Genomic DNA, 105,868 nt, shown 5'->3' with positions numbered 1-105,868 from the left:
TGGGCGCGGTGTAGATCGTCCGCATCGCGGTGGCGACCTTTTTGCGGTCTTTGTAGGACACGAACCGCATCGCATTGCGGATCACGTGCACCACACACGTCTGCACGACCGTGTCGGGGTAGATCGAGCGGATCGCATCGGGCAGACCAGTCAGGCCGTCGCAGCAGGCGATGAGGATGTCACGCACGCCGCGGTTGCGTAGGTCGATGACGACCTTCTGCCAGAACTTTGCGCCCTCGCTGTCTTGGATCCAGCAGCCCAGGGCGTGTTTGCGACCGTCGAGATCCACGCCAATGGCCAGATAGGCCACCTTGGTGGTGATGACCCCGTTGTCGCCGATCCGCAGCCGCAGACCGTCGATATAGAGGATCGGATAGACCTCATCCAGGGGCCGAGACTGCCAGGCCTTGATCTCATCGACAACCACGTCGGTGATGTTGGAGATCAGCTCCCGCGACACCGACGCCCCGTACACCTCCGCAAGGTGGGCCTCGATATCGCGGGTCGTCATCCCGCGCGAATACAGCGACAGCACGACCGAATTGATGTTGTTGAGTCGACGGGTTTTCTTCGGCACGATCGCCGGCTCGAACGAACCGTTGCGATCGCGCGGTGTGTCGATGCGCACCGGACCGTTGACGGTGGTCACTGTTTTCGGTGTGGTGCCGTTGCGGGAATTACCCGATCCGCGCCCGGCCGGATCGCCGGCCTCGTAGCCCAGGTGATGGGACAGCTCCATATTCAGGGCGCGCTCGAGCACGGCCTTGGTCAGCTCGTTGAGCAAACCGTCCGCGCCGTCGATCGGGGTCCCCGATTTCACTGCATCGTCGATCAGCGAATCCAGTGTGTCGGCGCTGAACGCCTCCGCCAACCGTCGGGCCGCCGTCTTGTCCTCAGCCGACGCCTTCGTGGTCTTGGTCACAAAACACTCCTTCTGTCCGCCCCAACGGCGGTCCGATGATGGACCACCTCGGACTTACACAGATGGAATGACACGCCCGGTGAGCGAATCACCCAAGCCGCCGAAACCATCTACCAGGCCCTGATCGAGGCGGAGTTGACCGCGCTGATCGGCGCCGCCGCCCATGAGCGCTGCGAGTCCAGAACCAATCACCGCAACGGGTCACGGCCGCGCACCTTGACCACCGTGGCCGGCGACCTGGAGCTGCGTATCCCCAAGCTGCGGTCGGGTTCGTTTTTCCCTGCCCTGCTCGAGCGCCGCCGCCGAGTCGATCAGTGCCTGTTCGGGGTGGTGATGGAGGCCTACCTGCACGGCACTTCCACCCGCAAGGTCGATGATCTGGTCAAAGCCCTCGGGGCCGATTCGGGGATCTCCAAAAGCGAGGTCTCGCGGATCTGCGCGGACCTAGACACCGAAGTGGCCGCCTTCCGCGACCGCCCGCTCTCGGAGCAGGCATTCCCGTACGTGTTCCTCGATGCCACCTACTGCAAGGCCCGGGTCAACCACCGGGTCGTCTCCCAGGCGGTGGTCATCGCCACCGGCGTGGCCGCCGATGGCCGCCGCGAAGTACTCGGGTTCGAGGTCGGCGATTCCGAGGACGGCGCATTTTGGACGGCGTTTCTGCGTTCGCTGAAATCACGCGGCCTTGCGGGGGTGCAGCTGGTCATCTCCGATGCCCACGCCGGGCTGCGGGCCGCGATCGAGGCGGTGCTGATCGGGTCTGCCTGGCAGCGCTGCCGGGTGCATTTCGTGCGCAACGTGCCGGCCCAGGTGCCCAAGGGCTCCGCGGAGATGGTGGCCGCGGCGATTCGCACCATCTTCGCCCAGCCCGACGCCGATCATGTGCGCGAGCAGCTCGACACCATCGCCACCATGCTGGGCCGTCAGTTCCCCAAGGTCGAGACCATGCTGCGCAATGCCGCCGAGGACATCACCGCGTTCGCCGACTTCCCGGTGGCGCACTGGAAGAAGATCTGGTCGACCAATCCGCTGGAGCGGCTCAACCGGGAGATCAAACGCAGGACCGACGTCGTCGGGGTCTTCCCGAATCCGGCCGCGCTGCTGCGGCTGGCCGGCTCGGTGCTCGTCGAAGCCCACGACGAATGGCAGGTCGCCGACAAGCGGTACCTATCCGAAGCCACCCTGGCCCTGCTCAAAACCAACGGCCCCGGCAACAAACCCACCGAAAGCGTTGCCCCCACAGCGGCTCTCACGGCATAGTGAAAACCACAGAGCCTCACGCGAAAACGCTGGCCCTACTTACACCACCCCACGGGGCGCGACCAGCCGCGAGCGGGCCGGCATGCGCCAGCCCACGCAGATCGACATCGATAACCCGACGACCGGAACGGCCTGGTATTAGTCGAAGATGCGAATCGGTGTACAGCTGTCCTATGCGAGTGGCTTCAAAGAGGCTGCCGAACAGGTCGTCGATTTCGAGCGGGTCGGGATCGACGTGGTGGCAGTGGCCGAGGCCTACTCGTTCGACGCGGTCAGTCAGCTCGGCTACCTGGCGGCCAAGACCTCACGTGTGGAGCTCGTCTCCGGCGTCGTGCCGATCTATACCCGCACCCCCGCCCTGCTGGCCATGACGGCCGCCGGCCTGGACTTCGTCTCCGATGGCCGGTTTCGGCTCGGTATCGGCACCTCCGGACCACAGGTGGTGGAGGGGTTCCACGGGGTGCCCTTCGACGCCCCGCTGGGGCGCACCCGAGAGGTGGTGGAGATCTGCCGAGCGGTGTGGCGGCGCGAACGGGTGTGCTACGACGGCAAGCACTATCAGCTGCCGTTGCCGGCTGACCGCGGCACCGGGCTGGGCAAGCCCTTGCAGTTGATCAACCACCCGGTACGGGAGGCGATTCCGATCTCCATTGCGTCATTGGGCCCCAAGAACGTCGAGCTGACCGCTGAGATCGCCGACGGCTGGCAGCCGGTGTTCTTTTATCCGGAGCGTGCCGCCGAAGTGTGGGGCGACGCCTTGAAAGCCGGTGCGGCCAAGCGGAATCCGACACTCGGGCCGCTCGACATCATGGCCGGAGCGTCACTGGCCATCGGCGACGATGTCGAGGACCGGCTGGCGTGGGCAAAACCTCAGTTGGCCCTGTACATCGGCGGCATGGGGGCCAGAACCCGCAACTTCTACCACAACCTGGCCACCCGCTACGGCTTCGGCGAGGTGGCCGATCGCATCCAAGAGCTGTACCTGTCCGGACGCAAGACCGAGGCGATCAACGCCGTCCCCGACGAGTTGGTGCGGCACACCTCGTTGATCGGGCCCCGCGGGCTGGTCGCCGATCGGATCGCCGCCTACGCCGAAGCGGGTGTGACGACGTTGCTTGCCGGGCCACTGGCGAAGGACCCGGGTGAAGCGGTGCGCTTCGTGGCCGAATTGCGTGAGCTGGCGCCGGCCTGACGCGCCGGCCGACTCTAGTCCTCCGACATGACGAACGTCGCCGGGTCCGCCAGGACCCGGCGACGTTCGTCATCAGCCGGTTAGCTACCGGGGTTGCCGTCGCTGCCGTTATTACCCGCGGTGCCGTCCGCTCCAGGAGTACCGCCGCCCTGCCCCGGGTTGCCCTGCCCGGCAGCACCACCGGCGCCGCCGGAGCCGAGTGCACCGCCGCCGCCTGCGGAGCCGTCACTGCCGCCGGTGCTGGTGCCGCCGGTCCCGCCGTCGCCACCGTTGCCGCCGGCCCCACCGTCGGCGCCGTCGCCCCCGTCGAAGCCATTGCCGGTGCTGTCGATCCCGCCGTCGCCGCCGTCACCACCGGCACCGCCACTGCCGCCCGCTCCACCGGTGCCGCCGACGCCGCCGGTGCCGCCAGCCGAGGTGCCGCCGGCCCCGCCCTTACCGCCGTCGCCGCCGGCTCCACCTGCACTGCCGTCGCCACCCGCCGCGTTAGCGGGGCTGGTGCCGTCGACCCCGGCACCGCCGGTGCCGCCGGCTCCACCGACGCCCCCGGCTCCACCGGTGCCGTCCGAACCATCCGCACCGTCTGGGCCGCCGCCGGTGCTCGCACCGCCGGTGCCTCCGCTGCCGGCCGCGCCGCCGACGCCTCCGTCGCCACCGTCGCCGGCCGCCTGGCCGACACCGCTCGCGTTGGTTCCGCCATCACCTCCGGCCCCGCCGGCCCCGCCGACGCCGCCGGCGCCGCCGGTGCCCCCGACGCCTCCGACGTAGCCCGTGCCGCCGTTGCCGGCGTTGCCGCCGACGCCGCCCTTACCACCGCCGGTGCCGTCACCGCCGGTGCCGGTCGCAGAGCTCGAGCCGTCGGTGCCGGCCGCCCCGGCACCGCCGGCGCCGCCGTTGCCGCCCTTGCCGCCGTTGCCCTGGCTCCCGTCGGCGCCGGCCGAACCGTCGTTGCCGCTGCCGGTGGCCTCGCCAGCCTGCCCGGCCGTGCCCCCGGCACCGCCCGCGCCGCCATCGCCGCCGTTTCCACCGGCCTGCCCGAGACCAGTGGTCGGGTCGGTGCCGCCGGCTCCTCCGGTGCCGCCGATGCCACCGTTACCTCCGTTGCCACCGTTGCCGGCATTCCCGGCATTTCCGTTCTCGGCCGAGCCGCCGTTACCGCCGTTACCGCCGATTCCGCCGGTCGAGCCGTTGCCGCCGTCAGCACCGGCCACACCCCTGGCAACACCGGAGACGCCATTGGCGCCGAAGCTCTGATCGCCGCTGCCGCCGTTACCGCCGTTACCGCCGTTACCGCCGTCGGCGATACCGTGCCCGGCTCCGCCGTTGCCGCCGTTGCCGGCGTTGCCCGGGGCGGCGTCGGCCGTGCCGTTGCCGCCATTACCGCCCCTGCCGCCGTCGCCGGCGTGGGTGTTGGTGAGGGTGCCACTGGTGGCGCCGGCGCTGGCACCGCCATTGCCGCCGTCGCCGCCGTCACCGCCGGGTGTGCTACCGCCGCTGTTGGCGTTACCACCCGCACCGCCGTTGCCGCCGATGTAGGTGCCGTTGCCGCCGTTGCCGCCATTGCCGCCATTGCCGCCGGGCGCCGCACCGGCTCCGCGGGCGCCCTGACCGCCGGCACCACCGTTGCCGCCGATACTGATGCCGTCCTCGGCGCCGTTACCGCCGTCGCCGCCATTGCCGCCGGTGGGAGTATCGGAGCTGTCACCGGTGAGTGAGGCGCTCGGGCCGGCGCTGGCCCCGCCGGTACCACCGTTGCCGCCCTGGCTGTAGACGGTTCCGGGCGCCACCCCGGTGCTGCCGGTGGCATCGACCCAGCCGGTCGCGTCGCCACCGGCACCGCCGTCGCCGCCGTCACCGCCGCCGAGGGGCCCCGCGGAGCCGACGCCGCCGGTTCCGCCGTTGCCGCCCTTGAAGGTGCCGGTGCCACCATCGCCACCGTTACCGGCTTCGCCACCGCTTCCGCTCGTGGCGTTGCCAGCCCGGCCACCGGTGCCGCCGTTACCGCCGGTGGTCTGGATGGTGTCGTCGCCGGTGGCCCCGTTGCCGCCGTGCCCGCCGGCCCCACCGTTGCCGGCGGTTCCGGTGTCGCTTGCTCCGCCCTGACCGCCGGTGCCGCCGTTACCGGCAACTCCCGCGCTGGTCGCGCTACCCGCGGCGTCGCCGCCGGTACCGCCCGCGCCGCCGTTCCCGCCAGTCAGTACCCCGGCACCGCCAAGCGCGCCGTTGCCGCCCGCACCGCCGTTGATACCGGCCCCACCGTTTCCGCCGGCGCCGCCATCACCGCCATCGACCCCGGACCCGCCGGCACCGCCGGTACCACCCCTGCCGCCATTGCCAAGGAAGCCGCTGGCGTCCTGGTATGCGTCGCCACCGGTGCCGCCGGCGCCGCCGTTGCCGCCGTCGGCGTCCTGACCGGCGGCGCCGAGGGAGCCGTCGAACTTGATACCGCCCACGCCGCCGCTGCCGCCCGAGCCGGCGCTACCACCGTTGCCGCCATTCGGGTTGGCGGCAGTGCCGGTGGCGCCCGCGCCGCCGTTGCCGCCCACACCGGCCTGGCCGCCGGCGCCGCCGTTACCCCAGGCGTAACCACTGCGGCCACCGGTTCCGCCGTCGCCGCCGGAACCACCCGCACCGCCGTTGCCGGTGCCGCCGTTGGCGAAGGTGCCCGCGACGCCGTTGCCGCCGGCCCCGCCGGCTCCGCCCGCGCCACCATTGCCAAAGAACCAAGCGACCGACGCACCGCCGTCGCCGCCGTCACCGCCGCTGAGCCCGGGCGCCAGGGCGGCGCCACCGGCACCACCGGCGCCACCATGGCCCATCCACCAGGAGCCGGTGCCGCCTGCGCCGCCGTCCGCGCCGGCACCGCCGGCGCCGCCGGCGCCACCGTTGCCGAGGATGCCGAGGGCGTCGCCGCCATCGCCACCGTCGACGCCGGCCGCATCGCTGTTCCAGCCGGCGCCGCCGTCGCCGAACAGCAAGCCACCGTCCCCACCGTCGGGGTTCAGGGCGGTTCCGTCGACACCATTGCCGATCAGGTAAAGCCCGAACATCGAGTTGATCGAGTTGTTGACCATCTCGCCGAAGTCGCTGGTGATCCAGGCCTGGACGCCGGCGTGCAGTGGCTCGTAGAACCACTGGTCCATGATCGCCGTCCACGAGAACGGGTCGTCGGCTGCGCTGCCCGGATCGGCGGCGCCGAACAATGCGTCGAGGTCCCACGTTGCCGCGGCGTCACCGGGATCGGCGACCGACCATGAGGACGCCAGATCACCGAGCAGATCACCGAGGAAATCGACATCGGCGTGGGCGGCCGGTGCCGCAGCCAACGGGGCCATCCCGAAAGCCAGGAACGCACCCACCGAACTGGTGGCGCCTGCCACCCGCTTGCGGTAGCGCGATCCGGTGTTACCAGCCTGGCTGCTGTGACGACGACTCATTTGCGAACACCTCTCCTGTGAAGCGGCTCTGTCGAGCTGTGGTGAAAGTTGTCTGGGCGATTACCGGTAAAGCGGGCGCGCCGGCGTCAGCCTCCGGCTCCGATGAACAGGTCCAGCAGGTCTTGCAGCATGTCGGGTGAGGCGGCGTCCGACGCGCCGGCGGCTGCGCCACCGTCGTCGAAGAGGTCGTCGGGAATCTGCGGGAGCTGGAAACCAGTCAGCGGAGCTACCGCATCCTGGGGATTGCTCTTGCCGCTCCAGCCCGATCCGAGCACCGCTCCCATCGCCTGCATCCAGCCTTCCCAGGCTCCGATCGGGCCGACCGCGTGGGCGGGGACCACCGCGGGCAGCGACGCCCCCAGCACATTGGCGTCGAGGTCCAGGCCAATGCTGTTGAAGATCGAGCCGCCCGGAGCGGCCAACTCCACCCCGGTGCCCGGCACCAGGTTGGGCGCCGAGGCCACCACCCCGGGTGTGAACAACCCGCCCAGCGCCAGATCGATGTGGTAAATGTTGGTGCCTTCCGGCAGCAGGCCGGTCTGCTCGACGATCGGGATCAAGAAGTCCAGGTTGAGGGTGGCGCCGTTGAAGTAGGCGCCGACCATGTTGGCCATGATCTCGTTGAGGCCGTCGCCGTCGGAGATGCTGTTCATCAGCGCGACCCACGGACTCAACGACGGGCCCAGCGCGCCCATGATGAGACCGCTCAGCGGGGAGGCCAGGAAGTTCAGGATCGGCGTGACCGTCTCGGGGTCGAGGTCGGCGGGCAGCATCGCCGGCAGGAAGCCCATCAGCAGCTTGTGGCCCAGGGTGCTGATGGTCTCACCGGTCAGGTCGAGGTTCGCTTCGCCGCTGAGAGTGTGGTCGGTGACCATTTCGGTGACCGGGTCACCGGGGGTCAGGAAGCCGAGGGGACCCGCATTCCACAACGAGTACGCATCCGCGGCGGATTTGGCGTCCTCCTGCAGCTGGTTGGTCACATCGGGGATGGTCGACGGGTCGTTGATCGCCTGACTCCACAGATCGCCCTGGTTGGCGATCTGTTGCTGATAGCCGACGAACGGGGCCAAGGCGAAGTTGTTGATCAACAACTGGGCGTTGGCGGCCGCGGTGTTGTACTGGTCGATCCACGGCTGGAGGAAATCGTCAAACGCACCGGTGAGCGCCACATCCCGGATGGTGGAGATGCCGGGCATCGGTGCCACTGCGGGGGTGACCGAAATCAGCCCGGAACCCACCAGGGCGATCCCCGCGGTGACGTAGGGGCGAAGGGCTTGCTGCACAGCCGTCTCCTTTGTGTCGGTACTGCCCTCAGCAACCATCATGACCAGCAGTCACCGGTCCCGTGATATTGCTGATTTCTCACTGTTATGCCGTTGTGATGCAGGACCCTACCTGTGAGTACACTTAAATTCAAGCACCTTTTCCAAACTTGTCGTCTTATACGCCCTGATCACTGCTGCTCAAACCGAGTTGATACCTGGGAATGTGCTAGATACGCTGACTTTTCGCACGGTGAAATGAGCGGCGCCGCCAGGGCCGCCTTGCACCGACCAGCCCGTGACGCAGCACGCGCCAGCAACCGGATCGAAGGCTGCTGCGCGCCGATTCCAGGGCCTCATAGGGGGCCGAATGTGGCGCAGACCACCTCGCGGGCCAAGATGGGGCCATGGACTTCACGCCCACGGTCACGACACCCATCGCAGAAACCCTGGTTGAGCTGCTGCAACGCCAAGCCGAACGATTCGGCGACAAGGTGGCGTTCAGCTTCTCCTACAACGGCGACGACGAGGGCCGCAGTGAGCTGAGCTTCCGCGAACTGGACCTGCGCGCCCGCGCGATCGCGGCCAACCTGCAGCGCCATGATGTCGCCGGGGAGCGGGTCCTGGTACTGGTGCGACCCGGTCTGGACTTCATCGCCGGATTCTTCGGCTGCCTCTACGCCGGGGCGGTGGCCGTGCCGGTGCATCAGAAGCTTGCGCCGCGCCTGCAGGTGGTGGTTCCAGACGCCCAGGCCCGGTTCGCCCTCACCGCCGGTGAGACTCAGCAGGCCACCCGGTCCGCGGTCGCCGGGATCCCGGGCGAACCGGAACACTGGTTCTTCACCGATGCCGGCGCCGACCCGGGCGCCTGGGTGCCCCCGGCCATCGGCACCGACTCGCCGGCCGCCATCCAGTACACCTCCGGCTCGACCCGCTCACCCAAGGGTGTGCTGCTCAGCCACGGCAACGTCCTGCACAACGTCGACGCCATCCGGCAGGCGTGGAACGGCGACGAGAACGACAGGGGCGTGTTCTGGCTGCCGCCGCACCACGACCTGGGGTTGATCGGCGGGATCCTGTCCATGGTCTACATCGGGGCCAGCACCGCGCTGATGTCGCCGACCGCGTTCATCAAACGCCCGATGCGCTGGCTGGAACTGGTGTCGGCGCATCGCGGCGTGATCACCGCGGCACCCAACTTCGCCTACGACCGGTGCGTGGAGACCAGCACGCCCGAAGAGCGTGCCGCCCTTGATCTTTCCTGCATGACGGTGGCCATGAACGGCGCCGAAGCGGTGCGCGCCACCTCGCTGGCGGCGTTCGCCGATGCCTTCGCACCGGCAGGTTTCCAGATTTCGTCGTGTTACCCGGTGTACGGGCTGGCCGAGGCCACCCTGTGCGTGTCGGCCGGATCCGCCACCGGGATGCCGGGAGTGCGCTACCTCGACCGTGTCGCGTTGGAGCAGGACCGCATCGTCGACATCGCACCCGACGACCCTGCCGCCGCAACGTTCGTGGGTTGCGGTCAGCCGCGCCAAACCGACGTCGCCATCGTCGACCCGGTGACCCACCAGCCGTGCGGCCCCGACGAGGTCGGCGAGATCTGGGTCGCCGGCCCCAATGTCGCTCTCGGTTACTGGCAGCGTCCCGAGGAGACCGCCGCGACGTTCGGAGCACGGCTGGCCGCGCCGGGCGACCCGGCCCGCGGACCGTTCCTGCGCACCGGGGACTACGGGTTCCTCTGCGCCGGTGAACTTTTCACCACCGGACGCTGCAAGGATCTGATCGTCGTCGACGGGCACCGGTACTACCCCAACGACATCGAGTTCACCGTGCAGCAATGCGACCCGGTACTGGTGTCCGGCCGGGGCGCGGCGTTCGCCACCGACGCGCCCCCGGGAGGCATCGAGCAACTGGTCGTGGTGCACGAGGTGGACAGCGGCCAGATCGGTGAAACCGACTTCGACGCCGTCATCGACAAGATCCGCACCGCCGTCGCCACCCACCACGGCATCGCGGCCGACGCCGTGGTCCTGGTGCACCACGTGTCGATGCCCACCACCTCCAGCGGCAAGATCCAGCGCGGCCAGACCCGCCAGCTGTTCATCGACGGCGCACTCGCGGTAGTCGCGCAGTGGCGCACCCCGACCGAGGAGCTGTCGCTGGAGCAACTGGAGGCCGCGGCCAAGATCGTTTCGGCGCTGCAGACCTGGGGCTCGCGCCAGGGGTGAGGTGCGGGGGTCGGCCCTACTGCGAGGTCAGCGGGTTGAACCAGCGCAATCCCGGGAATCGCTGAAAGTCCGAATCGGCCGAGGCGAGCTCGACACCGTGCTCGATCGCCAAGGCGGCCAGTTGCGCATCGGGCACCAGGTTGCCCGCCACATCGGCCTGGGCACAGATTCCGGCGTAGACCCGGGCGGTGGCCTCGGTGGCGGGCGGGATCCACACCACGGGAACGGCCAGCCAGTCCGCGACGTAGCTCCAGGCCTCGGACGGTGGCAGTGGATTCTCGGTGACCCTCGGGTGGGTGATGATCCGCAGGAATGCGCCGATCGTCTGCCACGGCAGGCCAATCCGGTTGTCACCGTTGAGTGTTTCCTCCAGCCACGCCGCAGCCACCGGGTTGTGCTTGCTGTCTGCGTCGACGGCGTACAGCAGCAGATTCGCGTCTAGGAGCACCGCAGCTCACCGGTCGTCGTCAAGGAGATCCAGTACGTCGGCCACGTTGGAGACGTCGACCTTCAGGCCGATGTGCGCCGTGCGATGCCGGTACCGGGTTCCGGGCGCACTGGTCTGCGCGGCCATGCCGCGACGGGCGAGCAGATTCAGCGCCTCGCTGACACCCATGCCTTGCCCGCGGAGCCGTGTCACCTCGGCTGCCACATCGCTGTCGATCACCACGGTGGTCCGCACGACCCGATCATACGCACAGGCGCATCAAGATGCGACCAGTGAAGCATGCTGATGCGGTGTGGCCGGTCACTGTCCGACCTGGGGCAATTCCTCGGCGGCGACCTCGCACGGCGTCTTCGGTGTGCCGTCGGCAAAGGGCCCGGGAGCCTGACCGGAGTCGTCGGCTTCGGTGGTTTCGGCCGCGGGCTCGGCTTGAGCGCCGGCCTGAATTTCCGGGTCCGACGGCGCGGATTCCGATTCGGTCGGTGCAACAGCATCCTCGGCGGCGGCCTCCTCGACAGCGGCCTCGTCGCCGGGCTCGTCCGGCGGCTCACCTTCGGAGTCAGCGGGCTCGGGGTCATCGTGGTCATCAGGGTCGCGGTCGTCGGTTGCTGCGGGGTCCTCGAACGGATCGCCGAACCCGTCGGCGGATCCGGGGTCACCGAACGCGTCGGCCAGCCGGGGAATCAATCCGCCCAACCCGCCGAGCCCGCCGAGACCACCGCCACCGCCGGTGGGCAGCCCGCCGGTCGGCAACCCCAGATCACCGGGTAGGCCGAGACCGGCCGGCAGTCCTGGATCGGCAGGCAGGTCATCGGGTGCCGCGGCGGGTTCCGGGACGGCGGCGTCCTGCCTCGCGCCCGGGGCCGCCGGGACACCCGCCGGTGCGACATCCGCCGCCGGCACGATCTCCGCTGCGACGGGGGCCGCGGTCGCCGCGGCGACCGGCGCAGCACCGGTCGGGTGATCGGGTGACACGACCGGACCGAGATCACCGGGTACCGCGAAAACCGTCCCCGGCGCCGGGTCGGCCGACCCCGCCGCCGCCCGGTAGGCGCCCGCCACCCCGTCGCGCGCCGACTGCACGGCCGTCGCCCACTCACCCCGAACGTCGTTGTCCACGTAGGGGATCACCTGTTTGTCGATGACTTCGGCGGCGTGCTCATCGCCAGAGCCGGCGTTCACCGCGTGTGCTGCCGCCAGCCAGGTCGGCCGGTGCGCGCCCGCTCGGTCGTCGACGGCGGTCACCGCCGCCACCTTGGTGTCGACCAGCCGCCACAGCTCGTCACGCAATACCTCGCATCCGGTGGCGGCCGCGCGCAACCGCGCCGTCAGCTGCGCCCCGGACTCACAGTGCCGGCGTACAAACTCGACGGCCGCGTCGGCACCGGGGCCCCGCCAGGCCGCCGCCAGGGCATCGAGTTGCCCGCGCTGCCGGCGCAGGGCGTCCTCGGCAGCGCCGGCCAACGCCGCCAGTGCGGCGCAGTCGGCGTCCAGGCGCCACAGATCCAGGCCGGCCTCGCTGTCGTAGCGGTCGGCGAGCTGCCCGTCGTAGCCGGTGAGATCGGGATGGCCATAACCGCGCCGATGACACGCCGACACGTAGGCCTGCGTGTGGGCCACCGCTTCTCGGCCCTCGGCCAGCCGCGCGGCCACGTCGTATCGCGGCGCCACCTCAACCGATCCGATCGGCCGCAAACGATTCGGCGGCCCCGTAACGCGCCAGCCCGGCTCGCAATGCCGCGGCGATCTCGGCGCCCGCGCGCGACCAGCGCGTCATCTCCGGCACCCAGGCGTCTAGCGCACGCCGCAGCGCCTCCCCCGCGCCGACATGATCACGTCCGGCGGCGCTACCGTCGAATACCAGCCCGCCCAACCGGATTCGGACGGCAACGTCGATCGCTGCCGCCGTGTCGTCCAAGCAGTCCGCCACGCAGCGCAGCGCGGCGGCATCGAGATACAGCTGTTGTCGTCCCATAAGGGATATGACGGCGCCGAAGCTCGCCCGGTTCCCTCAGCGCGGGATTCAGTGTCCGGCGCGGACCGTTTCGGCGACGCTGACCGCGATCTGGTGCGCGGTCTCCTCATCGGCGGCTTCCACCATCACCCGGACGAGCTGCTCGGTTCCGGAGGGCCGCAACAGGATTCGGCCGGTGACGCCGAGCTCCTGCTCGGCGCGCTGCACCGCGGTGCGCACCGCCAGGCGGCTCACCGCATCGGCTTTGTCGGCGACCTCGACGTTGATCAGCACCTGCGGCAGCGTGCGCATCGCCGAGGCCAATCCGGCCAGCGGGGTGCCGGTCTGGGCCATCCGCGCCATCAGGCGCAGGCCGGTGATGATGCCGTCGCCGGTGGTGGCCAGCTGCGGAAGCACGATGTGGCCGGACTGCTCACCGCCGAGGGTGAAGCCGCCGGCCCGTAGTTGCTCGAGCACGTAGCGGTCGCCGACGTCGGTGGTCTGCACGTCGATGCCCGCCTCGCGCATCGCCAGATGCAACCCGAGGTTGCTCATGACGGTGGCCACCAGGGTGTCGCCGGCCAGTTCGCCGGCATCCCGCATGGCCAGCGCCAGCACCACCATGATGGCGTCACCGTCGACCACATTGCCGGCCGCGTCGACGGCCAGGCACCGGTCGGCGTCGCCGTCATGGGCCAGGCCCAGGTCGGCGCCGTGGGCGAGCACCGCGGCACGCAGCGGTTCCAGGTGCGTCGAACCGCAGTCCTCGTTGATGTTGAGCCCGTCGGGATCGGCGTTGATGGCGATCACGGTGGCACCGGCGGCCCGGTAGGCCCGCGGTCCCGCCTGGAACGCCGCGCCGTGGGCGCAGTCCACCACGACGGTCAGTCCGTCGAGCCGGGCCCGGTTGGATTCGCCGAGGTGGCGCAGGTAGCAGTCCAAGGCGTCCTTGGCGTCCACCACCCGGCCCAGCCCGGCGCCGACCGGTCGCAACCCCGGCCCGGCGGCGACCAGATCCTCGATCTGGTCCTCGGTGGCGTCGTCGAGTTTGTGGCCGCCCGGGCCGAAGAACTTGATGCCGTTGTCGGGCATCGGATTGTGCGACGCCGAGATCATCACCCCGAAGTCGGCTTCATAAGCGCCGGTCAGATAGGCCACCGCCGGCGTGGGCAGCACGCCGGCCCGCAGCGCGTCGACCCCCTGGCTGGTCAGCCCGGCGATGACCGCGGCCTCCAGCATCTCGCCACTGGCCCGCGGGTCACGACCGACGACGGCCACCCGGCGCTCGGTGCCGGTGGACAGCCGCTGTGCGGCCGCACTGCCCAGGGCAACGGCGAGTTCTGCGGTCAGTTCGCGGTTGGCGACCCCGCGAACACCGTCGGTGCCGAAAAGACGACCCATAACTATCCTTTATCGCCGCGAGTGTGCGTGTTCCCGGTTCGACACGCCGGTGTGGGACCGGAAACCCGCACTCTCGAAAGCAAGCCGGGGGCACCTTCCCCGTGCGGAAGGTACCCCCAACTCGCTGCCAAAATGCAACCGCAGATCAGCGCTTGCTGTACTGAGGTGCCTTGCGGGCCTTCTTCAGGCCGTACTTCTTGCGCTCGGTGGCCCGCGGGTCGCGGGTCAAGAAGCCTGCCTTCTTCAGCACCGGCCGGTCCTCGGGCTGCACCAGGATCAGCGCGCGGGCCAGCGCCAGCCGCAACGCGCCGGCCTGCCCGGAGGGGCCGCCGCCGTCGAGGTGGGCGTAGACGTCGAAGCTGTCCAACCGGTCCACGGTGACCAGCGGAGCCTTGATCAGCTGCTGGTGCACCTTGTTGGGGAAGTAGGCCTCCAGGGTGCGCCCGTCCAGGTTGAACTTGCCGGTGCCCGGCACCAGCCGGACACGCACCACGGCCTCCTTGCGGCGGCCGACGGTCTGGATGGGGCGGCCCAGGTCGTGCGGCTCGTAGGCCGGTGCGGCGTCCGCCTGCACCGCCACGGTCTCGTCGGCCTCAACAGCCTCGGTGACCTCAGGGGTCTCAGGGGTTTCTTCGATGGCGGTCTCGGTCATTGCGTCACCTGCTTGATTTCGTACGGGACCGGCTGCTGGGCGGTGTGCGGATGCTCGGGACCGGCGTAGACGCGCAGCTTGCGCTTGATCTGACGGCCGAGCTTGGTCTTGGGCAACATGCCGATGATCGCCTTCTCCACGACCCGGTCGGGATTGCGTTCCATCAACTCGCCGAGGCTGCGCTTACGCAGCCCGCCCGGGTAGCCCGAATGGCGGTAAGCCATCTTCTTCTGCAGCTTGTCGCCGCTGATGGCGACCTTGTCGGCGTTGATGACGATGACGAAGTCACCGCCGTCGACATTCGGCGTGAACGTCGGCTTGTGCTTGCCGCGCAGCAGCGTTGCTGCCGCGACGGCGAGCCGGCCGAGCACCACGTCGGTGGCGTCGATGACATACCACGACCGCGTGGTGTCACCCGCCTTCGGCGTATAGGTGGGCACAGCGCTTACCTCTCGTTATTCGGGTTGCTACCCGGTTCTGCGGATCCCGGTACGAGCCGGGTGCCGGTCCGGCGTGGACGGCGGGGGTGATTCTCGGCGACCGACAGTGACCCGAGAACCCGCTGCGCCAACTAGGCACCGCACGCCAACGGAGCAGCTTACCGGTGGCGATCCGAGCAGGTCAAAACGGGCGACAGCTCGATGGCGCCCGCACGGCCGGTGGACATGGCGGTGTGGCCCCGACGGCTATCCACCGATCGGGGCCACACCGTGTCCGGGGGTGGTCTCTCCTTACCTCCCCCAAGCCCCTGCCGCGCGGCGATCGGCGTCGGCGACGTCGGCGGCACCGTCGCGCACCGCGCGGCCCAAGTCGAACAGAATCTGGTTGAGCGCGCTGACGGCTTGCTGCCATCGCAGCTGCTCGGCGTGGTAGGCGCCGGCCGCTTCCCGGGTCCACACCTGCTGCAGGGGCGCGATCTGCGACCGGAGTTGTTCCAGCGCGCCGTTGAGCCGACTGGCCGTGGAGTGGATCTCCTGGCGGACGGCATATTCGATCTCATCGAAGTTGTAGGACAGTGTCGCGTCCACTGCTGCTCCTCAGATTCCGTCGCCGGCGGCAACGATGTGATGCGAGTGGCTCTCGGCCACCTCCCGCAGTGCGCGCTCGTTCTGGCGGATGGTCTCGGCGATGCGCGCCAGGGCCTGGTGCAGCCTCAGCGATTCGGTGTTCCAGCGGTCCAGCACGTCCTGGAATCGGGCCGCGGCCATGCCCGACCACACCGACGGCGGCACGGCCCGCATCCGCGCGACGAAGGATTGCAGCATCCCGCGGATGTCTTCATTACGGGCGTCGGTTGCCGCCGCGACGGCACGCATCAGGTCGAAGTCGGCACTGAGTGTGTGGGATGGGCTCACGTCTCCCCCGTATCGGTTGTTGGCTGATATGTAGTTCGACGGCGATGGGCTCATTTCGGTTCCCGCCGATTAGCTCGGAGGCCTCACGTCCAGCGCATGTGCGGAGCGCACCGCCTGCTCGCACGCCGGGCGCAGGGCGTCGTCCCCGCCGGGCCCGCTCTGACACCCGATGCCGATCCGCACCGAGCGGTCGACCCAGACCGCCCAGTCGACGTGATGGTCATCGCGAACCTCCCGATAGGTCACCGCGGGCCGTCCCGCGCTACTGCCGGCGGGGTCGAAACCGACGAACACCCCGGGCGTTTCGGTGTCGGCAAGTTGCAGGCCCCGCTGCAGCGGTTCGGCGACCGCCGCCAGGGTGTCACCGGTGGCCGGCGCCTGGGTGACGTGCAGCACCAGCCGCGGGTCGCTCGGCGACATCACCTCCACCCGGGCCGAGCCGGGGCCGGCGGCGACGCGGCGCACCGGCCAGCCCGCCGGAACCTGCACCGTCACCCGGCCCTCCACCAGATACGCCGCGGGCATACCCGGGCCGGGCGACCGGTCGTGGTGGGCGTGCACGCCCCAGGCGACGACGCACAACGCCGCCGCCACGGCCGCCGGCAGCCGTCGTCGCCCGACGCGACGGGCCGGGGCCGGGCACGGCCGCGGCCTGGGCGCGGGCTCGGCGATGCCGTCGTTAGGCAACTCGTGGACCACTATCACCTGCATCGAGCTTCGTAACCGGTCGGCGATCATCGTCGCCAATGCCGCGGCGCCGCCGATTCCCGCCGGCGCGTCGATCACCACCGCGGTATCCGGGTCGCGACAAGCCGCCAGCACTCGGCGAGCCACCGCCGCGGCCACCTCGTCGGGAGCGCCGATCCGCGGCTCGGCGGTGATCTCGGCGGCGGTGACCGCGACCAGCGCGGCGGCGATCTCGACGACCGCCGCGGCCGCGAAGGTGTCGAACAGCAGCCGGGAGCGCGCCACGGTCACGATGTCCTCGGTCAGACCGCGCGCTGCGGTGGTGAGCAGTTCGACCCTCCGGACCGGCCACCATGACGGGTGCACGATCACCATCGATTCGACGGTCGCCGGACAGGTCAGCACGCTGCGCAGCAGCTCGGGCACCTCGACCGGACGGCCGTCGACCAGTGCGAACCGCTCGTCGATCCACTCCATCGCTGCCGTAGCGTCGGCAGATTCGGCAGTGCCGCAACACAGTCGGCGCACAGTCGCAGGGCCGGCCTCGATGATGGCGCGGTGCGTCACGGCTCCCACGCCACCTGGATCAACCGCTCCCCACCGCCGCGGGTGATCAGGGTGCCGCGCCCTGGCGGCAACCGGCGCGGCCTTACCGAACCGATCAGCGGGGTGTCAGTCGCGTCGCCGCTCATCATCAGCCCCATGGCACCCAAGTCGTGCAGTGCGGCCAGCAGCGGCTCGTACATCGAGCGCGCCGCCCCGCCGCTGCGGCGCGCAATCACCAGGTGCAAACCGAGATCGCTTGCGTGCGGCAGATATTCCAACAGCGGAGTCAGCGGGTTGCCGCCGGCGGTGGCGACCAGGTCGTAGTCGTCGACCACTACATACAGGTCCGGCCCCGACCACCAGGACCGGTCACGCAGTTGCTGAGCGTCGACGTCCGGTCCGGGCATCCGCCGGGCCAATCGGTCGAACAGCGCCGCTACCAGGGTCGCGCATGCGGCGGCCGACATCGCATAGCCGGCCTGGTACTCGTTCTCGACGACCCCGAACAGACCGCGTCGATAATCGACCACCAGCAGCTGCGCCTGCTGCGGGCCACGGGTCCGCAGCAGTTCCCGGCACAGCGTGCGCAACACGGCGGTCTTGCCGCACTCGTTGTCGCCGAGGATCAGCAGGTGCGGCTCCCGGCCGAAATCGACTGTTACAGCGCCCCGCTCGTCGATACCCAGCACCGGGTGGTCATTGTCGACGGCCACCGCCGCCCGGTCCACCACCGTCGGCAGCAGCGGTATGGGCGCTACCGTGTAGTCGTCGCGCCGCAACGGCTCCCAGGCCTGCGGGCGCGCCACCAGCATGTGCAGGCCCTCGGGCGTCAGGCCCCGTCCGGGCCGGTCGCCGGGCACCCGCTGCGCCTGCCGCCGGTCCAGCTCGGATTCGGCCGGATCGCCCAGCCGCAGTTCGATCCGGGTGCCGATCAGATCGCGCAACGCGGGCCGGATCTCGGCCCACCGCGACGCCGACAACACCAGGTGGACGCCGTGAGACAAGCCGCGCGCGGCCACGGCGGTGATCGTTGCCTCGACATCGAATTCGCGGCACAGCGCGGCCCACCCGTCGATCACCAGAAACACGTCGCCGGCCGGTCCACCGCCGGCCGCCTCGCACCGCGCCTCCCGCCGTTCCAAGATCGCCGCCAGCTCGGCGACGGTGCGCCGCACCAGTTCCGGCTGGCCACGGCCGGCTACCGTTCCCACCTGTGGCAGCGAACCCAGCGCGGCGAGGCCGCCGCCACCGAAGTCCAGACAGTACAACGCCACCCGCCTGGCGTCGTGGGCGGCGCTCAGCGCGGCGATCAGCGTGGACAGCGTCGTCGACTTACCCGACTGCGGCGCGCCGACGACGGCGACGTGCCCGGCGGCCCCGTCCAGCCGGATCACCAGCGGGGTGCGCCGCTGCTCGAAAGGGCGGTCAACGATCCCGATCGGCACGCTCAGAGCGGGATAGCCGTCGTCGAGCAGTTCCCCCAATGCCGGCGAGTCGCCCAGCGGCGGCAGCCACACCTGCCGGGCTGCCGGGCCGTGGCCGGACAATCGCTGCAGGACCGCCTGCAGCACGGTACGCCCGCCAGCTCGCGGCTCCGGCCCGGCCGGGCCGATCGGTGCGGCGGTGAACAACCGGACTTCGCTCGGCACCGGCAGCGGGGCGGGGCATGCTCCCGAGACGTAGGCCGTCTGGAATCGCCGCAACTCGCCGTCGGCGGTGCGCAGGAATCCCGATCCGGGCGTGTTGGGCAGCTCGTAGGCGTCCGCGGTGCCCAGCACCAGCCGGGATTCGGCGGCCGACACCGTCTTGAGGCACACCCGGTAGGACAGGTGCGACTCCAGGCCGCGCAGCCTGCCCTCCTCGAGCCGCTGACTGGCCAGCAGTAGGTGAATCCCCAGGGACCGCCCCAACCGGGCGATCCCGACGAACATGTCGATGAAATCCGGTTGCTGATCGAGCAGTTCGGAGAATTCGTCGACGATGACGAGCAGTGCGGGCAGCGCGGGCAGCGCCGCTGCGGCAGCCCGCCGGGCCTGCCGGTAGTCGCTGACCCCGGCCACCCCGGCGGCGCGCAGCAGTTCCTGGCGCCGCTGCATCTCGCCGGTCAGCGCCTCGCGCATCCGTTCCACCAGCGGTGCTTCATCGGCCAGGTTGGTGATCACCGCAGCGACGTGGCCGGTTTCCTCGAATCCGAGAAAGGTTGCGCCGCCCTTGAAGTCGATCAACACCAGGTTCAGGTCCGCCGGCGAATGCCGAACCGTCATGCCGAGCACCAGCGTGCGCAGGAACTCCGATTTCCCCGAACCGGTGGCGCCGATGCACAGCCCGTGCGGGCCGCTGCCCTTCTCGGCGGCCTCCTTGATGTCCAACCGCACCGGATCGCCCTGCGGGTCGGTGCCGATCGGGACGCACAGCCGCTGCGCCGGTGCGCCCGGCCACGCCGCGGACGGGTCGAACCCGTCGACGGCGCCGATGCCCACCAGCTGCGCCCAACTCCTCGGGCCGCCCGGTTGCACCGCCCGGTGGCCGGCCAGTCGCTGGGCGCACGCCAGCGCGTCCGCGGCATCGAGGAAATCCGGCCGGGCGCCGTCGCAATCGCCCAGCGCGGTCGTGCTCACCCGCAGCCGCCGGGCCCGGCCGGCGTCCCAGGCCGCTGCCTCGGTCAGCACCAGTCCGGTGACCGGGTCGTCGATGACCACCACCGCCGGGCGGCCGGTCAACGCGGCTTGGGCGGCGGGTAGATCGGGGTAGGTCAGCCGTAGCGGTCCGGTGGTGTCGACGGCCGACGGATGCTGATGGTGGGGCAGCCATTTCAGCCAGTCCCAGTGGCCGGGCGGGTCGGCGGCGACTGCTGCGATCAGCAGCGCTTCGGGGCCGTGCCGGATCGCGAGCTGGCAGATCATCGCCCGTAGCAGGCCGCGCGCCCGGTCGCGGTCGCCGTGCAACTGCAACGGCGCCGACCCCAGCACCGGCATCGTGATGGGCAGCTCGGGCACCGTCGCGTGGGTGTGCAGGAAGCGGCGCAGCGCGGTCGCGGTGACGGGGTCGGCGCGGCCGGCCGGCTCGTCGGGCGGCGGTATCAGCCGGGTCGCCAGAACCACCGGGCCGAGGCCCACCCGGACCCGGCCGCCGTCGTCGTCACCGGGCCGGCGCTGCCACATCCGGTCGCTGCCGGCCAACGTCCACAAGGCTTCGGGGTCCGGGTGCTCCCACACCAGAAACGAACGTTGAGCTGCGGCGGTCGCGGTCGCCGACTCCCGCAGCGCGGCAAGATAACCCAGGTAGTCCTCCCGGTTCCCGTCGAGATCGTCGCGGTTTCGGCCGGCCAGTACCGCCGCCGCCGCGGAGGCCAGCATCAACAGCGGCAGCAGCGCGAACACCGGGCTGCGCGCGACCGGGGAGCCCGAGCGGTAGAGCACCGCGGTCATGGCGAGCATCCCCACCGACATGACAAGCGGCAGCAGCCGGGTCAGCGCCACCGGGGAGTTCTGGCGCTGCACGGGGGGCGGTGCCGCGACGGTGATTTCACCGGATGGCGGCGCCGGCGGCGGGCTCGCGACGCGTCCCAGCTCGGTCATCGGCCACACCGTAAACAGCCGCGGAATCACTCGGCAAGTCAGCTGTGGAACACCGAAAACACGCGGTCTGCCATCGCGGTAGCGTTCGCGCAACGCGAGCGCAAGGAGGCGGCGGTGGCAGGTGCGGATTCGGGTCTGCGGCGGGTCGCGGTCTACGCCGACACCGGTCACGCCGATCTGGCGCTGCCGGCCGCCGTCCCGGTGGCGCTGCTGGTCGGCGCCGTCGTCGACCTCGTCTCGGGCAGGGACGGCCCGCAGCCGGCATCGGGCCCCGCCGGTCCTCTTCCACCGCGCCCCTACCGGCTCGCGCAACCCGGCCGCCCGCCATTGGACGGCTCGAAAACTCTAGGGCAACAGGGGATCTGCGACGGTGCCGTGCTGGTGCTGACCCGCGCCGACGACGCCGCACCGGAACCGCGCTTCGACGACCCCGCCGAGCAGGTGGCGGCCAGCGCGCGGGCGGCGATGCACCCGTGGCGCCCGGCCGCCCGGCGACTCACCGGCGCGCTCGCGGCATCCGGCCTGGCCGGGGTCGCCGGTTTCGTGGCGGTCCCCGGTGGGCCCGGCGCTCCGAATGTGTTGCTCGCCATGGCCGCTGCCGGGACGGTGGCCGCCATGGCAGTGCCGTCGAGCGGCTGCGGCGGGACGACGCGCGCGCTCCTGTGCTGCCTGGCCGGGCTGGTGATCCTGGCCGCTGTCGCCGGAACGGTCTGTGCGGCAACCGGTGTTTCGGTGCAGGCGCTCGGCGCAGTGGCGGCGGCCGGCGGGCTCGGCCTGATCCGGGTGGCGGGCCGGATCGCGATGCTGGGCGCAGGGTCGTCGCAACGGCCGACGGCGAGCCACACCGTCGCGGCCCACGATCTGCTGTGCGGCCTGATCGCCGGGGCGACGGCGGCGGTGGTGCTGGGGGCCGCCGGGGTTGCCGCCGGGGAGCCGGTCGCCGGTGTGCCCAGCCTGGTCGGTGTCGCGTTCGCGGCGGCAGCCGGCACGGCGCTGCTGCTGCGGGCCCGCTCCCATACCGACGGCGCGCAGATCGCAACCCTGCTGGCCGGCGGTGCAGCCGCGATGGGCATCGCCGTATTGTCAGCCGCGCTCGATGAGGCGCCGCACCGGCCCTGGCCGGCGGTGGTGGCGGTGGCGGCATCCGGCGCCGCGGTCGTTCTCGGTTTCACGGCGCCGATCCGGTCCCCGTTGGCCCGCCGCGGCGCCGAAGTGCTCGAGAGTATGGCATTGGGCGCGCTGGTGCCGCTGGCCTGCTGGCTCTGCGGGCTCTACGGCGCCGTTCGCGGACTGAATCTGGGCTGAGTGATGCGCGGCGCCAAGGTCGTTCGGATCGCCCGAGTCTTCGCGGCGGCGCTGATCGCCGGGACCACCCAGTATGTACCGCAGGCAAGCGCGGTCACGCCGCCGCCGATCGACAGTGCGCTGCTGCCTGCCGCCGGGCCGGCCGCACCGGCACGCGCAACGGTGCAACGCGAGGTGTGCGGGGTCCCGACGCTGCAGCCGGATGCGCCGGTCACCCAGCTCGACGGGCTGGACCTGCCCGCGGTGTGGGCGCTGACCCGCGGTGCCGGCCAGCGGGTGGCGGTGATCGACACCGGGGTTGCGCCGCACCGGCGGCTGCCCGGGCTGGTGGGCGGTGGTGATTATGTGTCCAGCGGCGACGGCGCCCAGGACTGCGACGGGCACGGCACGCTGGTCGCCGGAATCATCGGGGCCGCAGCCGATCCGGCGACCGACCGGTTCGCCGGCCTGGCGCCGCTGGCCACCGTGATCGGTATCCGCCAGTCCAGCGCCAAGTTCGCCGCCGCCGGGGACGCCCCGGGCGTCGGCGATGTCGACACACTGGCGAAGGCGGTGCGCACCGCCGCCGACCTGGGGGCGTCGGTGATCAACATCTCGGCGGTGGCCTGCCTGCCGGCCGGCTCCGGTCTGGACGACCGGGCGCTCGGCGCCGCGCTGGCTTATGCGGTCGAGGTGAGAAACGCCGTGGTGGTCGCCGCGGCAGGCAACACCGACGACGGCTGTGGTGCCGGCGGGCCGATGATCGTCACGCCGGCCTGGTATGACGACTACGTGCTGACCGTCGGATCGGTGGACGCCCACGGCGCGCCGTCGGCGTTCACCTTGGCGGGCCCCTGGGTCGACGTGGCCGCGCCCGGCGAGGGCGTGCTGTCGCTGAGCACCATCGCCGACGCGATGGCCAACACCGTTGCCGGATCGCCGGTTCACGGCACCAGTTTCGCCGCGCCGGTGGTCAGTGGTCTGGCGGCGCTGATCCGGGCCCGCTTCCCGGATTGGACACCGCGGCAGGTGATGGACCGGATCAAGGCCACCGCCCGCCACCCGCCCGGTGGACGCGACGACGTCGTCGGCGCCGGGGTGATCGATCCGCTGGCGGCGATCAGTGCCGACACAACTCGGCCGGCCGCCGGCCGGCCGGTCCCCCGACCGGCGCCACCGGGACCGCCGGTCGCGCCCGACGCCGAACCGGCCACCGAGCCAGACGGGCTGCGCGCCGCGGGCACCGGCACCGGTGTGCTGCTGGCTTTGCTGCTGGCGGTGGTCATCGCCCGGGCTGCGGCAGCACGACGTCGTGGGCCAGCAGCGCCTGGTCCCGACTGAGCCGCGGGCCGGCCGGCAACCCGGCCAGCATCGGCCAGGGCACGCCGGCGGCCATTGGCGGCAGCCCGAGGCTGCGGGCCGCGGCGTCGTCGCTCACGGTGAACCGCACCCCGGTCTCGGTGATCAGGTAGCCGGCGCCGGCGCCGCGGCCGGAGGCGTCCGAGGCCCGCACATAGGCACTGCGGCCCGGCGGGAGATAGACGGCGTCCAGTGCCGGGCCTGGCCCGTCGGCCTGGGCCAACGGTGTCGGCGCCGCTTCGGCGGGTAGCGGCAGGCCCACACCGGCCGACAGCATGATGCCGGCCGGGTCGCCGAGGCGCCAATGGGCGCAGAGGGTCTCCGCGGCGGGCAGCTCGGCGAGGCGACCGACGGGATCCGACGGCGTGGCCGACGGCGCCTCCGGGATCGCGTTGAGCCACAGTCCCGAGACTCGCCGCGGCCCAGCGGGACCCAGCATCGGGTCGGCGGGGTTGATCGGCATCCGCCGTCCCCGTAGCACCAGGTAGGTGATCGCCGACTCGGAGCTGACGGCTATCGCCTCGTCGGCGCCGAGGCCGGCAATGTGCGCCGGGTCGACGCCGGCGACCAGTACGGTGCCGGCCGAGTCGTCGCACAACGACCAGGTCGCTGTCGCCGCCAAGGCCTCGCCGAGCACTCCGGGGGCACCCGGGATGCCCACCGGCGGGCCGCGCCGCGCCCGGCCGATCGCGTCCCCGGCCACCGGCCGCGGGTCGGCGGCTCCGGCGATCAGGCGAGCCGACGCGAGGTTGAGCACCGGATGCACCACGTCGCCGACCCGGACATAGAGCGCACCGGATGAGCGATCCAGCACGATGGCTGCGTCGCCGAGGCCCGGTTGCGGCCGCGCCACCGCCACCACCGCGGCGGCGGCCACCGCGATCACGGTGAGCAGGCAGCCCAGGCCCAGCCCGGCGCGGCCCGGCGCGGGACCGCCCGCCACCTGCCCGCAGCGCAGTGCACGTTCCAACCGGCGGGCCTGGAATCGGTGCGCACTGAGCTGCAGTTGTGTCGTCGATCGCCCCGCCATCCACCACTCCCTCGCGTGTGGCCGAGGCTAACCGCGGACCCGGCCGGGCCGTCGTCAGCCATGCACAGGGTTGTCGGCGCCCACAACCGGCTTCGGTACCATCCCGTTATGCGCTTTTCTCAGTTCAACAGCGTCTTTTCGGTGTTGTTGATGGCAGCCGCACTGCTGACCGTCCCGGCCGTGGCCCCGACCGCCCTCCCATCGGCGGCCGCCTATGACTGCCCGGATGTCGAGGTCATCTTCGCCCGCGGCACCAGTGAGCCCCCCGGCGTCGGCCGGGTCGGCCGGGCGATGATCGACTCGTTGCGCCAGCAAACCTCCAAAAAGGTCGACGAGTACGGCGTCAACTACCCCGCCGGCCGGCTGCAGCTCGGTGGTGGCGACGGCGCCAACGACGTGATCAAGCGAGTCAAAGCGGCGGCCGACGTGTGCCCGGACACCCAGTTGGTGCTCGGCGGGTATTCGCAGGGCGCCTCGGTGATCGACATCGTCACCGGCACCCAGGTGGGCGGTATCAGCTGGGGCAGCCAGCTGCCCGCCGAGTACGCCGACCAGGTGGTGGCCGTGGTGGCGTTCGGCAATCCCGCGGTGCGCACCGGCGGGCCGATCAGCGCGCAGAGCGCCCTGTTCGGCGCCAAGGCCCTCGACCTGTGCAACCCGGGTGACCCGATCTGTCACGAGGGCCCGGGTAACGAGTGGACCGACCACACCGACGGCTACATCCCGGCGCTGACGAGCCAGGCCGCCAACTTCATCGCCGGCCGGCTGCGAGCGCCCGGTCCCGTACCCGATGTCGAGCCGCTGGTTCGCTGACCAGGCCTGACCTGCGGGGACGTGGTTAGTTAGCTAATCAAGACTTTATTTCGCTACTATCTCTCGCTGTGAAGGCATTCCGCATCCTGGCCGCGTGCGCCGTCGCTGCCGCGCTGCTGATCAGCCCCGTCCCGTCGTCGCCGGCTTTCGCCGACGGGTGCCCGGACGCTGAGGTGATCTTCGCCCGCGGCACCGGCGAGCCACCGGGCCTGGGCCGGGTCGGTAACGCGCTCGTCGGCGCGCTGCGGAACCAGACCTCCCGGTCGATCGGCAGCTACGCGGTGAACTATCCGGCCAGCTACGACTTCGGCCGGGCCGCCGACGGTGCCAACGACGCCAGCGGTCACATCATGTGGATGATGGAGAACTGCCCCGGCACCCGCCTGGTGCTCGGGGGGTACTCGCAGGGCGCGGCGGTCATCGACATCATCGCAGCGGCACCGGTGCCCGGTTTCGGTTTCACCGCGCCGCTGCCGCCCGAGGCCGCCGACCACGTCGCTGCCATCGCGGTGTTCGGCAACCCCTCCAACAAGATCGGCCAGCCCTTGACGAACAGTCCGGTCTACGGGTTCAAGACGATCGACTTGTGCACCGACGGCGATCCGGTCTGTTCCCCCGGGCGGATGTTCTCCGCGCACTCGGGCTACACCCCCGGCATGACCAATCAGGCCGCCTCGTTCGTCGCCGGCCTGCTGTAGCGCTCCCTACGTTCGGCGAACGGGCGCGTTTGTACAGCGACACGCCGCTACTGCCGTACAACCGTGCACGCTTACGTCCAAGGCAATCAGCGGGTGCGTAGCTCCCGGGTGATTGCGGTGCGCGCGCCCAGCTGGTCGTCCGGCGGGTAGTCGACCCCGACCAGGGTCAGCCCGCGCGCCGGCGCGGCGGTGAAGTCGCTGGAGCGGCGGCTGGCATTCAGCAACCCCGCGCACCAGGCCGCATCGCGCCGGTGCTCGCCGACGGCCAGCACGGCTCCGACCAGGGAGCGCACCATCGACCAGCAGAACGCGTCGGCGCTGACGTGCGCGGTGACCAGGTCGCCGTCGCGCACCCAGTCGAGGCGCTGCAGGTCACGGATGGTGGTGGCGCCCTCGCGATGACGACAGAACGCTGCGAAGTCGTTGAGTCCCAACAGCTGCTGGGACGCTTCAGACATCGCCTCGACGTCCAGCGGGCGCGGCCACGCGGTGACATAGCGAGCCGACTGCGGCATCACCCCGTAGCGCGCCGTGGAGAGTCGGTAGACGTAATGGCGCCGCAGCGCCGAGAACCGGGCGTCAAAGCCCGGAGCAGCCCGTTCCACCCGCAGCGCCCGGACGTCGGCCGGCAGGAAACGCGCCAATCGCCGTGTCAGCGCCAGGAATTCCGGCTCGCCGTCCCGCCGGGCACGCGAATAGGCATACCGCAACGCAGACTCGGGAACATCGACGTGGGCCACCTGCCCGGTGGCATGTACGCCGGTATCGGTGCGCCCCGCCGCGAACAACCGCACCGGGGTGCGGAACACCGTCGTCAGCGCCTCATCGAGGACACCGGCGACCGTGCGCTGCCCGGCCTGAACCGCCCAGCCGGCGAACTCCGTGCCGTCGTAGGCGATGTCGAGCCGAAGCCGGACAGCCTCGGCGTTACTGTCAGGACTCGTCGGTGCCCTCGGTGGTCTCGGCGGCGTCGGCGGCCTCGGTCGCCTCAGCGGCTTCGGCAGCCGGCTCCTCGACCGTCTCGGTCGCGGCCGGCTTCTCGGCGGGCTCCTCGGCCGGCTTCTCCGCCTTGGCAGCGGCCTTCTTGGCCCCGGCGCGGCGCGCCTTGTCGGCCTCGGAGGTCACCGTCTTCTCCCGGACCAGCTCGATCACGGCCATCGGGGCGTTGTCGCCCTGACGCGCCTCGACCTTGATGATGCGGGTGTAGCCGCCGTTACGGTCCGCGAAGTGCGGGGCGATCTCGGCGAACAGCGAGTGCACCACGTCCTTGTCGCGGATCTTCTTGAGCACCTCACGCCGGTTGTGCAGCGTGCCCTTCTTGGCGTGGGTGATCAGCTTCTCGGCGTACGGCCGCAATGCCCGCGCCTTGGACTCGGTGGTCTTGATCCGGCCGTGGGTGAACAGCGAGGTGGCCAGGTTGGCCAGCAGCGCCTTCTGGTGCGAGGACGACCCGCCGAGACGGCGACCCTTGGTGGGCTTGGGCATTGGGGCTTCTCCTAAATGGGGCCGGCCCCCGTATCAGGTAGGGCCGGGACGGAATTCTGCTACAGCTGTTCGGTTTCGGCGTAGTCCTGCTCGTCGTAACCGGTGTCGGCCGACCAGGTGCCGGTGGCGGCGTCGTAACCCGCCACCTGCGACGGGTCGAAGCTGGCCGGGCTGTCCTTGAGCGACAGACCGAGCTGGTGCAGCTTCACCTTGACCTCGTCGATGGACTTCTGCCCGAAGTTGCGGATGTCGAGCAGGTCGGACTCGGTGCGGGCGACCAGCTCCCCGACCGTGTGCACGCCCTCGCGCTTGAGGCAGTTGTAGGACCGCACCGTCAGATCCAGGTCGTCGATCGGCAGCGCGAACGACGCGATGTGGTCCGCTTCGGCCGGCGACGGCCCGATCTCGATTCCCTCGGCCTCGACGTTGAGTTCGCGTGCCAGGCCGAACAATTCGACCAGGGTCTTGCCGGCCGAGGCCAGCGCGTCCCGCGGGCTGATGGAGTTCTTGGTCTCCACATCCAGCACCAGCTTGTCGAAGTCGGTGCGCTGCTCGACACGGGTGGCCTCGACCTTGTAGGTCACCTTGAGCACCGGCGAGTAGATCGAGTCGACCGGGATGCGGCCGATCTCGGCGCCGGAGACCTTGTTCTGCACGGCCGGGACGTAACCGCGGCCCCGCTCGACGATCAACTCGACCTCGAGCTTGCCCTTGTCGTTGAGGGTCGCGATGTGCATGTCGGGGTTGTGCACCGTCACGCCCGCCGGCGGCACGATGTCACCGGCGGTGACGGCACCCGGGCCCTGCTTGCGCAGGTACATGGTGACCGGCTCGTCCTCGTCGGAGGAGACCACCAGGCCCTTGAGGTTCAAGATGATGTCGGTGACATCCTCTTTGACGCCGGGGACCGTCGTGAACTCGTGCAGCACGCCGTCGATGCGGATGCTGGTGACCGCCGCGCCGGGGATCGACGACAGCAGCGTGCGGCGAAGCGAGTTGCCCAGGGTGTAACCGAATCCCGGCTCCAGCGGTTCGATGACGAACTGGGAGCGGTTGTCGGCCACTACCTCTTCGGACAGGGTGGGACGCTGCGAGATCAGCATTGGTGTTCTTTCTCCTTCTGGCACCCGCTATTTGATGCCGCTCGGTTGTCTCGCGGCGATCCGCTTCGCCCGGCTACGCCGCGCTTGCGATCCCCGCGGGGTACTCGGGGGCGTTCCCCGAGTGTGGTGTTACTTCGAGTAGAACTCGACGATCAGCTGCTCGGCGAGCGGGACGTCGATCTGTGCGCGCTCGGGCAGCTGGTGGACCAGGATTCGCTGCCGCTCCCCGACCACCTGCAGCCAGCCCGGGATGGGGCGGTCGCCCGCGGTCTCCCGGGAGATCTGGAACGGCACCGTGTTGATCGACTTGTCCTTGACGTCGATGATGTCGTACTGCGCGACCTGGTAGCTGGGCACGTCGACCTTCACACCGTTGACGGTGAAGTGGCCGTGGCTGACCAACTGACGGGCCATCCGACGAGTGCGGGCCAGGCCCGCGCGGTAGACCACGTTGTCCAGCCGGCTCTCCAGGATGCGCAGCAGTTCCTCGCCGGTCTTGCCGCCACGACGGACGGCTTCCTCGTAGTAGCGGCGGAACTGCTTCTCCATCACGCCGTAGGTGAAGCGAGCCTTCTGCTTCTCCTGCAGCTGCAGCCGGTATTCGCTTTCCTTGATCCGCGCGCGGCCGTGCTGGCCGGGCGGGTAGGGCCGCTTCTCGAATGCCTGGTCTCCGCCGACGAGGTCGACGCCCAGCCGGCGGGACTTGCGGGTTGCGGGTCCGGTGTAACGAGCCATGTTGTTTCTCCTCCTCGAACCCGACTAGACCCGGCGACGCTTGGGCGGACGGCAACCGTTGTGGGGCTGCGGGGTGACATCGGAAATCGCACCGACCTCCAAGCCGGCAGCCTGCAGCGAGCGGATCGCGGTCTCGCGGCCAGAACCCGGGCCCTTGACGAACACGTCGACCTTCTTCACACCGTGCTCCTGCGCCTTGCGGGCGGCGTTCTCGGCGGCCAGCTGTGCGGCGAACGGGGTGGACTTACGCGAGCCCTTGAACCCGACGTGACCCGACGACGCCCAGGCGATGACGTTGCCCTGCGGGTCGGTGATCGTCACGATCGTGTTGTTGAAGGTGCTCTTGATGTGCGCGGCACCATGCGGGACGTTCTTCTTTTCCCGCCGCCGGGTCTTCTGGCCCTTCTTGGGCCCGGTCGCTTTCTTGGTTGCCATGGGTCTTACCTGGCCTTCTTCTTACCGGCGATGGTGCGCTTGGGGCCCTTGCGGGTACGCGCGTTGGTCTTGGTCCGCTGGCCGCGCACCGGCAGCCCGCGGCGGTGCCGCAGGCCCTGGTAGCAGCCGATCTCGATCTTGCGACGGATGTCGGCCTGCACCTCGCGGCGCAGGTCACCCTCGACCTTGAGGTTGCCCTCGATGTAGTCGCGCAGCGCGGTCAGCTGTTCGTCGGTGAGGTCCTTGCTGCGCTGGTCCTTGTCGATACCAGTCGCGGCGAGAATTTCGCCTGCGCGGGTACGGCCGATGCCGTAGATGTAGGTCAGCGCGATCTCCATGCGCTTATCGCGCGGCAGGTCGACGCCCACAAGTCGTGCCATGGGTGGCATTCCCTCTTTCGTAGCGGAGGTGTCGGTCCCAGCCCGTTCCCGGCCGAAATAGCTCCGGGGCCCGGCCTCCGATCCGGGCGTTGCCGAACGGCCAATCCGTTCAGTGGTACTGGGAGGTCTGCATTCAGTTGTGGTGCGGCCGAGTCCTGGCGGAAGCCCTGACTAGCCCTGACGCTGCTTGTGGCGCGGGTCTGAGCAGATCACCATGACCCGGCCGTGCCGACGGATCACCCTGCACTTGTCGCAGATCGGCTTGACGCTGGGGTTCACCTTCACGGCTGCTGTGGTCCTGTTCTCATTCGCTGGTTACTAAAGGTCTGCTGGCTGGGCGGCCCGGCGCTACTTGTACCGGTAGACGATGCGTCCCCGGGACAGGTCGTAAGGAGACAACTCCACGACCACCCGGTCCTCCGGCAGGATTCGGATGTAGTGCTGCCGCATCTTGCCGCTGATGTGAGCGAGCACCTTGTGACCGTTCTCCAGCTCAATGCGAAACATCGCATTGGGCAGGGGCTCGACCACGCGGCCCTCGACCTCGATGGCACCGTCTTTCTTGGCCATTACTCTCCGGCGATCCTCCGTGTCTGGCTTTCCTGTTGTATATGCATGCGCCCGCCATGGCGCAGCATCGACTACGACTACAGAACGTGGGCCGGTGGCAGGAAATTCCAGGTAGAAAGCCAAGAATCTCAGACTGGGCACGCAAGAGTCGACGCGAACGCCGCACCGTCGTCCCACGATACCCGGTGGAGAGCCGGGCGCCAAAATCGTCGGTGATGAGAGACTGATCCCAAACGGCACCAGCCGCCGCCACGCAGCGATGGGATGCACATGACCGAGGCACTGTCACTCAAACCCGAGCTGGGCCGCTACGCGGTTTGGACCTTCGGATCCCCGTCTCCCGAGCAGGCCGCCGAGATCGAGCGGCTGGGTTACGGCGCGATCTGGGTGGGTGGCTCGCCGGCCGCAGAACTCTCCTTCGTCGAGCCGCTGCTGGCGGCGACGACGACGCTGCAGGTGGCAACCGGGATCGTCAACATCTGGTCGGCGCCGGCGCCGCAGGTCGCGGAGTCGTATAACCGCATCGAGGCCGCTCATCCCGGCCGGTTCCTGCTGGGCATCGGCGTCGGTCACAGCGAGGCCACCGCCGAGTACCGCAGTCCGTATCAGGCCCTGGTCGATTATCTCGACAGCCTGGACGCGGCCGGCGTGCCCACCAGCCGCCGGGTGCTGGCCGCGCTGGGCCCCAAGGTGCTGCGATTGGCGGCGGAGCGCAGCGCCGGGGCCCATCCCTACCTGACCACTCCCGAGCACACCGCGACCGCGCGCGGACTGATCGGGCCGTCGGTGTTCCTGGCGCCCGAGCACAAGGTGGTGCTCACCACCGATGCCGCCGCCGCCCGCGAGGCCGGGCGCGAGGCGGTCGGCTTCTATCTGCGGCTGTCGAACTACGTCAACAACTGGCGCAGGCTGGGCTTCACCGAGCGCGACGTACGCCCACCCGGCAGCGACCGGCTGATCGACGCGGTGGTGGCCCACGGCACCGCCGAGAAGGTCGCCGCCCGGTTGGGTGAGCACCTGGACGCCGGCGCGGATCAGGTGACGATCCAGGTGCTGGGCGGCTGGAAGGCCCTGCTGCCGACACTGACGGAGCTGGCCGGCCCGCTGGGGTTGACACCGCGGGACTGACCGCGAGTGGGAATCTGGCGACGCGACGCGCGGGCGCGGCGTCGTGGATTTCCCGCTCGCGCCAAGGGGGCGCCCCGCCCCCGTTAGGGTTGCCCCATGCGTCTGCTGGTCACCGGCGGCGCCGGGTTCATCGGCGCCAACTTCGTGCACAGCACGCTGGCGCAGCGGCCCGGCGCCGAGATCACGGTGCTCGACGCCCTGACCTACGCCGGCAGCCGCGAGTCACTGGGCGACATCACCGCCGATATCCGGCTGGTGGAGGGCGACATCACCGACGCCACGCTGGTGTCGCAGCTGGTCGCCGAATCCGACGCGGTGGTGCACTTCGCCGCCGAAACCCACGTGGACAACGCGCTGGCCGACCCCGAGCCGTTCCTGCGCTCCAACGTGGTCGGCACCTTCACCGTGCTGGAGGCGGTACGCGCCCACCGGGTGCGGCTGCATCACGTCTCCACCGACGAGGTCTACGGCGAGCTGGCCCTCGACGATCCCCGCCGGTTCACCGAGACGACGCCGTATCACCCGTCGAGCCCCTACTCGTCGACCAAGGCCGCCGCCGACCTGCTGGTGCGGTCCTGGGTGCGCTCCTACGGCACCCACGCGACGATCTCGAACTGCTCCAACAACTACGGGCCTTACCAGCACGTGGAGAAGTTCATCCCGCGCCAGATCACCAACCTGCTGACCGGGCGCCGAGCCAAGCTGTACGGCAGCGGTGCCAACGTGCGGGACTGGATCCACGTCGACGACCACAACAGCGCGGTCTGGGCCATCATGGCCGGCGGGCATCCCGGGCGCACCTACCTGATCGGCGCCGACGGGGAACGCGACAACCGCAGCGTGCTGCAGGCCATCCTGCGGCTGATGGACCACGACCCCGACGACTTCGACCACGTCGCCGACCGGCCCGGCCATGACCTGCGGTATGCGATCGACCCGTCTGCGCTGCGCGACGAGCTGGGCTGGAAACCCGAGCACACCGACTTCGAGGCCGGGCTGCGCGCGACGATCGAGTGGTACCGCGCCAACGAATCCTGGTGGGCGCCGCTGAAAGACGCCGCCGAAGCCCGCTACGCCGAGCTGGGACGCTGAGGTGGCGTTCCGCGAACTGGCCGTCCCGGGGGCCTGGGAGCTCACCCCGATCCAACACGCCGACGCGCGCGGCGTGTTCTTCGAATGGTTCACCGACCGCGAGTTCACTGGGTTCGCCGGTCACCGGTTCGACCTGCGGCAGGCCAACTGCTCGGTGTCGCGCGCCGGCGTGCTGCGCGGCCTGCATTTCGCCCAGCCGCCGCCCGGGCAGGCCAAGTACGTCACCTGCGTGACGGGGTCGGTCTTCGACGTCGTCGTCGACGTCCGGGCCGGTTCGCCGACCTACGGCCGCTGGGATGCGGTGCTGCTGGACGCCCGCGACCGCCGATCGGTGTACATCGCCGCCGGCCTGGCACACGGATTCCTTGCGCTACAAGATGATTCGACAGTGATGTATCTGTGCTCCGCCGAATACGACCCACAGCGCGAGCACACCATCAGCGCCACCGACCCCGCGATCGGCATCGACTGGCCCGCCGGTCACCCGCTGGTGGTCTCCGAGCGCGACCGCGAGGCACCGACGCTGGCCGAGGTGCGGGCCGCCGGGCTGCTGCCGGTCTGGGATCAGGCGTAACCGAGGTTGGCTCTCACCGACTGTGCGGTTTGGCAGGCAAAACGGCCCCGAAACATGCAAAGCCGCACATTCGGCACCGCTCAGCCCGCAAGATGCGGTCAGGTCAGGGGCCGGTCACCAGCTGGCCCGTCAACCACCAGGAGCAGCCATGGCCAGCCCAAGGGTCACCGCCTACGCCCCACTGTATGACGAATTCGACTACGTCATCGACGACTACGACGGTGAACTCCCCGCCGATCTGCATGGCACGCTGTACCGCAACGGACCCGGGAAGCTCGATGCCGGGGGCCAGCAGCTCGGCCACCTCTTCGACGGCGACGGCATGCTGTCGATGTTCACCTTCGCGGACGGCAGGCTGCACTACCGCAACCGCTACGTCGACACCAAGCACTACCGGAAATCCCTAGCCTCCAAGGGCGCTCCCTACCGCGCGCTGGGAACGATGCGCCCCGGCGGGATCCTCCGCAACGCGCTGCGCTTCCCGGCCAACGTCGCCAACACCGGCGTGGTCACGCATGCCGGAAAGCTGCTGGCACTATGGGAGGGCGGCCCGCCCACCGAGGTCGACCCGGACACCCTGGGCACTATCGGTATTCACCGATTCGGCGGCAAGTTGAAGTGGCTGGGCGCGTTCTCCGCCCACCCGAAGTGGGACCCCGCGACAGGCGAGATGTTCAACTTCGGCATGGCGATGCTGCCCGTCCCGAAACTGATCTGCCACCGGGTGGACCGTGCCGGAACGCTGCACCGGTTGGGGCAGCTCAAGCTGCCGGCGCCGATGTTCAACCATGATGTCGGCCTGACCGCACGCCACATGGTGTTCGTGATCCCCCCGCTGATGTTCCCGCCCGCCAAGATGCTCGCCGCGGGCCTGGGGATGCGCAACTTCATCGATGCCATCGACTACGAGGCGTCCCGCGGCACCATGGTCGCACTGGTGCCGCGGGACGGCGGCAAACCCCTTGTGCGGCACACAGATCCGACGCTGCACCTGCACCTGGCCAACGCCTATGAGGACCGCGGCGACACCGTCGTCGAACTGGTCGACTACGACGCCAGCTGGGAAGACCTCAACGGCCAGCTCTCCTCGGTGCAGACGCTGGCCCAGAGCGGCACCATGCCCTACGGGGGGCATCTGACGCGGATGCGGATCACGCCGTCGGGCAGCGTGACGTCCGAACGGCTCACCGAGAGCTACGGCGAATTCCCGACCTTCAACCTGACCCGCACCGGCTCCCCGCAGCGCTACACCTACCTGTCGGCGAACACCGGCGCCGGGGCCTATCCGAATGCGGTCGCCCGCATCGACCACAGTACGGGGACGCAGCTCACCTACGCGCTGCCGCCGGGCCATCTGCCGCACGAGGGCGTCTTCGCGGCGCGGCCCGGCGGCACCGACGAGGATGACGGCTGGCTGCTGGTGCCGTGCCAAGACGGCATCAACAACATCGCCGGCCTGCTGGTGTTCGACGCCAAGGACGTGGCCGCCGGGCCGGTTTTCACCGGGCGGCTCCGACACCACCTGCCGCTGACATTCCACGGCTGCTTCACCCCGCGGGCGGCGCGCGTCAGGTCATAACCGCGCACGCGGGCAGGGGACCCCCTCGCATTTACTAGGATGTCCTAGTATTCTTCGGGTAGGGCCGATCCGGCTCACCACGACTTCACGGGGATGGCGCATGAGCACTCAGATTCCACACTTCATCGACGGTCGCCGCACCGCCGGCGGTTCGCAACGCAGCACCGACGTCTTCGACCCCAACACCGGCGAGGTCCAGGCGACGCTGCCACTGGCCAACACCGCCGACGTCGACGGCGCGGTCGCCTCGGCCGCGGCCGCCCAGCGCGGCTGGGCCGCCCAGAACCCGCAACGCCGGGCCCGAGTGATGATGCGCTTCATCGACCTGGTCAACGCCAATGCCGACGAGCTGGCCGAGTTGCTCTCCCGCGAGCACGGCAAGACCCTCGACGACGCCCGCGGCGACATCCAGCGCGGTATCGAGGTGATCGAGTTCTGCGTCGGCATCCCGCACCTGCTCAAGGGCGAGCACACCGAGGGTGCCGGGCCGGGAATCGACGTCTTCTCGCTGCGCCAGCCGCTGGGCGTGGTCGCCGGGATCACCCCGTTCAACTTCCCGGCGATGATCCCGCTGTGGCAGGCCGGGCCGGCGCTGGCCTGCGGTAACGCTTTCATCCTCAAGCCGTCCGAGCGGGACCCCTCGGTCCCGGTGCGGCTCGCCGAGCTGTTCGTCGAGGCCGGCCTGCCGCCGGGGGTGCTGCAGGTGGTGCACGGCGACAAGGAGGCCGTCGACGCGCTGCTGCACCACCGCGACGTCGCCGCGATCGGCTTCGTCGGCAGCTCCGACATCGCGCAGTACATCTACTCCACGGCCACCGCCAACGGCAAGCGCGCCCAGTGCTTCGGCGGGGCGAAGAACCACATGATCGTGATGCCCGACGCCGACCTGGACCAGGCCGTCGACGCGCTGATCGGCGCCGGCTACGGCAGCGCCGGCGAGCGCTGCATGGCGATCTCGGTGGCGGTGCCGGTCGGCGAGCAGACCGCCGAGCGGTTACGCGGCCGGCTGGTGGAGCGGATCAACAACCTGCGGGTGGGCCACAGCCTCGACCCCAAGGCCGACTACGGCCCGCTGGTCACCCGCGCGGCCCTCGAGCGGGTCAACGACTACATCGGCCAGGGCGTGGCCGCCGGCGCCGAACTGGTGATCGACGGCCGGGAACGGGCCAGCGACGACACCCAGTTCGGCGACGCGGACCTGTCCGGCGGCTTCTTCGCCGGGCCGACGCTGTTCGACCACGTCACTACCGAGATGTCGATCTACACCGACGAGATCTTCGGGCCGGTGCTGTGCATGGTGCGCGCAGCGGACTACGAAGAGGCATTGCGGCTGCCGAGCGAACACGAATACGGCAACGGGGTGGCGATCTTCACCCGCGACGGCGACACCGCCCGCGACTTCACCTCCCGGGTGCAGGTCGGCATGGTCGGCGTGAACGTGCCGATCCCGGTTCCGGTGGCCTACCACACCTTCGGCGGCTGGAAGCGGTCCGGCTTCGGCGACCTCAACCAGCACGGCACGGCGTCGATCACCTTCTACACCAAGGTCAAGACGGTGACTCAGCGCTGGCCCTCGGGGATCAAGGACGGTGCCGAATTCCACATCCCCACCATGCAATAGGGGTTTGGGCACATGAAAACCGTGATGGATGACGAAGAACGGGTGATCGTCGAGACCGCAGCGGCGTTCGCCGAGAAGCGCCTCGCTCCGCACGCCCTGGAATGGGATGAGTCCCACCACTTTCCGGTCGATGTGATGCGGGAGGCGGCCGAACTGGGAATGGCGGCGATCTACTGCCGCGACGACGTCGGCGGGTCCGGGCTGCGCCGGCTGGACGGGGTGCGCATCTTCGAGCAGTTGGCGATCGCCGACCCGGTGATCGCCGCCTACCTGTCGATCCACAACATGTGCGCCTGGATGATCGACAGCTACGGCACCGAAGAGCAGCGCAAGAACTGGGTGCCGCGACTGGCGCCGATGACCGCGGTCGCCAGCTACTGCCTCACCGAGCCGGGGGCGGGATCCGATGCCAGCGCGTTGAGCACCCGCGCGGTGCGGTCCGGGCCCGGACAGAACGCAGACTACGTGCTCGACGGCGTCAAGCAGTTCATCTCCGGCGCGGGCGTCTCGGATGTGTATGTGGTGATGGCGCGCACCGGCGCCGACGGCCCTCGCGGCATCTCGGCGTTCATCATCGAAAAGGACACTCCCGGACTGAGTTTCGGAGCCGCCGAGCAGAAGATGGGCTGGAACGCCCAACCGACCGCACAGGTCATCCTGGAGGGGGTGCGGGTGCCCGCCGAAGCGATGCTCGGCGGCGAAGACGGCGAAGGCAACGGCTTTAACATCGCGATGAACGGCCTCAACGGTGGCCGGATCAACATCGCGGCCTGCTCGCTAGGCGGCGGCCAGGCCGCGTTCGACAAGACCGGCGGCTACCTGGCCGACCGGTCGGCGTTCGGCAAGGCGCTGCTCGACGAGCCGACGATCCGGTTCACGCTGGCCGACATGGCCACCGCACTGGAGACCTCCCGGCTGCTGCTGTGGCGGGCGGCGACCGCCCTCGACGACGGCGCCGAGGACAAGGTGGAGCTGTGCGCGATGGCCAAGCGCTACGTCACCGACGCCTGCTTCACCGTGGCCGATCAGGCACTGCAGCTGCACGGCGGCTACGGATATCTGCGCGAATACGGTCTGGAGAAAATCGTCCGGGACCTGCGGGTGCACCGCATCCTGGAGGGCACCAACGAGATCATGCGGATGGTCGTCGGCCGAGCCGAGGCCGCTCGGGTCCGGACCGGCAGCTAGGAGCTTCGATGCAGACAGTCGCATTTCTGGGACTGGGACACATGGGCGGGCCGATGTCGGCGAACCTGGTGGCCGCCGGGCACACCGTGCGCGGCTTCGACCCGGTGCCGGCGGCGGCCACGGCCGCCGAGCAGCGCGGCGTGAGCGTCCAGCCGTCGGCCTCCGAAGCGGTCGCCGGCGCCGACGTGGTGATCACCATGCTGCCGCACGGCGACGCGGTGAAACGCTGCTACGCCGACATCCTGCCGGCGGCCCAACCGGGCGCCCTGTTCATCGACAGCTCCACCATCTCGGTCGCCGACGCACGTGAGGTCCACGCGCTGGCCGGCTCGCACGGGTTCGCCCAACTCGACGCGCCGGTGTCCGGCGGGGTCACCGGCGCGGTCGCGGGGCGGTTGGCCTTCATGGTCGGCGGAGAGCAGGACGCGGTACAGCGCGCGACACCGGTGCTGGAGCCGATGGCAGCCAAGGTCACCCACTGCGGCGCGGCGGGCGCCGGCCAGGCCGCCAAGATCTGCAACAACATGGTGCTGGCCGTCCAGCAGGTGGCCGTCGCCGAGGCGTTCGTACTGGCCGACAAGCTCGGCCTGGCCGACCAGGCGCTGTTCGACGTGATGACCGGTGCCACCGGAAACTGCTGGGCACTGCACACCAACTGCCCGGTTCCCGGCCCGGTGCCCACCTCGCCGGCGAACCGGAACTTCGAGCCGGGATTCGCCGCCGCGCTGATGAACAAGGATCTGCACCTGGCGATGGACGCGGTGGGCTCGACCGGCGCCAACGCCCCACTGGGCAGCCATGCCGCGGCGATCTACGCCGAGTTCGCCGCCGAACACGGCGGCAAGGACTTCAGCGCCGTGATCGAGATGCTGCGCGGCAGTTGAGCGACTATTTCGCGATGGCCATCACCGCGCCCGGCCTCAGCCAGCCGATGATCTTCACCAGCGTGGCGTCATCGATCGCCACGCAGCCCGCCGTCGGCCCGCCGTCGGTGGTGTGAAAAAAGTAGGCGGAACCGTCACCGGGTGTACGAGACTTATTGACGCCGATGACCACCGCGTGCCGGTACTGCGGGATGTTGAGGTTCTCGCTGGCCGTCGTGTCGAACGGGCACTGGGCTTTCTTGCAGATCTGCATGGTGTTGTAGGTCGGGCTCTTGGAGTCGCTGTCCCACCAGTGGTCGGATCCGACCTGCACGTACGGCAGGCCGCCACCGGGACTCGGAGCGGTGCCGAATGCGGAATCGAGCGTGTAGAACCCCATCGGAGTCGACGGCTCACCTTCTTTGGTTCGCGGGGTGATGCCCGCCGAACCGACATGCGCCGGAATCCCGGCAGCAACCGGTTCCCAGCCCGCGGGAGTCCGCTGATAGACATCGATCTTCGCGGTCGAATGACCCACTCCGACAACCGAAACCACCTGGGTGGCCGCAACTGGGAAGCCGACCGCATTCGCGAACCACGGATCGACAACCGCCGCGGTCGGTGGCGCGGTCACCGCCGTCACACTCATCGCGCACAGCACTGCGCACAGCAGAAGCACCAGTTGACGCACCACGTCATGGTCGATGGCCGGTGGCGGCAACGTCAAATGATGACCGCGCTGCGCGTCAAGCAACAAGCGCCGTCATCAACCTGCTTCGCGGCAGCTGAACCGCGCCACCACCCGCTGCGCCTGCAGCTCCCGGCACCCGTTGGCCGACAACCCGTCGTAGCCGTCCCGGTCGGCGAAGATCGCCGGCAGGCCGATAGCCGCGGCGGTCCGGGCGCCGGCCTCGGATCCGGCGATCACCAGCGACTCGCCTGCGACGATGCCCAGTTCCCACAGCGCCAGCCGGTAGAGCTCGGCGTCACCGGCGGGACCGGTCAGGTCCTCGGCGGTGACGATGGTCTCGGTCATACCGTCCCCGATCAACTCCCGCACCCGGGCCTGCACCACGTCGCGGGGTCCGGCGCCGACCACGGCCACCCAGAGACCGGTGGCGAACAGGCTCAGCACCAGGTCCACCAGGCCGGAGCGGGGCTCGCCGTCGGCATCGGAAAGGGCGTCGATGTCGAAGATCACCGCTTGCAGGGGGTACACCTCGGCGTCGGGTTGCACCTGGTCCCACCAGAACGGGCGGCCGGCACTGGTCCATGTCGCGAGCTCAGTTGTGATCTGCATAACAGCAGGATGCCGAAGATCGGGCCGGACGTCCTCCCCCATCCGGGGGAACCGTCCGGGTAATCGCCGGGAGATCTGGGCGGAGGCATCGAACCGGTGGGGCTTTATTGTCTTGCTATGCCCGTGCGACTGGTCCTCGTCGACGATCACGAGATGGTGATCGAGGGCCTGCGTGCCATGCTCACCGCATTCGCCGACCGCATCGAGGTCGTGGGGCAGGCGATCAGCGCCGAACAGGCCCTCGCCGTGGTCGCCGACACCGACCCCGACGTGGTGTTGTGCGACGTGCGGATGCGCGGTGAGAGCGGCCTGGACCTGTGCCTGGCGCTGCGGGAACGCGATCCGGAACGCAAGGTCGTGATGCTGTCGGTCTACGACGACGAGCAGTACCTGTTCGAAGCGCTGCGGGTCGGCGCGAGCGGCTACCTGCTCAAGAGCATCAGCAGCGACGACCTGGTGCACCAGATCGAGTTGGCCCACCGCGGCGAGACGGTGATCGATCCCGGCCTGGCGGCCCGGGCGGCCGGCACCGCGGCACGACTGCAACGCGACGAGTTCTGGCCGGGCGCTCGCCAGGGCCTGACCCAGCGGGAGAGCGAGATCCTGGCCTGCATGGTCAGCGGGCTGTCCAACCGCGGCATCGCCACCAAACTGGTGATCGGCGACGAGACCGTCAAGAGCCACCTCCGCTCGATCTACCGCAAGCTGGGGGTGTCCGACCGCACCGGTGCGGTGGCCACCGCATTGCGCGAGGGCATCTACCGGTGAGTACCTCCGGCAACAACCGGTCCCGCGCCCGCAAACGGGGCGCGGTACGCGATTTCGGTGATTTCGTCGACCCCAACCACGAGCTGGCGCTGCTGCGGGAACTGATCCAGGCCGCCTCCAGCGGGCCCGGGGTGGAGCCGCTGGCCGCCGCGGCGGCCCGGATGATCACCGCGGCGACCGGCACCGACGTCTGCTTCGTGCACGTCCTCGATGACACCGAACGCTCGCTGACGCTGACCGGCGCCACCCCGCCGTTCGACACCGAGGTGGGCAAGATCCGGCTGCCGCTGGAGTCGGGGGTGTCGGGCTGGGTCGCCCGGCACCGCGAGCCCGTGGTGATCAGCGACGACAAGGAGGCCGACCCGCGTTACGTGCCGATCGAGTCGCTGCGCGGGCGCGATTTCACCTCGATGGTGTCGGTGCCGATGGAGACAGATCCGGGCGGCCTGGTGGGGGTGCTCAACGTGCACACCGTGGAGCGCCGCGACTTCGCCCCCGGCGACATCGAGCTGCTGCGGGTGATCGGCCGGCTCATCGCCGGCGCCATGCACCAGGCCCGGCTGCACCGGCAGCTGGTGGCGCGCGAACGCGCCCACGAACTCTTCGTCGAGCAGGTGATCGAGGCCCAGGAGATCGAGCGGCGCCGGCTGGCCGGCGATATCCACGACGGCATCTCGCAGCGGCTGGTGACACTGTCCTACCGGCTGGATGCCGCCGCCCGGGCGGTCGGCAACGACCCGGACGAGGCGTCGCAGCAACTGGAGGCCGCCCGGGAGCTGGCCGGGCTGACACTGCAGGAGACCCGGGTGGCGATCAGCGGGCTGCGGCCGCCGGTGCTCGACGACCTGGGCCTGTCCGGCGGGCTGGCCAGCCTGGCTCAGTCGATACCGCAACTCAAGATCGAGCTGGACCTGGCCGAGATCCGGCTGCCCGAGCACATCGAGTTGGCGCTGTACCGGATCGCGCAGGAGGGCCTGCAGAACGTCGTCAAGCACGCCGCCGCGACGACGGTCCGGCTGGGATTCACGGTGACCGCCGACCCCGACGTCGCGCGGCTGGAGATCGTTGACGACGGGGTGGGTTTCGACACCTTCGAGCACCCGGTGGGCGGCGACGACATGGGCGGCTACGGGGTGCTGTCGATGGCCGAGCGCGCCGAGCTGGTGGGCGGCCGGCTCAACATCCGCTCGCGGCCGGGGGCGGGCACCGCCGTCACCGCCACCATCCCGGTGCCGTCCCCCTCCGCGCGAGCGTGCGCGTCCCCGGCCGACACACCGGACTGATCACCGGGATTAGGCACCCTCGCGCCCGAAAAACGCATCCCCGAGACGCCCCGGACCGGCCCGTCAGAAATCCCCGGCGTTGCGCCGCAGCGTCTCGATCGCCGACGACAGCATGCGCGACTCCTGCCCCGACATCCCGATGTCGGAGAAGACCTCGCTGTTGAGGCTGGCCGTCGCGTCGGCCACCGTCGAGCGGCCCGCGTCGGTGATCGACACCAGCGTGGTGCGGCCGTCGGTGGGGTGCGGCAGCCGCTCCACCAAGCCGGCGGCCTCCAATCGCCGAATCGCGTGCGTGACGCTGGTGACGTGGACCTGCAGCCGGTCGGAGGCCTTGGTGATCGGCAGTGCCCCGGACCGGCTGAACGCCAGCAGCCGCAGCAACTCGAACCGGGAGAAACTCAGGTCGTAGGGCCGCAGCGTCGCCTCCACCCGCGCCAGCAGAATCTGATGCGCCCGCATCACCGACGTCACCGCCACCATCCCGTCGGCGACGTCGCCCCAGCCGGCCCGTTCCCAGTTGGCGCGGGCCAGCGCGATCGGGTCGGCGTCGTCGGGAGGGTGGAAGTCCACGCCCGTTCTTATCACTTTTGGCTGCGACCGCGTGGGAACTGAAGTGTTCGAACCGCTAGGCCACGGTCAGGATTCGCGGCCCGTCATCGGTGACCGCCACGGTGTGTTCCCAGTGCGCCGCGCGGGAACTGTCGGCGGTGACGACCGTCCACTCGTCGTCGAGCACCACGGTCTGGTCGGTGCCCAACGTCAGCATCGGCTCGATCGCCAGCACCGACCCGGCCACCAACAGCGGTCCGCGGCCCGGCGACCCTTCGTTGGGCAGGAACGGGTCCATGTGCATCTGGCGGCCGATGCCGTGTCCGCCGTAACCGGCGACGATGCCGAACGAGCGACGGAACTCGGCCGACGCGGCGCGCGCCCCGGTCTCGATGGCATGCGAGACATCGCTGAGCCGGTTGCCGGGGACCATCGCGGCGATCCCGGCCCCCAGCGCCTGCCGGGTCGCCGCCGACAGGTCCTCGTCGGCCTGCGCCAGCTTCCCGACACCGAGGGTGATCGCCGCATCGCCGTGCCAGCCGTCCAGAATCGCACCGCAGTCGATGGATACCAGGTCACCGAGCTCGAGCACCTCGGTCGACGACGGGATGCCGTGCACCACCCGATCGTTCACCGAGCTGCAGATCGAGGCGGGAAAGCCGTGATAGCCCAGGAACGACGGCGTCGCACCCGCGTCCCGAATCACCGATTCGGCGATGTCGTCCAACTGCAGGGTCGAGGTACCCGCCACAGCGGCCTCGCGCACCGCGGCCAGTGCCGCCGCCACGACGGCGCCTGCCGCGGCCATCGCGTCGAGCTCCCCCGGGCTGCGATGCGGCACCCGCCGCTTCGGCAGTCCGATCACTTAGCGTCCCAGCGCCTTCAGCAGCCGGCCGAAGACCTCGTCGACGGTGCCGAGCGCATCCACGACGTGCAGCTCGTGTTCGTGCTGGTAGAAGTCCAGCAGCGGCGCGGTCTCCTCGCGGTAGACGATCATCCGGTTGTGGATGACCTCGGCGGTGTCGTCGGCGCGGCCCCGCTCCCGCAACCGGGCGAGCAACTCGTCCTCGCTGACCCGCAGCTCCAGCACCGCGTCCAGCTTGGTGTTGCGCTCCTCGAGCATGTCGTGCAGCGCCTGGGCCTGTTCCACCGACCGGGGAAAGCCGTCGAGGATGAAACCCTTGGCGGCGTCCTCTCCGTCGATGCGGTCGGCGACCAGCGCGTTGGTCAGCTCGGAGGGCACCAGGTCACCGGCGTCCAGGTACGCCTTGGCCTTGCGGCCCAGCTCGGTGCCCTGGGCAATATTGTTGCGGAACAGATCGCCGGTGGAGATCTGCGGGACACCCAGCTCCTGGGCCAGTTTGACGGCCTGCGTGCCCTTGCCCGCCCCGGGCGGTCCCAGCAGGATGACTCTCACTTGAGGAACCCTTCGTAGTTGCGCTGCATGAGCTGGCTCTCGATCTGCTTGACCGTGTCAAGGCCGACACCGATCATGATCAGCACCGCGGTTCCGCCGAACGGCAGGTTCTGCACCGTCCCGGAGTTGCCCATCTGCAGGAACAGGTTGGGCAGCACGGAGATCACGCCCAGGTAGATCGAACCCGGCAGCGTGATCCGGTTGAGCACGAAACGCAGGTAGTCCGCGGTCGGGCGTCCCGGCCGGATCCCCGGAATGAACCCGCCGAACTTCTTCATCTCGTCGGCGCGCTCGTCGGGGTTGAACGTGATCGACACGTAGAAGTACGTGAAGAAGATGATCAGCCCGAAGTACACGGCGATGTAGACCAGGTTGGACGGATCCGACAGGTAGGTGCTGACGGCCTTGTCCCACCAGCTGTTGCCGACACCGCCACTGCCGCTGCGGACCAGCTGGGTGACCAGCTGCGGAATATAGATCAGCGAGGAGGCGAAGATGACCGGGATGACGCCGGCCTGGTTGACCTTGAGCGGCAGGTACGTCGAGGTGCCGCCGTACATGCGCCGGCCGACCATCCGCTTGGCGTACTGCACCGGGATGCGGCGCTGCCCTTGCTCGACGAAGACCACACCGACGACGATGACCAGCGCGGCCAGGCAGACCATGGTGAAGACCAGGCCGCCCCGGGAGTCCAGGATGGTCTTGCCCTCGATCGGGATACGAGCGGCGATACCGACGAAGATCAGCAGCGACATGCCGTTGCCGATGCCGCGCTCGGTGATCAACTCACCGAGCCACATCACCAGCACCGCGCCGGCGGTCATCACCATCACGATGACGACCAGGGTGAAGATGCTGTGGTCGGCGATGATGTCGTGGCGCAGGCTGCAGGTCTGCAGCAGCCCGCCATTGGCGGCCAGCGCCACGATGGACGTCGCCTGCAGCACGGCCAGTGCGACCGTCAGATAACGGGTGTACTGCGTCATCTTGTTCTGGCCGGACTGGCCTTCTTTGCGCAGCTCCTCGAAGCGCGGGATGACCACCGTCAACAGCTGCACGATGATGCTGGCGGTGATGTAGGGCATCACGCCGATGGCGAACACCGTCAGTTGCAGCAGCGCGCCGCCGGAGAACAGGTTGATCAGCGAATAGACCTGCGCCGCGTCGCCGCCGCTGACCTCCTTGATGCACTGCTGCACGTTCTGGTAGTCGACGCCGGGCGACGGGATGGCCGCCCCGAGCCGGTAAATGATGATGATGCCCAGCGCGAACAGGATCTTGCGCCGTAGGTCGACCGTCCGCAGTGATGAGATGAAAGCCGAGAACACTCTTCTCCTCCTGCGCAGCCGAGGTCCGGTCGCGGCGTGCCATTGGGCTGGTTTCTTCCGGCCCGTGTTAGTCCTGGGTGGTCCTGCGCTTTCGCGTCGACGCGCCGACCGGTCATGATGCGGCCACACGTGTCTTCAGGCGCGTCAGCAGTCTACGAGACTAACAGCTCAGCGCCGCGGGCCGGGCAGCCGCAGGGACACCCGCCTGCCAGCGGAAGATCAGCGAACCGGCGTACAGTCGTCGATAGCTCATTAAATACGCTAACTAACTTTCGGGCCGGCCGCCGGTCCAGATAAGGAGTATGCGCGATGGCACAAACCGGCCGATTTCCTGGCGACACCTGGGACCTGGCCTCCAGCGTGGGCGTCACCGCAACCGGCGTGGCCGCGGCCCGCGCGATGGCCGGCCGGGCCGAACACCCCCTGATCGACGACCCGTTCGCCGAGCCCTTGGTGCGCGCCGTCGGGCTGGACCTGTTCACCGGACTGGCCAGCGGCGAGATCGACCCCGCCGACCTGGGCGACGACAGCCCGATGGGCATGATGCGGATGGCCGACAACATGGCGGTGCGCACCCGGTTCTTCGACGACTTCTTTCTGCAGGCGACCGAGGCCGGGATCCGGCAGGCGGTCATCCTGGCCTCGGGTCTGGACTCCCGCGCCTACCGACTCCCCTGGCCCGCCGGCACCGTCGTCTACGAGGTCGACCAGCCCGAGGTGATCGAGTTCAAGACCCGAGTGCTGTCCGAGCACGGCGCGGCGCCGACCGCTCAGCGCCGCACGGTCTCGATCGACCTGCGCGAGAACTGGCCGGCGGCGCTGCGAGCGGCGGGCTTCGAGCCGGGTCGGCCGACCGCCTGGAGCGCCGAGGGATTGCTGGGTTACCTGCCGCCGGAAGCGCAGGACCGACTGTTGGACACCATCACCGCACTGAGCGCGCCGGGCAGTCGGGTGGCCACCGAGAGCATGCCGGGCCTGGACGGCGACACCGAGGAGCAGGCTCGGCGGCAGATGCGCGAGGCCGCTGACCGGATGCGCAGCCACGGCCTCAACCTCGACATGACCGAACTGCTCTACTTCGGCGACCGCAACGAGGCCGGTTCCTATCTCGCCGACCACCGCTGGCAGGTCAGCAGTCGCGGCGTCGGCGAGTTGTTCGCCGCGCACGGACTGCCGCCGCTGCAGGAGGGTGACGGTCCCGGGTTCGGCGGGCTGTCCTACATCAGCGCGATCCGGGGCTGACCGGCATGGCGCGCACCGAGAACGACAGCTGGGATCTGACGTCCAGCGTGGGTACCACCGCCACCATGGTCGCCGTCGCCCGCGCCCTGGCCACCGCCGAAGCCGACCCGCTCATTTCCGACCCGTTCGCCGCACCGCTGGTGCGCGCCGTGGGCATCGATTTCTTCACCGGGATGCTCGACGGGACGCTGGAACCGGCGGTGGCCGCCGAGGCCCGCGCCGCTGCCGAACCCATGACCGCCGTGATGGCGGTCCGCACCCGGTTCTTCGACGACTTCTTTCTGCAGGCGACCGAGGCCGGGACCCGGCAGGCCGTCATCCTGGCCGCCGGATTGGATTCGCGGGCCTACCGCCTGGCGTGGCCGCCGGGTAGCGCGGTCTACGAGATCGACCAGCCCGATGTGATCGAGTTCAAGACCAGCACCCTGGCCGAACTGGGCGCCCAACCCACCGCCGACCGCCGGACGGTTGCCGTCGATCTGCGCGACGATTGGCCGGCCGCCTTGCGCCGCAACGGGTTCGACGAGACCAAACCGACCGCGTGGAGCGCGGAGGGCCTGCTCATCTATCTGCCCCCGCAGGCGCAGGACCGGCTGTTCGACAACATCACCGCGCTCAGCGCGCCGGGCAGCCGGCTGGCCACCGAGTATCACCCTGACGGCGCCGCCGCGCTCGGCGACTCGAACCAGTCGCTGGGTCAGCGGTTCGCCGATCAGGGCCTGGATCTCGACATGGCCAACCTGGTCTACGCCGGCGAGCGACACCCGGTCGGGCCCTATCTGAACGAGCGGGGGTGGCAGGTGAACGAACGCACCCGAGATGAGGTCTTCGGCTGCTACGGCCGCAGCTTCCCCGACGGCGACATCGTGGCCCGGCTGCGCAGTTCGGTGGCGATCGAAGCGCTTCGCAGCTAGCTGCCCCATTCGGCCCATCCCTGACCGCCGGCCACGGTATAACCACACCAATGGTGCTCAAGGTCGATGTTCCGCAGCACCTGATCGGCGGCGACGTCGACGAGGGCTACGGCAAGGTAGCGGACGCGTTTCGCGCGAATTTCGCCGGCGGCCACGAGGTGGGTGCCGCCGTGACGGTGTACCGCGACGGCGTCAAGGTCGTGGACCTGTGGGGCGGCTACCGCGACGGCTTCACCCGGCAACCGTGGCACCGGGACACCATGGTCAACGTCTTCTCGTCCACCAAGGGGGTGGCGGCCCTTGCCGTGGCGCTGGCGGTGTCACGGGGCATGTTCGGCTACGACGACAAGGTCGCCGACCACTGGGCCGAGTTCGCCCAGGCCGGCAAGGGCGCCGTCACGATTCGCGACCTGCTCGGCCATCGGGCCGGGCTCTGCGCGCTGAAACCCGCGCCCACCCTGGCCGACATCGCCGACCCGGATCGGCTGGCGCCGATACTCGCCGCCCAGAAACCGCTCTGGGCTCCGGGCACCCGGCACGGGTATCACGCGATCACACTGGGCTGGTACGAGTCCGAGCTGATCCGCCGCACCGACCCCGCCGGGCGCACCCTCGGCCGCTTCTTCGCCGACGAGATCGCCAACCCCCTGGGACTCGACCTGCACATCGGTCTACCGGCTTCGGTGCCACGCGACCGGGTGGCGCTGCTGCACCAGTGGAAACGGGCCGAGTCGCTGCGGCATCTGGGCGTGATGCCCGCGGCACTGGTGGCCGCGTCGTTCAACCCGTTCGGTCTGCTGGCGCGGGCGAGTTCCTTGCCGCGCGACATCAAACCCTGGGACGGCGACTACAACCGCGACGACGTGCGCGCCGTCGAGATCCCGTCGGCCAACGGGATCGGCGCCGCGTCGGCGATCGCGCGACTCTACGGTGCCGCGGCAACCGCAGATCCGTTACTGGCCCTGGGCGCCGGGGTGCGTGATGCGCTCACCGCGCTGCCGGCGCCGCCATCCCGCGGCGAGCGTGACAAGGTGCTGGGCGTCGAGGTGGTGTTCTCGTTGGGGCTGTCCAAACCGGCGTTCGGCGCGGTGTTCGGCTCCACCGACAAGGCTTACGGCACACCAGGTTTCGGCGGCTCGTTTGGATTCGCCGACCCCGACACCGGTGTCGGCTATTCGTACGTGATGAACCGTCTGGGTTTTCACCTCTACAGCGATCCTCGGGAGCTCGCGCTGCGCCAGGCGTTGTTCGGCGACGTGCTGGGCGCCCGGCCGCAGACCTAGGCGGCCGCCGCCCGCGGCGCCCCGGCACAACCCAGCTCGTGCCGCGACGGCTACATGTGCTCCGGGCAGTAGTGCGCGGTGGAGATGGCGGCGAACTGGCCGGCCGTCTGAATGGTGAAACCGGGGTTGGTGGCCTGCACCGCAACGACGGTGTCCATCGGGGACAGTCCCGCGTCCATCAGCTGGCACACCGCGCGGCCGGCAGAGACGGTGGCCTGGTCACTGGCCCGGTGGCTCAGTCCCGCCCCCGACAGGGTGGCCAGGAACTGCCCGTCGACGCCGGAGGGCGCGGCGTGGGCGGGAGCGGCCAAGCCGACCATCGCGCTCAGACCCGCCAACAGCAGTAACCGTTTCATGCCCGTAAGCGTGGCCGGCGCTCGTTAAGCAGGCGTTACCGAGCTTTTACTGCGGCGAAGCGCTTTGTTGAATCTGTGTTACACGCTCACCAGCGCGATTCCCCCAGCCACAGCACGTGGGCGCCCTTGACCGACCGTTCCGCCTGGTCGAGGATCCCGGCCAGCGATCGCATCAGCAGGCCGCCGACGGCGTCGGGCAGCGACGCCGCCGGCTGCGAGGACTGCCGCGGCCGGACGAAGTCCCACAGCGACGACCCCGGGTAGGACACGGTGCGGACCTGCGCGTCCTCGTCCAGCCCGGCCAGCACCTTGGCGCGTCGCACCGCGGCGCGCAGTCCGCCAAGCTCGTCGACCAGGCCGCGTTCGGCGGCGTCGGCACCGGTCCACACCCGCCCGCGCGCGACCGCGTCGACCGCCTCGGTGGACAGGTTGCGGCCTTGCGCGACCCGCCTCACGAAATCGTTGTAGAACAGGTCGGCTACGTTCTCGACCTGGCCCTGCTGTTCGGCGGTGAACGGGGCGTTGATCGACCAGGCGTCGGCGTTGGCGCCGGTGCGCACCGTGTCGGTGCCGACCCCGAGGCGGTCCTTGAGCTCGCGGGCGACCAGCTTGCCGGTCACCACCCCGATCGATCCGGTGATGGTGCCGGGGTTGGCGACGATGGTGTCCGCACCCGTCGCGATGTAATACCCGCCGGACGCGGCGACCGCGCCCATCGACGCCACCACCGGCTTGCCGGCCTCCCGGGCCTGCTGCACCGCCCGCCAGATGGTTTCGGACCCGGTGACCGAGCCGCCGGAACTGTCGACCCGGAGCACGATCGCGGCGACGTCGTCGTCGGCGGCCGCCTCACGCAGCGCCGCCGAAATCGTGTCGCCGCCGACGCTGCGGTTGCCGAACGGCGGCAGCTGCGGCCCGCCGGCGCCGCTGACGATGGCGCCGGCCACCGTCACCACGGCGATCGCCGGCTTATTCTTGCGGCCTGGCAGGGCCGGCAGGCTCGGTGCGGGTACCAGCGGATTCCCGGCGGTCGCGTTCACGTAACGCGTCAGGTACAGCCGGGGCGGCGCCTCACGGTCATCGGCGTCGACCGGCGATCCGCCGCCGGCGACCAGCTCGGCGATCCTGTCGTAGGCCTCGTCACGGAAGCCGATCCGGTCGATCAGGCCGCCCCCGACCGCGTCGTCACGCAGCAGTGGCGCGCGGTCGGCCAGGGCATCGACTGCGCCGGCGTCCAGGTTCCGGGATTCGGCGACGGCGGCGCGCACCTGGGTGTGCAGGCTCTCCACCAGCGCGGTGTCGGCCTCTCGATGGGCATCGGTGTAGGAATCCTGGGTGAACAAGTTGGCCGCCGATTTGTATTCGCCGCGCGCGACGAACTGCGCCTCGATACCGGCCTTGCCGAGCGCGGTGCGCAGGAACGTCGCGTTCGTGGCGAAGCCGATCAGCCCGACCATGCCCGAGGGTTGCAGCCATACCTCCCCGAAGGCCGATGCCAGATAGTAGGACAGCGTCCCCGGGTAGGTTTCGGCCCATGCCAGCGACGGTTTGACGGCGGTGAACTCGGCGATCGCGGCCCGCAGCTCCTGGACCGGGCCGGCCGCTGCCGCCGAAAGCTGCACCCGCGCAATCAATCCGGCGACTCTAGGGTCGTCGGCCGCCCGGTGAATCGCGTCCACCAGGTCGCGCAGTACCGGCGGTTGGGCACCGAAACGGATCAGTGCCAGCGGGTCGAAGCCGCCGGTCTCGTGCGGCATGGTCTGCAGGTCGAGTTCGAGGACGACGCCGTTGGGCACACCGCGGTGCCGGGCGGTGTCGATACGGCGGGCGACGCCGCGCAGGTCGTCCAGGCCGGGGACCCCGGGCAGCAACGAGAACATGGATTGAGCCTACCGACGTCACACGGTGACGGGGAGCGTGATCGCCCGCGCCGCGGCCTCACCGGCCGGACAGCGGATCCAGGCTCATCAGGCGCTCTTTGTGTTTGTTGAACTCCACTTCGGTGATGATTCCGGAATCGCGCAGCGAGGCGTACTCGCGTAACGCTTCAGCGATCTCTTTGGCCGCGGTACTCGACGGCCTCTCCTGGGCGGGGGCGGTCGACCGGGTGTTCTCCCGGGCGGGGAGCACAGCGCCGGCCAGGGCGCGCCCGGCCATCCCCGTCAGTGCCGCTTGCGCGCCCAGCATGCCGAAACCGCCACCCGCAGCGCTCGGGGCGGCATTGACGCCGGTGCCGGTGGTCTCCGCAGCGGCCAGCCGGACGTCCGGGAGCGCCTCGGCCCACGTCGGCGGCACCGACAACCCGCCGACCAGGCCCGACTCGCCCATACTCCCCGCCGCCGAGAGCTTCAGCAGGGGGAACCCCTTGAAGAAACGCGCCCAGTTGTGCCAATCCCCGAACCCGCCGAGCCCGAGGGTGCCCAGTGGGCCGCCGTCCGCGGCCCTCCCCACCTCATCGGAGTCGACCGCGCCGGTAACCAGGCCGATCCGGTTGAGCCGTTCCATGATGTCCGTGGTTGAGGGTTCGTTGCTGGCCGCGAACGAGCTTTGGAACTGGCTGTAGATGCGCTGGAAGAAATTGGCACTCCCGATGATGGTGTGGTACGCCGAACTCGCGCTGATCCCCGAAACACCGGCCGCGGTGGCCTGTCCCACGACCGGGTCGGCCGCCGCGGGCGCCGCCATCGGCAATGCCAGCTGTTGCAGCGTCTGGGGCACACCCGCCAGTGCGTTTTGGGTCTGGGTCGCCGTGGCACTGCCGGCCGCCTGCGCCGCCGCCGCGGTGGTGTTGTCGGATCCGTCGGAGTTGGCGGCCTTCGGCGGCGCGGTGAACGGCGTCAGTTGCGTGGCCGTCGACGCCGCGGACGCGTAGCCGAACATCGCCGCGGCGTCCTGCGCCCACATCTCGGCGTATTCGGCCTGGTTGGCCGCGATGGCCGCGGTGTTCTGGCCGAAGATGTTGGTGGCGAGCAACGTGAGCAGCTCGGCGCGGTTCGTCGCGATCACCGGCGGCGGCACGGTGGCCGCGAACGCCTCCTCATAAGCCGCCACGCCCGCCCTGACCTGGGCGGCGGTCTCAGCGCACTGCACGGCGGTGGTGTGCATCCAGGCCAGATATGGCGATACCGCCGCGGCCATCAGCGCCGCTGTGGAGCCCAGCCATCCGGTGCTGGTCAGATCGGTGACCAGCGAGGCGTAGGAGGCCGACGCGGCGTCGAGTTCGGCGGCCAGCCCATCCCATGCCGCGGCAGTCGCCGAAATCGGCCCGGGTCCCGGTCCGGCGTACATCAGGGCGGATTGGATCTCCGGCGGAACCAACCCGAAATCCATGCCCTCGCTGCCTCGCCCTCACACCAGTTCCGTGTACACCCGTTTGGAAGACTGTACTAGAGACGCGTTCGGCAGACACAGCCAATGCTCAGCTCTTCCGACTTGATGGGGGTACTGGGGTGACCGATTCGGATCGTGTCGGTGACTGATTGAGGGCTCGCGCCCTTGTGAACTGGGTGTTCTTCACGCATCCAACACAAGAAGGGCGCGAGCCTTGTCCAACGATAGGCCTGACAAATGCCCGCAGTGAAGGCTACAACCGGATCGTCAAGCACGTCGGCCGGACCGCCTTCGGCTTCCGTAACCCCACCAACCAACGCCGCCGAGTACGGTGGGCCTGCACCCGCCAATCACGGCGAGCGCCACTCAGAGCCAGGCGGCTACGCCCCTGCTAACTCGGAAGAGCCGGGTTGGTGGCCTGCACCGCGACGACGGTGTCCATCGGGGACAGTCCCGCGTCCATCAGTTGGCATACGGCGCGGCCGGCGGAGACGGCGGCCTGGTCATTTCCGGTGTGGCTCAGCCCGGCGCCGGTCAGGGTGGCCAGGAACTGCCCGTCAACGCCCGTGGGTGCGGCGAGGGCGGGGGCAGCGAGGCCGATCATCGCGCTCAGACCCGCCAACAGCAGTAACCGTTTCATGCTCATCAGCATGGGCGGCACGCGTTACGCGGGCGTTACTAAGCTTTTTCTGTCGCGCAAGCGTTTGTTGAATCTGTCTTACATCCAGCGGGATTCCCCGAGCCAGAGCACCCGTGCCCCGCTGATCGATCGCCCCGCCTGTTCGGCGATCCCGGTCAGCGAGCGGACCAGCAGGGCCCCGACCGCATCGGAGAACGCCGCCGCCGGCTGCGACGACTGGCGGGGCCGGATGAATTCCCACAGCGACGAGCCGGGATAGGACACGGTGCGGACCTGCGCGTCGGGGTCGAGCCCGGCCAGTACCTTGGCGCGCCGCACTGCGGTGCGCAGGCCGCCCAGCTCGTCGACCAGGCCGCGTTCGGCGGCGTCGGCGCCGGTCCAGACCCGTCCGCGCGCCACCGCGTCGACCGCCTCGGTGGACAGGTTGCGGCCTTAAGCGACCCGCACCACGAAGTCGTTGTAGAACAGGTCGGTTTCGGTCTCGACTTGCCCCTGCTGTTCGGCGGTGAACGGGGCGTTGATCGACCAGGCGTCGGCGTTGGCGCCGGTGCGCACGGTGTCGGTGCCGACTCCGAGGCGGTCCTTGAGCCCGCGGGCGACCAGCTTGCCGGTCACCACCCCGATGGATCCGGTGATGGTGCCGGGGTTGGCGACGATGGCGTCGGTGCCCGCGGAGATGTAGTAGCCGCCGGAGGCGGCGACCGCGCCCATCGACGCCACCACCGGTTTGCCGGCCACGCGGGCCTGCTGCACCGCCCGCCAGATGGTCTCCGACCCGGTGACCGACCCGCCCGGGCTGTCCACCCGCAGCACGATGGCGGCGACATCGTCGTCGGAGGCGGCCTCGCGCAGGGCCGCGGCGATCGTGTCGCCGCCGACACTGCGGTTGCCGAACGGTGACAGCTGGGGGCCACCGGACCCGCTGACGATGGGCCCGGCCACGGTCACCACCGCGACGGCCGGTTTGTTCTTGCGGCCCGGGAGGGACGGCAGGGGCGTAGTCGACACCGGACGCCCGGCGGTCGCGTGCGCGTACCGCGTCAGGTACAGCCTCGGCGGGGCGTCGGGGCCATCGGGATCAGCTGCCGAATCCCCTGGGCCGCCAGCGAGTTCAGCGATCCGGCCGTAGGCCTCGTCGCGGAAGCCGATCCGGTCGACCAAGCCCGCCTGCACGGCGTCGTCACGCAGCAACGGCGCCCGGTCGGCCAGCTCGTCGACGACGGCGGCGTTCAGATTCCGGGATTCGGCGACGGCCTGGCGCACCTGCGCGTGCAGGCTCTCCACCAGAGCGGTGTCGGCCTCCCGGTGTGCGTCGGTGTAGGAATCCTGGGTGAACAGATTGGCCGCCGACTTGTATTCGCCGCGAGCAATGAATTGCGCTTCGATTCCGGCCTTGTCCAGCGCGGTGCGTAAGAACGTCGCATTGGTGGCGAAGCCGATGAGGCCCACCGTCCCGGACGGTTGCATCCAGATTTCGCCGAACGCCGACGCCAGGTAGTAGGACAGCGTGCCCGGGTAGGTCTCGGCCCAGGCAAGCGACGGCTTGACCGCGGTGAAGTCGGCGATGGCGGCGCGAAGCTCTTGGACCGGGCCGGCAGCCGCCGAAGAAAGCTGCACCCGCGCAATGAGTCCGGCGACCCTGGGGTCTTCGGCCGCGCGGTGGATCGCAGCCACCACGTCGCGCAGCACCGGGGGCTGGCTCCCCGAACGGATCAGCGCCAGCGGATCGAACCCACCGGTTTCGTGTGGCAACGACTGCAGGTCGAGTTCGAGCACCACACCGTCGGGCACGCCGTGATGGCGAGCGGTGTCGATACGACGGGCTACGCCGCGCAGGTCGTCCAGGCCGGGTACCCCGGGCAGCAGGGAGAACATGGATTTGAGCCTACCGGCGTCGCGGTCACCGACCGCGGTGTTGGCTGCGGGCGTTCATCGGGTGATGTTCTGCTACAGCAGACCCCCGGGCGCCCCGGCGCCACCGGCGCCACCCGTTTGACCGCTCGGCCCTTCACCCGGCTCACCAGCGGCACCATTGCTGTTGGTTCCGCCGTCGCCGCCAGTGCCGCCGATCGCGCCACCGTTGCCGCCGTCGCCGCCGTCCCCGCCGGCGCCACCGATGAGGTTGAGCACGCCGGGACCAGCGGTACCACCCAGTCCGCCGTCACCGCCGATCGTGCCGGGTGCGGTGCCGGAGCCGCCGGTACCGCCGTCACCACCGTCCCCGCCGGCCAACACGTTCGCCAGGCCCGCGCCACCGTCGCCGCCCTGACCGCCGGTGCCACCGGTGCTTCCCGCGATGTTCCCGGCGGCACCCCCGGTGCCACCGTCGCCGCCGTCGCCAGCCCCGAGGGCACCGACCACCGCGCTGCCCCCGATACCGCCCTGCCCGCCGGCACCGCCGTTGCTGCCGGCAGCGTCACCGGCCGCCCCACCGGTGCCACCGGTGCCTCCGGTCCCGCCGAGTGCGCCGACGACAGCGGTCGCACCTTGTCCGCCCTGGCCACCGGCACCACCGATGCTGTCGGTTTGATCGGCCGCGGCACCACCGGCGCCGCCCTGGCCGCCGGCACCGCCGACAACACCTGCGACCAGCCCGCCGCCACCGGTACCGCCCTGCCCGCCGACGCCGCCGATGCTGCCGCTCTGGTCTGCCGCGGCACCACCGGTTCCGCCGTTGCCGCCGACGCCGCCGAGAGCGTTGGCAACGGCGCCGACCGAACCCTGACCGCCCTGGCCGCCGGTACCGCCGACGCCCGCGGCACCTTGATCGGCGCCGCTGCCGCCGCCCACGCCGGCGACGCCGCCGGTTCCACCGGTTCCGGCGGTACCGGTCGATCCGATCCCGACCAGGGCCGAGCCGGCATTGCCGCCCGTGCCGCCGACCCCGCCGTCGCCACCGGCTCCATTGGCACCGGCAGCTCCGCCATCGGCGGTACCGGCGAGGCCGCCGACGCCGCCGGTGCCGCCGGTGCCGCCGGAAGCGCCGTCGCCCGGGGTGACAAGGTCCCCGATTGCCAATGTCGCGTTGCCGCCGTTGCCGCCGGTGCCGCCGTCCCCGCCGACACCACCGGTTCCGCCGTTGCCGGCGTTGTAGCCGCTACCGCCGGTACCGCCGGTTCCACCGCTCCCGGCCGCACCACCAGCTTTGCCATCGGTGGCGGGGGTAAGTACGAAGCTGTCCTGACCGTTTGCTCCGGCGAACCCGGTACCGCCCTTGCCGCCGGTTCCGCCGTCCCCGCCGTCGCCCTGCTGAGCGTGGGTGGCGCCGTCGGTTTCCAGGCCGCCCTGGCCGCCATTGCCGCCGGTTCCGCCCTTGCCGCCGGTACCAGCGGCCAGGGTCGTGGTGCCAGCCGTGCCTTGCGCACCGTTGCCGCCGACGCCACCGTCGCCACCGACGCCCGCGTGACCGTCTGCCCCGGTGCTGCCGGCGCTACCGGCGTTCGCCGGGTTGTTTCCGGCCCCGTCGAGGCCGCCGGCGCCGGCGGTGCCGGACGTGCCGCCGTGGCCGGCGTTGCCGCCGGTGCCACCCGTCCCGCCATTACCGCCATCGACACCATTCGCCGTGGGCGAGGTGTACCCGGTGCCGCCGGTTCCGCCCGCACCGCCGTCGCCGCCCTGACCGCCGTCGCCGGCGTCACCGCCCTTCCCGCCGGCACCGACGTTGCCGTTGGTGCTGCCGGTACCCGCGGCGCCGCCCTGGCCACCGGTGCCGCCGTTGCCGCCGACCCCGCCGTCGATGCCATCGCCACCGGTACCGCCGGTGCCGCCGGTGGGGCTGCCCACCGTTCCCGTCGTCCCGGTGTTGCCGGTGCTGCCGTTGCCGCCAGTGGTGCCGGTCGCACCGTCGCCGCCGGCACCGCCCTCGCCGCCGTTGCCGCCGACACCTTGCAGACCGGTGGTGCCGTCTGTTCCGGAGTCGGCCCGGTCGACACCGGCCCCGTTCAGGCCGCCGAGGCCCGCGGTACCGCCTTCGCCGCCCTGCCCGCCGGTTCCGCCGGCGCCACCGGTGCCGCCGTTGCCGCCTGACAGCCCGGTGGTGCCGGGTTGGTCGTAGCCGGCGCCGCCGGTGCCGCCGTTGCCGCCGGTTCCGCCCTGGCCGCCGATGCCACCGTTGCCACCGATACCGCCGGCGCCCACCGCGCCGTCTGTGGAACCCGTGCCTGCCGCGCCGCCCTGGCCGCCGGCCCCGCCGTTGCCGCCAGCTAGACCCTGTCCGCCGGTGTGCCCGGTCTCGCCGGTGCCACCGTCGGGTGCCTCGCTGGTTCCTGCCGTGCCCACGCCACCGTCAGCACCGGTCTCCCCGATCCCACCGGCCGCGCCGTTGCCGCCGTTGCCGCCCACGCCGCCGTTACCACCGGCACCCAGGTCGCCGGCGACACCATCAGCACCCGAACTCGCCTGACCATTGAGGCCACTACCCCCGGCACCACCGTGGCCGGCCGCACCCCCAGCACCCCCGGCACCACCGGAACCACCAACCGCACCATCACCACCAGAAGTACCCGCCACCGCACTCACATCAGCCGCAGCGTCATACCCATCACCACCATCACCACCACGACCACCGGTACCACCGGTACCACCATTGCCCCCAGCACCACCTACACCACCAACACCCTGGGTGCCATCGGTGGAACCATGACCGGCCGCACCACCATTGCCCCCAGCACCACCATCACTGCCGGCACCACCAGCCTGACCCGTGCCCCCAGCACCCCCAGCAGTCGCCACCGACGTCGCCGTCCCATCGACGCCGTCCTCACCGTCGGTGCCGACTCCACCGGCAACCCCATCAAACCCGCGACCACCCACACCACCATCGCCACCATCACCGCCAGCACCCTGAACACCATCAAAACCACTAGCGGCACCCGAGGCCGTCAAACCACCCGTGCCCCCAGCACCCCCATCACCACCAGCACCACCATCCTGACCAACACCACCAGCCACCCCAGCCTGCGTCGAATCCTCACCATCAGCACCCGTGGCACCATCCCCACCCCGACCACCAGCACCACCAGAACCAGCGACACCATCAACACCACTGGCCGCCTGCACGCCACCAGCCCCGACACCACCGGCACCACCGGCGGCGGCATTACCCCCATTGCCACCCGTGCCACCGGTGCCACCGGCCTCACCGGCGTTCACCCCATCAACACCCCGAGCACCCGTCGACCCGTCACCACCGGAACCACCATTGCCACCAACACCACCGGCACCCAGGTCGCCGGCGACACCATCAGCACCCGAACTCGCCTGACCATTGAGGCCACTACCCCCGGCACCACCGTGGCCGGCCGCACCCCCAGCACCCCCGGCACCACCGGAACCACCAACCGCACCATCACCACCAGAAGTACCCGCCACCGCACTCACATCAGCCGCAGCGTCATACCCATCACCACCATCACCACCACGACCACCGGTACCACCGGTACCACCATTGCCCCCAGCACCACCTACACCACCAACACCCTGGGTGCCATCGGTGGAACCATGACCGGCCGCACCACCATTGCCCCCAGCACCACCATCACTGCCGGCACCACCAGCCTGACCCGTGCCCCCAGCACCCCCAGCAGTCGCCACCGACGTCGCCGTCCCATCGACGCCGTCCTCACCGTCCGTGCCGACTCCACCGGCAACCCCATCAAACCCGCGACCACCCACACCACCATCGCCACCATCACCGCCAGCACCCTGAACACCATCAAAACCACTAGCGGCACCCGAGGCCGTCAAACCACCCGTGCCCCCAGCACCCCCATCACCACCAGCACCACCATCCTGACCAACACCACCAGCCACCCCAGCCTGCGTCGAATCCTCACCATCAGCACCCGTGGCACCATCCCCACCCCGACCACCAGCACCACCAGAACCAGCGACACCATCAACACCGTCACCGGCGCCTCCGGTGCCGCCCTTCCCGGCATTGCCGCCGTTCCCGCCGGCTCCGCCGGTCTGGCCATCAGCACCCGCGGTCATACCGGCCTCACCGGTTGCACCGGCGGCGCCATTGCCACCGGAACCGCCTACGCCGCCGGTGCCCAACAGGCTGCCGTCCCCGCCAAGGCCGCCGTTGCCGCCGGCGGTGCCCGGCGCCGCGTTCGGATCACTGGCGGCGTCGTAGCCGTCGCCCCCGTCACCGCCGTTGCCCTGTTGACCGGACGGGCCGTTGCCGGCCGTGCCGTCCGAACCGGGTGTCGAGCCGGATCCACCGCTACCGGCTGCGCCGGCGTGACCGACCGCACCGCCATCGCCGCCGTTGCCGGCATCGGGATGCGTGGCGATCCCGTCGGCGCCACGGCCGCCGTCGGCGGCCACCCCGGCGTCGCCGCCGTTGCCGCCGCTGCCACCGGCGCCCTGGCTGCCGGCGGTTGCGCCGTTGATGCCCGCGCCGCCGGCACCGCCGTCGCCGCCCTGACCGCCGGCGGCGCCGCTTCCGCCCGCGCCACCGTTCCCGCCGTTGCCGGTGCCCGCGTTGTCGAACGTGCCGACCGCACCCTGCACACCGTCACCGCCGTTGCCGCCGTTGCCGCCGTTGGCTCCGGCACCGCCCTGGCCGCCGTGATGACCGGCGCCCGAGCCGGTACCGCCGTTGCCGCCGGTGCCACCCGACTGGCCGGCGACGCCGTCGCCGCCGGCCTCGCCCGGCTGGGTACCCGAGCCGCCGTTGGCGCCGCTGAACCCTGCGGTGCCGTCGCCGCCATCGCCGCCGTTGCCGCTGCCGATGGCGTCACCGCCATTGCCGCCACTGCCGCCGTTGGCGCCTCCGTCGCCGCCGTCGGCGCCGTCGCCCTGCACGGCGCCGCCATCCCCGCCGTCACCGCCGTCACCGCCGGTGCCGGTGCCCTGCCCGGCGCCGCCGTTTCCGCCGGCCCCACCGTTACCGACCTGGGTGCCACCGTCACCGCCGGCGCCGCCGTTTCCGCCGTCGGCATCGTCACCACCGCCTCCGCCGTGGCCGCCGGCCCCGCCGTTGCCGATGGTTCCGCCGCTGCCACCGGCTCCGCCGGCGCCGCCGGACACTCCGGGTGTTGTCGAGGTGAAGCCGTCGCCGCCGTTACCGCCGTGGGTTTCGGTGGGTGCCGGACCGGATCCGTCGGCCCCGCCGCTGCCCGCGACTCCGGTGCCCGTGGATCCGCCGGTGCCGGCTGCGCCGCCGGCACCGCCCGCTCCGGCGGTGCCGGCATCGCCGGCGTTACCGCCGGCGCCGCCATCCACATGGTTCGCGTCGCCGTCGGCGCCATCACCGCCGGCACCACCGGCTGCGGCGTTGCCTCCCGCGCCGCCGTCGCCGCCGTTGCCATTGCTGCCGGCCGCCCCGGCCGGCGAGGTCGCCGCGCCTCCGTTACCCCCGGCACCACCGGCGCCGCCGGTCCCCCCGTTTCCTCCGGCTTGTCCGTCGGTGCCCGCGTCGCCGGCGTTGGCGCCGTCGGCTCCGGCCAGTCCGGCGACCCCATCACCGCCCCGCCCGCCATCGCCGGCATTACCGCCGTCTCCTCCGGTCGCACCGGTACCGCCCGCGCCACCGCTGCCACCGGCACCGCCGCTGCCGCCGGACGTGCCCGGCGCCGCACCGGCGGCGAGCGCGTCATATCCGGCTCCGCCATTGCCGCCGATACCTCCGGCGCCACCGGTGCCGTCGGCTGCGCGGGTGGTGCCGTCGGCTTCCAATCCGCCCTGACCGCCGTTGCCGCCGGCGCCGCCGTTGCCCCCGGCGGTTCCGTTCGGGTTGGTGGCGGTGCCGTCGATGCCGTCGATGCCGTCGCCGCCGTTGCCCCCGTTGCCGCCGGCCCCGGCGTGGCCGTCGGCGCCGTCGGCGGCAACCACCCCGTCGCCGCCCACACCACCGGCGCCACCGCGCCCGGCATTCCCGCCGTTGCCGCCGCTGATTCCGGCGGCGCCATTCGGGTCGACAGCCGTCCCGTCGGTCCCAGCCGCGCCGTCGGCGCCATCACCGCCGTCCTTGCCGTCTCCGCCGACACCGCCGGCCCCGGCCGTGCCGTTCGTACCCGCGGCACCGGATCCACCGAACAACCACGCGCCCGCCCCGCCAGCGCCGGCCTGTCCACCGGCGCCGCCGTTGCCACCGGCGCCGCCGTTACTTCCGTTGCCGCCATTGCCGTCTCCGCCGCCGGCGAAGGAGCCCTCGGCACCGTCGAAGCCGCTGCCGCCCGCGCCGCCCCCGCCACCGGCACCGCCGGCGCCGCCGTTACCGCCGATGCCGAGCCACGTCGAACCGGCCCCGCCGTCGCCGCCTTTACCGCCCGCCGTGCCCGTACCGCCGTCGCCACCAGCCACCCCGGCGGCCGAGGAGTCCGCACCGTCGGCGCCGTTCAGACCCGCGCCACCCTTGCCGCCGTTGCCCCCGTTGCCCCACGCACCCATGCCGAAGAAGTCTTGGGCCTGACCCGAGGACCCGCCGTTGCCACCGTCCCCAGCCACCAGCGTCGCCGTCGCAGCGCCACCGGCTCCGCCATCGCCGCCGTGGCCCCACATCTCGCCACCGTGACCGCCGTTACCACCATCGGCACCCAGACCGCCGGCGCCACCATCACCACCGTTGCCGATACCGCCGGCGTGGCCGCCGTTACCGCCGGCTACACCCTCGATGTCCGAGGTCCAGCCGTTACCGCCGTCGCCGAACCAGAGCCCACCGGCCTGGCCGTTCACGCTGCTCTCGGTGCCGTCGGCGCCGTTGCAGATCATCCCGCAGAAGTTCTCGGTGAACGGCGCGAAGATCTGGTTGATCACGCCATTGACCTGCGACCCGAAGTCAGAGTTGATCCAGTCCTGCAAAAGTGCATGCAGCGGCATGTAGAAGTAGGTGTCCCACAGCTGGGCGATCTCCATCCCAGTCGCATCAGCCGAATCGGGCAGATCCCAGGCCGAGCCGATCCACTCGGACGTCAGTGCTTGAGAGTCGGGTTCCAGACCGAACCAGCCCAGAAAATCGTCGAACTCGAAGTCCGCACGGGCCTCCGGCGCGGCCGCCAGTGGAGTCATCCCGAATGCCAGGAACGCCGCCACGGCGCTGCCCGCTCCCACGGCACGGCGAGAGGCGCCGGCGCGCCCCCCGGTAGAACCTGAACGCAGCCGACGCCTCATATGCCCAACGCCTTCCCAGCAGACCGACCCCGGACGAGTGAGTCCCGTCACTCACATTACGTTATATAAGGCTGTGAGATGCATAGCAAGCACTCAATTTACGCCTGCGTCAAATCCCCGTGCCCCGGACAAAAAATCGCACCCCATCTGGTGAGATGGGGTGCGATCGGGGTAGCGTCTTTTCCTGAAAAACCTTACAGTTCGGTGGCTGTGCCCCCGGCCGCGGTGATCTTGTCGCGGGCGCTACCGCTGAACTTGTGCGCGGTGACGTCGGCCTTGACGGTCAGCTTGCCGTCGCCGAGCACCTTGACCAGCGTGTTCTTGCGGACCGCACCCTTGGCCACCAGTTCGTCGACGCCGATGGCGCCGCCGTCCGGGAACAACCGGTTGATGTCGCCGACGTTGACGACCTCGTACTCGGTGCGGAACCGGTTGCGGAAGCCCTTCAGCTTGGGCAGCCGCATGTGGATCGGCATCTGCCCGCCCTCGAACCGGACCGGCACGTTCTTGCGGGCCTTGGTGCCCTTGGTGCCGCGGCCGGCGGTCTTACCCTTGGAGCCCTCACCGCGACCGACGCGGGTGCGCTTGGTCTTCGACCCGGGCGCGGGGCGCAGGTCGTGCAGCTTGATAGGCGTCATCATTCCTCCCCGGCCTGTTCAACTTCTACGAGGTGGTGGACAACCCGGATCAGACCACGGGTCTGGGGGTTGTCCTCACGCACCACCGACTGGCGGATCTTGCGCAGGCCCAGCGTGCGCAGGCTCTCGCGCTGATTCCAGCGGGCACCGATGGTGCCGCGGACCTGGGTGATCTTCAGATTTGCCATGGTTATGCCGTGCCTTCCCGGGCGGCGCTGGCGGCGAGCGACTCGCTCTCCCGCCGGGCCTTGAGCATCGCGGCCGGCGCCACGTCTTCGATGGGCAGACCGCGCCGGGCCGCCACCTCTTCGGGACGCTGCAGCATCTTCAGCGCGGCCACGGTGGCGTGCACCACGTTGATCGCGTTGTCGCTGCCCAGCGACTTGGACAGGATGTCGTGCACCCCGGCGCATTCCAGCACCGCACGCACCGCACCGCCGGCGATCACACCGGTACCGGGGCTGGCCGGGCGCAGTAACACCACACCGGCGGCCGCCTCGCCCTGGACGGGGTGGGTGATGGTGCCGCGGATCAACGGCACCCGGAAGAAGCTCTTGCGGGCCTCCTCGACACCCTTGGCGATCGCGGCCGGGACCTCCTTGGCCTTGCCGTAGCCGACCCCGACCATGCCCTTGCCGTCACCGACGATCACCAGCGCGGTGAAGCTGAACCGGCGGCCACCCTTGACAACCTTGGACACCCGGTTGATCGCGACGACGCGCTCGAGGTAGTTGCTCTTGTCGCCGTCCCGGCCGTCCCGGCCGCCGCGGCCGCCGTCGCGGCCACCACGTCCGCCTCGGTTGTCACGATTGTCACGCCCGTCGGTACGGGGGGCGCTGCCCGTGTCGGGACCTGCCGAGGAGGCCCCTGTCGGCTGCTCCGCCATCATGCGGTCCTTCCAGTCATGTTCATCAAGTCAGTCATCCGGCGCATCAGAACTTCAACCCGCCCTCGCGCGCCGCGTCGGCCAATGCCGCGATCCGTCCACCGTAGGTGTAGCCGCCGCGGTCGAACACCACGGTCTGCACGCCGGCGGCCTTGGCGCGCTCGGCGATCAGCTGGCCGACCCGCACACTGTGTGCCTTCTTGTCGCCGTCCACACCGCGCACGTCGGCCTCGATCGAGGACGCCGCGGCCAGCGTGTGACCGGCCAGGTCGTCGACCAACTGGACGTGAATGTGCCGCGACGAGCGGTGCACCACCAGGCGGGGACGCTCGGGGGTGCCGGCGATCTTCTTGCGCAGCCGCGCGTGCCGACGCACCCGGTGCGTGCGCCGGGCCTCCGAGACGCTCTGCCCGATGGGCTTGCGCGCCCCGGTGCCTGCTTCTGATTGCGCCATGACTACTTACCTGTCTTTCCGACCTTGCGGCGAACCTGCTCACCCTCGTAGCGCACGCCCTTGCCCTTGTAGGGGTCGGGACGGCGCAGGCGGCGGATGTTCGCCGAGATCTGACCGACCTTCTGCTTGTCGATGCCCGAGATCGAGAACTTGGTGGGCGTCTCCACCGCGAAGGTGATGCCCTCCGGGGCCTTGATCAGCACCGGGTGGCTGTAGCCCAGGGCGAACTCGAGGTCGGAGCCCTTGAGTGCCACACGGTAACCGACGCCGAAGATCTCCATCTTGCGGACGTAGCCCTCGGAGACGCCGGTGATCAGGTTCGCCACCAGGGTGCGGCTCAGGCCGTGCAGCGACCGGTTACGCCGGTCGTCGTCGGGCCGGGTCACCACGATGGCGCCGTCGTCGTTGCGGGCGACGTTGATCGGCTCGGCCACCGTGAGCTCCAGGGTGCCCTTGGGCCCCTTGACCGACACGTTCTGACCATCGATGGTCACGTCGACCCCGGCGGGAACCGGGACCGGCTGCTTACCAATACGCGACATGTCTGCTACTCCCTCACCACACGTACGCGAGGACTTCGCCGCCCACGCCCTGCCTGGCCGCCTGACGGTCGGTGAGCAGACCCGAAGACGTGGAGATGATCGCCACGCCCAGGCCGCCGAGCACCCGCGGCAGGTTGGTCGACTTCGCGTAGACCCGCAGACCGGGCTTGGACACCCGGCGCAGACCGGCGAGGCTGCGCTCCCGGTTCGGGCCGTACTTCAGGTTGACCACCAGCGCCTTGCCCACCCGGGCGTCTTCGACGTGGTAGTCGGTGATGTAACCCTCGCGCTTGAGGATCTCGGCGATGTTGGCCTTGATCTTCGAGTGCGGCAGGGTCACCTCGTCGTGATACGCCGAGTTGGCGTTGCGCAGACGGGTCAAGAAGTCCGCGATCGGGTCCGTCATGGTCATTTAGGCTGCTCCTCCACCCTCACCAGCTGCTCTTCTGCACACCGGGCAGCTCGCCGGCGTGCGCCATTTCGCGCAGGCAGATTCGGCACAGGCCGAACTTCCGGAGCACCGCGCGCGGACGGCCGCACTTGTTGCAGCGGGTGTAGGCGCGCACCGCGAACTTGGGCTTGCGGGCCGCCTTGTTAATCAACGCCTTCTTCGCCATCAGGTCACTTCTCCTTGAACGGAAAGCCGAGTGCCCGCAGCAGCGCTCGTCCTTCGTCGTCGTTCGTCGCCGAGGTGACGACGGTGATGTTCATTCCACGCGGGCGGTCGATGGAGTCGACGTCGATCTCGTGGAACATCGACTGCTCGGCCAGCCCGAAGGTGTAGTTGCCGGAGCCGTCGAACTGCTTGGGCGACAGCCCCCGGAAGTCGCGGATACGCGGCAGCGCGATCGAGGTGAGCCGGTCGAGGAACTCCCACATCCGGTCACCGCGCAGCGTCACCCGGGCACCGATCGGCATGCCCTCGCGCAGCTTGAACTGAGCGATCGACAGCCGGGCCTTGCGGATCTCCGGACGCTGGCCGGTGATCAGCGCCAGGTCACTGACCGCGTTGTTGATCAGTTTGGCGTCGCGGGCGGCTTCGCCGACGCCCATGTTCACCACGACCTTCACCACGCCCGGGATCTGCATCACGTTGGCGTAGTTGAACTCGTTGTGCAGCGCGTCGCGGATCTCTTCGCGGTATTTCACCTTCAGCCGGGGCTGAATCTTCTCTGCCGTCGTCATCTCTAGATGTCCTTGCCGTTGCGCTTGGAGACGCGAACCTTCTTGCCGGACTCCTCGTCCACCCGGTAGCCGACCCGGGTGGGCTTGCCGTCGGAGTCGACGACCATCACGTTCGAGACGTGGATCGGGGCTTCCTGCGTGACGATCCCGCCCGAGGAGGCGCCGGCCTGGTTGGCCGAGTTCGCGACGTGCTTCTTGATCCGGTTGACGCCCTGGACCAGCACCCGGTTGCGGGCCGGGTAGGCCTGCAGGACCTTGCCCTTGGCGCCCTTGTCCTTGCCGGCGATGACCAGCACGGTGTCGCCCTTGTGGACCTTCATCTACAGCACCTCCGGGGCCAGCGAGACGATCTTCATGAACCGCTTCTCCCGCAGCTCGCGGCCGACCGGCCCGAAGATGCGGGTTCCGCGCGGGTCGTTGTCGGCCTTGATGATCACGGCCGCGTTCTCGTCGAACTTGATGTAGCTGCCGTCGGCGCGGCGACGCTCCTTGACGGTGCGCACCACGACGGCCTTGACGATGTCACCCCGCTTGACGTTGCCGCCGGGGATGGCGTCCTTGACGGTCGCGACGATGACATCACCGATGCCGGCGTAGCGCCGCGACGAGCCGCCGAGCACCCGGATGCACAAGATCTCCTTGGCGCCGGTGTTGTCGGCGACCTTCAACCGCGATTCCTGCTGAATCACCAGATCTCCTCAATAATCGGGACGACGCGCGGCATGACGAGTCGCATGCCGGAATCTCCCCGGTCGTGCATGGTCTTCTTATCGCCGAAGGGCACGCGGGGCCAGCTTGCGCTGGCCGAGGTCTGCCCTCGGCAACCCCTAGAGCTTAGGTGACGGACCGCCCTGCACCAAATCCGTCGCCCCTTGCTCCGCGAGCGAGCAATGTGTCCCCGGTCCGCGCGCGGCATGTCGGACCGGGGACGCGCCCACTCGCGCAGGGGTTACTCCACTGGTCAGTCGGCCGCGCAGCGAAACCCGATGTGGCTGGTTGCGGTGTCCTGTGACTGCGGGGAGCGTGCCGCGGCCCGGTAGCGGTGGCAGTACGCCGGCGCGCACAGGTGCGAGCCGCCCTTGAGGGTCTGGCTGACGCCCGGGTCGGCGGGGCCGTCCGGCGCGCAACAGGACTTGGGCGCTGCGTCCAGGCGGTGATGGCCGCAGAACTCGGTGGTGGTCCACTCCCAGACGTTGCCGATCATGTCCAGCAGCCCCCAGTCGTTGGGCGGGAAACTGCCCACCGAGGAGGTTCCGGACCAGCCGAGCGCGCCGTCGTTGCGGTAGGGAAAGGCGCCCTGCCAGGTGTTGGCCATCAGTTCCCCGCCCGGCTTCTCCTCCTCACCCCAGGGGTAGGTGCTGGACGTGCCGGCGCGGGCGGCGTACTCCCATTCGGCTTCGGCGAGCAGCCGCCGCCCGGCCCAGCGGGCGTAGCCGGCCGCATCGGGGTAGGCGACCTGGACCACCGGGTGATCCGGCTTGTGCTCGATGGTGCTGTGCGGACCGAGCGGATGCCGCCAACTCGCGCCGGGCACCCACCGCCACCACTGCCGCCAGTCGCGCAGATCAACCGGCCCGGCGGTCGGGGTGAAGACCAGGGCGCCCGGCTCGACGGCATACACCGGGTCGGGTTCCTGCTCGGCGACGGTCACATACCCGGTTGCGGCGACGAATTCGGCGAACTGGGCATTGGTCACCGGATGCCGCTCGATTGCGAACGCGGCCACAGCCACGGTGTGGATCGGCGCCTCTTCGGGATAGAAGCTCGTCGACCCCATCCGGAAGACACCGCCGGGGATACCGACGAGTTCTGTCAGCATCGCATCAATCCCGCGGCCACTCAGTCCCGCGAGAAAGCCGCTGCCAGACTCGCTTTCACATCGAGGTAGGGTTCACCGCTGACGTCGACAGCGACCTCGGCGATGGTCCCGCCGGTGAAGCCGAACGGCGCCCGGTACGCCGAGGACACCGCCTGGCCGGTATTGCGCCCGACGCTCACCCCGCCACCCGCCAGCGCGAACGCTGCCGGCTGGGTGATCATGTCGGGCAGCGTCGCGACCACCGTGTCGTCGATGTAGAGCGCAGCCTCCCCGACCGGCGTGTGACTACCCTCGACGGTGCCGCGCCGATCAAAACGTATCCCGAAAACATGCTGCCCCAACGGAATCGGGTCAGACGATGACAACCACTGTTCGCGCTCACCCAGGAAGTTGTAGACGTAGTGCAGTCGACCACCCTGGACGAACAGCGCATGGCCGCCGTGGCGTGCTCCGTGCTTGAACAACACACCCTCGGCATCGGCGGATTCCACCACGACGCGGGCCAGCACCGAGAACGAGCGGCCGCGCAGTTCCACGCATGCCCCCATCGGCACCTCGGCGGTGTGCGGATAGTAGGTGTAGCTGGTGCGGTCACGGGACAGGTACGGCCGCTGCCGGCTCGTCATCTCGAAGATGTTGAGGTCGGCCAGCGGCAGCCCGTTGTATTTCTCCGCCTCGGCGAACCACATCGCCTGGAGTTCCTCGAGTTTCTCTGGATGTTCAGCGGCCAGGTCACGGCATTGACTGCGATCCTCGGCGAGGTTGTAGAGCTCCCAGCGGTCGGCGTCGAAGTGGCCCCAGCCGGACGGGGTCGCGGCGTGCACGGTATTGGCGAACCAGCCCCGGTGCCAGATCCCGCGAGTGCCGAGCATCGTGTAGAACTGGGTGTGTTTTCCAGTGTCGGCGTTCGGATCTTGCAGCGCAGCTTTGAAACTGACACCTTCCAGTGGCCGCTGGGTGATGCCGCGGACGGTGTCGGGCGGGGTGATACCGATCAGGTCATAGACCGTCGGCGTCACATCGCACACGTTGACGTAGCTGTCGCGCACCTCACCGCGAGCAGCGATTCCCTTGGGCCAGCTCACGATCGCGGGATCGGCGATACCGCCCTCGTGTGATGCGTAGCGCTTGTAGAGCTTGTAGGGCGTGTTGAACGCCATCGCCCACCCGACCGGGTAGTGGTTGTAGGTCTCCGGCGTGCCCAGCTCGTCGAAGAGTTTCATCGCCTCCTCGACGGTGTCCATGTAGCCGTTGAAGAACTTGTTCTCATTCGGCGACCCGTTGGGCCCGCCTTCGCCGCTGGCCCCGTTGTCGGAGATCACCACCACGATGGTGTTGTCGAGTTGTCCGGATTCCTCGAGGTAGTCCAGGATCCGGCCGATCTGGGCGTCGGTGTAGCTCTGGAACCCGGCGAACACCTCTGCCATCCGGGCGAAGAGTCGCTTCTCGTCGTCGTCGAGGCTCTCCCACGGGCGCACGGTGTCCAGCGCGGGCCACGGCTGGCCGTCGACACCGGTGGCATCGGCGTAGGGGTTGACCTCGGAGAGCTCGGTGTCCGGTGGCACCAGGCCCAGCTTTTTCTGGTTGGCCAGCACAATCTCCCGGTACTGCTCGTAACCCATGTCGAACCGGCCGGCGTAGCGATCAGCCCATTCGGTGAAGACGTGGTGCGGGGCGTGACCGGCGCCCGGGCAGACGTAGCCGAACCAGGGCTTGCCCGGCGCGATCGTCTGGGCGTCGCGGATGAATTGGATTGTCTTGTCGGCGATGTCCTTGGACAGGTGGTAGCCGTCTTCGGGTGTCGCCGGTGGCGCGACGGGGTGGTTGTCGTGGATCAGGTCCGGGTACCACTGGTTTGTCTCACCGCCCATGAACCCGTAGAACCGTTCGAATCCGCGCTGGGTGGGCCAATGCCGTCTGGTGCTGGCCATGTTGGACTCTTCCAGCGGGGTCAGGTGCCACTTGCCGACGCAGAAGGTGTTCCAGCCGCGTTCGGTGAGAACCTCACTCAGCAGCGCGGTTTCGAAGGGGATGCGCCCGCTGCAGTTCGGGAATCCGTCAGTGAACTCCTCGATGGTGGCCATGCCGACACTGGTGGCGTTGCGGCCGGTGAGCAGCGCCGCTCGGGTCGGGGAGCACAGCGCGGTGGTGTGGAACTGAGAAAGCCGGACGCCGCGCTCGGCGATCCGGCTCATCGCCGGCATCTCCACCAGCCCACCGAAGCAGTCCCAGGTGGCAATGCCGGTGTCATCCCAGACCAGGTAGAGCACATTGGGCGCGCCCTCGGGGGCGGTCGGCGCGGCGAACGGCCCCCAGTCCGGTTCGGAATCTCGGATGTCGAGATCGATCTTGCCCTGAAAATCCACTATCGCTCACTCCGTTGTCAGCCCCCCGGATCGGGTGAGAGCCTACCGACCCGGTGAGGCCGCAACGGGCTTTCACACCGCAGAGCGCTCCCGCCGGCCGGACATCTCGGGCTGCCCGGCACCGGTCGACAGCAGCTCGCCGAGGAATGCCGCAGCCGCCGGTGAGGGGGCCCGCTCCCCCGGGGTGATCAGCGCCAATTCGCGCGGGATCACCGGGTCGGTCGCCACCGCGACGATGTGCTCGGACTTCGCCACCAGCGCCGGCGGCAGCAGTGCGATACCCAGGCCGGCTGCGACCAGGTCGACCAGATCGTCGGGCGTGTTGGATTCCGCGCAGATGTTCCGCTCGAAGCCGAGTTCGGCGCAGCTGCTGTCGATGTGCATTCGTGTCCGCAGCTCGGCCCGGCGTTCGACGAACTCGCGCTGCTGCAGGTCGGTCAGGGCGACGGTGCCGGTGCCGGCGAGCGGGTCGTCGTGTCGTACCGCCAGCACCAGGTGCTCGGCGCCCAGTGACAGTTCCTTGACGCGACTGCCGTCGAAGGGTCGGCTGACGAAGGCGAGGTCCAGCCCGCCGTCGGCGGTCGCCTGCACCAGCGTGTCGATGGGATCGTGACGCAGCGTGATCTCGATGCGCGGGAAGCTCCGGTGATACCGCGTCAGCAGCGCGGGCAGATCGACGGTTCCCAGCCCCTGGATCACCCCGATGCGCAACTGCCCGGACAACAACCCCCGGACCGCGTCGACGGCGGCACGCGCCCGCTCTGCGGCGGCCAGCGCATGCTGCGCGTCCGGCAACAATGCCTGCCCGGCGGTGGTCAGGTCGACGCGACGATTGTTTCGCACCAGCAGCGCGGTACCGAGCTCGGCTTCCAAACCGCTGATCGAGGCCGACAAGGTGGACTGCACCACGTGGACTTTCGCTGCCGCCCGGGTGAAGTGCAACTCTTCGGCCACGGCGACGAAGTGTTTCAGCTGGCGCAGTTCCATAGCGATCAGTGTGCAGCTCGCCTCGGATCGGTCAAACCGAAAGTGCCATTCCGCCAACAGGATTACTTTGATTCCGCTGAGACCAAACTAGGCCAAATACTCATTCTACCCACAAGTTAACTGTCCCAAGGACTTACATCGCCAGCCTTACGTGCGTCAATCGATGGCAGCGATTCTCTACATTGAGATTAACTGTTGAAAGATCCGCTGACAGGGGTGGTGGCCGCGGTCGGGACCCGTTAGCGTCTGGACGAGGATGCCGAGGGGGGCTCAGCCAGCGTCCCGGGTGTCCGGACATACGTTGTCGCCCAACATTATTGATGCGCCGCGTTCGCGTCGCGGTCTACTGCGCGCGGACGCCGGGTGATTGGCGATGTTCACCGGCGCCCGGGCGAGTTCAAAGGTGAGCTCATGCCCGGGAACATCAAAGACGGAAGGAACGCACCGAAATGAATCGTCGGATCATATTATCGGTCGGTGGCGCCACCGCCGGACTACTCACGACCACAATCCTGCCCGCAACGATCGCTTCTGCCGACAACGGTGTCGGCGCGGCGGGCGACATCGGCAGCACCGCGATGCCGGTCGGCCTGACGAGCAGCACGGCGGGAACGGGCGGCACGGCGCCGCTCGGCGACATCGGCACGCTCAGCCCGGACGCGAACGCACCCGAGCTCGGCGGCCTCGGCGCGCTGACATCCGCACCGGACGCGACCAGCCCGCAGCCGATCGGTGATACCGGTGGCCTGCCGGTCACCGGTGCGCCGGACGCCACTCCCGGTGGCACACCTGACATCACTTCCGGTGACTTGACGTCCACTGCTGCGACGCCCGGCGCCGGTGACAGCTTCACCATCGGTGACACCACCTTCACCCCCGTCCAGGCCGACGGTTCGGAGGGCTTCACCCCGCTCAGCCCGCTGTTCAGCGCCCCGCCACTGTTCCAGGTGGCCGAGGGCGATCAGTCGTTCGATATCACCAGCGGCAGCGGGACCGACGCCACTGACCTCGGCAGCGTCACCGCCAGCGAGAACGTCACGAACCTGTTCGGCGGTATCCACAACACACAGTTCACGATCACCGACGTTGATCCGGCCAGTGACGCCACCACATCGGACCTTCCCACCGTCGGCACGGTCTATGACGTCATGAACTTCGGCAACGGATTCGCGAATATCTACACCGATATCCCGGGCGCGGAGGGCGCCGCCAACTCCATCACCGACACCCTGGTAACCCCGTTTGGCGACTTCAACATCCCGACCGATTTCGATGCGGCCGGACTGCTCGATCCGGGTGACGCGTTCAGCGGGGTGTCCGCGTTGGGAGCCGATGCCGCCGACGCAGCCGGCAGCGCGGCAGCCGATGCGGCCGGCGGCGCCGCCGATGCGGCTGCGAGCGGCGCGGCGGACGCCGCCACGGGCGCAGCCGACGCGGCCGGCGGCGCCACCGACATCGCGAGCATGTTCGATCCGCTGAGCTTCCTGGGCCTCTGAGCAAGCGCCCATTGCCGCCGGAGCGCTCGGCCGGCCCGGCATCCCAGGCCTCCAGCAGCCGGGGCCTGGGATGTTTGGGTCCCGACACGACCGGGAAACCCGGTCAGCGCGCAAATTCTGGACAATCTCCCGGGGGGGTCATGAAGCAGGCGCAACGGTGAAAGCGCAGCATAGCTTTGGACTGAACCTGTCCTGGTTGCGCGTGACGACGGTGTTCCTCATCGATCTCGCGATTCTGCGACTCGCCGGCCATTGGCCCACCGAGCTGGGATCGCCGGCCCGCGCCTGGTGGCCGGGCGTCGGGGTCGCGGCAGTGGTGACGGCGGCCGCGCTGATCACCCACCGCCGGGTCCCGCTGACCTCGATAGTGCTGGCACGGCTACTGGACCGGTTCGCCAACCCCGCGAGGTTTCTCAACGAAGGCTGCACACCCGGCTTCGATCACCGCCGCCGCTACGGCCACAACGTCGTCGGCATGCGCGAACACCGGGGGCAGTTGGTCACCGTGATCGCCGTGGCGCCGCGACCGGTAGCCACCTCGGGCCGCGATGCCCGCCGACACCAGCCGCTGGGCGCGCTACCGGCCGGTGTGGCCGCCGCCGCCCTGCGGCAGTTCGACGTCCGCCTCGACGGCATCGACATCGTCTCGGTGCGAACGTGCGACACCACCTCCGACGGCGACACCGACACCGGCCCGGCCGAGGACGAGCAGGCACCGGCCGTCCCCGACGTCGCCTGCCCCCGCGACACCTGGCTGGTCCTGCGGATGGATCCGATGCGCAACGCCGAAGCGGTGGCGGTACGCGACTCGGTGGCGGCGACGCTGGCGGCGGCCACCGAACGGCTGGCGCAGACCCTTCAGGAGCGACACATCGTCACCCGGGTACTACCGGCCGAGGAGTTCGGCCGGGTCGACGCGACGGTGCTGGCCGGCCTGCAGCCCACCCGGATCCGTCGGCGCCGACGCCGGCTGAAGCAGAAGCAACGCGAGGGTCCCAGACAGTACGGGGCCACCTTCTGGATGTCGCCGCACGACATCACCACGGCGAATCTGGAACAGCTCTGGCAGCGCGCCGCCGACACCACGGCCGTCACCGTCCGGCTCACAGCACGAAACAACCACACCGACGTGTCGGTGCTGGTGCGTTACCACACCGGTCGCCGGCTGCGCCGCAACATGTGGGCCGGATTGAACCGCCTCAACGGCCGGCAATTGACGGCGCTGCGGACCAGCCTGCCGACGCCGCTGCGCCGGACGCTGGCCGTGCCCGCCCGGCAGTTGGACGACCACGAACCGCTGCAGGTGCCGCTCGGGCCCACCGCGCAGCAACCGCTCGCGCGGGTCAAACTCCCGGCTTGACCGGAAGACCGGCTGTTACTTGGCCTTCTCGAGGATCTCGACCAGCCGCCAGCGCTTCGTGGCCGACAGCGGGCGGGTCTCCATCAGCGACACCCGGTCGCCGATGCCGGCCGTGTTGTTCTCGTCGTGCGCCTTGACCTTCTTGGTGGTCCGGATGATCTTGCCGTAGAGCGGGTGCTTCACCCGGTCTTCCAGCTCGACGACGATGGTCTTCTCCATCTTGTCGCTGACCACGTAACCGATCTGGGTCTTGCGGCGGCCCCGCGGCTTCTCCGTGCGCGGAGTGTGCTTGGGGCCCTTCTCCGTGGCGTTAGCCTTTGCAGCCTGTGCCATTACGATGCCTCGCCTTCAGAACCATCGGGACCGGACGCCAGGCCCAGTTCCCGTTCGCGCAACACGGTGTAGATGCGCGCGATCTGGTGGCGCACCGTGCGGAGCCGACGGTTGTTGCTGAGCTGCCCGGTCGCCATCTGGAAACGCAGGTTGAACAGCTCCTCTTTGGACTCGCGCAGCCGCTCGACGAGCTCGTCGGCATTGAGCTCGCGCAGTTCGCCGGCGGTAACTCCCACTGCCATCAGAACTGCTCCTCTCGGGTGACGATGCGCGCCTTGATCGGCAGCTTGTGGATCGCCCGGGTCAGTGCGGCGCGGGCGATGGCCTCGTTGGGGTAGCTCAGCTCGAAAAGCACCCGGCCCGGCTTGACGTTGGCGACCCACCACTCCGGCGAGCCCTTACCCGAACCCATGCGGGTCTCGGCGGGCTTCTTGGTCAGCGGACGGTCCGGGAAGATGTTGATCCACACCTTGCCGCCACGCTTGATGTGCCGGTTGATGGCGATACGCGCCGACTCGATCTGCCGGTTGGTGACGTAGGCGTGCTCCAGTGCCTGGATGCCGTAGTCACCGAAGGTCACCGCGGTGCCGCCACTGGCGAGACCGCGCTGTTTCGGGTGATGCTGCTTGCGGTGCTTGACCTTGCGGGGAATCAACATGATTCAGCTCTCCGTGCTCTGCGTTGCCTGCGGCTCCGCGGCCGCAGCGCTTCCCTGGCCCTCGACGGCCGGTTCGGCAGCAGCGGTGCTCTCGATGGTCTCGGCGGCCCGCCCGGCATCGGTGCTGGTGGCGGTGGTGCCCGAGGCGCCGCTGCGGCGCGGGCGGGTGCCCGACGGCCGCTCCCGGCGGGGGCGGTCGGCGGACGGTGCGGCAGCGGCCAGCTCGCGCTTGCCACCGACGATGTCGCCCTTGTAGATCCAGACCTTCACACCGATCCGGCCGAAGGTGGTCTTGGCCTCGTAGAGGCCGTAGTCGATGTCGGCGCGCAGCGTGTGCAGCGGCACCCGACCCTCACGGTAGAACTCCGAGCGGCTCATCTCAGCACCACCGAGCCGGCCCGAGCACTGCACCCGGATGCCCTTGACGTTGGGCTGGCGCATCGCCGACTGGATCGCCTTGCGCATCGCGCGGCGGAACGCCACGCGGTTGCTCAGCTGCTCGGCGACGCCCTGGGCCACCAGCTGCGCCTGCGACTCGGGGTTCTTCACCTCGAGGATGTTGAGCTGCACCTGCTTGCCGGTCAGCTTCTCCAGGTCGGCGCGGATCCGGTCGGCCTCGGTGCCGCGGCGGCCGATGACGATGCCCGGCCGGGCGGTGTGGATGTCCACGCGGACCCGATCACGGGTGCGCTCGATCTCGACGTCGGCGATACCGGCGCGCTCCAGCCCGGTCGACAGCAGCCGGCGGATCGCCACGTCCTCCTTGACGTAGTCCGCGTACTGCTTGTCGGCGTACCACCGCGACTTCCAGTCGGTGGTGATACCCAGCCGGAAGCCGTGCGGGTTGATCTTCTGGCCCATTACTGCGAGCCCTCCTTCGCGTCGGACGTCTCAGGCGCCTTCTTTGCTGCCGCCTTCTTGGCGGGCGCCTTCTTCGCCGCCGCTTTCTCAGTCGTCTTCTCGGCAGCCTTGGCCGCGGAAGCCTTCGTGGCCGGTGCCTTCTTGGCCGGCGCCGCGCCCTTCTCCGAGGCGGCCTTGCTGGCCTGCGCACGACGCGCCCGGGCGGCACCGGCGGACCGCGCCGGACCGCCCTTGGACGGCCGGCTCTCCACCACGACCGTGATGTGGCTGGTGCGCCGGCGGATCCGGTAGGCACGCCCCTGGGCGCGCGGCTTGATCCGCTTGGCGGTCGGGCCCTCGTCGGCGTAGACGGTCGCCACCACCAGGGTGGACGGGTCCAGGCCGTTGTTGTTCTCGGCGTTGGCCGCCGCGCTGGCGATCACCTTGGCCACCGGCAGGCTGGCCTGCTGCGGCGCCCAGCGCAGGATGTCCAGTGCCTCGGACACCGACTTGCCGCGCACCAGGTCGATCACCCGGCGCGCCTTGCTGGCCGAGACCCGCACGAAGCGGGCCTTGGCGACAGCGGACGGAAATTCAGTCGTTACGGTCACCGGCGCTTAGCCTTCCGATCGTCCTTGATGTGTCCCTTGAAGGTGCGCGTCGGGGCGAATTCGCCGAGCTTGTGCCCGACCATCGACTCGGTGACGAATACCGGGACGTGCTTGCGGCCGTCGTGAACGGCGAACGTGTGCCCGATGAAGTCGGGGATGATCGTCGACCGACGCGACCAGGTCTTGATGACCTGCTTGGTGTTCTTCTCGTTCTGGACGTCGACCTTCTTGAGCAGATGGTCGTCGACGAACGGACCCTTCTTGAGGCTGCGTGGCATCGCTTTCCCTCCGCTTCCTAGCGCTTCTTGCCGGTGCGCCGGCGTCGGACGATGAGCTTGTCGCTGGGCTTGTTCGGCCGGCGGGTGCGACCCTCCGGCTTGCCCCACGGGCTGACCGGGTGCCGGCCACCGGAGGTCTTGCCCTCACCACCACCGTGCGGGTGGTCCACCGGGTTCATGACCACACCACGGACGGAGGGGCGCTTGCCCTTCCACCGCATCCGGCCGGCCTTGCCCCAGTTGATGTTGGCCTGTTCGGCGTTGCCCACCTCGCCGACGGTGGCGCGGCAGCGTACGTCGACCCGGCGGATCTCACCGGAGGGCATCCGCAGCGAGGCGTAGGCGCCTTCCTTGCCCAGCAGCTGAATGCTGGATCCGGCCGAGCGGGCCAGCTTGGCGCCGCCTCCCGGGCGCAGCTCGACGGCGTGCACCAGGGTGCCTGCCGGGATGTTGCGCAGCGGCAGACTGTTGCCCGGCTTGATGTCGGCGTTGGCGCCCGACTCCACCACGTCGCCCTGCGACAGGCCCTGCGGGGCGAGGATGTAGCGCTTCTCGCCGTCCAGGTAGTGCAGCAGCGCGATCCGGGCGGTGCGGTTCGGGTCGTACTCGATGTGCGCGACCTTGGCGTTGACGCCGTCCTTGTCGTGGCGACGGAAGTCGATCACCCGGTAGGCACGCTTGTGGCCACCGCCCTTGTGCCGGGTGGTGATCCGGCCGTGGGCATTACGCCCGCCACGGCCGTGCAGCGGCCGGACCAGCGATTTCTCCGGGTGAGAGCGGGTGAGCTCGGCGAAATCGGAGACGCTGGCACCGCGACGACCCGGTGTCGTCGGCTTGTACTTGCGGATTCCCATGTCAGTTAGGTCTCTCTTTCACTCCGGTCAGGCCGGTGCGGCGAACAGGTCGATCGGCTTGCTGCCGGGCGCCAGGGTCACGATGGCGCGCTTGGTGTCCTTGCGCTTGCCGAAGCCGGCCCGGGACCGCTTGCGCTTACCCGGCCGGTTCGCGGTGTTCACCGACGCGACCTTGACGGCGAAGATCTTCTCGATCGCGATCTTGATCTGCGTCTTGTTCGAGTCGGGGTGCACGATAAAGGTGTAGGTGTTCTCCTCGATCAGCCCGTAGGACTTCTCGGAGATGACCGGCGCGACGATGATGTCGCGGGGGTCGCTGACGGTCGCCATCAGACCGAAACCTCCTGCTCCTGGGTGTGCGCCGCGCTGCCGGAGATGTAGGCGTTGAGGGCCTCGACGCTGAACACCACGTCGTCGGCGCGCAGCACATCGTGGGTGTTGAGCTGGTCCGGTGCCAGGATGTGCACACCCGGCAGGTTGCGCACGCTGCGGGCGCCCGTCTCATCGGCCCGGCCGATGACCACGAGCACCTGCTTGCGGTCGGTGATCGTGCCCAGGAACGCCTTGGCGCTCTTGGTCGACGGGGTCTGTCCGCTCACCAGCTCGGTGACCGCGTGGATGCGGCCGTTGCGGGCCCGGTCCGACAACGCGCCACGCAGTGCGGCGGCGATCATCTTCTTCGGGGTGCGCTGGCTGTAGTCCCGCGGCTTGGGACCGTGCACCACGCCACCACCGGTGAACTGCGGCGCCCGGGTCGAACCCTGCCGGGCCCGGCCGGTGCCCTTCTGCCGGTACGGCTTACGGCCACCGCCGCGAACCTCACCGCGGGTCTTGGTCGAGTGCGTACCCTGACGGGCCGCGGCCAACTGAGCGATCACCACCTGGTGCATGAGCGCGATGTTGGCGGGAGCGTCGAACAGCTCGGCGGGCAGCTCGACCGAGCCGCTCTTCTTGCCGTCCGGGCTCTTGACGTCAATCTTCAGTGCCGTTTGCTCTTTGGCAGCCATTACTTCTCACCCTTTTTGATCGCGCTGCGGACCAGAACCAGCCCACCGTTGCGTCCCGGAATGGCGCCCTTGATCAGCAGCACGCCGTTCTCGGCGTCCACCTTGTGCACCACCAGGTTCTGGGTGGTGACGCGGTCGTTGCCCATCCGGCCCGACATCCGGGTGCCCTTGAACACCCGGCCCGGGGTTGAGCAACCGCCGATCGAACCCGGCCGGCGATGCACCGCCTGAGCGCCGTGGCCGGCGCCCTGACCGGCGAAGCCGTGCCGCTTCATGGTGCCGGCGTAGCCCTTGCCCTTGGAGGTGCCGGTCACGTCGACGTAGGCGCCGTCGGCGAAGATCTCGGCGGTCAGCTCCTGGCCGACCTCGTAGGTCGCGGCGGCCTCGGCGTCGTCAAGCCGCAACTCGGCCAGGTGCCGGCGCGGGTTGACCCCGGCGGCGGCGTACTGACCGGTCAGCGGCTTGTTGACCTTGCGAGGGCTGATCTCGCCGTAGGCGAGCTGCACGGCCGAATAGCCGTCGCGCTCGGGGGTGCGGATGCGGGTCACCACGTTGGGCCCGGCCTTGACGACCGTGACCGGCACGACCTTGTTGTTCTCGTCGAACACCTGCGTCATGCCCAGCTTGGTACCCAAAAGGCCCCGACGCGCAGCGCCGGAATTTTCCTGTCGTGCCATCGTCCTCTGCTCCTACTGGATGTTGACGTCGACGCTGGCCGGCAGATCGATGCGCATCAGGGCGTCAACGGTCTTCGGCGTGGGATCGAGGATGTCGATCAGCCGCTTGTGGGTGCGCATCTCGAAGTGCTCCCGCGAGTCCTTGTACTTGTGCGGGGACCGGATGACGCAATACACGTTCTTCTCGGTCGGCAGCGGCACCGGGCCCACCACGGACGCACCGGTGCGGGTGACCGTCTCGACGATCTTGCGCGCCGAGGCGTCAATAGCCTCATGGTCGTAGGCCTTGAGCCTGATGCGGATCTTTTGTCCCGCCACGCTTCTGCTACCTCACTCCTGCAAAGGGGTCCGGCTTTCGAACCCTTCGTGCCCGCGCGCACTGCTGCCTCTTCAGGGCCATCGGCCCTGTGCCGACATTGCGCTGGGCGCTGCCGCCGCTGTTTACCTGTCCTGGTCCACCGGTCCCCGCGGTCGGGCGTGTCGCCCGCACACGGCCTCGTTCACGGCGAAAAAACTCCGTGCTGCGAGAGTGGGACCGGACGCGCCCGGTTGGGCGCTGGTCGTATGCCCGACCAGGGCAACCCCGGCGCAGGCGAACCTGAACAGTATGCCCCAGATCGGGTCAGCGGCCAAATCCCCGGTCACATCGACGCCGGCCCTCCGGCCGTGACCCGGTGGAGCCACCCCGCGAGCGATCTTACTTGCCGGTAAGATAGCTCGCCGTGACCGGACCTACCAGTACATATCAGGCCTGGCGCCGGTTGGCGGGCCTCCCCGGCGGCACCCGGCTGTTCTCGGCCGCGGCCATGGCCAGAGTCCCTTACTTCGCATCGGTGCTGCCGCACGTGGTCCGGATGGAGCCCGGACTGGCCGAGGTACTGGTGCCGAAGTGGCCGTTCGTCTACAACCACCTGCGCACCGTGCACGCGATCGCCTCCTGCAACGCCGCCGAGGTGGCGATGGGGATGTTGATGGAGGCCACGGTGCCGCGCAGCCACCGCTGGATCCCCAAGTCGATGAACGTGGCCTACCTGGCCAAGGCGACGACGTCGTTGCGGGCCACCGCGCGGCTGGACCCACCGGACTTGCCGGACTTCGAGGCCATCAACGACGGCGTGGAGGTCACGGTGCCGGTCAGCGTCACCGATGAATCCGGCGTCGAAGTGGTGCACGCCGACATCACCACCTGGGTGACTCGGGCCTGATCGCCGCTGCTCCCGCTCTATCGCCGAGCGTGCAACCACTGCGAAATCTGCCGCGGTTTTTCGCACTGAGCACACGTTCGGCGGGTGGGCGCGAATCAACTCCGCACGGTTGCCCAGAAGTCACACCGGTGCGCCGCGCCGAAGTCGGTGATCATCCGGCTGCCGTCGGGTCGCAGCGACATCCACCGCCGGTCGGCGCCGGCTGCGGCCGCGGGCCAGTCGGGCTGGCCGACGCCCACCGGGGCGCCGGTGACCACGAAACCGGTCCAGTACTCGATCATCTGGTCGGACAGCCGCCGTTGCACGGGGTCCAGTGGCGGGGCGCCGCCGATGTCGAATAGGTAGCGCATCTCCAGCGAGTGGGTGGCGCCGATCGGGAACGGCAGATGGTCGAAGAGCTCGGGCGCCGGCGCGTGCGGGTCGGCGAATTCATAGCCGTACACCGGCGCGCCGGCGGCCAGCCCGCGAGCCATCCGATCGGCCAGGCAGGCGAAGATGTCGTCGGTGGCCGCCGCCGCGTAGGCCAGCGAGGTGCTGTCGCCGAATCGTGCCGGCGGGTAGTGCTCGGCCACCGCGGGTCCTTCACCGGAGCCGAAGGTGTCCTTCAGCTCGTCCAGGTACTCCGTGGCGGCGATCTCCCGGCCGACACGCAGATAGCGCAGTGCGACGAACAGGGTGAACTCGTCGCGGTTGACGCCCAGCAGCACCGGCACCCGTGCCGCGCCGCCGTCCCGGAACACCCGCACCGGGTCGGCCGGCAACAACGGAGTCCCGACGACCGGTCCACTGAGCTGGTCGGTGCCGAACCGGACGTACCACAACGGTTTGGTCAGCCGGTCGGCCGACAGCCCGCGTAGGCAGGCGGCCACAGCCGCATCCTCGGCGGCGGCCCGCTTGCCCCGTTCGGCGCACCCGACGGATTCGGTGTAGTCGCGACTGATCCGCCGCGCGTCGGGAACCTCGACCTGCGCCTGACACGGTCCGCTCTGGATGATCGCGGCCCGGAACAACCCGGCCGACTCCGGCGCGGCCAGGTGGTCGCAGACCGACATGCCACCGGCCGACTCACCGGCGATCGTCACCTTGGCCGGGTCGCCGCCGAACGCACCGACGTTGTCGCGCACCCAGCGCAGCGCTGCCTGCTGGTCGGCCAGCCCGTAGTTGCCGGCCTCACCCAATGCGGGGTCGGCCAAGAAGCCCAGCGCGCCCAACCGGTAGTTGACGGTGACGACGACGATGCGGCCGCGGACCGCCAGTCGCTGCGCGTGGTAGATGTCACCGGCGCCCCGCATGAAGCTGCCGCCGTGGATCCACACCATGACCGGCAACGGCTCGGCCGCCGAACCGGTCGGCGTCCACACGTTGAGCGTCAGGCAGTCCTCGCTGATCGGGTCCACCTCGGCGGCATCCGGCTGGATGCACCACGGCCCGCGTTTGACCGCGTCGCGCACTCCCTGCCACGCCCGCATCGGCGCCGGCGGCTGCCAACGCAGCGGCCCGACCGGCGCTGCGGCGTACGGGATCCCTTGGAAAAGCCGATGATCCGGGCCGACCGTGCCCCGCAACAATCCGGCGGCGGTACGCACCACGTCGGCGTTGAGTGCGACGGCCCGTGGCCCGAAGCCCGGTTGCAGCGCCGCGCCGTCGGATCGCCCGCACCCGGCGAGCAGCCCGGCAAGCAGCGCCAGCACGACGGCGCCGGCCAGCGGTCCGCGGCGGCGACAAGATCCGGTCGACATGACCGATGAGCCTAATCGGCGGTCAGCAAGGCTCGACCGAGGAGAGGCGAAGCCGGACCGCCAAATCAAACCCGGCGGTTAGCAAGGCTCGACGGAGGAGAGGCGAAGCTGGACCGCCGAATCAAACCCGGCCCGATCGTCGCAAAGCGGCGCCACGACGGGCCAATATCGCCGACACTGGAACGAAGCTGACACGTGTCAAGAAAATGGGGCAAGGAGCCGCGATGAGCGCACCGATAATCGATCAGGCCGCCCGGGTGTTCACCGACCCGAGCGCCTACGCCGACGAACCGCGGCTGCACGCGGCCCTGACGCATCTGCGGGCGAACGCGCCGGTGTCGCTTGTCGACCATCGTCCCTACCGGCCGTTCTGGGCGATCACCCGGCACGCCGACATCATGGACATCGAACGCGACAACGAGCTGTGGATCAACGAACCGCGTCCGGTGCTGGCTCCTGCCGACGCCGACGATCTGCAGCGCTCGCTGTTGGACTCCGGAATGGGACTGCGCACGCTGATCCACATGGACGACCCGCACCACCACAAGATGCGCGCCATCGTCTCCGACTGGTTCCGGCCCAAGGCGATGCGGGCGATGAAGGCCCGCATCGACGAACTCGCCAAACGCTACGTCGACGAGATGCTGCGGATCGGCCCGGAATGCGACTTCGTCCAGGACATCGCGCTGAATTACCCGCTGTACGTGATCATGTCGCTGTTGGGTCTGCCGGAATCGGACTTTCCGCGGATGCTGCGACTGACCCAGGAACTGTTCGGCGGCGACGACGACGAGTACCGGCGCGGCATCACCCCGGAGGAACAGCTGCCGGTGCTGCTGGACTTCTTCGCCTACTTCAACGCCCTGACCGCCGACCGCCGGGAGAACCCCACCGAAGACCTCGCGTCGACGATCGCCAACGCCCGGATCGACGGTGAGCCGCTGTCGGATCTCGATACCGTCTCCTACTACGTCATCATCGCCACCGCCGGCCACGACACCACCAGCGCCGCGATCGGCGGCGGGCTGCGCGCGCTCATCGAACACCCCGACCAGCGCGAGCGGCTCCGCGCAGACCTGCAGCTGATGCCCACCGCGGTCGAGGAGATCATCCGCTGGGTCACCCCGGTCAAGGAGTTCATGCGTACCGCGACGGCCGACACCGAGGTGCGCGGCGTGCCGATCGCCAAGGGCGAATCGGTGTATCTGTCCTATGTCTCGGCCAACCACGACGAGGAGGTCTTCGACAACCCGTTCGCCTTCGACGTCGGCCGGGACCCGAACAAGCACCTGTCGTTCGGCTACGGCGTGCACTTCTGCGTGGCGTCCGCGCTGGCCCGAATGGAGATCGACAGCTTCTTCCGTGAACTCATCCCCCGGCTCGACGCCATCGAGTTGACCGGTGAGCCGCAGCTGATCTCGACGACATTCGTCGGCGGCGTCAAGCACCTGCCCATCCGTTACCGGCTGCGGGCCTGACCGCCGATCAAGCCCGACGCGCGGTGCGCCAGCATCGCGATCGTCGCGTGCGGGCCGCGGCCGGGCACCCGGGACAGCGCCGAGCCGTCGATCACCCACAGCCCCTCGATGCCGCGCACCCGGCATTGCGCATCGAGCACCGCGGACGCGTCGTCGGCCCGGCCCATCGGGGCACTGCCGCACAGGTGTTGGGACGTCGACCAGTGCGGCGCCGCGGCATCGACTTTCACGCCCAGCATGGCCCCGACGAGCTCCACCCCGGCCCGGAGCGCCGCCAAGTCGGCTGGCTCGCTGTCGTAGCGGAGTTCGATACGGGGCGCCACCCGCGGGTCCGCCGATACCAGTGTCACGCGCCCCCGCGCCCGCGGCGACATCAATGCCACGCCGACGCGCGGCGGCTCCCCGGGCGCATGGTCGCCGACCATTCCGGCGAAACCGGTGGTGTAGGGCCGAATTTCGAGATCATCGTGGTACAGCACCGCCTCCAACGGCGGACGTCCCGGCGTTCCCTGCCAGTCCGGCGTCACCAGCCATTCCGGGTGATCGGCACAGTTCGCCCCGACCGGCAGCACCGATCGCACGGCGACGCCGACGTGCCGCAACATCGCCTCCTCACCGATACCGGACAGCATCAACAGGTGCGCCGACCCTATCGCGCCGGCACACAATATGATTCGGTCCGCCGTCAGGCGCAACGGACCGTCCGGGCCCAGCGCGCGTACCGCCACGGCCCGCTCCCCTACGATGTCGACGCCGAACGCCGCCACCCCGGTGAGCAGCGTCAGGTTGGTCCGCGGCAATGCCGGGAGCAGATAGGCGGCCCCCGGTCCGGTGCGTACCCCGTCGACCACGTTCAGCGGCACCGCGCCCACTCCGGGCCCGGCTGCGGCAGCGGCGTCGTTGAGGTCCGCGACCCAGCCGAAACCCGCTCGCTCCGCCGCGGCAATGAATCGCGCTGTGCCTTCGCACATTTCACGGGTACGCCGAACGGGGATCGGACCGCGGTCGCCGTGTTGGTCACCGCCGAAGTCCAGGTCGGTCTCGATGGCACGAAAGGATTCCAGCACCTCGGGCCACGACCAGCCGAACAGGTCGCTGTCGAGGTCGCCGGGCAGCCCCCGGCAGAAGTAGCCGCCGTTGACCGCGCCGGAGCCGCCGATGGTCGCGCCACGCACTATCGTCATCGCGGCGCCCGGGTGGCCGGTCAACTGCGCGACATAGCGCCGCACCAACGGGCTGGCGGTATCGATCGGCAACAGCGAGGCGTCGGCCACCTTGGCAGCCAGCACCGGATCGGACAACCCGACGCCGGCCTCCAACACTGTCACCGTGCACGCCGGGTCTGCCGAGAGGCGTTCTGCCACAATCGACCCCGCACTACCGGCACCCACCACGAGCACATCACTGTGCACCACCGGAACCGTCAAAGCGACCTAACTGCGGATCTGTGGCTTGAGTGCGGCAAAGTTGCGCTCCCGCAGCACCCCGCCCCACAGGCCGGCCCCGTACGCCAGATCGTCGACCCGCTTGAGCAGCAGGTAGGCGGGCAGCCCGAGCGGGCGGGAGTCGTCGCCGTCGCAGCGGGCATGCCGCAACCAGTCCACTATTCCGTCGCTGACCGCCGCCAGCAGCACCACCCGCCGGCAGCGCTGCGACACGCACGCGGCCAGCAGCGCAATCGGCCAGTAGTGCCGGCACAGCGCCGACGCGATCTGGAGCCCGGCCGCCGCCAGGCCACGCAGCGTCACCGCCAGCACGTCGGCGGGCGCGGTGTCAGCTCCGCGCATCGACCTGGCGACCCGATGGCCGGTCAGCGCCGTGATCGCCGCCGACACCAGGTAGCCCAGCGCCGACCCGAGCGCCATCACCGCCCAACCCGCCAGCGCCCAGCCGGAGATCACCATCGGCGCCGTCTTGTCCGGGTGACGCGCCGACAGAGGTGCCGCCGAGCCACCGTAAAATGCCTTGCGCGCCACCCAATCCCGTAATGCCACCCGATGATCGTGGGCCACCAGCGCGATCGGCTCGTAGCGCAACCTGCTGCCGGCGTCCACCAGCCGCCAGCACAGGTCGACGTCCTCGCCGGAACGCAGCTCCTCGTCGAAGCCGCCCAGCTCGCGCAGCGCCGAGCAGCGACAGATGATCGCCGCGCTGGGCACATAAGCGACCTTGCCGTACGGGACCACCGGGGCCTCGCACCCGCCGAGGTCCAGTGACGAACGGATGGCCTCGTACCGCGCCACCAGGTGGTCGTGAGCGGCCATACCGACGATCCGGGGGGCGACCAGCGCCACGGTGGGATCGCAGAAGTGCCCGAGCAGCGCTTCCAGCCAGCCCCGGCGCGGCACCACATCGGAGTCCAGGAACGCCACGAAATCCGTCGTGCAGGCGCCGAGTCCGGTATTGCGCGCGGCCGCGGGCCCCCTTGCCTCCGGGTGGCGCAGCACCTCGACCTCGCAGCAATGCGCCGCTGCCAGGTCGTCCCTGCAGACCGGGGCCTGCGATCCGTCGTCCACCACGACCACGCGCAACCCGCGCAGCGACGCGATCAACCGTTTGAGCCCGATGACGTTGTCCCGCACCGGGATAACGACGGTCACATCACGATGTGACGGCCCGCCCGCCGGCCGCGGATGGGCCACCGTGGCGTCGAGCAGGGTTCGGGCCAGTTGGGCACTGACGGCGTCGCGTACTTCCAGGCGGCCGTCGGAGAGCATCCCCTGGGCGGCAGGCGCCAGCCGCAGCAGCCGGGTTGGTGAACCGCCCAACAACGTCGACCCACGGCCCAGCACCCGCACCTTCCGGTCTACCTGCACCGCGAAACCGTCAGGAAGTCGGGCCGGGGTCATCGCAGCATCCCGTCCGGCCCGGGAGCCCAGGCGTGGATGGCCGCCACACCGCTGTCCAGCATTTCGGCGAACAGTCGCTGCCCCTCGGCGGCGGTGGCGGTCGTCGGGTCACCGAGCACTCCGACCGCACTCACTGCGGCGACACCGCCGCGCCGCATCGCCGGCAGCAGCTGCGCCAATGGGGCACTGTTACCCGGCTGCGCCTGCTCAAATCTCACGTCGTCGGGCGAAAGATACAGCAGCAGAGAGGTTTCGGTGTGACCCGCGTGCGCATCGGCCGCCGCAGTGGCACACGGCAGCCAGGCGACATCGCGCGCTTCGAAGCGCAACCGGCCCACCGCCTCGGCCAGCGCGGGCACGTTGCCGCCGTGACCGTTGACGAAGACCACCCGTTGCGCCCAGCAGCAGGCCGACCGGCCGTACTCCAGCAACACTCGACTCAGCACCTCGGTGCCGATCGAGATGGTTCCGGCGAAGCTCTGGTGCTCCCCACTGGCGCCGTAGGCCACCGCGGGCGCCACCGACCAGGCGTGCTCATCGCGCCCCGACGCGGTTCTGCGCAGCCGCCCGGCCACCGCCCGCGCGAGCGCCTGCGCGATCCGGGTGTCGGTGTCCAGCGGCAGGTGCCGTCCGTGCTGTTCGGTCGACCCGACCGGGACCAGCAGGGTCAGCGACTGCCCCGGCAGCTGGCGCTGTAGCCGGTTCTGCAGCTCGTCCCAGGTCGAACTACCGAGGTCGCCACGAACCGCCATCGGACGATGGTAAGCGAATTCACCTGCCGTACACCAGTTATTGACAGGGAAGGCAAAGAAATTCCTGGCCATCGGCACTCCGGAGCGATCGCCGAACATCACGCCCGTCCCGTCCGCCACGGCAGTACCAGGGATAGGCCGGGAGTTCGCAGGTGGACGGCCTGAGCGGGCTACCGGCCTCCGTCGGAGGGCACACCGAGCGCGCGGGCGAAACCGGGCGGGATCAGGATGTCGTCCGGCGACAGATCGTGCACGGAGGCCCGCCCGAGCCCCATCAGGGCCGAGTCGATCCCGCCGCGCAGGATGTCGAGGACGTTCTCCACCCCGGGCTGGCCGGCCGCGGCCAGCCCCCACAGGTAGGCGCGGCCGATCATCACCGCCCGGGCGCCCAGCGCCACCGCCTTGACGACGTCGCTGCCCCGTCGGATGCCACCATCCAGCAAAACATCGATCTGGCCGCCGACCGCCTCGGCGACAGCGGGCAGCGCCCGGATCGCCGCCGGTGTGCCGTCCAGGTTGTTACCACCGTGGTTCGACACGGAGATCGCCGAAACTCCAGCGTCTACAGCCTTTTTCGCATCGTCGACCCGCATGACACCCTTGAGCATGAAGGGCCCGCCCCAGAGTTCGCGCAGCCACGCGATGTCCTCCCAGGTCGGCGGCGGTGTTCCCATCCACTCGCCGTAGGCCTGGAAGAACGGCGGACCCGGTTCGCCGCGTCGGCCCTGGTTGGGCACCCGCAAGCTCGGCGGGCGCAGGGTCTTGGCCCACTGCAAAAACCACCGCGGCCGGCCCAGGGCCTCGGGCATCATCTTGATCATGGTCTTGAGATCCATCTGCTCCGGGATCTTGGGGCTTCCCCAGTCCCGGCCGTGCGAGAAGGACCAATCGGTGGTGGCAATCAGGCCCACCGCACCGGCGGCCCGGGCGCGCTCGACGCGTTCGGCGATCGCATCGCGGCCCCCGAGCCAGTAGATCTGGAAGAAGGTCTTGGGGTTGGCGGCGATGACTTCTTCCATCGGCTTGCTGGCGAACGACGACAGGCCCATAGCGGTGCCGCGCGCGGCGGCGGCCCGCGCGACAGCGACCTCGCCGTCCGGGTCCACCGCCTGCACGCCCGTCGGCGAGATCATTACCGGAAACGAAAGCTCCTGGCCCATAACGGTAGTCGACAGATCACGTTTCTCGCACGCGCCGACCACGTGCGGAGCGAAACCCAGCTCGCTGAACGCCTCGACGTTGTCGGAGACGGTCACGCCCTTCTCGCTGGCTGAGATCAGCGACGAGTACGCGGACTTCGGGAGGCGTTTGCGCGCTCGCTCCTGGGCGATGGCGACGGTTTCGAACCAGATATCACGAGCCATCGATCAGACCGGACTTTCATCGCACAGCCGCTTGGGCGGCTTCGCCGGATTGAGCAGGGTAAGGGATTGTCTTGTGCTGCTGCGCTTTCCACGCGAGTGGTCGCTGCTCGGACGCGGCTTCTGTCGGTCGCCGGCCAGCGCCTGCTCGCCGAACCCACGAACGCATTCGGGGTCGGGTCCGTCCATCGGCAGGCCGGTGAAGAACTTGGCGGCCATGCAGCCGCCCCGGCAGGTGTCATACAGCGGGCAGCTGGCACAGGCGCCGCCCGCCGTGGGGCTGCGCAGCTCGTTGAACAGCTTGGAGTGCTTCCACACCTGATCGAACCCGCCGTCGGTCAACACATTTCCGGCCAAGAACTGGTCGTGGATGGCGAACGGGCAGGCGTAAACGTCACCGACCGGGTCGATCAGGCAGACCACCCGTCCGGCTCCGCACATGTTCAGGCCGGCCAGCGCACCGGACTCGCCGAGCGGCGCCAGGTGGAAGAAGGAGTCCCCGGTCAGCACCCCGTCGCCCTTGGCGACGAGCCAGTCGTACAGCTGGCGCTGTTGGGCGGCGGTGGGGTGCAAGTCATCCCAGACGTCGACGCCGCGACCGGACGGGCGCAGCCGGGTGATTCGCAGCGTGGCGCCGTATCGCGCTGCCAGCGCGGCGAAGTCATCGAGCTGGTCGATGTTGTGGCGGGTCGCCACGACTGAGATCTTGGTGTCGGCGAAGCCTGCCGCGGACAGGTTCTCCAGCGCACGGACCGCCATGTCGAAGGAGCCTTTGCCGCGAATCGGGTCGTTGACCTCGGCGGTGGCGCCGTCCAGCGAGATCTGGACGTCGACGTAGTCGCTGGCCGCCAGCCTGGCCGCCACCTCCGGGGTGATCCGCAGGCCGTTGGTGGAGAACTTCACCCCGACGTGATGGGCAGTGGCGTAGTCCACCAGTTCCCAGAAGTCGTCTCGCACCGTGGGTTCGCCACCGCCGATGTTGACGTAGAACACCTGCATGCGTTCCAGCTCGTCGATGATGTCCTTGCACGCCCTTGTGGACAGCTCACGCGGGTCGCGCCGCCCGGACGCCGACAGGCAGTGCACGCAGGCCAGGTTGCAGGCGTAGGTGAGCTCCCAGGTCAGGCAGATCGGCGATTCCAGGCCGTGCTCGAAGTGCTCGACCAGGCTCGGGGCTACGGCTGGAGCGGTCACGGTGTCTCCTTCGGGTCCGCGGGGATCAGGATGTCGGACGCCGCCAGGACGCCCAGGGCACGCAGGTAAGCCGACTCCGCGCCGGGATCGATGCCGGCTGCGCGGCACGCCGACCGCGCGTCGGGGTGCTCGGCCAGCGAGGTGACCAGCGTGACCATGGTGAGGTTCTTCAGGAACGACAGCTTGCGCGTCCCGAAGTGATACAGCAGTGCGCCGAAAGTCTCGGGCCGAACCGACACCTGCGGATGCAGACGCCAGCCACGGTCCGGATCGAAGGTGTCGGTGGCGCGCGCCGCCCCGGCGGCGGCCGCCACGGTCAGTAGACCCCGCACATGCCGTCGATGGACACCTCTTCGACCAGGTTCTCGACGACGAGGTCGGTGTCGGTGCTGGCTTCGGTCTGCTGCTGAGCGTCCATGGGCCGGGCCTTTCTTTGCGGTGGGGGTCGACAGCGCACTGTCGGATCGGTCACAATCCCGGACAGAATATGGCATCGAGTGCCGATATGGAAGTGGGTCGGGAGAAAAGTGGCCGGGACCGAGTCGCAGGCGCAGGCGCGCGTCGGCCGTCGCCGCTCCACCACGCGGGAGCACATCACCCACGTGGCGATCGATCTGTTCGCCACCCGCGGCTTCAGTGAGGTCAGTGTCGACGACGTCGCGCAGGCCGCCGGGATCGCCCGCCGCACGCTGTTCCGGTACTACCCCTCGAAGAACGCCATCCCCTGGGGCGACTTCGATGCCCACCTGCACCAACTGCGCGAGCTGCTGGACGGTATCGAGCCCGACGCCCCACTCGGTGATGCGCTGCGCGCGGCGCTGTTGGCGTTCAACACCTTTGACGAGGGTGAGACGGCACGGCATCGCCGCCGAATGCGGGTGATCCTGCAGACCGACGAACTACAGGCGTATTCGATGACGATGTACGCGGGTTGGCGCAGTGTCATCGCCGAGTTCGTGGCGCGCCGGGCCGGGGTGGCGCCGGCCGACCTGCGGCCGCAGACGGTGGCGTGGACGATGCTCGGCGTCGCGCTGAGCGCCTACGAACACTGGCTGGGTGACGAGCAGTTGGCGCTGCCGCAGGCCCTGGGCGAGGCGTTCGACACCATCCGCGGCGGTCTGGACTGACACCCTTCTGCCGTGAGAGTGCGTGTCCCCGCCCGACACACCGCTCAGGACACCGGGTTTACGCACGCTCGCGCACGATGAGGGGCCGGCTCAGCGCGTGATGTCGCGGTAGGCGCGCACCACCGGCTCCAACTCGTCGGGCGTGGCGCCGTGCATGATCACCGCGTCGGCCCCGTAGCCGAACTCCGCCCGGATGCGCTCGGCGCACTGCCGCGCCGAACCGGTGGCCGCCGGTTCCAGCCATTCGTCGGGGATCAGGGTGGCGATGTGCTCGATCTGCTCGGCGGTGGCCTTGTGGTCGATGCCGCCTGCGATCGAGGTCACCACCGGGTCCTCCCGGAATCGCTGCAGCACAGCAGAATCCCAGTTGTTGGTACGCACCATCAGATCGCCGTAGCCCTGCAGGTAGGTGGCGAGCCTCGCGACGGTCTTCTTCAGCCGCAACTCCTCGGGCAGGTGATCGCCGACGGTGGCAAAACACGACCACACCCGCACATCGGCGGGATCGCGACCGGCCCGTTCCGCGGCGTCCTTGACCGTCTTCACGCTGCGCTGCAACGTTTCCGGCGTGAAGTAGGTGTGCAGGATGACGTCGTCGAACAACACGCCGCCCAGCTCGAGGGTCTTCGGGCCGAACGCCACCAGCGCCAGCCGGATGTCTTCGTCGAAGTCGGGATCCAGAAACAGCACCTGATAACGACCTATCGGCCCGTCGTGGTTGAAGATCACCTCACCGTGCCAAAGCCGCCGCATCACCTGCGCGAAATCGGCCATTTGCGCCGTGGTGACGCCGGGGATGCCGAACGCGGCGTACATGGCCGCCACGCCACGGCCGATGCCCAGGGTGAAGCGGCCGCCGGACAGCCGGTGCATGGTGGTCGCCCACGACGCCGTGATCAGCGGATGACGGGTGTTGTGATTGGTTGCCGCGGTGGCGACCTGCATCCGGCCGGTGACCGCGCACGCCGCCCCTACCAGCGATGACGCCTCCTTGACGTTCCAGCGCTCGGAGATGAACGCGGTACCGAACCCGAGTTCCTCACCACGGCGGGCCTCGTCCATCAGCGCGGCCGGACCCTCGCCACCGGCACCGGCCAGCAGGTAGTAACCCAACTCATCGAGTACCCGGTCGGTCATGCCCAAACCCCTTGCTTGTAGCCGCAGTTCCACACCTCGGTGATCTTCCCATCGACCACGCGGAACACCTCCATACTGCTGACGGTCAGCTCGGTTCCGTCGGTGAGGGTCATCGGCGATTGGTAGACGATCGCGACATGTTCGCCGTCGTCGCCGGCGACGACGAGGTTGAGTTCGAAGTGCAGCTTGTCGAACAGCTTCCAGTGATCCGCCACCCGCGCAACAGCCTGGTCATGCGTCAGCGTGTGCGCTTCGCCCACCTCGTGTCGGACCACGACGTCGCCGATCAATTCGTCGGCAAGCGCGAAATCCCGCTCGTTCCACACCACCAGGTTGTACAGCTCCATCACCTCACGGGCACTGCGGACCCTGCTGCTCACACAAACACTCCGATCGCATCGATGTCGTTGATCGTCGCCACCGCCCGGTCGGTCAGCGTCAGACACAGGTCGCGGGAGCGTTGCGGCATCGTGTCCCAGCCGATCAGGGCGAGGACGGGAAACAACAGCAGATACGCGGCGGCCATCCGGTAGTGCCGCCACGCCTCGTCGAAGCCATAGTCGGTGACTCCGTGCGTGACCAGCGCATCCAGGTAGTCGCGCACCAGTTCCTCGTCGTGGCCGCGGCGGGCCCGCACCGGCAGCCCCTGGCTGACGAGATATCCGAGGTCGGCGACACCGCAACCCAGTGAGGCGAACTGGAAGTCGACGACCTTCAGTACGTCGTCGTCGAAGAACATGTTGTCGGCCCGGATATCTCCGTGCAGCAACATCCGGCGTTCGGTCAACGCCGACAACGCCTGCGGGGCGAACTCGGTGAACCGCTCGGCGTATCGTGCCACCGGGCCGGGCACCCGGGCCGCTGACTTGTCGCGGTAGATCTGCCATCCGATGCCGAACGCCGCGACCAGCAGCTCACGAACCACCGGCGTATCGAGGCTGGGAAAGACGTCAAGCGCATCGGAGTCGGCGGCAGTGACCGACCAGGCGTGCAAACCGGCCAACTGCCGGAGCGCCACTCGGGCTTGTCGCATCGACAGTCCGGCGAGATGGTCGGCATTGACCCAGTCGGCCAGGTCCTCCATCACGAGCACGAAATCCGCGCCGTCGATCAGAGCGGCGTAGACCCGGGGCGTCAACAGCGGTGCCCTGCCGGCCACCGACCGGTAGAACGCCGGCTCACGTTGGTAGCCGCCCAGCATGTCCATGGCTCCCCGGGCCTCGGACTGGGCGGGCAGCTTGACGATCAGGCTCGGTGGCAGCCCGTCGGTTCCGGTGATCCGCAGCCGGTACAACCAAGCCGAGAACCCGGTGTCCTCGGCGATCCGCTCGGCACTGACGCCGGTGATTGCAGCGGTGTCGGCGATGGTGCCGCCACAACGCAGTGCCGTGGTCAGCCACTCCGATGTCACACCGTCGATACCGGAAGGAATCGTCAACGCCGTCATCGGCCACCTCCGATCTGCGACAGGAACCGTTCCGTCTCCGCCTGCACCCGCCGCGAGAGGATATGTCCGGCGTGCCCGCCGTCGTGCCAGAACAACCGCCCGCCCCACCGATCATGCAGGGCCACCGCGGGTTCGGGATACGCCATCTGGTCGTGGCGTGCGGCCACGATCAGCCGGCGATCGGCAGCCGGCCTCGGATTGGTGGCCAAGAGATCGACCACCGACATCAACGCCGCGGCCGTCTCGGAGCGCAATGCGTCGGCGACGGAGAGCCCCGCCGGTCCCCACCGCCACAGATGGTGCGCGATCATCGAGTTGAGCCCGGCGATCGGGGTATAGACCGCAACGGCGTCGACGCCGGACTCCAGGTGCGACACCAGCCCCGCGACCGGACTGCCCAACGACACACCGGCCACCGTCACGGCGGTGGCCTGCGGAGTCACCCAGCGCACCACCGCGCGGACTTCGGAGATCGCGCGCATCATCCCGGCGATATTGGCGAGCGGATCATGCCCGGGATAGGCCGGCCAGGCGCGGCGACGTACGCCGTGGCCGGGCTGGACCGGCAGCGCGATGTTGAAACCCAGGCGGTGCAGCCGTGCCACGCGCGCCACCAACAGATCCGACCAGTTGCCCTGACCGGCTCCGTGCACCCAGACCAGCCAGGGCCGCGGAGCACCGCGGTGGCGGCACACCACGACGGCCGCGGTCGCCGGACCGTCGAACTCCGCCAATGACGGCGGCAGCCGGGGATCGTGCCGGAAGCTCAGCTGTTCGAAGGTGAGGCCGGCTAGTCGGCGCCGGCGACTTCCCGACAGCCGCAACGGGTTCGGGGCCGTGTGCGCGGCGTCGATTCCCAGGCCGGCCAGCTCTTGGGCTGCCGGACCGCACGCCGACAGCGGTCGCGCCAGCACGGGGGTCGGAGCCAGCAGGGTCATACCGGTCAGCGTCAGCTCGTCGAGCAGCACCTCCCCCAGCTGGCGCATGCCCCGCCGAGAGCCCGGCGCCCAGTCCGGAGCGCCGCGCAGCGAGCGAACCGACCGGGGCAGCACCCCGCCCAGTCCCCGGATGATCTGCGGTAGCCGTTGCGGCGATCCCATCGTCGTCATCCCAGGGTGAATCCGGTGTAGCCGGCGGCGGCGATCTCCTCGCAGCGGCGGCGGTATTCCGGAATGCCTCCGGTGTATCCCATATACATCCGCTTCTTGCCGGGGACGTTGCCGCCGTTGTACCAGGAATTGCAACTCGGGTGAACCAGCACGGTCGGCGCGACCAGGGAGGTGGTGTGCTCGATCCATTCGTCCTGTGCGGTCGGCAACGCCTCGATGGTGCGGTACCCGTTGGCCCGCAGGAAGGCGATGCAGTCACCGATCCACTCCACGTGCTGCTCCAGCGCGGCAACGAAATTGGTGGCCGCGCTGGGACTACCGGGGCCTTGGATGGTGAACAGATTCGGAAACCCGGCGACTTGCAGCCCCAGGTAGGACACCGGCCCCTCGTTCGCCCAGACGTCACGGAGCAACACCCCGTCGCGGCCACGGATATCGATGCGACTCAACGCACCGGTCATGGCGTCGAAGCCGGTGGCGTAGATGATCACGTCGAGGTCGTAGTGGTCCCCCTCGGTCCGTATCCCGGTCGGCGTCACCGCGCTGATCGGCTCGGCGCGAAGATCGACCAGGGTCACGTTGTCGCGGTTGAACGTCTCGTAGTAGCCCTGGTCGATGATCGGGCGCTTGCAGGCGAACGGGTGGCTCGGCACCAGCGCGGCCGCCGTCGCCGGGTCGCGCACGATGCGGGCGATCGCTTCGCCGTAAAGTTGCGCGGCCATCCGGTTGGCGTCGATGTCGAAGAAGACGTCGCCCCAGTTCAGAGCGCCCATCACGCCGTGTTCCTCGATCGCGCGGAGTTGCTCGTCGCGCGACGCGGACTTCACCGGCGGGCGGCCCAGCATGTCCAGCAGCACCGAGAAGGCCGAGAGCCGCGCGGCGCCGACCGGGTGCGCCAGCTGGGCGGCCCGGATCTGGGCGTAGTCGGCCTTCAGTGCTTCCAGTTCGCCGGCGGCGAACGGGCGGACTTTCCAGGGCAACGTGTAGGCCGGGGAGCGCTGGAATACATAGAGCTGACCGACTTCTCGGGCGATGACCGGGATCAGCTGAACCCCCGTGGATCCGGTGCCGATGACGGCGACCCGCTTGCCGGCCAGGTCCACACCGCTTCTGGGCCAGCGGCTGGTATAGAGCGACACGCCACCGAACCCGCTCATGCCGGCGATGGCGGGTTCCAGTGGCACCGAAAGGATTCCGGTAGCGGCGATCACGAACGGCGCGGTGAAACGCTCTCCCGCGTCGGTGGTCACCGACCACACCGCGGCTTCGTCGTCGAAACTCATCGCCACGACGAGGGTGTTGAACGCGATATCGCGGCGCAAGTCGAGTCGGTCGGCGACGAAGTTCAGGTACGCCTCGATCTCCGGTTGGGCCGGCATGGTTTCCGTCCAGGCCCACTCCTGCTGAATGTCCTCGGAGAAGCTGTAGGAGTACTCGATGCTCTCGATGTCACAGCGCGCACCCGGGTACCGGTTGAGCAGCCACGTGCCCCCGACCCCCTCGGCCATCTCCAGCACTCGGGTGCGCAGTCCGAGTTCGCGCAGCTTGTGCAGGGCGTACAAACCGGAGAAACCGGCCCCGATGACCAGCGCGTCGCAACGTTCCGCCTCACCGACGTGCGACATGTCAGCGCCTCCCATCAGCTGTTTCCATACTGAATGCCCTACGGTACGGTATTCAGTTAGCTCACGTGGGAGGAAACGCCATGAAAGTTCCGTTCACCTGGAAGGTCACCGGCTGGTTCATGATCGGCTGGTCACCCGAGTTCGAGGTCGGCAAGACGCGCGCGCTGCAATATTTCGGTGAGGATCTGGTCGCCTACCGAGACGAGTCCGGCGAGCTGCACGTGATGGAGGCGCACTGCAAGCATCTCGGCGCCCACCTCGGCCACGGCGGCAAGGTCGTCGAAGACCGGGTGGAATGCCCGTTCCACGGCTGGCAGTGGGGACCCGACGGCTGCAACAAGTTCATCCCGTACCAGCCGGATCGGCCCAACAAGGCATTGCGCCTTCGCGTTTATCCGGTGATGGAGCAGTACGGCTGCGTGTTCCTCTGGCATCATCCCGACGGCGCTGAGCCCGGATGGCAGATGCCGGACATCTTCGGCAAGTTCCCGCAATTCACCACCGGACCCGAGGGTTACTACCGGGCGTATCCGGAGTTCTCCCGCCGACTGTCAGGCGAGCCGGTTCATCCGCAGATCGTCGCCGAGAACGCAGCCGACAGCGCGCATTTCCAGTACGTGCACCACGCAACGGTGACACCGAGGCTGCTGGAGTGGAAGATGACCGAGCGGGAGTGGCACTTCGTCGCCGGCTTCCCCGATGTGAACAGCGACGACCCCGATCAGATGGCGCTGCGTTTCCACTCCCACCTGTTCGGGCTCGGCGGGGCGATCAGCATCTTCGAAGGCGCGCAGCAGCATCGGCTGATCTTCACCTGCACCCCGGTCGACGAGGGCCGCTCGGACCTGTTCTATTCGATCTGGTGGCCCCGAGTTCCCGGCGACGAATCGGAGGCGCCCCCGGAGGACGTGCGGGCACGGGTCGAAGAGCAGTTCCTGTCCACCGTCGAGGACGACCTGGGCATCTGGCGCTACCAGCGCTACGTCGAGCATCCGGCGTTGTCCAAGGTCGACGCGAAACCGTTTATGACGCTGCGCAAATGGGCGACGCAGTTCTACGACACGCCGCCGGCCGAGCCGGCCCTGTCATCGCGCTGACATGGGTGTCACGCTCGCGGAGCTGGTGGCACCCGCACACACCGCGATCATCACCCAGGAGCTTCAGGGAGCGGTCGTCGGAGCCGATGCCGGACTGCCGGTACTCGCCGATGAGGCCCGCCGCGAAGCGTGTCCGAACATCGCACGGCTGCTGCCGGTGGCCAGAGCCGCCGAAGTACAGGTGGTGCACTGCCTGGTACACCGACGGCCGGACGGACGGGGCTCCAGCCACAACGCACGGCTGTTCGCCGCGGGGCGCAGCGCCGTCAGCATCGATCCGGGTAGCCCCGGCGCCAGCCTGCTGCCCGAATTCGGGCCGGAGCCATCGGATCTGGTTTTGAGCCGCTGCCACGGTGTGGGACCGATGGGCGGGACCGATCTGGATGCGGTACTGCGCAACTTGGGGATTTCGACCATCGTGGTGGCCGGCGTCTCGTTGAACGTGGCCATCCCGAATCTGGTGATGGATGCGGTCAACGCCGCTTACCGGGTGGTGCTGCCCCGAGATGCGGTAGCCGGTGTGCCGGCCGAGTACGGGGCTGCGATGATCAAGAACACCCTGTCCCTGCTGGCGACGATCACCACCACCGAGGAGCTGATGCGCACGTGGCGCCCTTGACCCAATTCACCGTTCCAGAGGTCATCGACGCGGTGGCCGCGGCGATTCCCGACCGCGACCTGGTGGTCCAAGGCGATCGGCGCTTCAGCTACGCCCAGATCGTCGAGCGGTCCAACCGGTTGGCGGCGTACCTGCATGCGCAAGGGCTGGGCTGCCACACGGCGCGATCAGACCTGCTCGGACACCAGACCGGCCAGGACCTGTTGGGGATCTACGCCTACAACGGCAACGAGTTCATCGAGACCCTACTGGGCAGCTTCCGCGCCAGGGTGGCGCCGTTCAACGTCAACTACCGCTACGTGCGCAACGAACTGGCCTACCTGTTGGCCGACTCCGGCGCCACCGCGTTGGTGTATCACGCGGCGTTCGCGCCCACGCTGGCCGAGGTGCTTCCCGAGCTGCCGCAACTGCGGGTGCTGATCCAGATCGCCGACGACTCCGGCAACGCCCTGCTCGACGGCGCCGTGGACTACGAGACCGTGCTGGCGGACAGCTCGCCGCAACCGCCGCCGGTGCAGCCGGACCCCGATGACCTCTACGTGCTCTACACCGGTGGCACCACCGGGATGCCCAAGGGCGTGCTGTGGCGACAGCACGACATCTTCATGGGCTCGTTCGGCGGCCGCAACCTGATGACCGGCGACGAGGTCGGCTCCATCGACGACATCGTGGGGCCGGCCGGGGAGAACCCCGGCGTGAAGTTGATGATCCTGCCGCCGCTGATCCACGGCGCCGCGCAGTGGGCGGTGATGACCGCGATCAACACCGGCCAAACCCTGGTCTTCCCTTCGGTTGTCGACCATTTCGATGCCGACGACGTGGTGCGCACCATTGAGCGGGAGAAGGTGCTGTCGGTCACCGTGGTCGGTGACGCGATGGCCCGGCCGCTGATCGCGGCGATCCAGCGGGGTGAGGCCGACGTGTCGTCGCTGATGGTGGTGGCCAACGGCGGCGCGCTATTGACGCCGCACGTCAAGCAGCAGATCGTCGAGGCGCTGCCCGGGGCGATGGTCATCGACGGGGTCGGCTCCTCGGAGACCGGCGCCCAGATGCGCCACATGTCGACGTCAGGCGCGGTCTCGACCGGGACCTTCGGCGCCGGGCCGGACACCTGTGTGGTGGCCGAGGATCTCGGTTCGGTGCTGGCACCCGGCCACGACGGTCTGGGCTGGCTGGGCCAGCGCGGCTACGTCCCGCTGGGCTACAAGGGCGACGCGACCAAGACCGCGGCGACGTTCCCGGTGATCGACGGGGTGCGCTACGCCGTTCCCGGTGACCGGGCCCGTCATCTGGGCGACGGCTCGGTCGAGTTGCTCGGCCGGGATTCGGTGACGATCAACTCCGGCGGGGAGAAGATCTTCGCCGAGGAGGTCGAGACGGCGATCGCCTCGCATCCGGCAGTGGTCGACGTGGTGGTCGCCGGCCGGCCCAGCGAACGCTGGGGTCAGGAGGTGGTGGCCGTGGTCGCCCTGGCCGACCAGGCCTCGGCCACGGCGGCCGAGATCATCGAGCACGCCGGCGGATCGCTGGCCCGCTACAAGCTGCCCAAGGCGATCGTCTTCCGGCCGCAGATCGTACGCAGCCCGGCAGGCAAGGCCGACTACCGGTGGGCCCGCGAGCAGGCCGAGCAGGGCTAGCCGCGCTTGAGCCGCCGGTGGGTCCGGCTGCGTGCCCGGCGCAACATCGCATCGGCATAGAACCGCATCCCGGGTGTGAACGGCGGCGCGGCGGATCCGGTCAGGCTGAACGGCAGGTCTGAGCCGACCACCGTCCGGTAGTGACTGAAGGCGTCGAAGCCGGCTTTACCGTGATAGGCGCCCATCCCGCTGCGCCCCACACCGCCGAACGGGGCAGCCGACGGGATCATCTGCGCGGCGAAGTCGTTGCGGGCCACACCACCGCTACGGGTGCGCCGCACGAAATCCCGGAAGCTGCCGTCGTCGGGGCCGTACCAGTAGGCGACCAGCGGCGCGGGACGCGCATTGATCTGATCGATCGCCTCATCGACGGTGCGGTATCCCTGCACCATCAACACCGGCCCGAAGATCTCCTCCTCGGCGATCCGCATCGTGTCGTCGACGTCGCGAACGATGGTCGGGGCGATCTTGCGGGAGCCACGATCCGGCAGCGATTCCGCTTCCGGCGCGATGGTTTCCACCCTGGCGCCGCGTTCGCGGGCGTCGTCGATCAGGGCCAGCACCCGGTCGAAGTTGGCCTCGTTGACCGACGAGCAATAGTCGTCGTTGGCCACGATGGTCGGGAACATCTCCCGCAGCGTCTGCCGGGCGACCTCGACAAACGAGTCGATGTCGCGTTCGGGCACCAGCACATAGTCGGGGCATACGCAGACCTGACCGCCGTTGACCATCCGGGCCGACGCGATCCGTTTCGCCGATCGCCGGACGTCGGCGTTCGGAGCGACCACGACCGGGTTCTTGCCACCGAGTTCCAGTGTCACCGGGACCAGGTTCTCGGCCGCGGCGCGTTGCACCAGCGCACCCACCGACGGCGACCCGGTGAAGAACAGGTGGTCGAACGGCAGCCCCGCAAACGCGGCCGCCACGTCGGCGCTGCCGGTGACGACGGCGAGTTCGTGGTCATCGAAGTAGTTCGGTGCCAGGTCTTTCATCAACTCGGCGGTGCGCGAGGTGATTTCGGACATCTTGATCATCACCCGGTTGCCCGCCGCGAATGCCGCCGCCGCCGGCAGCACCACCAGCTGCAGCGGGAAGTTCCACGGGCCGATGATCCCGACCACGCCCAGCGGGCTGGGCTGCACCTCGGCTCGCAGCCCGGCCAGCCGTGCGGCCCGCATCAACTTTCCGGCCCGCATCCACTGCTTGACATGGGATCTGGTGTGCTCGATCACCGGGATCATGCCGACCAGTTCGGTGGACAGCGACGCCGCGCGCGACCGGGTCCCGAAATCGGCGGCCATCGCGTCGACGAAGGCGTCGGTGTTGTCCAGCACCAGGGCCAGCAACCGGTCGATGCGGCCATGCCGGACGTCCACATCGGGCGGCCCGTCGGCGACGAACGACCGCCGCTGCTTCTCCAGCAGGTTCGCCAGTTCGGTCACGACAGGTCCAGCGGCCCGGTTTCGGCCACGGTACGCAGCTGCCCCAGCTCGACACCGCGGTCCGCGGCGGCCTCGATGCACGCTGCCACGTCTTTGCGCATAAAGGGCGCAACGACTTTGCCGAAGCTCTCCACGCCCCCGGCCGACTGCACGTATCCCGCAGCCCGGCTGCCGCCGCTGCAGTGTTCCAGCGCTGCGAACAGGCTGGTTTCGGGCACCCCGAGGTTCTTCGCCAGCTCGACGGCGGCCGCGACGAGTTGGGCGTTGGAGGCGAACAGCACATTGTTGATCAGTTTGAGGTTCAAGGCGGTGCCCAGAGCACCGGTGGTGATCACCGGGTCGGCGTAGGCGGCCAGCACCGACTGGGCGCGAGCCACCGCGTCGCCGGGGCCACCGAGCAGGACCGTCAGCTTCCCGGCGGCGATGTCGTGGGCGCCGCCGCTGACCGGTGCGTCCACCAGCACCGGCCCTGCGGGGAACTGCTCCAGCAGTCCGGTCAGAGTGCTCACCGTGCCGGTGGTGTGCGACACCACCACGGTGCCGGGCTTGACGTTGGCCAGCAGGCCGTCAGGACCAGCGGCGACCTCGAGCAGTTGGGCGTCGGAGAACAGGCAGCTGATCACGAGGTCGGATTCGCGACCGACCGCGGCGACCGATTCCACCGGCACCGCACCGGCGGCCGCCAGGCGCTCGCGCACATCGGGCCGGCGTGCATACACCTGCACGCGGTGGCCGGCATCGAGCAGGCGCAGCACCATCGGCTCGCCCATCTTGCCTGCGCCGATGAACCCGATGGTGTCGGTCATGTTCGGCTCCTCCTGCGTCGTGCGCCGCCCCTGCCGGGAGTTCAGCGGGTGGTCCGGAGGGCCAACCGTAGCATTGTCGGGAGCCCCCGAGTTCGTTACAGTCGAGCTTACTGTCGACATTTCGGGTTCACCAGAAAGCTGGCGAGAATGAGCAACGCTCAGCGCAGGGTGGTGGTCGTCGGCGCCGGATCGGGGATCGGCGCGGCGACGGCCGCGCACTTTCACCAGCGTGGCGATTTCGTGCTCGCCGTCGACGTGCGCCCACAGCAGACCCCGGCGTCGCAGCACGCCTGCTGCGACTTACGCGATGCCGGCGCCATCGCCGAGTTCACCGGCGGGATCGGCGACGGCTGGGACCTGCTGGCCCACGTCGCCGGGGTACCCGGGACGGCATCGGCCGCGGACGTGTTGACCATCAATTACTTGGGCATGCGCCTGATGACCGAGGCCATGCTGCCGCGGCTGCGCCCCGGCGGCGCGGTGGTCGCGGTGGCCTCGACGGCCGCGCTGGGCTGGGAGCAGCGCATCGAGACGCTCAACGGGCTGCTCGACGCGACCGATGCCGAGTCGGTGCTGCGCTGGCAGGCCGGCCAGGACCCGGCGTTCCCGGTGTACACCTCCTCCAAGCAGGCGATGATCCTGTACGCCAAGCGATTGGCCGCGACCGCGCACGCCAAGTACGGGGTGCGGATCAACACCGTCAGCCCGGGCCCGGTCGAGACCCCGATCCTGGCCGACTTCGAGCAGTCGATGGGCAAGGAAGCGCTCGACACCGTGCGCGACACCGTCGGCCGGCACGGCGTCGTCGACGACATCGTGCCGCTGATCGACTTCCTCGGCTCGCCGCAGGCCGGCTGGATAACCGGTCAGGACATCGCCGTCGACGGCGGCTTCATCACCGCGATCACCGCCGGCACCCCCATCACCGTCTGAGCCGAGAGGACGACATGACCCTGAGTTCACCTGCCAGCCCGCCCACTTCGCCGCGCCCCTACCACCGGCTCGATATCTCGGATCCAGCCTTCTGGGGCAATGACTTTCGCTCCCGCGATGAGAGTTTCGCGATGTTGCGCGGCGAACCGGGGCTGAGCTGGCACCGGCCGATACCGGCCGTATTCCCCCACGAAGAGACCGGCTACTGGGCGGCGACCCGGCACGCCGACGTCAAGTTCGTCAGCCAGCACGAGGAGCTGTTCTGTTCCAGTGAAGGGGTCAGCGTCGATCCGATGCCGGCCGAGATCCAGCGCAACATGACGTTCTTCCTGGCGATGGACCCACCGGAGCACACCCGCTACCGCAAGCTGATCAGCTCGGGCTTCACCCCGCGGCAGGTCCGCCGCATCGAGGAGCAGATCAAGACCAACGCCCGCCGCATCGTCGACGACCTGCTCGAGCAGCTGCACACCGGCAACCAGATCGACTTCGTCGCAAGCTGTTCGGGCCAGCTGCCGATGCGCACCGTCTCCGACATGATCGGTATCGATCCCGCCGATCAGCAGAAGGTCGCCTACGCCGCCGAATGTCTGTTCAGCGGCAGCGACGACGAGTACGCCTCGCTGGAGGAGCGGGCCGTGCATGTCATGACGCAGCTGGGTGTGCTGGCCGGTTCCGGCGTCGAGTTGGCGCAGCGCCGTCGCGCCGAGCCGCACGATGACCTGATGACCGAACTGGTCAACGCCGAGGTCGACGGCCACCGGCTCACCGACGAAGAACTCGGCTCCTTCATGGTGCTGCTCGGATCGGCAGGCAACGACACCACCAAACAGACCACCACGCACGCGTTCAAGGCGTTGATCGATCACCCCGAACAGCGCGCCTGGCTGTTGGCCGACTTCGACAACCGGATCGGCGGGGCGGTCGAGGAATTCGTGCGCTGGTCGACACCGGTGCTCGCGTTCGCCCGTCACGCCGTGGTCGACACCGAAGTCGCCGGGACCGAGATCAAGGCCGGCGAGAAGATTGCACTGTTCTACTGCTCGGCCAACCGCGACGAGGCGGTGTTCGACCGGCCGCACGAGTTCGACATCACCCGTGATTCCAACCCGCACCTGGGATTCGGCGGCGGCGGCGCGCACTACTGTCTGGGCACCCACGTCGCCCGGATGCAGTTGCGCCACCTGTTCTACGAGCTGCTGACGCGGCTGCCCGAGGTCACGCTCGGCGAGCCGGAGTACCTGCAGAGCACCTTCGTGCACGGCATCAAGCGGATGCCGGTCAGCCTGGCCTGAGGGTGGCGCAGGTATGTGTGATCATTTACTGTAATGCTTACAGTATTCTTCTCAGCCAGACGGGAGACCAGTCGTGGAGAGCCAGGTTGACGGCGCCGCCACCGCACTCGACAAGCCGACCGGCTTCATCCGGGACCCGTACCCGTACTTCGAGGCCAAGCGCCGCGAGGCGGGCATCTTCCCCGGAACGGTCATGGACTACTCCAAGACCCCGGAATCCCTGCGACCGAAGATGTCGTTCGCCGCTGTCTCTTTTGAAGCAGTCAACCAGGTGTTCCGCGAGGCGGAATCGTTCAACTCGCGCATCTACGACATGACGATCGGGCTGTTCCTGGGGCCCACCATCCTGGCGATGGAGGGCGAGCCGCACCGCAAGCACCGCAACCTCGTGTCCTCGGCCTTCAAGCGGAAATCGTTGGTGCACTGGGAACCGGACGTGGTGCGGCCCGTCTGTAACGCCCTGATCGATGAGTTCATCGACACCGGCTCCGCCGATCTGGTGGCCGGTTTCACCTTCGAGTTCCCCACCCGGGTCATCTCCAAGCTGCTGGGCCTCCCCGAAGCGGACCTACCGTGGTTCCGGCAGCGAGCGATCGAGCTGATCAGCTACACCGTCGACCACGAGCGCGCATTCAGCGCGTCGGCGGCGTTGAAGGACTATTTCCTCGACCAGATGGACGAGCGCAAATCGCACCCGACCGCAGACATCATCGGCGATCTGGTCACTGCCGAGATCGACGGCGAGAAGTTGAGCGACGAGGCGATCTACTCGTTCCTGCGGCTACTGCTGCCAGCCGGGCTGGAGACCACCTACCGGGCCACCAGCAACCTGCTCTATCTGCTACTGACCCATCCCGAACAGTTCGCCGCCGTACGGGCCGACCACGACCTGATCGGCGCCGCCATCGAGGAAGGGCTGCGCTACGAAACCCCACTGACCACCGTGCAGCGCACCGCGATCCGCGACACCGAGGTCGCCGGAGTGGCGATCCCCGCCGGCGCCGTCGTCGATGTCTGCATCGGGTCCGCCAACCGGGACGAGACCCGGTGGGAGCGCTCGGAGGAGTTCGACATCTTCCGCAAATGGATTCCGCACATCACGTTCGCCGCCGGCGAGCACACCTGCATGGGTCTGCATCTGGCCCGCATGGAGATGCGCGTTGCGATGGAGTGCCTGCTGGACCGGCTCGGCGACATCGCCCTGGCGACCGACGACAACCCGCACATCTACGGTCAGCCGTTCCGCTCCCCGCGTGCGTTGCCGGTGACGTTCACCCCGAAGTAGCCGCCGACTGTGCGGTTTGGTACGCGACACACCGACGCTGGCCACCCAGACCGCGCAGTCGATGATCCAACCGCGGGGTTTCCTTACGCCCCCCGCGGTCTGCGGTAGCCGATGGTCTTGGTCTCCAGATACTGCGAGAACCCCTCGATCCCGCACTGCCTACCCCAGCCGCTGCTCTTGTAGCCGCCGAACGGCGCGTCGGCGCCGTAGTACATGCCGCCGTTGACGCCGATGGCCCCGGTCCGCACCCGGCGGGCCACGGCCATGGCCCGCTCGCTCGACGCCGACACCACCGCGCCGGCCAGCCCGTAGGCGCTGTCGTTGGCGATCCGCACCGCCTCGTGGTCATCACCG

104 protein-coding genes and 2 pseudogenes (1 of these 106 running past the window's edge) are annotated in these 105,868 nt (G+C 69.4%); 31 read left to right on the top strand and 75 right to left on the bottom strand.

The window, feature by feature from the left end; all coding sequences use genetic code 11:
- Positions 1 to 871, bottom strand: an 871-nt coding sequence (locus BST10_RS11715) for an IS256 family transposase (RefSeq protein WP_242665667.1), incomplete at its 3' end; no start/stop codon positions are given.
- A gap of 138 nt (positions 872 to 1,009) precedes the next feature.
- Here BST10_RS11715 and BST10_RS11710 point away from each other — a divergent pair.
- Both BST10_RS11710 and BST10_RS11705 read left to right on the top strand, forming a co-directional pair.
- A complete protein-coding gene (locus tag BST10_RS11710) occupies positions 1,010 to 2,182 on the top strand; it encodes an IS256 family transposase (RefSeq protein WP_371869225.1) in 1,173 nt (390 codons plus the stop codon).
- Positions 2,183 to 2,330: 148 nt separating this feature from the next.
- Positions 2,331 to 3,374: an LLM class F420-dependent oxidoreductase gene (locus tag BST10_RS11705; protein ID WP_083037874.1), complete on the top strand. Its 1,044-nt coding sequence runs from the start codon at positions 2,331 to 2,333 to the stop codon at positions 3,372 to 3,374.
- 80 nt (positions 3,375 to 3,454) lie between these two features.
- Here the strand turns inward: BST10_RS11705 and BST10_RS23285 are convergent, their stop codons facing one another.
- Together BST10_RS23285 and gjpA are read right to left on the bottom strand one after the other, a co-directional pair.
- Complete coding sequence (locus BST10_RS23285; protein ID WP_083037873.1) at positions 3,455 to 6,811, bottom strand: PGRS repeat-containing protein; 3,357 nt, start codon at positions 6,809 to 6,811, stop codon at positions 3,455 to 3,457.
- Positions 6,812 to 6,897: 86 nt separating this feature from the next.
- The gene (gjpA, locus tag BST10_RS11695) at positions 6,898 to 8,094 is read right to left on the bottom strand and encodes an outer membrane porin GjpA (protein ID WP_232062391.1); all 1,197 of its coding nucleotides are present in this window, start codon (positions 8,092 to 8,094) and stop codon (positions 6,898 to 6,900) included.
- A 386-nt stretch (positions 8,095 to 8,480) separates the two neighbouring features.
- Here gjpA and BST10_RS11690 point away from each other — a divergent pair, with 386 nt between their 5' ends.
- On the top strand, positions 8,481 to 10,304 hold the full coding sequence (locus BST10_RS11690; RefSeq protein ID WP_083037872.1) for a fatty acyl-AMP ligase: 1,824 nt from the start codon (positions 8,481 to 8,483) through the stop codon (positions 10,302 to 10,304).
- A 16-nt stretch (positions 10,305 to 10,320) separates the two neighbouring features.
- Here BST10_RS11690 and BST10_RS11685 read toward each other — a convergent pair whose 3' ends face one another.
- The 11 genes from BST10_RS11685 to eccCb all read right to left on the bottom strand — a co-directional run bounded on the left by BST10_RS11685 (position 10,321) and on the right by eccCb (position 20,922).
- Positions 10,321 to 10,752 carry a type II toxin-antitoxin system VapC family toxin gene (locus BST10_RS11685; RefSeq protein ID WP_013830192.1) on the bottom strand — a complete coding sequence of 144 codons (432 nt, stop codon included), beginning with the start codon at positions 10,750 to 10,752 and terminating at the stop codon, positions 10,321 to 10,323.
- 6 nt (positions 10,753 to 10,758) lie between these two features.
- Positions 10,759 to 10,986, bottom strand: coding sequence for a hypothetical protein (locus BST10_RS11680; protein WP_013830193.1), 228 nt, complete (start codon positions 10,984 to 10,986; stop codon positions 10,759 to 10,761).
- 66 nt (positions 10,987 to 11,052) lie between these two features.
- A complete protein-coding gene (locus tag BST10_RS11675; RefSeq protein ID WP_083037871.1) occupies positions 11,053 to 12,420 on the bottom strand; it encodes a hypothetical protein in 1,368 nt (455 codons plus the stop codon).
- Between the two features lies 1 nt (position 12,421).
- Positions 12,422 to 12,724: a type VII secretion target gene (locus tag BST10_RS11670; RefSeq protein ID WP_083037870.1), complete on the bottom strand. Its 303-nt coding sequence runs from the start codon at positions 12,722 to 12,724 to the stop codon at positions 12,422 to 12,424.
- Between the two features lie 48 nt (positions 12,725 to 12,772).
- Positions 12,773 to 14,104, bottom strand: a complete 1,332-nt coding sequence (gene glmM, locus BST10_RS11665; RefSeq protein ID WP_083037869.1) for a phosphoglucosamine mutase — start codon at positions 14,102 to 14,104, stop codon at positions 12,773 to 12,775.
- 145 nt (positions 14,105 to 14,249) lie between these two features.
- Positions 14,250 to 14,756 (bottom strand): 30S ribosomal protein S9, encoded by a 507-nt coding sequence (gene rpsI / locus BST10_RS11660; protein WP_013830197.1) that lies wholly within the window; start codon positions 14,754 to 14,756, stop codon positions 14,250 to 14,252.
- On the bottom strand, positions 14,753 to 15,196 hold the full coding sequence (rplM, locus tag BST10_RS11655; RefSeq protein WP_083037868.1) for a 50S ribosomal protein L13: 444 nt from the start codon (positions 15,194 to 15,196) through the stop codon (positions 14,753 to 14,755). The genes rpsI and rplM overlap by 4 nt, the downstream gene beginning before the upstream one ends.
- Positions 15,197 to 15,487: 291 nt before the next feature.
- Entirely contained in the window at positions 15,488 to 15,784 is a 297-nt protein-coding gene (locus BST10_RS11650; RefSeq protein WP_083037867.1) for a WXG100 family type VII secretion target, read from the bottom strand.
- Between the two features lie 9 nt (positions 15,785 to 15,793).
- Entirely contained in the window at positions 15,794 to 16,111 is a 318-nt protein-coding gene (locus BST10_RS11645; protein WP_109559478.1) for a WXG100 family type VII secretion target, read from the bottom strand.
- Between the two features lie 69 nt (positions 16,112 to 16,180).
- Entirely contained in the window at positions 16,181 to 17,365 is a 1,185-nt protein-coding gene (locus BST10_RS11640) for a type VII secretion-associated protein (protein ID WP_083037885.1), read from the bottom strand.
- A complete protein-coding gene (eccCb, locus tag BST10_RS11635; RefSeq protein ID WP_083037884.1) occupies positions 17,362 to 20,922 on the bottom strand; it encodes a type VII secretion protein EccCb in 3,561 nt (1,186 codons plus the stop codon). The genes BST10_RS11640 and eccCb overlap by 4 nt, the downstream gene beginning before the upstream one ends.
- Before the next feature lie 114 nt (positions 20,923 to 21,036).
- On the opposite strand from eccCb, the gene BST10_RS11630 reads away from it, so the two are divergent.
- Positions 21,037 to 22,227: an EsaB/YukD family protein gene (locus BST10_RS11630; protein WP_163762362.1), complete on the top strand. Its 1,191-nt coding sequence runs from the start codon at positions 21,037 to 21,039 to the stop codon at positions 22,225 to 22,227.
- Between the two features lie 3 nt (positions 22,228 to 22,230).
- Positions 22,231 to 23,547 carry a type VII secretion-associated serine protease mycosin gene (gene mycP, locus BST10_RS11625; protein WP_083037865.1) on the top strand — a complete coding sequence of 439 codons (1,317 nt, stop codon included), beginning with the start codon at positions 22,231 to 22,233 and terminating at the stop codon, positions 23,545 to 23,547.
- Here mycP and eccB read toward each other — a convergent pair.
- Positions 23,489 to 24,595, bottom strand: coding sequence for a type VII secretion protein EccB (gene eccB / locus BST10_RS11620; protein ID WP_083037864.1), 1,107 nt, complete (start codon positions 24,593 to 24,595; stop codon positions 23,489 to 23,491). The two genes, mycP and eccB, sit on opposite strands and share 59 nt — an antisense overlap.
- A 150-nt stretch (positions 24,596 to 24,745) precedes the next feature.
- Between eccB and BST10_RS11615 the strand changes: the two genes are divergently transcribed.
- Entirely contained in the window at positions 24,746 to 25,408 is a 663-nt protein-coding gene (locus BST10_RS11615; RefSeq protein ID WP_013830205.1) for a cutinase family protein, read from the top strand.
- Positions 25,409 to 25,476: 68 nt separating this feature from the next.
- A complete protein-coding gene (locus BST10_RS11610) occupies positions 25,477 to 26,106 on the top strand; it encodes a cutinase family protein (RefSeq protein WP_013830206.1) in 630 nt (209 codons plus the stop codon).
- A gap of 86 nt (positions 26,107 to 26,192) precedes the next feature.
- Here the strand turns inward: BST10_RS11610 and truA are convergent, their stop codons facing one another.
- The 8 genes from truA to infA all read right to left on the bottom strand — a co-directional run bounded on the left by truA (position 26,193) and on the right by infA (position 30,814).
- Positions 26,193 to 27,098: a tRNA pseudouridine(38-40) synthase TruA gene (gene truA, locus BST10_RS11605; RefSeq protein ID WP_081465566.1), complete on the bottom strand. Its 906-nt coding sequence runs from the start codon at positions 27,096 to 27,098 to the stop codon at positions 26,193 to 26,195.
- Positions 27,040 to 27,591, bottom strand: coding sequence for a 50S ribosomal protein L17 (rplQ, locus tag BST10_RS11600; RefSeq protein WP_013830208.1), 552 nt, complete (start codon positions 27,589 to 27,591; stop codon positions 27,040 to 27,042). Before rplQ ends, truA begins: the two co-directional genes overlap by 59 nt.
- Positions 27,592 to 27,650: 59 nt before the next feature.
- The gene (locus BST10_RS11595) at positions 27,651 to 28,694 is read right to left on the bottom strand and encodes a DNA-directed RNA polymerase subunit alpha (RefSeq protein ID WP_013830209.1); all 1,044 of its coding nucleotides are present in this window, start codon (positions 28,692 to 28,694) and stop codon (positions 27,651 to 27,653) included.
- A gap of 129 nt (positions 28,695 to 28,823) precedes the next feature.
- Positions 28,824 to 29,429: a 30S ribosomal protein S4 gene (gene rpsD, locus BST10_RS11590; protein ID WP_083037863.1), complete on the bottom strand. Its 606-nt coding sequence runs from the start codon at positions 29,427 to 29,429 to the stop codon at positions 28,824 to 28,826.
- Positions 29,430 to 29,453: 24 nt separating this feature from the next.
- Entirely contained in the window at positions 29,454 to 29,864 is a 411-nt protein-coding gene (rpsK, locus tag BST10_RS11585) for a 30S ribosomal protein S11 (protein WP_013830211.1), read from the bottom strand.
- A 5-nt stretch (positions 29,865 to 29,869) separates the two neighbouring features.
- Positions 29,870 to 30,244 (bottom strand): 30S ribosomal protein S13, encoded by a 375-nt coding sequence (rpsM, locus tag BST10_RS11580; RefSeq protein ID WP_041318631.1) that lies wholly within the window; start codon positions 30,242 to 30,244, stop codon positions 29,870 to 29,872.
- A gap of 171 nt (positions 30,245 to 30,415) precedes the next feature.
- A complete protein-coding gene (gene rpmJ, locus BST10_RS11575; RefSeq protein ID WP_003879483.1) occupies positions 30,416 to 30,529 on the bottom strand; it encodes a 50S ribosomal protein L36 in 114 nt (37 codons plus the stop codon).
- A gap of 63 nt (positions 30,530 to 30,592) precedes the next feature.
- Positions 30,593 to 30,814 carry a translation initiation factor IF-1 gene (gene infA / locus BST10_RS11570; protein ID WP_003418601.1) on the bottom strand — a complete coding sequence of 74 codons (222 nt, stop codon included), beginning with the start codon at positions 30,812 to 30,814 and terminating at the stop codon, positions 30,593 to 30,595.
- A gap of 270 nt (positions 30,815 to 31,084) precedes the next feature.
- On the opposite strand from infA, the gene BST10_RS11565 reads away from it, so the two are divergent.
- The 7 genes from BST10_RS11565 (at position 31,085) to mmsB (ending at position 38,880) form a co-directional block, all read left to right on the top strand.
- On the top strand, positions 31,085 to 31,942 hold the full coding sequence (locus BST10_RS11565) for an LLM class F420-dependent oxidoreductase (RefSeq protein ID WP_013830213.1): 858 nt from the start codon (positions 31,085 to 31,087) through the stop codon (positions 31,940 to 31,942).
- Positions 31,943 to 32,038: 96 nt separating this feature from the next.
- Complete coding sequence (gene rfbB / locus BST10_RS11560) at positions 32,039 to 33,034, top strand: dTDP-glucose 4,6-dehydratase (protein WP_083037862.1); 996 nt, start codon at positions 32,039 to 32,041, stop codon at positions 33,032 to 33,034.
- 1 nt (position 33,035) lies between these two features.
- Entirely contained in the window at positions 33,036 to 33,608 is a 573-nt protein-coding gene (rfbC, locus tag BST10_RS11555; RefSeq protein ID WP_083037861.1) for a dTDP-4-dehydrorhamnose 3,5-epimerase, read from the top strand.
- Positions 33,609 to 33,756: 148 nt separating this feature from the next.
- On the top strand, positions 33,757 to 35,187 hold the full coding sequence (locus tag BST10_RS11550) for a carotenoid oxygenase family protein (protein WP_083037860.1): 1,431 nt from the start codon (positions 33,757 to 33,759) through the stop codon (positions 35,185 to 35,187).
- A gap of 100 nt (positions 35,188 to 35,287) precedes the next feature.
- A complete protein-coding gene (locus BST10_RS11545; protein WP_013830218.1) occupies positions 35,288 to 36,808 on the top strand; it encodes a CoA-acylating methylmalonate-semialdehyde dehydrogenase in 1,521 nt (506 codons plus the stop codon).
- A gap of 12 nt (positions 36,809 to 36,820) precedes the next feature.
- Positions 36,821 to 37,996 carry an acyl-CoA dehydrogenase family protein gene (locus BST10_RS11540; protein WP_041318634.1) on the top strand — a complete coding sequence of 392 codons (1,176 nt, stop codon included), beginning with the start codon at positions 36,821 to 36,823 and terminating at the stop codon, positions 37,994 to 37,996.
- 8 nt (positions 37,997 to 38,004) lie between these two features.
- Positions 38,005 to 38,880: a 3-hydroxyisobutyrate dehydrogenase gene (gene mmsB / locus BST10_RS11535; RefSeq protein ID WP_013830220.1), complete on the top strand. Its 876-nt coding sequence runs from the start codon at positions 38,005 to 38,007 to the stop codon at positions 38,878 to 38,880.
- Positions 38,881 to 38,884: 4 nt separating this feature from the next.
- On the opposite strand, the gene BST10_RS11530 is transcribed toward mmsB, so the two are convergent.
- Entirely contained in the window at positions 38,885 to 39,508 is a 624-nt protein-coding gene (locus BST10_RS11530) for a L,D-transpeptidase family protein (protein WP_275987176.1), read from the bottom strand.
- Positions 39,509 to 39,625: 117 nt separating this feature from the next.
- Positions 39,626 to 40,159 (bottom strand): HAD family hydrolase, encoded by a 534-nt coding sequence (locus tag BST10_RS11525; protein ID WP_013830222.1) that lies wholly within the window; start codon positions 40,157 to 40,159, stop codon positions 39,626 to 39,628.
- A 117-nt stretch (positions 40,160 to 40,276) separates the two neighbouring features.
- On the opposite strand from BST10_RS11525, the gene BST10_RS11520 reads away from it, so the two are divergent.
- Together BST10_RS11520 and BST10_RS11515 are read left to right on the top strand one after the other, a co-directional pair.
- On the top strand, positions 40,277 to 40,927 hold the full coding sequence (locus tag BST10_RS11520) for a response regulator (protein ID WP_083037859.1): 651 nt from the start codon (positions 40,277 to 40,279) through the stop codon (positions 40,925 to 40,927).
- Positions 40,924 to 42,210, top strand: coding sequence for a GAF domain-containing sensor histidine kinase (locus BST10_RS11515; RefSeq protein ID WP_013830224.1), 1,287 nt, complete (start codon positions 40,924 to 40,926; stop codon positions 42,208 to 42,210). Before BST10_RS11520 ends, BST10_RS11515 begins: the two co-directional genes overlap by 4 nt.
- Before the next feature lie 63 nt (positions 42,211 to 42,273).
- On the opposite strand, the gene BST10_RS11510 is transcribed toward BST10_RS11515, so the two are convergent.
- Genes BST10_RS11510 through secY form a run of 4 tightly spaced genes read right to left on the bottom strand, consistent with a single transcriptional unit; the run spans position 42,274 to position 45,504 of the window.
- On the bottom strand, positions 42,274 to 42,780 hold the full coding sequence (locus BST10_RS11510) for a MarR family winged helix-turn-helix transcriptional regulator (protein ID WP_083037858.1): 507 nt from the start codon (positions 42,778 to 42,780) through the stop codon (positions 42,274 to 42,276).
- Positions 42,781 to 42,835: 55 nt separating this feature from the next.
- On the bottom strand, positions 42,836 to 43,624 hold the full coding sequence (gene map, locus BST10_RS11505; RefSeq protein ID WP_013830226.1) for a type I methionyl aminopeptidase: 789 nt from the start codon (positions 43,622 to 43,624) through the stop codon (positions 42,836 to 42,838).
- Complete coding sequence (locus BST10_RS11500) at positions 43,625 to 44,176, bottom strand: adenylate kinase (protein ID WP_013830227.1); 552 nt, start codon at positions 44,174 to 44,176, stop codon at positions 43,625 to 43,627. It lies immediately after the preceding gene.
- The gene (secY, locus tag BST10_RS11495; protein ID WP_013830228.1) at positions 44,173 to 45,504 is read right to left on the bottom strand and encodes a preprotein translocase subunit SecY; all 1,332 of its coding nucleotides are present in this window, start codon (positions 45,502 to 45,504) and stop codon (positions 44,173 to 44,175) included. Before secY ends, BST10_RS11500 begins: the two co-directional genes overlap by 4 nt.
- Positions 45,505 to 45,813: 309 nt before the next feature.
- Between secY and BST10_RS11490 the strand changes: the two genes are divergently transcribed.
- From BST10_RS11490 to BST10_RS11480, 3 genes are read left to right on the top strand one after another with little or no spacing between them, the layout of a single operon-like run.
- Positions 45,814 to 46,746, top strand: coding sequence for a class I SAM-dependent methyltransferase (locus tag BST10_RS11490; protein ID WP_083037857.1), 933 nt, complete (start codon positions 45,814 to 45,816; stop codon positions 46,744 to 46,746).
- A gap of 5 nt (positions 46,747 to 46,751) precedes the next feature.
- Positions 46,752 to 47,660: a class I SAM-dependent methyltransferase gene (locus tag BST10_RS11485; RefSeq protein ID WP_083037856.1), complete on the top strand. Its 909-nt coding sequence runs from the start codon at positions 46,752 to 46,754 to the stop codon at positions 47,658 to 47,660.
- A 50-nt stretch (positions 47,661 to 47,710) separates the two neighbouring features.
- The gene (locus BST10_RS11480) at positions 47,711 to 48,943 is read left to right on the top strand and encodes a serine hydrolase domain-containing protein (RefSeq protein ID WP_083037855.1); all 1,233 of its coding nucleotides are present in this window, start codon (positions 47,711 to 47,713) and stop codon (positions 48,941 to 48,943) included.
- Between the two features lie 50 nt (positions 48,944 to 48,993).
- Here the strand turns inward: BST10_RS11480 and BST10_RS11475 are convergent, their stop codons facing one another.
- The 3 genes from BST10_RS11475 to BST10_RS11465 all read right to left on the bottom strand — a co-directional run bounded on the left by BST10_RS11475 (position 48,994) and on the right by BST10_RS11465 (position 52,629).
- Positions 48,994 to 49,299, bottom strand: coding sequence for a DUF732 domain-containing protein (locus BST10_RS11475; RefSeq protein WP_013830232.1), 306 nt, complete (start codon positions 49,297 to 49,299; stop codon positions 48,994 to 48,996).
- 86 nt (positions 49,300 to 49,385) lie between these two features.
- A complete protein-coding gene (gene sppA, locus BST10_RS11470) occupies positions 49,386 to 51,179 on the bottom strand; it encodes a signal peptide peptidase SppA (protein ID WP_083037854.1) in 1,794 nt (597 codons plus the stop codon).
- A gap of 58 nt (positions 51,180 to 51,237) precedes the next feature.
- Positions 51,238 to 52,629 carry a PPE family protein, SVP subgroup gene (locus tag BST10_RS11465; RefSeq protein WP_083037853.1) on the bottom strand — a complete coding sequence of 464 codons (1,392 nt, stop codon included), beginning with the start codon at positions 52,627 to 52,629 and terminating at the stop codon, positions 51,238 to 51,240.
- 227 nt (positions 52,630 to 52,856) lie between these two features.
- On the opposite strand from BST10_RS11465, the pseudogene BST10_RS11460 reads away from it, so the two are divergent.
- Positions 52,857 to 53,024 (top strand): annotated as a pseudogene (locus BST10_RS11460) (transposase); the annotation flags it as partial.
- On the opposite strand, the gene BST10_RS11455 reads toward BST10_RS11460, so the two are convergent.
- From BST10_RS11455 to BST10_RS11355, 16 genes and pseudogenes are all read right to left on the bottom strand, one after another.
- Entirely contained in the window at positions 53,021 to 53,269 is a 249-nt protein-coding gene (locus BST10_RS11455; RefSeq protein WP_205277418.1) for a DUF732 domain-containing protein, read from the bottom strand. The pseudogene BST10_RS11460 and the gene BST10_RS11455 overlap by 4 nt on opposite strands.
- A 78-nt stretch (positions 53,270 to 53,347) precedes the next feature.
- Positions 53,348 to 55,144: pseudogene (gene sppA / locus BST10_RS11450) on the bottom strand (signal peptide peptidase SppA).
- A gap of 72 nt (positions 55,145 to 55,216) precedes the next feature.
- On the bottom strand, positions 55,217 to 62,308 hold the full coding sequence (locus tag BST10_RS24170; protein ID WP_207567903.1) for a PGRS repeat-containing protein: 7,092 nt from the start codon (positions 62,306 to 62,308) through the stop codon (positions 55,217 to 55,219).
- A 272-nt stretch (positions 62,309 to 62,580) separates the two neighbouring features.
- The gene (rplO, locus tag BST10_RS11415) at positions 62,581 to 63,024 is read right to left on the bottom strand and encodes a 50S ribosomal protein L15 (protein ID WP_041318643.1); all 444 of its coding nucleotides are present in this window, start codon (positions 63,022 to 63,024) and stop codon (positions 62,581 to 62,583) included.
- The gene (rpmD, locus tag BST10_RS11410; protein WP_013830241.1) at positions 63,024 to 63,212 is read right to left on the bottom strand and encodes a 50S ribosomal protein L30; all 189 of its coding nucleotides are present in this window, start codon (positions 63,210 to 63,212) and stop codon (positions 63,024 to 63,026) included. Before rpmD ends, rplO begins: the two co-directional genes overlap by 1 nt.
- A gap of 2 nt (positions 63,213 to 63,214) precedes the next feature.
- Positions 63,215 to 63,910: a 30S ribosomal protein S5 gene (gene rpsE / locus BST10_RS11405; protein ID WP_085975778.1), complete on the bottom strand. Its 696-nt coding sequence runs from the start codon at positions 63,908 to 63,910 to the stop codon at positions 63,215 to 63,217.
- Positions 63,911 to 63,956: 46 nt separating this feature from the next.
- A complete protein-coding gene (rplR, locus tag BST10_RS11400; RefSeq protein WP_013830243.1) occupies positions 63,957 to 64,364 on the bottom strand; it encodes a 50S ribosomal protein L18 in 408 nt (135 codons plus the stop codon).
- 2 nt (positions 64,365 to 64,366) lie between these two features.
- Positions 64,367 to 64,906 carry a 50S ribosomal protein L6 gene (gene rplF / locus BST10_RS11395; RefSeq protein WP_013830244.1) on the bottom strand — a complete coding sequence of 180 codons (540 nt, stop codon included), beginning with the start codon at positions 64,904 to 64,906 and terminating at the stop codon, positions 64,367 to 64,369.
- A gap of 13 nt (positions 64,907 to 64,919) precedes the next feature.
- Positions 64,920 to 65,318: a 30S ribosomal protein S8 gene (gene rpsH, locus BST10_RS11390; protein ID WP_013830245.1), complete on the bottom strand. Its 399-nt coding sequence runs from the start codon at positions 65,316 to 65,318 to the stop codon at positions 64,920 to 64,922.
- A 19-nt stretch (positions 65,319 to 65,337) separates the two neighbouring features.
- A complete protein-coding gene (locus tag BST10_RS11385; protein ID WP_013830246.1) occupies positions 65,338 to 65,523 on the bottom strand; it encodes a type Z 30S ribosomal protein S14 in 186 nt (61 codons plus the stop codon).
- 4 nt (positions 65,524 to 65,527) lie between these two features.
- A complete protein-coding gene (gene rplE, locus BST10_RS11380; RefSeq protein WP_083037851.1) occupies positions 65,528 to 66,091 on the bottom strand; it encodes a 50S ribosomal protein L5 in 564 nt (187 codons plus the stop codon).
- A 2-nt stretch (positions 66,092 to 66,093) separates the two neighbouring features.
- Positions 66,094 to 66,411 (bottom strand): 50S ribosomal protein L24, encoded by a 318-nt coding sequence (gene rplX / locus BST10_RS11375; RefSeq protein WP_013830248.1) that lies wholly within the window; start codon positions 66,409 to 66,411, stop codon positions 66,094 to 66,096.
- Positions 66,412 to 66,780 carry a 50S ribosomal protein L14 gene (rplN, locus tag BST10_RS11370; protein WP_013830249.1) on the bottom strand — a complete coding sequence of 123 codons (369 nt, stop codon included), beginning with the start codon at positions 66,778 to 66,780 and terminating at the stop codon, positions 66,412 to 66,414.
- Between the two features lie 272 nt (positions 66,781 to 67,052).
- Positions 67,053 to 67,910 carry a formylglycine-generating enzyme family protein gene (locus BST10_RS11365; protein ID WP_083037850.1) on the bottom strand — a complete coding sequence of 286 codons (858 nt, stop codon included), beginning with the start codon at positions 67,908 to 67,910 and terminating at the stop codon, positions 67,053 to 67,055.
- A 20-nt stretch (positions 67,911 to 67,930) separates the two neighbouring features.
- Positions 67,931 to 70,279, bottom strand: a complete 2,349-nt coding sequence (locus BST10_RS11360; protein ID WP_109559476.1) for an arylsulfatase — start codon at positions 70,277 to 70,279, stop codon at positions 67,931 to 67,933.
- A gap of 69 nt (positions 70,280 to 70,348) precedes the next feature.
- Positions 70,349 to 71,263 (bottom strand): LysR family transcriptional regulator, encoded by a 915-nt coding sequence (locus BST10_RS11355; protein ID WP_013830252.1) that lies wholly within the window; start codon positions 71,261 to 71,263, stop codon positions 70,349 to 70,351.
- A 449-nt stretch (positions 71,264 to 71,712) separates the two neighbouring features.
- Here BST10_RS11355 and BST10_RS11350 point away from each other — a divergent pair, with 449 nt between their 5' ends.
- Positions 71,713 to 72,759 (top strand): hypothetical protein, encoded by a 1,047-nt coding sequence (locus BST10_RS11350; RefSeq protein WP_083037848.1) that lies wholly within the window; start codon positions 71,713 to 71,715, stop codon positions 72,757 to 72,759.
- A gap of 157 nt (positions 72,760 to 72,916) precedes the next feature.
- Positions 72,917 to 74,119: a type VII secretion protein EccE gene (gene eccE / locus BST10_RS11345; protein WP_083037847.1), complete on the top strand. Its 1,203-nt coding sequence runs from the start codon at positions 72,917 to 72,919 to the stop codon at positions 74,117 to 74,119.
- Between the two features lie 15 nt (positions 74,120 to 74,134).
- On the opposite strand, the gene rpsQ is transcribed toward eccE, so the two are convergent.
- From rpsQ to rpsJ, 11 genes are read right to left on the bottom strand one after another with little or no spacing between them, the layout of a single operon-like run.
- The gene (gene rpsQ / locus BST10_RS11340) at positions 74,135 to 74,452 is read right to left on the bottom strand and encodes a 30S ribosomal protein S17 (RefSeq protein WP_083037846.1); all 318 of its coding nucleotides are present in this window, start codon (positions 74,450 to 74,452) and stop codon (positions 74,135 to 74,137) included.
- Positions 74,452 to 74,694: a 50S ribosomal protein L29 gene (gene rpmC, locus BST10_RS11335; RefSeq protein ID WP_013830257.1), complete on the bottom strand. Its 243-nt coding sequence runs from the start codon at positions 74,692 to 74,694 to the stop codon at positions 74,452 to 74,454. The genes rpsQ and rpmC overlap by 1 nt, the downstream gene beginning before the upstream one ends.
- The gene (gene rplP / locus BST10_RS11330) at positions 74,694 to 75,110 is read right to left on the bottom strand and encodes a 50S ribosomal protein L16 (protein WP_013830258.1); all 417 of its coding nucleotides are present in this window, start codon (positions 75,108 to 75,110) and stop codon (positions 74,694 to 74,696) included. The genes rpmC and rplP overlap by 1 nt, the downstream gene beginning before the upstream one ends.
- 3 nt (positions 75,111 to 75,113) lie before the next feature.
- Complete coding sequence (gene rpsC / locus BST10_RS11325) at positions 75,114 to 75,971, bottom strand: 30S ribosomal protein S3 (protein WP_083037845.1); 858 nt, start codon at positions 75,969 to 75,971, stop codon at positions 75,114 to 75,116.
- Positions 75,971 to 76,561, bottom strand: a complete 591-nt coding sequence (gene rplV, locus BST10_RS11320) for a 50S ribosomal protein L22 (protein WP_083037844.1) — start codon at positions 76,559 to 76,561, stop codon at positions 75,971 to 75,973. Before rplV ends, rpsC begins: the two co-directional genes overlap by 1 nt.
- Complete coding sequence (rpsS, locus tag BST10_RS11315) at positions 76,558 to 76,839, bottom strand: 30S ribosomal protein S19 (protein ID WP_006245110.1); 282 nt, start codon at positions 76,837 to 76,839, stop codon at positions 76,558 to 76,560. Before rpsS ends, rplV begins: the two co-directional genes overlap by 4 nt.
- A 17-nt stretch (positions 76,840 to 76,856) precedes the next feature.
- A complete protein-coding gene (gene rplB, locus BST10_RS11310; protein WP_083037843.1) occupies positions 76,857 to 77,693 on the bottom strand; it encodes a 50S ribosomal protein L2 in 837 nt (278 codons plus the stop codon).
- Between the two features lie 27 nt (positions 77,694 to 77,720).
- Entirely contained in the window at positions 77,721 to 78,023 is a 303-nt protein-coding gene (gene rplW / locus BST10_RS11305) for a 50S ribosomal protein L23 (RefSeq protein ID WP_083037842.1), read from the bottom strand.
- Positions 78,023 to 78,700 carry a 50S ribosomal protein L4 gene (gene rplD, locus BST10_RS11300; protein WP_083037841.1) on the bottom strand — a complete coding sequence of 226 codons (678 nt, stop codon included), beginning with the start codon at positions 78,698 to 78,700 and terminating at the stop codon, positions 78,023 to 78,025. The genes rplW and rplD overlap by 1 nt, the downstream gene beginning before the upstream one ends.
- Positions 78,700 to 79,377, bottom strand: a complete 678-nt coding sequence (gene rplC, locus BST10_RS11295) for a 50S ribosomal protein L3 (protein ID WP_041318655.1) — start codon at positions 79,375 to 79,377, stop codon at positions 78,700 to 78,702. The genes rplD and rplC overlap by 1 nt, the downstream gene beginning before the upstream one ends.
- A 12-nt stretch (positions 79,378 to 79,389) precedes the next feature.
- Positions 79,390 to 79,695: a 30S ribosomal protein S10 gene (gene rpsJ / locus BST10_RS11290; RefSeq protein WP_003883485.1), complete on the bottom strand. Its 306-nt coding sequence runs from the start codon at positions 79,693 to 79,695 to the stop codon at positions 79,390 to 79,392.
- Between the two features lie 404 nt (positions 79,696 to 80,099).
- Here rpsJ and BST10_RS11285 point away from each other — a divergent pair, with 404 nt between their 5' ends.
- A complete protein-coding gene (locus BST10_RS11285; protein ID WP_083037840.1) occupies positions 80,100 to 80,582 on the top strand; it encodes a hotdog fold domain-containing protein in 483 nt (160 codons plus the stop codon).
- A 95-nt stretch (positions 80,583 to 80,677) separates the two neighbouring features.
- Here BST10_RS11285 and BST10_RS11280 read toward each other — a convergent pair whose 3' ends face one another.
- On the bottom strand, positions 80,678 to 82,321 hold the full coding sequence (locus tag BST10_RS11280) for a carboxylesterase/lipase family protein (protein WP_083037839.1): 1,644 nt from the start codon (positions 82,319 to 82,321) through the stop codon (positions 80,678 to 80,680).
- Between the two features lie 224 nt (positions 82,322 to 82,545).
- On the opposite strand from BST10_RS11280, the gene BST10_RS11275 reads away from it, so the two are divergent.
- Positions 82,546 to 83,799 (top strand): cytochrome P450, encoded by a 1,254-nt coding sequence (locus BST10_RS11275; RefSeq protein WP_013830268.1) that lies wholly within the window; start codon positions 82,546 to 82,548, stop codon positions 83,797 to 83,799.
- Here the strand turns inward: BST10_RS11275 and mftG are convergent.
- The 7 genes from mftG to mftA all read right to left on the bottom strand — a co-directional run bounded on the left by mftG (position 83,781) and on the right by mftA (position 90,373).
- Positions 83,781 to 85,226: a mycofactocin dehydrogenase MftG gene (gene mftG / locus BST10_RS11270; RefSeq protein ID WP_083037838.1), complete on the bottom strand. Its 1,446-nt coding sequence runs from the start codon at positions 85,224 to 85,226 to the stop codon at positions 83,781 to 83,783. The two genes, BST10_RS11275 and mftG, sit on opposite strands and share 19 nt — an antisense overlap.
- Positions 85,227 to 85,232: 6 nt before the next feature.
- Positions 85,233 to 86,648, bottom strand: a complete 1,416-nt coding sequence (gene mftF / locus BST10_RS11265; RefSeq protein ID WP_041318663.1) for a mycofactocin biosynthesis glycosyltransferase MftF — start codon at positions 86,646 to 86,648, stop codon at positions 85,233 to 85,235.
- On the bottom strand, positions 86,645 to 87,400 hold the full coding sequence (gene mftE, locus BST10_RS11260) for a mycofactocin biosynthesis peptidyl-dipeptidase MftE (RefSeq protein WP_083037837.1): 756 nt from the start codon (positions 87,398 to 87,400) through the stop codon (positions 86,645 to 86,647). Before mftE ends, mftF begins: the two co-directional genes overlap by 4 nt.
- A gap of 170 nt (positions 87,401 to 87,570) precedes the next feature.
- On the bottom strand, positions 87,571 to 88,764 hold the full coding sequence (gene mftD, locus BST10_RS11255) for a pre-mycofactocin synthase MftD (protein WP_013830272.1): 1,194 nt from the start codon (positions 88,762 to 88,764) through the stop codon (positions 87,571 to 87,573).
- 3 nt (positions 88,765 to 88,767) lie between these two features.
- A complete protein-coding gene (gene mftC, locus BST10_RS11250) occupies positions 88,768 to 89,955 on the bottom strand; it encodes a mycofactocin radical SAM maturase (RefSeq protein WP_013830273.1) in 1,188 nt (395 codons plus the stop codon).
- Positions 89,952 to 90,269 (bottom strand): mycofactocin biosynthesis chaperone MftB, encoded by a 318-nt coding sequence (gene mftB, locus BST10_RS11245; RefSeq protein WP_013830274.1) that lies wholly within the window; start codon positions 90,267 to 90,269, stop codon positions 89,952 to 89,954. The genes mftC and mftB overlap by 4 nt, the downstream gene beginning before the upstream one ends.
- 2 nt (positions 90,270 to 90,271) lie before the next feature.
- Complete coding sequence (gene mftA / locus BST10_RS11240) at positions 90,272 to 90,373, bottom strand: mycofactocin precursor MftA (protein WP_041318669.1); 102 nt, start codon at positions 90,371 to 90,373, stop codon at positions 90,272 to 90,274.
- 109 nt (positions 90,374 to 90,482) lie between these two features.
- On the opposite strand from mftA, the gene mftR reads away from it, so the two are divergent.
- The gene (gene mftR / locus BST10_RS11235; RefSeq protein WP_013830276.1) at positions 90,483 to 91,082 is read left to right on the top strand and encodes a mycofactocin system transcriptional regulator; all 600 of its coding nucleotides are present in this window, start codon (positions 90,483 to 90,485) and stop codon (positions 91,080 to 91,082) included.
- Positions 91,083 to 91,172: 90 nt separating this feature from the next.
- On the opposite strand, the gene BST10_RS11230 is transcribed toward mftR, so the two are convergent.
- The 5 genes from BST10_RS11230 to BST10_RS11210 are packed head-to-tail and all read right to left on the bottom strand — an operon-like array spanning position 91,173 to position 96,400.
- Positions 91,173 to 92,219, bottom strand: coding sequence for a TIGR03857 family LLM class F420-dependent oxidoreductase (locus tag BST10_RS11230; protein WP_013830277.1), 1,047 nt, complete (start codon positions 92,217 to 92,219; stop codon positions 91,173 to 91,175).
- Entirely contained in the window at positions 92,216 to 92,566 is a 351-nt protein-coding gene (locus tag BST10_RS11225) for a nuclear transport factor 2 family protein (RefSeq protein WP_083037881.1), read from the bottom strand. Before BST10_RS11225 ends, BST10_RS11230 begins: the two co-directional genes overlap by 4 nt.
- A 29-nt stretch (positions 92,567 to 92,595) precedes the next feature.
- Positions 92,596 to 93,666: a phosphotransferase gene (locus BST10_RS11220; protein ID WP_205277420.1), complete on the bottom strand. Its 1,071-nt coding sequence runs from the start codon at positions 93,664 to 93,666 to the stop codon at positions 92,596 to 92,598.
- The gene (locus BST10_RS11215) at positions 93,663 to 94,766 is read right to left on the bottom strand and encodes an alpha/beta hydrolase (RefSeq protein ID WP_041320167.1); all 1,104 of its coding nucleotides are present in this window, start codon (positions 94,764 to 94,766) and stop codon (positions 93,663 to 93,665) included. The genes BST10_RS11220 and BST10_RS11215 overlap by 4 nt, the downstream gene beginning before the upstream one ends.
- Before the next feature lie 5 nt (positions 94,767 to 94,771).
- Positions 94,772 to 96,400, bottom strand: a complete 1,629-nt coding sequence (locus tag BST10_RS11210; protein ID WP_083037836.1) for a flavin-containing monooxygenase — start codon at positions 96,398 to 96,400, stop codon at positions 94,772 to 94,774.
- Between the two features lie 80 nt (positions 96,401 to 96,480).
- Here BST10_RS11210 and BST10_RS11205 point away from each other — a divergent pair, with 80 nt between their 5' ends.
- Genes BST10_RS11205 through BST10_RS11195 form a run of 3 tightly spaced genes read left to right on the top strand, consistent with a single transcriptional unit; the run spans position 96,481 to position 99,753 of the window.
- Positions 96,481 to 97,497, top strand: a complete 1,017-nt coding sequence (locus tag BST10_RS11205; protein ID WP_083037835.1) for an aromatic ring-hydroxylating oxygenase subunit alpha — start codon at positions 96,481 to 96,483, stop codon at positions 97,495 to 97,497.
- A gap of 1 nt (position 97,498) precedes the next feature.
- Positions 97,499 to 98,116, top strand: coding sequence for a cysteine hydrolase family protein (locus tag BST10_RS11200; RefSeq protein WP_083037834.1), 618 nt, complete (start codon positions 97,499 to 97,501; stop codon positions 98,114 to 98,116).
- A complete protein-coding gene (locus tag BST10_RS11195) occupies positions 98,104 to 99,753 on the top strand; it encodes an acyl-CoA synthetase (RefSeq protein WP_083037833.1) in 1,650 nt (549 codons plus the stop codon). The genes BST10_RS11200 and BST10_RS11195 overlap by 13 nt, the downstream gene beginning before the upstream one ends.
- On the opposite strand, the gene BST10_RS11190 is transcribed toward BST10_RS11195, so the two are convergent.
- Together BST10_RS11190 and BST10_RS11185 are read right to left on the bottom strand one after the other, a co-directional pair.
- A complete protein-coding gene (locus BST10_RS11190; protein ID WP_083037879.1) occupies positions 99,750 to 101,177 on the bottom strand; it encodes an aldehyde dehydrogenase family protein in 1,428 nt (475 codons plus the stop codon). The genes BST10_RS11195 and BST10_RS11190 overlap by 4 nt on opposite strands.
- A 14-nt stretch (positions 101,178 to 101,191) precedes the next feature.
- The gene (locus BST10_RS11185; RefSeq protein WP_013830286.1) at positions 101,192 to 102,001 is read right to left on the bottom strand and encodes an NAD(P)-dependent oxidoreductase; all 810 of its coding nucleotides are present in this window, start codon (positions 101,999 to 102,001) and stop codon (positions 101,192 to 101,194) included.
- Positions 102,002 to 102,148: 147 nt separating this feature from the next.
- Here BST10_RS11185 and BST10_RS11180 point away from each other — a divergent pair, with 147 nt between their 5' ends.
- From BST10_RS11180 to BST10_RS11170, 3 genes are all read left to right on the top strand, one after another.
- A complete protein-coding gene (locus tag BST10_RS11180; RefSeq protein WP_083037832.1) occupies positions 102,149 to 102,934 on the top strand; it encodes an SDR family oxidoreductase in 786 nt (261 codons plus the stop codon).
- Between the two features lie 14 nt (positions 102,935 to 102,948).
- Positions 102,949 to 104,229, top strand: a complete 1,281-nt coding sequence (locus BST10_RS11175; RefSeq protein ID WP_041318675.1) for a cytochrome P450 — start codon at positions 102,949 to 102,951, stop codon at positions 104,227 to 104,229.
- A gap of 73 nt (positions 104,230 to 104,302) precedes the next feature.
- Positions 104,303 to 105,514: a cytochrome P450 gene (locus tag BST10_RS11170; RefSeq protein WP_013830289.1), complete on the top strand. Its 1,212-nt coding sequence runs from the start codon at positions 104,303 to 104,305 to the stop codon at positions 105,512 to 105,514.
- Between the two features lie 83 nt (positions 105,515 to 105,597).
- Here BST10_RS11170 and BST10_RS11165 read toward each other — a convergent pair whose 3' ends face one another.
- On the bottom strand, positions 105,598 to 105,868 hold the end of the coding sequence (locus BST10_RS11165) for an aldehyde dehydrogenase family protein (protein ID WP_083037831.1). It continues 1,283 nt past the right edge of the window; 271 of the gene's 1,554 nt are visible here — the last part of the coding sequence; the start codon falls outside the window, past its right edge — the gene reads right to left on this strand; the stop codon is at positions 105,598 to 105,600.

The sequence above is a fragment of the Mycolicibacter algericus DSM 45454 genome, assembly GCF_002086455.1.
Taxonomy (GTDB): Bacteria; Actinomycetota; Actinomycetes; order Mycobacteriales; family Mycobacteriaceae; genus Mycobacterium; species Mycobacterium algericum.
The sequence above is the reverse complement of the archived record's forward strand: the minus strand, read 5'-3'. Positions and strand labels throughout refer to the sequence as shown.

Bases quoted from the DNA above. Each gene is read 5' to 3' on its own strand.
- BST10_RS11705 (WP_083037874.1), top strand. From the start codon at position 2,331: ATGCGAATCGGTGTACAGCTGTCCTATGCGAGTGGCTTCAAAGAGGCT.
- BST10_RS23285 (WP_083037873.1), bottom strand. From the start codon at position 6,811: ATGAGTCGTCGTCACAGCAGCCAGGCTGGTAACACCGGATCGCGCTAC.
- BST10_RS11690 (WP_083037872.1), top strand. From the start codon at position 8,481: ATGGACTTCACGCCCACGGTCACGACACCCATCGCAGAAACCCTGGTT.
- BST10_RS11670 (WP_083037870.1), bottom strand. From the start codon at position 12,724: ATGGGACGACAACAGCTGTATCTCGATGCCGCCGCGCTGCGCTGCGTG.
- glmM (WP_083037869.1), bottom strand. From the start codon at position 14,104: ATGGGTCGTCTTTTCGGCACCGACGGTGTTCGCGGGGTCGCCAACCGC.
- rpsI (WP_013830197.1), bottom strand. From the start codon at position 14,756: ATGACCGAGACCGCCATCGAAGAAACCCCTGAGACCCCTGAGGTCACC.
- eccCb (WP_083037884.1), bottom strand. From the start codon at position 20,922: ATGACCGAGCTGGGACGCGTCGCGAGCCCGCCGCCGGCGCCGCCATCC.
- mycP (WP_083037865.1), top strand. From the start codon at position 22,231: ATGCGCGGCGCCAAGGTCGTTCGGATCGCCCGAGTCTTCGCGGCGGCG.
- eccB (WP_083037864.1), bottom strand. From the start codon at position 24,595: ATGGCGGGGCGATCGACGACACAACTGCAGCTCAGTGCGCACCGATTC.
- BST10_RS11615 (WP_013830205.1), top strand. From the start codon at position 24,746: ATGGCAGCCGCACTGCTGACCGTCCCGGCCGTGGCCCCGACCGCCCTC.
- rplQ (WP_013830208.1), bottom strand. From the start codon at position 27,591: ATGCCCAAGCCCACCAAGGGTCGCCGTCTCGGCGGGTCGTCCTCGCAC.
- BST10_RS11595 (WP_013830209.1), bottom strand. From the start codon at position 28,694: ATGCTGATCTCGCAGCGTCCCACCCTGTCCGAAGAGGTAGTGGCCGAC.
- rpsD (WP_083037863.1), bottom strand. From the start codon at position 29,429: ATGGCTCGTTACACCGGACCCGCAACCCGCAAGTCCCGCCGGCTGGGC.
- rpsK (WP_013830211.1), bottom strand. From the start codon at position 29,864: ATGGCAACCAAGAAAGCGACCGGGCCCAAGAAGGGCCAGAAGACCCGG.
- rpsM (WP_041318631.1), bottom strand. From the start codon at position 30,244: ATGGCACGACTTGTGGGCGTCGACCTGCCGCGCGATAAGCGCATGGAG.
- infA (WP_003418601.1), bottom strand. From the start codon at position 30,814: ATGGCCAAGAAAGACGGTGCCATCGAGGTCGAGGGCCGCGTGGTCGAG.
- BST10_RS11565 (WP_013830213.1), top strand. From the start codon at position 31,085: ATGACCGAGGCACTGTCACTCAAACCCGAGCTGGGCCGCTACGCGGTT.
- rfbB (WP_083037862.1), top strand. From the start codon at position 32,039: ATGCGTCTGCTGGTCACCGGCGGCGCCGGGTTCATCGGCGCCAACTTC.
- BST10_RS11550 (WP_083037860.1), top strand. From the start codon at position 33,757: ATGGCCAGCCCAAGGGTCACCGCCTACGCCCCACTGTATGACGAATTC.
- BST10_RS11545 (WP_013830218.1), top strand. From the start codon at position 35,288: ATGAGCACTCAGATTCCACACTTCATCGACGGTCGCCGCACCGCCGGC.
- BST10_RS11540 (WP_041318634.1), top strand. From the start codon at position 36,821: ATGAAAACCGTGATGGATGACGAAGAACGGGTGATCGTCGAGACCGCA.
- mmsB (WP_013830220.1), top strand. From the start codon at position 38,005: ATGCAGACAGTCGCATTTCTGGGACTGGGACACATGGGCGGGCCGATG.
- BST10_RS11530 (WP_275987176.1), bottom strand. From the start codon at position 39,508: ATGAGTGTGACGGCGGTGACCGCGCCACCGACCGCGGCGGTTGTCGAT.
- BST10_RS11525 (WP_013830222.1), bottom strand. From the start codon at position 40,159: ATGCAGATCACAACTGAGCTCGCGACATGGACCAGTGCCGGCCGCCCG.
- BST10_RS11520 (WP_083037859.1), top strand. From the start codon at position 40,277: ATGCCCGTGCGACTGGTCCTCGTCGACGATCACGAGATGGTGATCGAG.
- BST10_RS11490 (WP_083037857.1), top strand. From the start codon at position 45,814: ATGGCACAAACCGGCCGATTTCCTGGCGACACCTGGGACCTGGCCTCC.
- BST10_RS11485 (WP_083037856.1), top strand. From the start codon at position 46,752: ATGGCGCGCACCGAGAACGACAGCTGGGATCTGACGTCCAGCGTGGGT.
- BST10_RS11480 (WP_083037855.1), top strand. From the start codon at position 47,711: ATGGTGCTCAAGGTCGATGTTCCGCAGCACCTGATCGGCGGCGACGTC.
- BST10_RS11475 (WP_013830232.1), bottom strand. From the start codon at position 49,299: ATGAAACGGTTACTGCTGTTGGCGGGTCTGAGCGCGATGGTCGGCTTG.
- sppA (WP_083037854.1), bottom strand. From the start codon at position 51,179: ATGTTCTCGTTGCTGCCCGGGGTCCCCGGCCTGGACGACCTGCGCGGC.
- BST10_RS11465 (WP_083037853.1), bottom strand. From the start codon at position 52,629: ATGGATTTCGGGTTGGTTCCGCCGGAGATCCAATCCGCCCTGATGTAC.
- BST10_RS11455 (WP_205277418.1), bottom strand. From the start codon at position 53,269: ATGAAACGGTTACTGCTGTTGGCGGGTCTGAGCGCGATGATCGGCCTC.
- rplO (WP_041318643.1), bottom strand. From the start codon at position 63,024: ATGACGCCTATCAAGCTGCACGACCTGCGCCCCGCGCCCGGGTCGAAG.
- rpmD (WP_013830241.1), bottom strand. From the start codon at position 63,212: ATGGCAAATCTGAAGATCACCCAGGTCCGCGGCACCATCGGTGCCCGC.
- rpsE (WP_085975778.1), bottom strand. From the start codon at position 63,910: ATGGCGGAGCAGCCGACAGGGGCCTCCTCGGCAGGTCCCGACACGGGC.
- rplR (WP_013830243.1), bottom strand. From the start codon at position 64,364: ATGGCGCAATCAGAAGCAGGCACCGGGGCGCGCAAGCCCATCGGGCAG.
- rplF (WP_013830244.1), bottom strand. From the start codon at position 64,906: ATGTCGCGTATTGGTAAGCAGCCGGTCCCGGTTCCCGCCGGGGTCGAC.
- rpsH (WP_013830245.1), bottom strand. From the start codon at position 65,318: ATGACCATGACGGACCCGATCGCGGACTTCTTGACCCGTCTGCGCAAC.
- BST10_RS11385 (WP_013830246.1), bottom strand. From the start codon at position 65,523: ATGGCGAAGAAGGCGTTGATTAACAAGGCGGCCCGCAAGCCCAAGTTC.
- rplE (WP_083037851.1), bottom strand. From the start codon at position 66,091: ATGACGACGGCAGAGAAGATTCAGCCCCGGCTGAAGGTGAAATACCGC.
- rplX (WP_013830248.1), bottom strand. From the start codon at position 66,411: ATGAAGGTCCACAAGGGCGACACCGTGCTGGTCATCGCCGGCAAGGAC.
- BST10_RS11365 (WP_083037850.1), bottom strand. From the start codon at position 67,910: ATGCTGACAGAACTCGTCGGTATCCCCGGCGGTGTCTTCCGGATGGGG.
- BST10_RS11355 (WP_013830252.1), bottom strand. From the start codon at position 71,263: ATGGAACTGCGCCAGCTGAAACACTTCGTCGCCGTGGCCGAAGAGTTG.
- BST10_RS11350 (WP_083037848.1), top strand. From the start codon at position 71,713: ATGAATCGTCGGATCATATTATCGGTCGGTGGCGCCACCGCCGGACTA.
- rpsQ (WP_083037846.1), bottom strand. From the start codon at position 74,452: ATGGCACAGGCTGCAAAGGCTAACGCCACGGAGAAGGGCCCCAAGCAC.
- rpmC (WP_013830257.1), bottom strand. From the start codon at position 74,694: ATGGCAGTGGGAGTTACCGCCGGCGAACTGCGCGAGCTCAATGCCGAC.
- rplP (WP_013830258.1), bottom strand. From the start codon at position 75,110: ATGTTGATTCCCCGCAAGGTCAAGCACCGCAAGCAGCATCACCCGAAA.
- rpsC (WP_083037845.1), bottom strand. From the start codon at position 75,971: ATGGGCCAGAAGATCAACCCGCACGGCTTCCGGCTGGGTATCACCACC.
- rpsS (WP_006245110.1), bottom strand. From the start codon at position 76,839: ATGCCACGCAGCCTCAAGAAGGGTCCGTTCGTCGACGACCATCTGCTC.
- rplB (WP_083037843.1), bottom strand. From the start codon at position 77,693: ATGGGAATCCGCAAGTACAAGCCGACGACACCGGGTCGTCGCGGTGCC.
- rplW (WP_083037842.1), bottom strand. From the start codon at position 78,023: ATGGCGACCGTCAGCGACCCCCGCGACATCATCGTCGCGCCGGTCATC.
- rplD (WP_083037841.1), bottom strand. From the start codon at position 78,700: ATGGCTGCCAAAGAGCAAACGGCACTGAAGATTGACGTCAAGAGCCCG.
- rplC (WP_041318655.1), bottom strand. From the start codon at position 79,377: ATGGCACGACAGGAAAATTCCGGCGCTGCGCGTCGGGGCCTTTTGGGT.
- BST10_RS11280 (WP_083037839.1), bottom strand. From the start codon at position 82,321: ATGTCGACCGGATCTTGTCGCCGCCGCGGACCGCTGGCCGGCGCCGTC.
- BST10_RS11275 (WP_013830268.1), top strand. From the start codon at position 82,546: ATGAGCGCACCGATAATCGATCAGGCCGCCCGGGTGTTCACCGACCCG.
- mftF (WP_041318663.1), bottom strand. From the start codon at position 86,648: ATGACCCCGGCCCGACTTCCTGACGGTTTCGCGGTGCAGGTAGACCGG.
- mftE (WP_083037837.1), bottom strand. From the start codon at position 87,400: ATGGCGGTTCGTGGCGACCTCGGTAGTTCGACCTGGGACGAGCTGCAG.
- mftD (WP_013830272.1), bottom strand. From the start codon at position 88,764: ATGGCTCGTGATATCTGGTTCGAAACCGTCGCCATCGCCCAGGAGCGA.
- mftA (WP_041318669.1), bottom strand. From the start codon at position 90,373: ATGGACGCTCAGCAGCAGACCGAAGCCAGCACCGACACCGACCTCGTC.
- BST10_RS11230 (WP_013830277.1), bottom strand. From the start codon at position 92,219: ATGACCGACCGGGTACTCGATGAGTTGGGTTACTACCTGCTGGCCGGT.
- BST10_RS11225 (WP_083037881.1), bottom strand. From the start codon at position 92,566: ATGGAGCTGTACAACCTGGTGGTGTGGAACGAGCGGGATTTCGCGCTT.
- BST10_RS11220 (WP_205277420.1), bottom strand. From the start codon at position 93,666: ATGACGGCGTTGACGATTCCTTCCGGTATCGACGGTGTGACATCGGAG.
- BST10_RS11215 (WP_041320167.1), bottom strand. From the start codon at position 94,766: ATGGGATCGCCGCAACGGCTACCGCAGATCATCCGGGGACTGGGCGGG.
- BST10_RS11210 (WP_083037836.1), bottom strand. From the start codon at position 96,400: ATGTCGCACGTCGGTGAGGCGGAACGTTGCGACGCGCTGGTCATCGGG.
- BST10_RS11205 (WP_083037835.1), top strand. From the start codon at position 96,481: ATGAAAGTTCCGTTCACCTGGAAGGTCACCGGCTGGTTCATGATCGGC.
- BST10_RS11200 (WP_083037834.1), top strand. From the start codon at position 97,499: ATGGGTGTCACGCTCGCGGAGCTGGTGGCACCCGCACACACCGCGATC.
- BST10_RS11185 (WP_013830286.1), bottom strand. From the start codon at position 102,001: ATGACCGACACCATCGGGTTCATCGGCGCAGGCAAGATGGGCGAGCCG.
- BST10_RS11180 (WP_083037832.1), top strand. From the start codon at position 102,149: ATGAGCAACGCTCAGCGCAGGGTGGTGGTCGTCGGCGCCGGATCGGGG.
- BST10_RS11175 (WP_041318675.1), top strand. From the start codon at position 102,949: ATGACCCTGAGTTCACCTGCCAGCCCGCCCACTTCGCCGCGCCCCTAC.